This window comes from Mesorhizobium robiniae (genome assembly GCF_040545535.1).
GTDB classification, from domain to species: Bacteria; Pseudomonadota; Alphaproteobacteria; order Rhizobiales; family Rhizobiaceae; genus Mesorhizobium; species Mesorhizobium robiniae.
This window is the reverse complement of record NZ_JBEPMC010000013.1, coordinates 1-115,343: the sequence shown is the minus strand read 5'-3', so window position 1 is coordinate 115,343 and position 115,343 is coordinate 1. Positions and strand designations below refer to the sequence as shown.

Genomic DNA, 115,343 nt, shown 5'->3' with positions numbered 1-115,343 from the left:
CGGGAACGGTATTCGATCTTGCTTTCAGGAGGCACGTCGTCGGGCAAAACGACCTTTCTGAACGCGATTTTGCACGAGGTACCTTCGGATGAAAGGATCCTCACCATTGAAGACACGCGAGAGGTCAAACCACACCAGCCCAACTATCTGCCGCTGGTCGCGTCAAAGGGCGATCAGGGCCTAGCGCGCGTGACCGTTGAAACGCTGCTGCAGGCGGCAATGCGCCTGCGGCCGGATCGAATCTTCCTGGGCGAGATCCGGGGAGCCGAAGCCTATTCGTTCTTGCGCGCCGTCAACACGGGTCATCCCGGATCGATTACGACGATCCATGCGGACAGCCCGGCCGGTGCGTTTGAGCAGTTGGCATTGATGGTCATGCAGGCTGGGCTCGGTCTGAGCAAGGCGGAGATCATCGATTACGTGCGGTCGGTTTTGCCGATTGTGATCCAACAGACGCGCCGGGGCGGCTGGCGCGGTACTTCGGCGATCTGGTTCAACCGCATGACTGAATGGAGAGCCGCCAGAAAGGTTCCCCAGGATGTCTCGCGTATTGGCCTATAGACTTTTCCTCGGCCTAATCGGTCTCGCTGCTTTCTTTGCCCTTTGGAGCCTGGCTTACGAGCTGGTGGCGACATGGCGGTGGGATCCCGCCCTGCCTTCTGAAGGAGCCTCGCGCTGGGGGCTTTTGCGGTACCAGAACGCGCAACGCAGCCTGAGCGGCCTGTTCGTTGCCTGGCAGCACTTCAGTCAGCGCTTGGCCTATCATCCCACGCAAAGCGAGACGATCATCCGCGGCGCGGTCGCGGTCGCAATTGTCGTGGCGATCGGCGTCGGCTTGATCTTTGCAAGCCTGATCAACCGCAAGCCAAAGCACTACGGCGATGCGCGGTTCGGCACAATCATGGACGCCGAAAGGAAAAACCTGCTGGCAAAGCAAGGCTTGATCCTCGGCAAGATGGGCGGGGCGACGATCCGCTCGGACGATCCCGCGCACGTCCTCGTGGTCGGGCCGACCCGATCCGGCAAGGGCGTCAGCTTTGTCATACCGAACGGGTATATGTGGCGAGGATCCTCGGTGTGGTTCGATCCGAAGCGGGAGAACTTCGAGGCGTTCGGTGCACACCGGCAGGCTCTCGGCGACAAGGTCTTTTTCTTTTCGCCCGGCGAGCAGGATTCGCATCGCTATAATCCGCTGGATTTCATCCGGCGCGATGCGCGCATGCCGACGGACTGCGCGGTGGTCTCCTCCTTCATCATCCCCGAGGCGACAGGAAGTTCCGAGATCTGGGCGCGCGCCGGCCGGCAGCTGCTTTCGGCCATGATAGGTTATGTGCTGACGTCACCACGCTATGAGGGGCAGCGTCATTTGCGCGCCGTCGCGATGCTCCTTTCGACCGGTGTGGATTTTCTCAGGGTGCTGACGAATATCCGCAATGACGAGGAAAAATATCTGCCTTCGTGGGTCGTGCACGGGCTCAACCAGTTCATTGCGCTGGAAAAGGAAACGCGAAACTCGGCCTACTTCAACCTGACGGCGGCTCTCAACCCCTGGACCAATGATCTCGTTGCAGCCGCTACGGCGTCGACCGATTTCGATATCTCGAAGTTTCGCAAGGACCCGACGGCTCTCTTCATCGGCTGCTCGGTGGCGCAGCTCGACGTGTTCCGGCCCATCATCAAACTCCTGGTTCAGCAAATCCATGATGTGCTGATGGCTTCCTCGCCAGGTCCTGACGAGCCTTATCAGGTCCTGGTGATGATCGACGAGTTTCGCCAGCTCGGCAAAATGGAGTCTATCGTTTCCAAGCTGGCGATCAACGCGGGCTATGGCTTTCGCATGGTCCTGATCCTGCAGGATCTTGCCCAGCTTGACGAAGTTTATGGAAAAGCGACGCGGCAGACCACGGTGACCGCGTGTCAGGTGAAGCTTTTCATCCGCATGAACGACATTGAGACCTCGGAACATGTCTCTGAAATGCTGGGGCCGACCACGATCGAGGTCCCCACACCGATCATCAGGGCCGGGCAAGGTATATTTGGGGGCCGAGACAAGAGTTTAAGTTATCAGGAAAGACCGTTCCGGACGGCGGCGGAGCTTCGGCAGATGCCGGCGAAGCAGGCCGTGGTTTTGGGCTCGAGCCCCCCTGGTTTCATGGTGCGCAAGGTCACCTATTATAAGGACGCTCCCTATAAGGCGACCTACCAGCAATTTCGGCACAGGCGCTTGAAGGTTCCGCCTCTCTCACGATGGCAGGATCTTCCGCTGCGCTCCATGGCGGAGGTCGAAGCGGCGGCTAACAACGCGCCGGCAGCACCTTTCGAGTTGGGGGAACCCGATAGCGTCGAAGCGCCGGTTTCGGGCGATACAGCCTATGCCGAGGCGGTGCCGCCTGCGACTGGTGCGGCGGCTGAAAGGGCTGGTCCCGTCGGGTTAAAGCCGAAAGCAAGGAGCGACAGCGCGGACGCACCACAGGCGCTGCCAAGCTCAGGCCTTCCAACGGGCGGTGAAGCTGAAGCAAAGAGCGAGGTCGCCGCTGAAGTTCCGGAGTTGAAGCCGAAGCGGACCGATCAGACAGCCGATGCTGCGCCGCGGCCGCTTCCCACCCTTGGCCGGCGCTCGGCGCCGGCAGCATCAAAGGCGTCCGACCCGAGTGCGTCTGAAGGCAAGGCGAGTATCTTGCAATTCCAAGTCCGGCCGGGAAACAAGTCCACGTCGATCGCCGCGCTGCTCGCATCGCTCGATCAGGAAGTGGAGGCCGGCGCTCGTTCCCTGTCACCGTCAGTGGATAGCGGCGATGTCGACGGGGTACCGTCAGCCGCTCTTGAGGCGCTGCAGGATCAAATTAGACGTCACGGCGATCGCTAGGACGTGAAATTCACTTGAATACAAATGAGCGATTTGTGCCTTCGGTGCCTATGTCGAGTGTGAGAACCAGACGAAACGTCCCTAATCCGATGGCGGGCGCATCGAACCGGTTCGAGCGCCTCCCGGTTCTTGGTGGGGACGTGAGCTGATTGCTCGTCCGTAAAATGCGATTGATTTTCACTCTAGGCAGCCTGTATCAAAACCGATACAGTGCACCCCGATGAAGGTGATTGAATGGCTGGGAAACAGTCGGGCGGATGTTCGAGCGTTTCCTGACGATGCGCGGATAGAGGCCGGCTGGCAGCTCGAACTTGTCCAGCGCGGCGACGATCCCGACGACTGGAAGCCTATGCAGATCGTGGGGGCCGGCGTCAGGGAAATCAGAGTCCGGGAGGCATCGGGAGCGTTCCGCGTCATCTATCTGGCAACCCTGGAGGACCGCGTTTTGGTGCTTCACGCGTTCCAGAAGAAGACACAGGCCACATCCAAGAAAGACCTCGATCTGGCGGCTCAACGGCTAAAACGATGGAAGGCAGAACGATGAACGTAGAAATCTATGAGAACGTCTGGGACGCCCTGGCGGACACCGAACAGGAGGCAGCAAACCTTAAAGCGCGCTCGGCGCTGCTCTACGAAATTCGTAAGGCAGTCCAGCGTTGGGGCATTCCCCAGGAGGAAGCCGCCAAGCGGCTCGGCCTGACGCGCCCTCGTATCAATGATCTGCTGCGCGGTAAGCTCGCCAAGTTTTCGCTTGACGCGCTCGTCAACATCGCCGCCTCCGCTCACTTGGATATAGAAATCCGGGTGAAGGAGGTTGCATAATCACCAGGTGTCTAATCCTCGCCTTTCCTCGGAGTCCATCCGCGTTTGGACGCGAGCGTGTGCCGAACGGAGCCGCTGCCAGAGCCCGGCTTAGGGAACAACGAGCCCCGCAGTGGTTGCATGGCGAGGCAACTACTGCTTTTGCGGCTTTTGTGAATCCGGCTCTTCGCCTTCGACTGGAGCGGTGTTGATGCTTCTCGACTGCAGGCGCTGCAGTTCTTCGAGCCGTTCGCCTTTGACGATCTCAGGATCAAGCGGCTCGTGAGGATTGTGCGCCAATGAACGCGCGGCTTCGCTTGCGGCTTGTGCCTCGCGGGCTTCCTTCGCAGCGATGCTTTCGGCATTGCGAACCATTTCGCGGTCTTGTGCAACCTGCTCAAGCGATGTCGGATCGATTGAGCCGGCATGTTCATCACGAAGTTGTCGCTCGATGGCACGATTGCGGATTTCGTTCGCGCGCTGTGCCTCTAGGTGCTCCGTAGCCTCGATCTCACGTGCACGATTTGTGAGCTGCACGACCGCTGGTTCATGTTGAGCAGGACCATATTCTTGTCGCGCCTTCTCCCAAGCATAATCTTTAACATGTTCAGCAAAGGGCTCATCTTGTTCCGCGTTTCCTTTCGAATAAAATTCATCATCTGAGCGTTGCACGGATCTTGCGAACGCCGCTACATCAACATCCGTCCATTCTGACGGATCTTTGGTCCTATACTGTTGATCTTCCATCTCCCATGCTCTTGCGATAAGCGCTTCACTTCGTGATCCGGCGATCTGATGCGCTTCTTCATGCGAAATGTGCGTCACACCGCGCTCCTGCATAGATTTGAGATCCGTTCGGATCGCCAGCAGCTCCATGGTCGGCGCTGCGCTTCGCAAGAACTCTGCCTTGGTCTGGCCGTTCATCATGGCGGCCGTCTTGTTTACGGTCTCGTTGATCTCTTTTAGGTTTTCCCGCATCTTGTCCGCGGTGGCATCTGAACTCATTTGAACACCCTTTCCATCTCGAATAGCAACCACAACAGTACCGGATCGGAAAGCTTGCGTCATCCGATCAATAAATTGATTCGCTATCGCGTTATCCGGCTGAGAAGCAGCAACCGAGTGCCAGTCCCGAAGGCTTGCCTGGGTGGCCTGCAGCTGGCGCGCCGAAATCGGAATCTTGATCGGGTTGGCCCTCGCGTAGTCGATCCGCTGTCGTGCTTTCTCGATGACCTGCGGGTTTGCACGGGCATACGCGCGGTCCCGCGCCTCCCTACCTGGCCGCGGCTTTTCGGCCGTGGCAACGATCGCCTTGTCGCGCGGACCATAGCTTTGTGATGACGCTCGATAGGCCGCGGAGGTCGCGACGATTTTCATGCCCTGTGCTTGTGCGTGCTGAGCATAGAGCGCGCGCCATTCGCGAAGTTGGGCCGGACCTGGTCGCAATCGCTGACCATCCTCACCCTTCACCGCGACGATGGCATGGACATGAATATGGCCGCCCTCCTCGGCCATGTCGGCATGCATCCCAAAGGCGAATTTGTGATTGGGGAACTGTTCATGCAGGAACCCACGTGCGGCCCTCACCAGGGCTTGTCCGTCCTCACCTGCCTTGGCCGACAGGATCATATGCATAGTGTCGCGCGGCTTGTAGGAATTCAGCGTCTTGTCCCAGGACTGCGCGGTCTGCCGGACCGCCTCCTCAGACGCGATCGTGACGCCGTCGGCGCCGATCGCCGCTCCGTCATGGGTAAGGCGCGAGAGATGGAACACGACACCAGCTTTGCCGTGGCTGGCTTCCCCAATTGGCTTGACCGAAACAGTATCCTCCTTGACCCCAAGCGTCTCGGCGATCCGCGAGGCGATCATGGCCCGGGTCGGTGCCGAGAACCGGCGATCCTCCTGGCGCCGATCGGAAAAGTGAAACCGATGCTTCTTCTTCTCGTCTCCGTTCTCGCCCCGCACGACGCTGTGTCCGGCCATGGTCGCAACGACACGCGCAACGCTCGATCCGTCCTGTAGCGTGTCGATACGATAGGCGAAACCGTGGCCGGCAAAACCAGCCTGAACCGCCAATGAAAGGCGCTCGGCATTCTCCTCTCCTGCCACCGAAAGCCGGAACGTCGCGACATCGTCGCTTTCCCGCCGCTTGTCGAAGCCCTTGCCCCACTGTTTCATTTCCTCGGCAACGGCGGCCTGCGTCGCGAGGATGCGGGCGTCATGAGTTTCGAGCGCGACGCCCTCCTTCTGGATATATTGACCGATGGCGGCTGCTCTTGTGACGCCGTGCCCATAGGAAATCACCTTCAGAACCGCCGGCTGATACCCGGCCGCCAGCCGGTCGGCAGCCGCCCTCGGCGCAGGTCCGCCGGCGAGCTTCCGCCGCTTCGTTGGCAGGGCGAAGTTTAGTCGCCCGGCTTTACCGCGCGGCGGCTCCAACTCCCGGGCAGACGAGCGCGGCACGGCGGGTTCCGGGGGCTGGCTTCCGCCGAAACCGCCCTCCCCCGGCCCGCCGCGAACCGTCTTGAACAACCAATCATCGTCATTTCCAGCAAAGGACAACAGGGCCCGATGGCGGCGCTTGCGGTTCTCTTCTTCAAAAGCTGCGCTCGCTCGAATCCGATCGGCTATGGCCTGTATGGACGACGGGTCGAGGTTCACGCGTCCTCACCATCCAGCAGATGCGCCGCCTTCCGAAGTTTCAGGCCATGGGCAATCGTCATTGCCGTCAATTCGGCGTCGACAGCTTTCACCCTGACATCCAGTGCGTCCCATATCGGCAACGTCGCCTCCATTGGGACGGCGTGGCCGGAATGAATGGCATGCAGAAGCTGGCTGAGGTTTCGGCCGACCATCCGGACTTGCGAGGCCAAGGCCGCGACAGTGCGTGAATTCTCTGCCGACAGAGCGGGGCCGACATCCAGGCTGGCCCGGATGATGCGTCGCAACGTCTCCGCCCGGTCAAGCTGGAACACCTTGCAGGCCTCGTCCAGGAGTGCGCCCGCCTCCGGCCCGATATCGATCCTGGAGCGCTTTCGAGTGTCCTTTTGGGCGGGGCTGGTGCCGAAAATTCTCGCCATGGGGCCTCACGTCGAAGACGGTCCAGGTCGAAGCGAAGCGACGACCTGCCCAGCCAATTTGGACCCAAATTGCGTATCTTGTCAATTCAATACGCAACATTATACTAACTCACTGATGAACTAACGCTGAGTCGATTTTGCACCTTCGAACATTGAACTAAGTGCGCAAATTCATATTATCGCACAGTCGCTTATGTGCCTCCGCACTTCGTCGCATTGGCGCATTGGCATAATGAAAGAAAGGCACTTTGGCGCCAGATCGCCTCTGCGCTTTGGCGCCAAAGTGACACGCGAATATTGGGAGAAAAAATGCCGGAACAACGCGCGGTGCAAATCACAGTGGCCTCGCCCAAAGGCGGGGTCGGCAAGACCATGACCACCATCCTGCTCGCTGGCGAATTCGCCGCCGCCGGTCACCGGGTGTCGGTGCTCGACACCGATCCGCAATTGTCCGCGGTGGAGTGGAGCAAAAACAGTCACCGCGCCGGGTACGCTCTTTCGAACATCGACGTCATCCCTATCAGCTCGACCGACGAACTGATCGACCGCCTGGCGCAATCTGACGCCGAGGACCTTCTGCTGGTCGATGTCCAGGGCACGGCCGTGGCTGCCCTCGGCCCGGCCGTCGCCAACGCCGACTTCGTGCTGATCCCGACGAAAGCGCACGTCTTCGATGTCAAGCAGTGCCTCGGCCTGATCCGGCACATCCGATCGCTTGGCGGACGCCACCGCGAAATTCCCTACGCGGTGATGCTCAACATGGTTTCGGGGATCGAGCACAACACCATGGCTTTTCGCACGGCGATCCAGCTGCTGCGGCAGGCCGACGCCAGCGTGCTTGAGACCTTTTTGTCGCAACGGCCGACCTTCGCCTCAATCGCAACCGCCGGGACGCTCTACGAAGTCCAGCCCGTGAACAAGGCGGTGCAGGACGCTCGCGACCAGACGAATGCTCTGACCGCCGAGATCATCCGCAAACTGAACGGAGCCACCTCGCAATGAACGAGAAAAACGATCGGACCGCAAACCAGCTTCCGCTGCCTGCCTTGAAACCGCGTGCCCGTTCGGATGCTCCGTTCTCGCGCAACATGGCTGCCATAGTGGAATCCAGCATCAGCGAAACGGACAACCTGGAGCAGCAGACGAGAACCCAGTCTGCCAGAACGGCGAATTCGAGGCTCGAAAAGCCAAAGGCAGCCGGCGAGACAGCCCGGCTGCACACGCGCATTCCGGTTTCGCAGATGATCGAGCTGCAGGTCCATTGCGCGCGCAATAGGACAACCATGCAGGAGGTGGTTCAGGGTCTGATAACGGAATTCCTTGCCCGGCAGCCGAAGTAGCCAGACGCGGTGATCAGCGTCGATCGTCACGACCGACCGCGCACGATACGGGCCAACGAGGATTTGCTGCATCTCTCCAGGAAGGGCCATCAAAGAGGCTGCTGAACGACTGACGTTCGGTTCCATCCATCATCAGCGTGAATCAATCCGCGTCTGCTGATTCAAACCATTCATTGGACGCGCGCGTCCGGCTGCGCGATTCTGTCCGCAATGATCGCGCAGCTCTATCGCCTCTGTATCGAACGCCGCGACGCGGATCGGAACATGGCGCGCTTCTATGCACTGTCGATTGAGGAGACACTGTTCGGCCAGACCTGCCTGGTCCGGCGTTGGGGCCGGATTGGAACCACCGGCCGCACGGTACAGCACTCCTTTGATACCGAGGGTGAAGCCGTAGCCCTTTTCCTCGAGCTGCTGCGCGCCAAGCGGATGCGTGGCTATCAGCCGCGATCCCCCCGACGCGCAGAAGCGATCCCGTCTGGTTGACAGGCAACCGTTACGGCGACGGGAGCCAGGCTTTGAACAAAGTCGCTTCGTGTACCGGGCGCAGGCGCGATGTTGCCCGTCGGAATTCAGTGATCCTGACACTGCCGCATGCTCGCACTTTCTGAGCCGTTGAAGCACTCAGCGGTCCCGCGGTACGCGCCAGCGCAGGCGAAAAGCAGGGCAATAACTGGCCCTGTGGCTTAACGCTTTGCTTTGCGCCAACCGGCCGCCACCGCCTCTTCCTCGCTGCAGAACCAGCGCTCACCCTTGCTGGTCGTGATGACCGTGCGATCGTAATATTCCTGGCCAGGCATGTGATAGATGTGCTCCCCGCGGGCATTGATGTTGCCCTTGATGTTGCAGGCACTGGGCGACACTGCGAGCAGGGGAGCGATCATCGATGGCTGTTCGTTGTCAGCGCGATGCTTGGCACGCCAATCCCAAGGCGCTTGAAACGTTCCTGCCCAGATGCCAACCTTTGCCGCCTTGGCCTTCTCCTGCAGCATGGCGTAGGCACCTTGGCTGTATTTCGGCCAATCAAGAGCTTGACCGTTCTCGACCATCCAGGCGGCGACGCTGACACCATCGGCCCGCCGGCAATTGCCGACATAGCGGCCATACCGATCCCATGACACAAACGTGCATCGGGTCGGTCGCGAGGCGGCGAGAAAGGCATCGAGAGCGGCGGCGGACTTGGCGCCGCATTGATAGTGGAAGCCATTGGCGTCGTCGCACTGCTGTGCTGACTCCGGTGCATCGATACCATTGAAGCGAATGCGCTGGCCATGGATCTCGATCGTGTCGCCGTCGATGACAGATGCGACCCCAGCAATTGCTACCGGTCGCGGCGTGATCAGGTTCTGCAGATTGATTTCCGGGAGGGACCCGCTGTCGTGCATGACAAACTGCGTTACCAGAGCGGAGGTCGCAGCCACCGTCACGAAGACTAGCCGCATCGGCACGCTGGCCCAGCCTCGTGCGAGCGGGCGTCCTGCGCCGGTACGATTGCGCCACGGCCCCGACCGATCATCGTAGCGGGATTTAGCCAAGCCCCTTCTCCCCGCCGCAAGAATGCGCCCAAAACACGCGGAAAGTCCAGAATCCTGTCGCGACCGCCTCAACGGCTCGCCTGTTCTGAATCGTCCCCGGCAGTTGGGCCCGATTTCCTTAATCGGCTGCGGCAGGGTCGCAAAAGTAATCCGCGGTTTGGAGTCGCTACCTCGGACCGTTGATGTTCGTGGCTCTTTTCCGACGCGCAAAAAAGGGGCCCGCAACGGAACACTCCGTCGCGGGCCCTGAGACGTGTTGCCTACTTGGGGTGGTTGAGGCGTTTCAGCACCTGGCCGAGGATTGTGTCTTGCACCGGACGCCCGCTGGCTGCCGCTTTGTCGTCGACCAGCTTTGCGGCCAGTTTGGGCGGCAGCGGCATGAAGTCGTAGCCGTGCGAGATGGCTGCGCGGTGAAGATCCTCAAGCGTTTCGAACGCGCGATCGTGGGTGCCGAGCCAAAGACCGGGCTCGTCGGTTTCTTCGTGCGGGAACGCTTGCAGGAAGTAGGTTCGAAGTGGCGGATCGTAGCCGATGACAGCGTCTGGGTCCGAGCGGCCCTGTCCGGTGACGGTGCCAGTGACAGTGATGGTGTAGCGGCTCATTGCAACCTCCTTTTGCCGGTGGGGAGCCGGCCCCTTGCGGGGCCGGCCACCGATGCTTCACTGGGGGTTGTTCCAGAGGATGACCTTCTTGTTTTCCTCGCCGCCGGGGGCGGGAGCGAGGTTGCCGAAGATGACGCCGATCTCGGGGGCCTCCAGCTTGACCGAGAGGTACTCCTCTCCCGAACGCTGGGAGATGCGGTGCCAGCCGGCTCCGATCTCGAAGCCTGTGCGCTTGTTGACGATCCGGTAGTCGGGGGCGTCCTCGCGCGACTTGTTGGTGTTCGGGATGAGGGTGATCGGGGCATTGACCCGGAGCGTGGCAAAGACGCCTTCCATCGAGCCGTCGGCCTTGGTGGTGAGGTTTGCGATCGTGGTGGCCATGGTAGTTCTCCTTCGGTTGCATCGGGACCATTCCCGATGGCGCCAAAGGAGAGGGCCGTCCTGCTGCGGTCATCTCGGCGAAAATTCTGGAAAATTCTATTTGCCGAAAAATTGCGGGCAGGCCCTTCGCCTGCCCGCAGACAAAAACAGAAATCGAATTTTCCTGAATATTCGCCGAGTGTACCCCCAACGGGGGTTGACCGCACAAAGCAGGCGGTCGTCTACAAAGGCGACATGAAACGGGAATGGCCCCGGATGCGACCGAAGGAAAAGAACGCAGGCCGCCATCGCTAGACCGCGGAGGCAACGCTGCCGGATCGCAGGAACATGCTGCAGCCTCTCGGGTCATGTGGTCGGCATCGCCAACACATCGAACAGCAGCCCGGCGCGTGACCGCCTTGCGTGTTCGGTATGGCGGCATAGCGGTTTCGAGATCGGGGCCGGCTGGCAGCGGCCTTCACGCCCCTCGGGGATGATACCGCGCAGTCAGGTTGGATGACCCGGCAAGCCAGGATGTTGTTCGGCGCGCTTGCACCCGCTTCAGAGGCGAGACGGGTCAAGATGATCATCCGCACAACGCCCGGCGGCTCTGCGCGTGGACCGGTTTCGAAAGGGGCCGGCTCCGTCCGCTCATACAAGTGGATTAGGCGGCGAGCTGCCGGATCAACATATCGGATTGACCCCGCCGGCTGTCGGCAGGACCTGATCCATCATCCTGGCAACGTTAGACGCTCGTCCGGCGTCATGCGGGCTTCGGCTTGGCGGCGAATGTCCGGATCAGCATGGCGAAGCATGGCGCACCAGTCCTCCACATTGTACGTCGTCGCCATCCGGCCCCTGGCCAGATCGTAAATGACGCACGGCTTGTTGGCGATGGCGAGCCGAAGCACGTTGACGGCCGTACCGGGTGATGCGCCGTCCCAGACCATCATGCCAAAGTCGGCGCGCCGCGCCATCTCCCGGTCCTTGGCGGCGTCGTACCAAGATCCATGAGTGCCTCCAGGTGACGGGACATGGTAGGCGGCCCAGTCGCCGAGATTGTTGTGGGGTTCCTTGCCGGCATGGAAGACCCCGACATGCTCGTACTTGTAGCCGGCGAGCAGGCCCTGCGCCTCGGCATCGGCTCCAGGCGCGTCGCCAATCAGCACGCCGTGCTCGGCAGCAACGATTGCGCCGATGCGAGCGATGGCAGGTTCCGGCAGCTCGAATATCTCGCGTGATCCACCTATGAATATCATCGACATGGTGACTTTCCCTTCTCTCCAGCGCCCCCGCCCCGCGCCGGCCGCCCTCTCCCTCTGGCCCTGCGCGAGGGATCGTCACCGGAAGGCCGAGACGGCGAAGCTGGCTCGCGGAGCGGCGGGACGCCGCGACGAGAGCCCGGCCGGCCGCAGGCCGGCGCGCCCGGATCCTGAGCAGCCGGAGGCGCTACGCGCGTGCAGTTAGCGGCCTTTGTCGGCCAGCCAGAGGCTCACGTCCCGGATCGAGCGCATGGCCGCGAAAAGAGAACGTCAGTCCAGACGGCTGAGGCGGCGGCCCTCGCTGCGCGCTTCGATAAAGGCGCCTGCGATCTTCATCATGAAAGCCTTGCTGAAACGACCGAGGGGCTTACCGTCGGATTCGATGTACCAGGAGCGTTCGGCAATATCGTAGTTGTATTCGTCAACCACGATCCAGCAGCGTTTGAGATCGGTCAGACCGGCGCGGCGGCACTCGATAGCGGAGACTTCCAAACCGACCCGATCGTTGGTCGGTGGCTGGGTGGTTATCGCCAGGAGCGCGAGATGGGTCAGGCCATCTCTTGCGCCGCGGACAGCGATGACGACGCAGGTCGGCCGGCTCTTGCGGCCTTCCGTTTCGCCGCGCTCGTGTTGCCATGCCCAAAGATAAGGATAGGAGATCACCTGACCAGGCAGAAATCTACCGCTCATCATCGTATCCTTCCCCGCGCGCCAATCGGTCGATCTCTGCGGCGAAGAGTTCCGTGTGTTCCTCCGGCATCTCGGAGACATGGTATGCGCGGCGGGGATCGCCGCCGATGCGCATCCGTTCGTAGTGCTCGTAGCTCATCAGCACGAACCGGGGTTTCCGGTGCTTGGTGAGAATAACGGGTTCGCGGCTGGCAACGTCGGTGACGTCGCCAACCTGCTTGTTGAGATCCCCGGTCGTGAACTGGCGCATGGCTGGCCTCCTTACCAATCTCCATATTATCTGGATTTTCTGGATTTGCAAGAAAACGGCGCTCACGCGCCGCCCTCCGCGAACCGCCAGACGGGAATGCCCAGCCGACGCGCCTTGTCGGCAAGGTTGTCGGTGATGCCGGAGCCGGGAAAGACGATCAGGCCGTAGGGCACCACCGAGAGAAGCTGGTCGTTGCGGCGGAACGGAGCCGCCTTGGCGTGTCGGGTCCAGTCCGGCTTGAAGGCGATCTGGGTGACCTTGCGGCTTTCGGCCCAGCAGGCTGCGATGCGTTCGGCGCCGCGCGGGCTGCCGCCGTGGAGCAGGACCATGTCGGGATGTTTTTCGCGGGCCTTGTCGAGCGCGTCCCAGATCCGGTCGTGGTCGTTGCAGTCGAGGCCGCCGGCGAAGGCGATCTTGGTGCCGGCCGGGACGAGCACCTCGGTTTCGGCGTGTCGGCGGGCGGCGAGGAAGTCTCTGGAGTCGATCACCGAAGCGGTCATCGCCTGGTGGGAGACCTTGGAGCCGGTGCGCGGTCGCCATGCCGATCCGGTTTGTGCCTCGTAGAGATCGGCGGCCTCATCGCGCATGATTTCGAGCACGTTGCGGCGCTCGATATAGCTGATGCCTTCCGCGGTCAGCCGCTCCAGCTCGACGGACTTCACCTCCGAGCCGTCCTGCTCATGCTGGCTTGAGCGATGGGCTTCCTCGTTGCGGTCGAGGCTGCGGGCGACGCGCTCGGCGGCACGGTGGAAGACGTTTGCGAAGGACCAGAGCAGGTCGTCGAGATCGGGTTCGAGCCTGGTGTCGCCAAGCATGCCGGCTAAGGTCTCGACGATCCCGGCGAGGCCAGCCCGGATCACTTCGTCGTCGGGAAGCGGCCGAGGATCAGGTTCGTCCTGATGCGGGCGATGGCCGTACATCTGCAGTTCGAGGATGACGCGGTCGGTCGGCGAGGAGGCGTGGTAGGGCTCGTAGCCGTTGTCGAGAGGAAGCTCGTAGGTCATGGCGTGTCTCCGTCGGTTGTGGCCGCGCCTATCGCGGCCTGACAGCGCAACCCGGCCGCGCCGCGGGCGCGGCAGCACCGAAGGCCGGAGCGCGAGCGGAGGACGGCGCAGCCGTTGCGGCCGTGAACGGGGGGTGGCAGGGGTCGCCTCTCAGGCAGGCCGCGGGCGCGGCCTCTCCGGCGGACCGCCGCTATGTCTGCAGGCTATCCGGCGACGCCGTCCCGGCCCGCGTGTCGGCCCGAACCCATTCATCCGGGCGGCAGCAAGAGACGGGCATCCTCCGGGACGAGCTGGTCGCGGAGCCATGCCGCGAGACGGGCAGGCCCGAGATGACGCAGATCGTCGTTGAAGTCGCCGAGCTGCGGCCGCAACACCAGGGCAAGGATCCCTGACTCGCCCGCGCGCTGGCTGAGGCGCTCGATGCCCTGACGGCCGGCGGCGTCGGCATCAGCTGCGATGTAGAGGCGACGGCAGCCAGGCGGGAAGGTCAGGCCGGCAGCACGGCGTCGACCGCTCGGTCATCGCTCTGTGGCTGGGCCACGAGTCGGTCGAAACCACCGCCATCTATCTTCAGGCCGACATGAAGCTCAAGGAGCAAGCTCTGGCAAGGACCGACACGGCCGACATCCGGTTGGGCCGCTACAAGCCCGACGACCATCTCCTCACATTCCTGAAGAGCCTCTGATAATGCAGACACAAAAGCCACAAATCGCCCGCATTCTTTGGCCTCCCGGTCGCCACTCGGAATAATCCGGCACTCGGAGTTATGGCGCAGATCGTGCAGGCGAGGACGGCGAGCCGACGTCGATCTGATGCCAGCCTTGTCGACCAGCCTGTCGAAGATCTCCTTGACGGCAATGTAGCGTAGCGGCCGGTTGCGCTTGTCGATGAACACCGGATCATCGTCTGAGCCGGGCCCGCGACGTGCCAGGTATCGCTGCAAGCCGGCCGCCGCCGTATCGTGCAGCGGCACCAATCGCGTCTTGCGGAACTTGGTCTCGCGGATCAGCAGACCGTCGCGGGTCACGTCCGCGATCGTCAGCTTTAGGGCTTCGGAGATCCTGAGCCCTGTGGATGAGAGCAGCGCGATCAAGGTCGCTTGCGTGTGCGGGCGTAAGTCGCGCATTGGCCGAAGCCGCAGCGCAGCTTCGACCAGCCGACTGATCTCGTCTGTCGTTTAGATGTGCGGCGTGCGACGCTTCTTACGGGCGCTGAAGTGATTTGCAGGCGGCAGCTCGTGCCCGACGTCCTCCACCCGGACATGGCGTACGAAGCGACAGACGGCTCTTAGCCGTGCATCCCGTTGCGCGACGGATGGTCCCAGCGCGGCCCAGTCGATCGCTGTTTTTGTCTGGACGTACGTTTGTCCGCGTGCGGTCGCGAAGGCGGCAAAGCTCTTCAGCAGGTACTCCGCGGTCGACATCGCGAAGCCCGTAGTGCGGCGGAGCGCGAGATAGGTCTCGATGGCGTCGAGCATCAGAGCGCCTCCGGCCAGGGCTGAGCAACCTGCTTCAGCAGCGCGACGTCGGCCTTTGCGTAATAGGCCGTCGTATCGATGCCGCGATGCCGAAGGACGAGGCCGATCTTGTCGAGCGGCACGCCGTGGCGCAGCATCTCGGTCGCCGCGGTGTGCCGCAGAGCGTGGGCCCCTTTGACCGGCGGCACGATGTCAGCCCGCTTCATGATACGCTTCACCACCGACGAGATGCCGTCGCCTCGTCGGAATGGCCGGCACGGCGCGATCGTGCGCAGGAACAAGACATCGTTCCGGCGGGTAGACAGCCGGCATTCGAGGTAGGCGGCGATCGCATCCCCGACGTCTTGCGGTAGCGGCAGCCGGACCTCGTAGCGCGACTTGCCGCAGACCCGCAGCGATCCCGTTTGCCACTCGATATCGGTGAGACGCAGTTGCGCCCCGTCACCGGCCCGCAGGCCGAGGCGCACCAACAAAAGTACGATCGCACGATCACGCCGGCGCGCACCGGCATCGCCGTCACAGGCAGCGATCAGCCGGTCGACCTGCTCGGTCGATAGATACCGGGGCATGTCGGCAAGCTGCCAATGAGCGTAGGCCGGAACGGCGCCGTCGAGACCTGCCTGACAACGGCCTGTGACTGCGAGATACCGCAGGAAAGCCCGCAGGCTCGTCGTAATCTTCTTGATCGTGCCACTCCCGCTATTGCTCGCCCGCTCCAGGAAGTAGCTGCGGACATCGTTCGGCTTCCAGCCGGCCGGGTCAGATCGAAGCTCCATCATCAGGCCCGCGGCGTCGCGGGCGTAGAGCCTGACGGTGGCATCGGATGCGCCGCGATGCTTGCGCAGCCACGTCTTGAAGTCGGCGACCAGCGGCTGCGGCTCGGCGGGCGCTGCCCCCACGGCCTCGGACCGGCAAAGGCCGAGCTCGACGAGGTGCCGACGAAAGAGCCTGGCACCGTAGATGGTATGGTGGTTGCGCCGGCCGCCTTTGGCGCGTGAACACCGGCAAGTGCGCAGGTGCTCGCCGAACGCGGCGAGACCAAAACGTCCGTCAGGCCTGCGCCTTGCTCGGCCATGACATGGCCGATGTGAGCTGCCGCTCGCAAATAGCGTACCGCTGTCTCGGGGCCATAGCCCTGCTGCTCCAGCGCCGCTGCAAACCCGTCAATGTAAGGCCCGCTCGGCCCACTGCGCAGATGCCCCAGCATCTTCGCTGCCGAGAAGTACGTCTCCAACATGTCCGTCTCCGTATGTGACCGGCCATCAGTGGCCGACCCAACGGGGCCGCACGGGCGACTTCTAATGGAGAGCTCGAGAGCGGCAATACACAGGAAAATACGGTGATCGCGATTGCCAGCTCCCCATTACCGGCTTTGCCCATAAGGCAGGAGTTGTAGGCGATGCGTGTGGCGCCGCAGTCATCGCACTGCTCGACGTGGCCGCCGAGCACAGCCGTCCGGCATGCCGTGATCGCGCCCATGACGCGCCGCTCGACGCGGTCCAGATGCTCGGCACGGGCTTGCCGAAACGCTTCGCCGTGGCGGCGGAAGATATCCGCCACTTCCAGAACCGGAGCCATCAGGTCCGCTCAGCCGGGCGGCACGACCTCCAGGCGGAGCCGGTCCAGCGGACTTGGCGTATTGCTGATGGTCTTTGTGGCGACTTGGGTATAGCGCGCCGTGCTGGCCAGACTGGCATGGCCGAGCAGCACCTGGATGATGCGCACGTCGGCCCCGTTCTCCAGGAGATGGGTCGCGAATGTGTGCCGCAACGTGTGCACTGTCACCGACTTGCTCAAGCCGGCCGCCGCACAAACTGAACGGCAGGCGGCGTGCAGCACGTTGTGGACGAGCGGACGCTCGTCGTCGCGGCCGGGAAACAACCATCGCTTTGGCCGAGCGAGCCGGTAAGCGCAAGCTAGGCCGTCAGCCAGCGTGGCTCATTGGCATAAGCGCAGCTCACCTTGCCGCCCGCACACGGATCTTCACTTCGAGGTCACAGACCAGTTGTTGAAATTGAAGTTCTTTCCCCCCGGGGACGAGGTAATCTCGACGCCGTATTGGACGCTACCGACGTTTATGTCGCCAAAGTACCCCTTCGACTTGATCCACTGCAGGATACTCTTGATGTCCACTGTCCCGCTGTTGGTCTTCGAAGTGCGCAGAAATGAGATGACCTTGTGACCGTCGGGGCCTTCACCTTCAAACACGTTCCAAGTCGCTCCGCCTACATTGACATTGCTGTAGACCGGAATCGCCGCACCGGAAGGGGCATAATGATATGAAATGGGCTTAACGTTGCCGCTCCCGTCCGAGTTTCCGGTGTAGTTTGTCCAGAGCATTACCTCATGCTGGTTTGAGCTGTCCCAGATATCGTAGGCGACATCCCAGGCGCCGCCAGTAGGAACCTCCTGATTGAAGCTCGAGCTCAGAGTGTTGATTGAACTGAGCGGTTTCCCGATACTAAAAGCCTCGTGCGGATAGCTTTTGATGCCCGGCGTATTAGGCTGGTTCGACCATACGCTCCACCGGTTGACGCCACTCACCGAAATCGTCTGAGGCCCAGGGCACGGGCCCCATACGTCGTTGTTCCAAGAGTAGCCATCGCGTGAAAAGCTTCCGTACGGAGCGCTCGAACTCCAAATCGGAGCCTGCGCCGATACAAGCGCGGCAGATGATAATGACCCGGCTTCATTCGCGGCCTGCCTAAATAGATCATGATCCTCCTGTGTCCGGACGTACCCCGGTGGGAACCCTTGCGCGCCGCCACCGTTTATCCGATTGGAATCCATAAAGCTCTCCTTTCGATTATGATAACAAAGTCTCCTGCAGATCCGCCCAGCGGGTACCCTAGTTCAGCATAGGCGGCATTGGCATCTAGAGACCGGGTGCGAATGCTAGGAAGGTTGGCTTTCGAGAAGCTGACGAGCTCAAGGAGAAAGGCGGAGCCGCGCCCGAGTTTGCCGTCTTTCGGATGACAACAGCCTGCTGAGACAGTGGCAACGATCCACTGGATGACGAGCCTAGCAGTTTACTGAAAAATCCAAAGAATTGGGCGTTTGTTCTGTCGCGGGTGCCATTGTTGGATGACTTGTTTGAGAGTTTGAAGCGCTTTGGCGGTCTGGACGCCAAGTTGGCTACGCTGCAACCAGTTTGGGGATGCGGATCAGGTTGTAGGCGATCAGATTGAGCATGAAGTGGGCAGCGACCCGAGCGATGCCGCGATGTTTGGTCTTGCGCATGGTGCCGTGCTGCTTGCCCCAGCCGAAGATGCACTCGATCATCGCCCGGCGCGATTGCTCGATAGCCTCGCGCAACGTCATGCCAGGCCCTCCAGATCGAGGGCCGCCACCTCGCGAAGTGCCGCGAGATTGACCTTTGCGTAAATCGCGGTGGAGGATGGGTCGCGGTGCCCGAGAAAGTCCCCGATCACCTTCATCGACATGCCCTGATCCAGAAGATGCTGGGCTGCGGCATGCCGCAAGACATGCGTACCTCTTCGGCCGGAGACGATGCCAATGCCGGCCAGCCGATCACGGACCATCTTGCCCAAAGCTGCTCTGCCAAGCGGTCGGATCGGCGCGTGAACTGTGAAGAAGAGGCCGCGCCCGAAGCCAGATGGCCGTGCCTCCCGTATGTAGCGCAGGATGGCATGTCCGACCTCATGCGACAGCGGCCAGAGATGGGTCCGACCGGGCTTCGGGCAGCGGACACGGAGCATCCCGTTCTCCCAGTCCAGATCGTCCAATTGCAGGCCGCGGACTTCTCCAGCCCGCAGTCCATTGGCGATGAGAAGCGTCAGGATCGCCCTGTCGCGCTTGTCGACCGCTCGATCCCCCACGACAGAAGCCAGCAGGCGCAGGACATCCTCGCGCCCGAGTCCTTTCGGTACGGTCTCATCGGCCATAAAGCGGGGCGCGATGATCCCCGCAGCCAGCCCGGCGCGGCACCAGCCGCGCGCTTCGGCAAACAGGAAGAACGCCCTCAGACGCTGAGCGTCGTCGTGTATTGATCGGCGCTTCCAGACCCCTCGCTTATGTTCTGCCGCAATGACATCGTCGATGTCGGTCATCTGGATGGCGTTCAAGGCAACACCCTTTCCAGCCGACCAGAAGAAGAAGAAGAAGTGGTCGGCGGCGGCGCAGTAGGCTTGTACGGTCGCGTTCGAGAGGCCGCGCTCCTGATGCAGCCATCTCTCAAAGATTACGATCTCTGCATGATGTGGGTGATGCTTACGCTCAGGCTCGTCGAGCCACCCCAAGAATCGCAGCCATTGGATTCCGCGACTGGCAAAGCGAGTTCTCGCCTTGGGCGAAGCTGCCCGAGCATATCTGTGGCCTTTTGGCAGCGCCCAGATTGCTGCTGCGGCTTCTATTTGGGGAATGCTGACCCGGACGCCTTCTCGCAAATCCAGTAATCGGACGAGACTGAGTTGATCGTTCGCATTTTTGCGTAAGGTTGTTCGGCAAGCGCCCAGTTCATTCAGGTGTCGAAGGTACTGCGCGCGCGGTTCAGACAGCGGTGCTGCTCGATATTTCTCTGCAGTTCGAGGGAAGAAGATTGCTTCAAACATACTTGTGCCTCCATGTTGATGGAGGCTCAAGCTTTCGCACCGAGCACCGTGATGAAAGCCCTGCTACGTAGAGGGTGCTCAATCATCTGTAAGTAAAGCAGCAATCCTGCGGCATGAGTTGGATGCGCAATGTCCGCCGGAGCGCGCGGAGGCCGAATGCACGCAGGTCCTCGTTGAAGTCGCCCATCCGCGGAGATAGAGCAAGCGCCTCAATGCCGGCAGTTTCGGCACGTTCGGTCAATGTCGCGAGGGCCGTGTCGCCCGCGGCGTCGGCGTCGCGGACGATGTAAAGCCGACGCAGCTTCGGCGGAAGCAGAAGGGCGGCAAGGTGGTTGGCCGAGAGCGCGGCAACCATCGGCATGGCCGGCAGCGCACAGCGCAGCGACAGCATCGTCTCGATGCCTTCGCCCGCAGCGAGGACATCATCGGCCGCGCCAAAGCGGACGGCATGGCCGAGGAGACCGCCCATGGCGCGGCGCGGCGTGTCGACCGGCGCCTTGCCGGAACCGTCCCGGGCAAGCCAGGTACGATGCGCGCCGGTGATCCTCCCTTCGAGATCGGTGACGGCAGCGACCATCGCCGGCCAGGTCTCGGTAGGGCCGTCGCCCTCAGGTCGATAGTAGCAGCGCGGATGGAATCGCAGGCTGCCTGCGTCGCGCAAGTTCATGATGCTGCGATTGCGCAAATAGGTCTCGACGAGCGTCCGGCGGATCGGCTGCGACATGGCGAACAGCCGCTGCGCCGCTTCCGGCGATCCGGCGGGAACGGGTGTGCGAACGAGCTTTGGGGCGCCGTACGGTTCGACGCGCGGCAGGCTCAGAAAGCGCCGCGCCTCATCGGCGACATCGTGGAAATCGACGAGACCGCAGCTCTCGCGGATGACGTCGAGGAGATCGCCATATTCGGCTGAGGCGGCATCAGTCCAATGCCCGGCGGCGCCGGGACCGGATTCCGGCCCGCTGAGCCGGACAAACATCGATCGGCCGGGCGTGTTGCGCACATCGCCCACCGTCCAGTAGCGGCCTCGGCGTCGACCATTGGACAGGTAGTGCCGGCAGACCGCCTCTGCGTGGCGTGCCAGGCGGCGAGACAGTTCGGAAGCGTCGCGGGGCATCACGACACCTCCCGCGCGCTGACGTTATGTTGCGTAGAAGCCGTCGACCGTCTGTAGGAAGGCGCCCAATCGCGGCGGCGCAACATAACCCTCGCCGCAACATATTCGACCCACTTTCCGGCTGCCTTGCCGCCCACCGCTTTGAGCCGCACATGCATGGAGCGGCCGCGCCTGTTGCGGACATCGCCGACCATCCAGTAGTTGCCGGAGCGATGGCCGTTGGAGAGATATTCGCGGCACACCGCCTCGGCATGTTCGCCAAGGCGTTGTGCAAGCTCGGAGGCCGAGACGGTCATGATCGTCTCCCCTCACGCCACTGACGCGCGGTCGGTGACGCCGACCAGTGTGTGGCGGTCGAGGAGCGCGGCGAGGATTGACGGCCCTTGCTCACTCGTCGGGATGAACAGCCGGAGTTTCCACGAGATGATCTCGGAGATCAGCCCCAGCGCCTTCAGCCGCGGAACAAAAGCGTCGGTGAAGCCGATCAATTCGATACGGTAGTCGTTCATGACGCGGCTGCGGCGCAGGATCAGGCCATCGGCGAGTTGCAGTCCGATCCTGCCTTCCACGAGCCGAGTCCAGGCATCTTGCGGCGCGAGGGTCGGCGGATGATCGAGCCCCAGATTGCGCAACATGGTCGCGACAAGCGTCGGCGCGATGTGACGGCCGATGATGCGTTCGCCGGCATCGGTCTGGATCCGGTAGACCTGGCAATCATGATCCGGCAAGCGCCGCCAGATTGGCAACAGCAGGCCCGTCACGATGTGAAAGGTGCTCGTGGTGAACTCCGGGAGGGCCGCGACTTCTGCCTGCCACGAGTCGCAGAACAGTTTTCGGTCGGCGGGCTGCCAGTGGGTCTCGGCAAGGGCATCGAGACCGAAGCGCAGTTCGTCCGTCGGCCGCAGCAGGCGCACGCGCTGCTCTATCGCGCCATCGTCGAGCATCAGACTTGCCGTCGGCAGCCGGATCGCCGCGCGGTTCGACCGCGTGTTCACCAACAGAACCGATTGCGGTTCCGCCCGGGCGATGGCCACCGCGTCGACCAGGCTGAGCGGCCGAATCCGGTCCTTGCGTGCGACGGTCAGCACATGCGACTGCGCGCCCGAGATCGGGTGCGCGTAGACGGTGCGGCGATCGGTGACGACGATGCTTTCCGCCGTGATCGTCTCCAGACCTTTGTCATAGGAGCCGGCAGCGATCGCGCTCTCGACCTTCGCCGTCATCAGTTGCTCGAACACCTCGAACAGCAGATTCTGGGTTTCGATGCGCAGCGCCAGCAGGCGGTTGAGCCAGGTCGTGATCGGCGGCAGTTCGTCGCGCAGCCCGCCCTCGTCAGTCGTCAGCGACAGTCCGGTCACAGTCTCAAAGGTCGTGAGCGAGCAACCCTCGATCTTGCCCTGATGCAGCAGCATGTAGAATTGGCGAAGTGCGGCCCGCGCATAGGGGCTTTCGAGATTGTCCTCGGCACGGAACAGCCCTGCCCCGCCGGTCTGGCGCTGGCCGCGCGTGATCGCACCCAGCGTGTCGAGCCGCCGTGCGATCGTCGACAGGAAGCGCTTGCCGGCTTTCACGTTCGCGGCCATGGGCCGGAACAGCGGCGGTTGCTTCTGATTTGTGCGGTGGGTGCGCCCGAGACCCTGGATGGCGTTGTCGGCGCGCCAGCCGGCCTCAAGCAGATAATGCTTGCGAAGCCTCTGGTTCCTGACCCCGAGATCGGCGTGGTAGGACCGGCCTGTGCCGCCGGCATCCGAAAAGATCAGTACGCGCTTGTCGTCATCCATGAAACTCTGGGTCTCGGCGAGATTGGCCGAGCCAGGGCGGTTTTCCACGGCCAGCCGGTCTATGCCGTCGCGGCCGGTCTTTTTCACAATACGCCGCGCGCGGCCGGTCACCTCGGCGACGATGTCGGTGCCGAAGTGATGGATGATCTGGTCAAGGGCACTGCCGACCGGCGGCAACGACCCAAGCCGCTCGACCATCTCGTCGCGCCGGCGAACCGCCTCGCGGCATTGAACCGGGTTGCCATCTTCATCGTGGGCAGGCCGCGAGCAGACGTTGCCCTCCGTGTCCGAATATTCCTCGAACAACTGGGTGGGGAAGGAGTGCATTAAGTACCCGCCGACATACTCGCGCGGCGTCACATCGACATGCAGATCCGACCATTCCTCGGTGGGGATTTCGGCAAGGCGTCGCTCCATCAGCGCCTCCCCGGTCGAGACGATCTGTACGACCGCCGAATGACCGTCGGCGAGGTCCTCTTCGATCGCGCCGATCAGCGTCGGCGTCATCATCGAGGTGATGAGATGGCTGAAGAAGCGTTGCTTGGTGCTCTCGAAGGCCGAGAGTGCCGCAGACTTGGCGTTGCGGTTCAGCGTGCCGGCCTCGCTTGTTATGTTGGTCGCCTCGAGTGCGGCGGTGAGGTTGTTGTGAATGACCTGGAACGCATCGGCATAGGCGTTGTAGATGCGGATCTGTTCGTCGCTCAGCGCATGCTCGAGCAGGTCGTATTCGACACCGTCATAGGAGAGCGAGCGCGCCGCATAGAGGCCGAGCGATTTGAGATCGCGGGCGAGAACTTCCATCGCCGCGACACCGCCGTCCTCGATCGCGGAGACGAATTCGGCGCGGTTGGCGAAGGGAAAATCCTCGCTGCCCCAGATGCCGAGACGCTGCGCATAGGCGAGGTTCTCGACCGCGGTCGCGCCAGTGGCCGAGACATAGACGACGCGCGCGTCGGGAAGGGCGTGCTGCAGCCGCAGCCCCGCCCTTCCTTGCTGCGACGGGGCGACGTCGCCACGCTCGCTTTTGCCGCCAGCAGCGTTGGCCATGGCGTGGGCCTCGTCAAAGACGATGACGCCATCGAAAGATTTTTTCGCCCCGGACGGGCTTTCTCCAATCCCTGTCTGGCTCCCCGCCGACTTCTCTGAACTCCCTGTCGGGCCTTCGTCTCTCCTCGCCTCTTGGCCCACCCAGTCGAGAATCTGGGCAATCCGGGATTTCTTGCCCTCCCGTTCCTGCGAGCGCAGCGTCGCGTAGGTCGTGAACAGGATGCCCTCGGCAAGGCGGATCGGCGTGCCCTGCCGGTAGCGCGACAGTGGCTGCACGAGAAGTTTTTCCTGGCCGAGGGCCGCCCAATCGCGCTGGGCGTCTTCAAGCAATTTGTCCGACTTGGAAATCCAGACCGCACGGCGGCGGCCCTGCAGCCAGTTGTCAAGGATGATGCCCGCGACTTGCCGTCCCTTGCCGCAGCCGGTTCCATCGCCCAAAAACCAACCACGGCGGAAGCGGACAGCATTCGAAGCACCTTCCGGCGCGGCCGAGACGACATCGCAGGTCTCGCCAACCGTCCAGGTGCCGGCGAGATGGCCGCAATGCGCCTCCCCGGCATAAATCACGCTTTCGAGCTGGGCGTCCGACAGCAGGCCCTCGTCGATGATCGCATCAGGAAGAAGCGGCCGATAGGAAGGCTTTGGCGGGGCGACGGCGGCCATTGCTGCCGACTGCACGAGGGGTGTCGGATGCGGCTTTGCGCGGGGAATGTCGATCGACTGAAGCGCGTAGGGTTCGTAGATCGTGTCGGTGAGGCGGCCGCCCTCTTCCGGCATCCAGTCGCGTAGCTCATAGGCCAGGGGGACCGCCGGCGTGCTGCTTGCCTTGACCTGACGGGCATTCGCCCGCGCAATCGGACGGACCGGTTGGATGGCCTTCGGCGCAGAAGTTGAGACAGTGAGGGGTGCGGCTCTCGCCCCTGATCGGCCGCCCATGTGCATGGCGGCATTTGCCAGGATGCCGCTGGACAACGCGCCGATCGAATCCGGAAAGCCGCCCGGTGTCCGGGGCGGCAGATCCGTAATCCAGGCGAGCAGCGTTTCGACATCAGTTGCCTTGCCGGGCGAGCGGACGAAATTTTTCGGGTCGGCGGCCCGTACCTTGTCGATAATTGTCAGGCGCGTTTCAGTGGTGGTGCCATGGCGGGCGTAGACACGGCCGTCGATCGCCGCGGTGAAGACGACGGTGCCCTGCTGCTGCAGGCGTTCGAAGGCCGGCCGCCATTTTGGGTTTTCGGGAGACAGCCCGGTGCCGGTGATGGCGACCAGGCGCCCGCCGGCGCGCAGGCGTGCGAATGCGGAAGAGAGGTGCCGCCATGCCGCGTCAGTGACGTGGCCGTCGACATAGGCGCCGACGCTGAAGGGTGGATTCATCAACACGACGGACGGCTCGATGGCCGCACCGAGATGATCGTCGATATGGGCGGCGTCGTGCCGCGAGACGGAAAACCGGGGAAACAGCAGGCCGAGGAGATCCGCCCGCGTCGCGGCAAGCTCATTGAGGGCGATCGAGGCGCGCGCCATCTCGGCATGGACGGCGAGCAGACCGGTGCCAGCTGAGGGTTCGAGAACGAGGTCGCAAGAGGCGATCGCCGCGGCGTGCGCCGCGATGAAGGCCAGCGGCAAGGGCGTGGAGAGCTGCTGCATGGCCTGGCTCTCGTCGGACCGTCGCGTATGGGTGGGAAGAAGGTCGGCGATGCGCTTGATCATCGCCAGCGTTGCCTGGGGCGTGGTCGACCGGGACAGGATCGCAGGGCCGAACCGGCGCAGAAACAGCACCTGGGCGACTTCGAGCGCCTCGTAGCCGTCCTTCCAGACCCAGAACCCCTGAGCATCGCTGCCGCCAAAACTTGTCGTCATGGTGGTGCGCAGTGCAGCGGTGCTGACAGGCTTGCCCTGTTCCAGGAAAGGCAAAAGCTGCGTTGCCGCTCGATAGATCGCCTGGTCGGTGTCGATGGAGGCCGGCGTCAGCGCGGCGAGGGAATCAGCCGTACGAGCGACGGCCGGTGCGGTCGAAACGATGTTCATGGAAATGTCCTTCGCAAGAGGGGAGAGTGGCGCCCGCGCCGGCACTCTCTGCGCGCCAGCCGGGCCACACTCCTCCCGGCTCCCCTCTGCCTCTGGCGCCGATGCACCAAAGGGGTTGCGCTCTGTGCAAACCCATGACTTGAATGCGCGCACAGGGATGCGGCGGCGACCTGGAGCTGTGGAGGTGATGCGACGGTTCAGAATTGGCAGTGCGGTCTACGAGGAGGCAGCGCCTGACCTGCAGGCGGCGCTGGCGAGTGCCTATGCCCGCACCGAGCGTCCGCTATGCCTGTGCCGCGAGCCGGGCTGCCCGATGTACATCGCCCGCATCGGCGACCTTCACCTGATCAAGCGCATGCCGATGAGCGGCGGCGGGCATGATCCATCCTGCGATTCCTATGAATCGCCTTACGAACTGTCCGGCCTGGGCGCCTTGATGGGCAGTGCGATACAGCTCGATCCGCAAAACGGCTTGGCCGCCCTCAAATTGGACTTCAGCCTGTCGAAGACAGGGAGCCGGGCGGCATCGGTGCCTGCGGGGCAAAGTTCCGCCAGCGTTACCGCCGATCCGAGGCGGATGTCGCTGCGTGGCCTGCTTCATTATCTCTGGCACGAGGCCGAACTGACGGTCTGGACATCGAGGTGGGCCGGCAAACGGCATTGGTGGAATGTCCGTTGGCATCTGCTCGAGGCTGCCGGGCAAATGACAGTGAGGGGCGGACCACTCGCCGACATCCTGTTCGTGCCCGAGCCGTTTCGGGCCGAGAACAGGCAAGCCATCGAGCAGCGTCGCAACGCGGTTCTCGGCACGGCGCTCCCGCCGAAATCCGGCCCCCGAAAGTTGCTTGTCCTGGTCGGCGAGGTGAAGGAGATCGTGCCCGCCCGATCCGGTCAGAAACTCGTCATCAGGCATTTGCCCGGTTTTCCCTTCATCATCGACGATGCATTGCATCGCCGCTTGCAGGCGCGTTTTGAGAAAGAATTGTCGCTGTGGGCAGCGGATTCCAGCTCGCATCTGATGACGATCGCGACGTTCGGACTGAACCCCGCCGGCCTCGCCATTGTAGAGGAGGTCGCCTTGATGGTGGTGTCCGAGAACTGGATTCCCTACGAGACGGTCCCGGAGAAAAGGCTCGTCGATGGGCTCGCCCGCCTTCGCGAGAAGAGCGTCAAGGGATTGCGCTTTGACCTGCAACCCGACCAGCCGATCGCCAATGCGTTGCTTCAGAACAGGGATGAGCCGATCGCGCTGTTTGTCGTTCCGGCCGGAGCGGACGAGAACTACGAAGCGTCGCTCGACGAAATGATCGCCGCGCGACCGGAGATTGGCTCCTGGGTGTGGCGGGTCGGCGAAGGCGATATGCCGCCGCTACCGCCTTGAGTGTCGGCGGAATTTCCAGCGATGCTCACTATGCCTTACGCCAGGCCCAGCTTCTTCTTGAGCTCAGCATTTTCCTTGCGCAGACGGTCGGCAAGCAGGTTCTTCAGGCGCTTGTTTTCTTCTTCGAGCGCGACAAGATCACGGAGATCGCCGCTGTCTGAAGAAGGTGCGACAGCTCTCTTCCAATAATGGTAGGTCTGCTCGGATATGCCGGCCTGGCCGACCGCAATCTTGCTGGTCGCGCCGGCAGCGATCGATTTTTCGATCTGGGCAAGCTTCTGGGAGCGTTCCTTCTCGGAATATGTCTTGCGGACGGTCTTCGCTACCACGGGAGCTTCGGCGGCCTGGGGCGCAGGTTTCGCTCCCTTCTTGCGGACCGGCTTTACGAGCTCCGCCTTCGCTTTCTTTGCTCGCGGAACTTTCTTCTTGGATTCAGGCACTTCCACTTTGGCTGGGGCTACTGTCGTCTGAACAGTCTGAGCGTCCTGAAACTCGGCCATCATATACTCCGCTTGTGGTTTATCCCCTTCTTCAGCATCAAGGGGTCTTATACTGAAGTCAATGACCTGGGCATTTGGGAGCGGAGCAGCATAGCCTGGCTGCGTCATCTCCGTGGCAATCTTGGACAGGTCGAGATCGCCCCAGATCGAATGGCTTGGCTTCTGCTTACCGCGCCTCTGTTTCAGTTCACGATGAATGGCCGGATCTGGCGCTTCATAGTCCGTTCCTTGATGTGAGCATGACTTGCTAGCCAAGTCGCAGTTTGGGTTAGCGAGTGCCAGACGTATCATATCGCTTTCGCCGTGATTTACCGGAGAAGCCCCGCAACGAGCAAGCGGTGTGTCATGAGCCTAGGGCAATCGGCTCAATCAACGGGGGCAAACGTGCCTACCGAGAGAGAGCTGCCTCATACACGCGATGCTCAGGCGTCGAGCCGGCGGAGTGCGATGACTGTGCACAATCCGGCTGGAGCGATTGCAATCCTTATATTCTTGGGAACTAATCTTCTCATGGCGGCGGATGAGTTGGACGCAGCTTGTTTTCGGGATGGCGGTCGACAGCGTTTGTGCGCTTTCTATTCCTTTCGCGGAAAAAGTCGCGGAAATCGCCCACAGAAGCCAGGGCGTCGTGCTTTTCAATTTGCGCGTCGATGGCGACATGGAACTTCAGCGCGTCGCCGCCATTCGGTATCCAAGCAATCAGACAGGGGTTCTGGTGCTGGATAAGCAGGGCTTGGCGACCAGCAATTGCATGGTCAATGGCACTTTCTCCAGCTTTATCGCTCCGTTGGAGGACTGGAACACGCTGCCGCTCGCAACGCAGGCCAGGACGAGTATCGCCGGCCCGACCAGCCTGTTCATCGGCGCTTTACGCAATGCCGGATACCTCCCGCGTGGCAGGCACTGAACCCAAGTTTTGGTGAGGGCCGATGCTTGTATCCTCGGGGCAATTGGCCATACGGTCTCGCATGTCTCAACAGCTTGAGGATGGGCCGTACGCGGGTGCATCCATTGAGCGGAAGTCGGTCACCGTGATGGAGAGGTTTCGCCGTCGAGGCGCGGTTCTCATAGCTATCCATCGTCGCCTTCCTTTCGTCAGCTCCGACGCAATCGCACTTTGGACAGGAACTCGTCGATCTCGAGATCCGACAGGTCATCGAGCAGCTTGAAGGCAGCATCATGCCTTCCGGCGTTGACGAGAATCGTGCGTTTGCCGCGATGTTCGGCCCACCCGGTCTCGGGGTCTGCATTGCGGGGGGTCCCCTTGAGTTCGACAGGGGTTATGTTCCAGATCGCCTCGAGCTTTTCCGAGCGGGTCATGCTGTCGCTCGCGCCGGTCTCGTGGGCGATGATGGCGGCGCGCATCTTGTCTGGCGACTGCCGATCGGTGAGATCGCAGAAGCCATGAAACCAGCGCTCGCGGCGCCGGATCCGGATCGCGAAGAATACGCTGGTCACGTTGCCGGCTTTATACTCCGACATTCCGAACATGCCGGTGCGCATGAAGAGCGGCGGCAACAAACCGAGCATGAAGTGGTATTCGGACGCGGTGATCTCGAACCACTCGCCTGAATAGGGAGTGCCGGAATTGGGATCGATGCCGGGAGTGTCTTTGTGACGGCTAAACAGTTGGAACATCTGCTCGCGGGTGGCGACGCCGTCGAGCACCTTCCTGAAGGGTGGATGTGCGGTCATGAGGTTCTCCTGAAGTCAGGTCGGCCACGCGCGGCATCGCCGCGCCATGGCAACTCCTTGCCGTGTTGTGGCTGGCGACGGGCCGAGCCTGCGGCCGACACGTGCACTGGCGATGATGGGGTTTGCAGGACTTTAGGCGGCGCGTCGCTCGGAGGAACACGAAGCGTCTCGAGCAACCCCGGTGATGGCACGGACGGCGGCGGCTAGCGCCGGAATGTCGTCCAGCATGCCGAGTGCGACGAAGTGGTTGACCCCGCCGGTATAGTCCTTACGGCCCTTGCAGGTCCTGATCAGGATGCCGTGACCAGAGGACAGGCCGAACTGGCCGACCTGGATATAGGCACGATCATGATGCAGGGTAATTTCACCGCAAACGGCGATGCCCGCCCTGTTTGAGCGCAGGTCAAAGCTTCCCTGCGGCAGCGCAAGTTCGGCGGCGAGTTTCTTCAGCCGTGAACGGGCTGTGGTGTGGAAACGTCTCTTCTGCTGCTCGTCGTAGGAGCAGGATCTTTTCCAGTCGAACATGTCGATCTCCATGAAACAAAAACGCCCGGGCGCGCTATGGCGATCCCGGGCTTGAGAGTGAGTTGGAACTGAAAAGGGTCCGGCGAAGGTGCCGGACCGGTGGGACCGGGAGGCCGACTATTCGGCGGCCTGGAGGTGGTCCGTTTCGTCGCCGTCGATGGTCACCGGCGCATCGGAGGACGGATCCGCATCGTCGGCGAGGAAGGCCGGAAGCTCGGCGGCATCGCCGTCGAGAGCCGCTTCGTCCGACATCTCGCTGGCGGCCGCGTCGCCAGCATCGGCAGACACTTCATCGACCTCAGCGCGCAGCGGCTCTGGCAGCCAGTTCGAGCCTTCGAGAAGACGGGCGGCTTCACGGGCCATGATGTCCTTCTTCATGTGGTCGATCAGCTGCGCGGAGTCTGCGCCACGCGCTTCACGGACAGCCTGTAGAATCCGCGCCTTGGTGAGCCTCCCGAGGAACTCGACCGTGGGCGTCCAGCCGGCGTCGACCATGTCGAACTGGAGCGAGCGGCCAAGCACGTCTGCATGCTCGAGCGCCTTAGCTCGCCTGTTCCAGGGTTCGACCACCGCATTGAGGGTCAGCGAGACGCAGTGCGCGAACAGCGCCTTGCGGCTTGCTTCATCGAGGCCGAGAAGGAAGTCCCACAGGCCTTCCGCCTCATCGGGCAAATCGCGGTCCCAGGCTTCGTGCCGCTCGGCGATTTCCTTGGCCCAGCATGTCTCGGCAAGACCGTCGACCTGGCTGAAGCTGCCGCTCTTCAGGCTGATCTCCAGGCACGTGTTCGGCGCGAAGCGATAGAAGACCTGCAGGACGAAGGCATGGAGTGCGGCGATGATGGCGATATCGACGTCGCCGGCGAGCGCGTTGCGTAGCGCTAGCGTGCGCTGAGCGGTCAGGTCGAAGACGAGCCGATCAGGCAGTGGCTTGATGCCATCGTCCTCGCCGTCGTCGCCAGAGGCGTCGTTCATCGGCTGGCCGTTGACGACAACACCATCGCCACCGTCGTCGCCATTGGATTGGGTTCCGCCGTCGGCGCTCCCTTCCTCGCCCTCAGCGACGTCGCCGGTCTCGGTCCGCGGCTCGTCCTCGGACCGCACGAAACCGGCGTCGACCTGGAGTTTGCCGTTCGCCGCAAGCGTAACGAACGCACCGGCAATCGCCTTCTGGGCGGGATCGTAGCTTTGAGGACGATCATCGATCGCATCGAGCTCGGCACCCAGCTGGTCGAGCTTCGCCTCGATTGCTTCGTCGGCATCCTCGGCCTTGGCATAGTCCGCATCCAGCTTGTCGTAGTCGGCCTTCAGCGCGTCGTAGCGTTCGATCTCCTCGGCGCTGAGCTCCCGCGCCTCGGCGTAGATGCGCCTCATGCCGGAGGCGTGGCCATAGGGAAAGCTGATCGCCGCTTCCACCCATTTCCATCCTTCGGCGCGGATCGCCTCGGCATCCCCCTTCAGCCTGTCGAAGACAAGCTGCTCGAGGAGTGCCGCATCCTGGAACCAGCCGCCGGAATCCTGCTCGAACAGGTCGCGAAGGATGACGCCTCCAGCCGCTTCATAGGCATCGGCGCCGACATAGACGGCCCGACGATCGTCGGCTCGCACCGTCGTCTCCGTCAGCAGGCGCCTGATATAGTACGGTTCCTGCGTATGCGAGCTGGCAATCCGCTCCCAGACCTGTTCCTGGCGCGCGTGATCGTCCGAGATCGAAAACGCCATGATTTGCTCGAGACGGATTTCGTCCTTCTCGTAGAGCCCAAGCAGCTTTGGCGATACCGATGCGAGCCGCAGGCGCTGTCTCACGGTCGCCGGCGATACGAAGAAGCGGGCACCGATCTCGTCGGGATCGAGGCCCTGATCGCTGAGCGTCTTGAAGGCCCGAAACTGGTCGAGCGGGTGCAGGTCGGCGCGCCGCAGGTTTTCGGCAAGCGAATCCTCCTCGGCCGAGGTCTCCTGCCCGCGGTTGACAATGCAGGGGATCGGCTCATCCTTGGCCAGGCGCTTCTGCTTGATGAGGATGCCGAGCGCCAGGTAACGGCGGCCGCCGGCGGGCACTTCGAACGTGCCGGTCTCCTCTCCCTCGCCGTCGAGCACGGGACGGACGTTCAGGCTCTGGATCAGCTTTCGCCGTCCGATGTCTTCGGCCAGCTGCTCGATCGACACGCCGTCCTTGATGCGCCGGACATTTTTCTGAGACAGCTTCAGCTTGTCATAGGGAATGTTCTCCGCGGCGTTCATCGCGATCTTCTGAATGGCGTTCTTTGCCATGGTCAGGTTCTCCATGACGGGCGGCCGGGGCCTTTCCCCGAACCTCCAAGCCCGTCAAAACCCTCCCCTCCCCCCTCTGCCTCCAGGCCTCACGCCGACCCGGCCCCGGCTCGCGGATCTCGACGCGACCAAGCCGCCGGAGGGGCCTCCAGCATGTTGGTCACAAGGTTCTCCCACGAAAAAAGCGCCGTCCACTTGCTTCGGAGGACCGCGCTTGGATTGATGAAGACGGCCCGGAGGCGAGGCCGGCGACGAGAGTTTTCGTGCCGGCCTCCTCAGGATCAGGCGGCGAAATCGAGAAGCTTCTTGGCTTTGCCCTCCATGTCCAGGCGGACATCCTGATGCGGCTTGTCGCGCGCGACCCGCGTGATGCCCTGCACGAAATCAAAGATCGATTCCGGTGGTCTGCCTTCCTCCATGAGAACAGTATCGATGATCTTCGTGGTCTCGGACTTGGAGAAGCCGCACTTGCGCAGGAAGCCCTGGCGATCTTCGTCGTCTCTGGCAACGATCCGTTGCCGCGCCGTCTTGATGCCGTTGACGAACGGCATGGGCGAGGAATCGGCAAACTGGATCAGCGCCGGCTCGGCTTCAAGGGCGAAACGGGAGGCCGCGTATTTTGAATGGCGGATGGTGATTTCCTCGAAATCTTCGACGCCCCATAAATTACGATTCTGGCACACTGCGCGTAGATAGAAGCTGGCGATGCCGAGGGTGCGGGCTCCGACTTCGGAATTCCAGCAATAAAAGCCACGGAAGTACAGATCCGGTTCCCCATTCGGCAGCCGCCCGGCCTCGATCGGGTTCAGATCGTCGACGAGGAACACGAAGACATCGCGATCTGACGCGTAGAGCGTCGTGATGTGGCGGGAGATGTCGACGTGCGGATTGTAGATTCCCGTCGACCAGTCGAGCACTCCTGGCACCTTCCAACGGGTGTCGCCGGTACCGTTGCCGGCGATTTTCTGCACGGCGTCGACGAGTTCTGAGTCAAATATTCTGCCGTAATCCGGGCCTGTCACCGCCCGCAACTCGAGGCGCCCGTTCTCGATTTCCAACGTCTTCACCTGCTCGGCGCGGTGGTTGAGGAGACCGTGCTGAAGGTTGATCGCCGCGAGCGGGGCTGGAAGCTGCCGCAGATAGGTGGCCGGTGCGCCGACCAGGCTGGCGAGTTGGCCAAAACTCCAATGCGTGGGGGCAACAGGGGCAGGCGCATCGGGCAGCATTAGCCTCAGGCGCTCCGGATCGTCGCGGCTGGCCTCGACGCGGATCAGCTCACTTTCGACGATGCGGGTTTTACTGCGCTCCGACCGGCTCTTCACCGCATTTCCAAGGTCGTTGAGCGACAGGTATCGCTCGTCCGCCGGCCGGTTGAACCATTCCGACGACACGCGGCCAATACGCTGGCCGCGGCTGACGTCGACCTTGTAACCGGCACGCTCGTTGCGCTTGGGCGCAAGAATTTTCATCTGAGTCATGGGCGTTGCTCCTTGGCGGACGCCGGGAGACTCTCTCCCGGACCTTTACCCGCCACCGCACCCCGCCCGCCCTCTTCCTCTCCCGGCACCCGCGCACCACTAGCAGCGTCGCCATTGCGGCAGCGGCCGCCTCAAGGCTGGCACCCAGAAAGGAAGGCTAGGGCTTCAGGAAAGCCCGAGCCTGGGACCAAGCGCCGCTTCACCCTCCGGACGCGTCAGAATTCGCTGTGCTTTCTTGCGCAACAAGACCGGTGCCCATCCGAATTCAGGTAGCGGCCTGCTGAAATTGGACAGGCAACTTGTCTTGAGATTGAGGCGGCGACTTGCCATTGCCCTTCGAATGACCGGCAAGAATGACAGGTCGAGAAGACGGCATCAGTCTTCCGCCTGCCGGGCTGGCGAAGATAAGCCATCGACTTGACAGCTCTCACCAAGGTTCTCATTTCACCCGGTGAAGTGGCAAAGCGATATTGCACGATTCTGGGCATCGAGATCGCGCAACCAGCGGCCGGACGTTGGCTCAGTTTACCCGTTTCTCGCGCGCAAGAAAAAGACCGGACCAAAGGTCCGGCCAAGTATGAAGGTTAAAACCTCCAGAGGGGAACGCGTCGGACGAATGGGAGGAAACATCCGACGCAGCGCGCATATAGGTCAGCAAATGTGACACTTCAACGACATGCCGATAGGCCACCAGACTTGATCATCTTGGTGCACTGAAGTTTGTGTGCTTGATGCGCTTGCCGAAATCACATGGCTGGTTTAGCCAGCCTTGCTCAGGTTGCCGGCCGACGATTTGCCGGTCCGCCGATCCTTTTCTATCTCATAGTGGACCTTCTGGCCGTCAACGAGTGTCAACAAGCCCGCGCGCTCGACAGCAGAAATATGGACAAAAACTCCTGTCCACCACCGTCGGGCTGGATGAAGCTAAAACCCTTGGTCGCGTTGAACCACTTTACCGTTCAAGTCGCCATATAGGTGTTTCCTTGCCGGTTTATCGTGGACCCCAAGATCACATGGAAGGAAGGACCAAACGGCCCCCGTCATTTCCGAGCGCGACGGCAGGCGGCTTGAACTTCGTGTCAGAACAGACCCTGAGAGAACCATTCAAGAGTGCAAAAACATCCGAGACATGGTCATCAACGGCATGTAACCATTTAAGGCATGGGAATGTGTGATGGGGATGTGTTTGAGCTAAGCGGCACGCTCGGCGTTGGTTCCACTAGTGCGGAGCGAGTCCGACGTTGTATCGGCTGGCCAAACGCCAAAACCAATCCTGGTCTAGCTCTGAGACCCTTTCTGCCTCGACCAGTGCATCGGCGCATCGATCGAATAACGCGTAGCAAAGCTCTTCGTCGTCATGCCGCGCATTATAGGCAATACCGTCGCCATTGACCGGGTGTCGTGATAGCGCCTGCGACCAAATCTGAGATGTGTCGTATGGCAAACCCGAATGGACGATCTCTGCGGTAGCGCCGAGCACGGCGAGTCCCGGACCAGCAAGCTTGATCAATGACAGATCCGACCTCAGTTGCAGCCGAACGTAGGCCTTCCTTGCAAGGAGGTCGGTATCAATTAGCGAACGTCCCGGGCTTCTTAGGAAGGTTTCGGCAAATGCTCCTTCCGATCTCTTGGCGACATACAAAACTCCGTATGTCGCATCCGGCGCGTTTAATCTACCATCGCGAGACCTGTCGAAATATATCGGCTCGTATCTGGCGGTGTAGAAGCGATAGACATTCGTCCCCGCCGGCAACACCACCAACTCAGGAGTTCGCCTAACCAAATCTGGGGGCGGTAGCGGCCCGCTCACGCTCCCTGTGTGCCCATTCTCCGCGCGGCGTTGACGACCATGTCGATGTCGCCTGCCTTAAGGACGTCGATGGGTCTACGTCCGCTCAGCCTGTCATCTGGTTGGGCGAGGAAGTTCAGCACCGTCCAGGGATTGCTCGTCGGCAAAGCGTCACGCACTGTCTTCAGGCCCGCGACAACAGCGCCATCCCGGGTGAACTGGAGCGTGGGGTAACTTCTTCGATTGCTGGGACCGGGGACGGCAAGCAGACTGCCTTCCTGCACCCGTTTGTCTATCGCCTGGCGCGATACGCCTTGCATTAACGTCCTGACCTGCTCCAGATCATAGGCGCCACCCGCCTGATGCAAATCTTCCTGAGCGATGCGAACCCCGTCCAGAAGGGCCTGAGATCGCGCATCCGGCTTGAATGCATCGCTGTTGACAACTGGAGTTCTGACTTTGCGGACATGACGAGCGACGACCTCGCGAACAGTGCCAAATCGCGTTGAGCTAGCGCGTTGGATTTTTCGAACCAACTCACTATTTTTCGACACGATTGCGATCTCCGTTCCGGCGGGAAGTTCAAAACCCTGCAAGAATGCTACAGGATCGCCTTCTACGGTCATCATTGCGACGGTCCTTCCAGGCGTCTTCCTACGTGACCTCTTCGCCAACGGGGGTTTGGGTTGCGTGTTGTGTGCCATATCGATCTCCTACATCGAAGATGGTGCAGGAGAGCAACTTTGTCAACTTCGACAACTTTGCAAACGCCGATGATTGGCTTGGTGCCTACCCCCGACGTTGGCGACGGCGATCTTGAGCGTAAGGCCCATTCGGGCGAACCTTCGCAGTCCAGACCCTCGAGAAGCGGTTCCGAGATGTTGAAGCTGACGTTCCGGTCATCATAGCCATAGTCATCGACGTAGGCCCTTGTCCGGAATCCGGTATGAATCCCGGCTGCGATTAGGGCTCCGTTCAAAACATCGGCGGCCCCAGCGTTCGCTCTCCCGATAGTCCTTCAAGTCTCGCAATCTAGCGCCCCATTGCCATCAGCATTTCGTCCATTCGTTCGAACAGTCTCGGGGGGCGTGACTTGCCCACTAGATATATGCGAGCCTCTCCCCGTTGCAACTCGCCCAGCTCTTAAGAGAGGACATAAGTCTCACGGATCAATTACACTCCAGCTTCGAGAGAGGCCCGCCCCACCTTTCGCAACAGCGGGCTTTCGTGAGATCGGGCAATATCCGCATCTCCACGGTTGAGCCAACAGCCACGCGGCTCAACCTCTGTCTGAAGTCGGTTGCGGTGGCGGCTTGCAAATTCAAGCTGCTTTTTCGAGCGCCGTGGACCAGGTCCTTGACTACCTGGCATTTCATGATCTCGGCCGCCGTGTCATCAGCCGCAAGCAGCACTGTAAATGGCCTTTCGGCGATGTGTTTTTTCCGCCGGCGCCAGCTAGCCATCCAACGTCTCCCCCAAATCCGGTGCAGACATCAGCGTTCGTCGATTGGTGGCTTGCTAGCAAGGCCGAGCCTGGCTCGTTGGTCATCGGCGGAATTTTCGGCCGGAGACTGTGTCTTGAACCGAAGAACTGTCAGTTTGCCGTCCTCAACAATATGAACGACCCATCCCCCACCGGCGCGTTTGACGCGCACGTCATTAGGTTCGCCAGCCACCATCGCTGCCCCTCATTTTCGTCGCCCTGGACCGAGACTGGAAGTCACTCCCTGCACCGCGAACAACACGGGACCTTACGTTACGTCAAGCAGAGATTTTCTGATAACTGACGCGCTCTATGGTTTGACCGCAGCGGCAATTTAGGTCCGGAACGTTCGGGCGCGCGTCATATTGCGATCGGATCGATTTAGATGCCCAAATTTTGCATTTTTATGCAGCCTTAATTATCTGCAGCTAATGTGATTGGGAGCGCGTATCCAGTTCGTGTAGCTCTGCAATAAAAGCCCGCCACTCTTGCCCTCAAGAGTAGCGGGCTTTTCGGCTGTGAAACGCTGGCGCGGAGAAGCTGTGTAGGTGGGATGTGCCGAACGACAGTTGGCCGCAAACAGGTTGCGACCGGTGTGCGGCAGGACATCGTCGGCAAACCGTGGTTTTTATAGCAGCGCGTCAAGATCGCTCCTGGTTTTGCCGAGCCGGCATGCGCAGCCACGGCGTTCCAGCCGAACTGAATCCGGCGCGCATCGTTAAATGTGGCGTTTTCGACTGGGTTGTTGTCGAGCTCGAGCCGGCCGTCGCCGAGGAAGCGAGTTAGCCCTCCCAATGGGCAAGACCATAGCCGATGTCTTCGGCCAGCTTTGAGCCCGAGGAGATCATCGACAATTGCTTCAAACCACGGAAAGGCGGCGATGATCGGGGGGCATTACCTGCTGTCAGGCGGTGAGCCGAGCTTATGGCGTCATGCCGCGGACCGTCGCATCGACGGGCGTAGAGCGTGGCGATCTGGCGCACGGCGGCTTCGGCGATCGGGGACTTGGTGTTGTGCGCCAGCTTCCAAAACGTCGGTTGCGGCGCGGCGATCGATCAGAATGAGATTCGTATTGCCTCACCGGGGAATGCTCCGGACCGACATTGGTAGGCTGGACCGACATCGCAAGCCTTGTTTTCATACTCTCGCCTGCTTCAGCACCTCAATAACAGTTGCCGCCACCTGCTTGCCGTCGATGGTATTTGTCATCGCTTAGCCCATGCGCTCAGAAGCGTAGCTTCCCGGGCTTGCCGGGGAGACGACGGTTCGTCTGCCGTTGATGAAAGTGCGGTGGTGTATATGCGCATGTATGGCGCGTGCCAGCACTTGGCTTTCGACGTCGCGGCCCATCGAGACGTAGTCCTCGGCTGACTGCGCATGGGTGACGCGCACCGTGTCCTGCTCGATAATCGGGCATTCGTCGAGATCGGCGGTGACGTAGTGTGCTGTTGCCCCGATCAGCTTGACGCCGCGCTCATGGGCCTGCTTGTAGGGATTGGCGCCCTTGAAACTTGGCAGGAAAGAATGGTGGATGTTGATGATGCGGCCGGACATCTTGTTGCACATCTCGTCGGAGAGGACCTGCATGTAGCGGCGAGCACAATCAGCTCGGTGCCGGTCTGCTCAGCCAGATCGAGGATCTGCGCCTCGGCCTGAGCCTTGTTCTGCTTCGTCACCTTGACCCGCTGTTCCTAGCCCTCAGCCAGGTCCCAACCCTCTGCTGGATGCCGATCGTCATTCTCATCGTCGGCATTGACGAAGGCTTGAAGATCATCGTGATCGGATGGTCAGCTTTCACTCCAGTGGTACTGAACACATCCCAGGGCGTGCGCGACACCCGTCCTCGTTGCGCTCTATGCCGCCGGGGTCCACCGTCGCCATCAGCGTCGTCGGAAAAGTCCTGATACGCCCTGGAGCCGACAGGCCGGTGCCGTCCGTCGTCACGATCACGGTGCCGAGATGTTTTGTCAGTGTCGTCACGTGGCCTCACCTGTGGTCGCGCACGAAGGATGGAATCACGTCGTGCAGTTGTCATTCGTTGCTGCCTGGTTATATGGTTGCCGCCGACAGTCAGAAGAGAGCTTCCATGAATCCGATCAGACAGGTTCTCAACGTCCTGCTCCCCATCCGCCCAATTTCCGGCAAGAGCCCGGTCCGCTACAGGACAACCGCCCAAGCTCTTTCGTCGGCAATTCGGATCGCACGGCGCCGCAAAGCTGTCGACCTTGCTGCATCATTCGCCACTGAATCTGTTATCGAGGAGATCGAAAACAGTTCTGTGCCTTGGGACTTCCTGAAGGACAGATCCGACGATGCTGCCCGGGAACCGACGCCTGCCATGGCCAAGAAAACTGTCGGAAATTCCGATGAGTTCGCGGAGTGGCATCGTCTGCCATCAAGATGAAAGCAGACCCATTGCCTCAAGAAAAATGTTGCCGGATGGCGTCCGCCTCGCCTCGTCACCGTTGGCATACGAGATAAAACCAGACCATCACCGGTAAAGTGCGGGTCGTGCCATTCATGTATTTAGCTGCTGACCAAACGACTCCGCAGCAGTGCCATGAATGTCGTCAATCCGGATAGGTTTCCCGATTAAATAGCCTTGAGCTTCGTCACATCCGACGCGGCGAAGATAGTCGAGCTGTTCGGGAGTTTCGACGCCTTCGGCCGTTACCTTAATTCGAAGCTCGTGCGCCAATTCAATCAGTGATCTCACAATCGCGGCGCAGTCCGCATCGGTGAGCATATCCTGGACAAAAGATCGGTCGATCTTGAGCCGCGAAAGAGGCAATTTACGAAGATACGTGAGTGATGAAAGGCCAGTGCCAAAATCGTCAAGGGCAACTGTGATGGATAGAAAACTCCACGATTGTAACAATGAAATGGCGCCTTCAAAATCCGAAATCAGCACCGACTCCGTAATCTCGACCTCCAGTCTTCGGGGCTCCAAACCGGCTTCAGCCAAGGCCATTGCAATTCCATCCAGCAAGGCCTTGTCCTTAAGCTGCACTGCCGACAAATTGACGGAGACCCGCAAGTCGCGCGGCCATTGTGCCGCGGCCAAGCAAGCCGTCTTGGCGGCCCAATGTCCGATGCCGTGAATCAATCCGGTTTCTTCAGCGATAGGAATGAACTCCGCTGGAGGGATCGCGCCAAGGGTCGGATGCTGCCACCGCAGAAGCGCTTCAAAACCACAGATGCGATCGCTCCCGAGGTTGAGAAAGGGTTGAAATGCGAGCCAGAGCTGGTCGTTGGCGAGCGCGGATGCCAGATCGCGTTCAAGGGCATGGCGCCTTGCAGCAGCCTCATCGTCATTTGCGCTGAAAAACTGGATGGAGCTCGCCCCCCGCGTCTTGGCCCTGTATAGCGCGGTATCGACGCACCGCAGGAGCTGGTTGGCATCCAAACCGTCAGTGGGCGCCAGAGCGATGCCGATAGAGGCCCTGCAATATATTTCGCGCCCTTCGATCAAGAACGGCGCGCGCATGACATCTATGATCTGTTTGGCCAAGGACCTGATTTGATCTGGCCTGATATCGCGTGCAGCGATTATTGCAAATTCGCCGCCCTCCAACCTGGCAATGCCATCGCACTCGCGCGTCGATTTGCGAAGTCTCGCAGCCACTTCGACCAAAAGGGCATCCGCCATTGCTCGACCAAAGTGATCATTCACCTCGTCGAAATTGTTAAGGTCGAATAAAAGTAACGCAAAGTGCTGGTCGAACTGCTTTGCGTCCACCAACGCGGTCTCAAGCCGCTCGTTGAAGCTGAACCGGTTTGGCAAACTGGTTAGAACATCCCTGCGAATGGCATTTTCGCTTTCCGCTTGTAGAATGAAGCGTTGGGTAAATTCGGACGCGTGAGCAAGCACTGCACGAAACAGCGTGATGGCGTAGCTCACTATCAGGATTGCGACGGGCAGATTGACGGCGTCTCCCACCCGCACAATGGCAACCGCCGAACCGACGAAGATCGGTAGCGTATACGCGATGGCCGCAATAGGAATCGTGCAAAAGGAAGCGGCACCGCCTGCGATCATCCCCGCGCTCAGGCAGGTGATGACGACTTGGGCGGCAGTTGTTGCCCCACCGAAGAACAGAATGGGAAGTGCGCCCCACCAAGTACCGAACAGGAAGGCGTTCCGCACCAGGTTTTGCGTAGTCCGACGAGACACCGACCTTGGTTTGACTGACCGAAACGATGATCTCGCTCTCAAGCCCACGAAACCAGCGGCGACGATGATCCCACTCGACCAGACGATGGCTTTCGTCTGGTCGGGCGAGCCCCAAACCGCCATAACAAGAGTGGCTGCATTGAGTATATTGGCAACCATGCCAAGAAGGGTGTTGCGAAGCACGATACTGACCTGCTCCGCTCTAATGCGGCCGGCAAGTGGTTCGATCGTCGAGGGCCCGCCAAAAGCCCGCAGGTCGCCCGCCAGAAGGTCCCCGAGCCTTGCGGCAGACAGACGCTGCATCACTCTTTCACCCCCCGCTCTAGAGTAGTCGCTGCGTGTTGATCCCCTACCGAACAATTCGGTAAAAGTAAATTTCCCCCAGCGCCGATCGTCATATCGCTCTTGTGGCGGACGCCGCGATCATGCCTGCCGAGCAGAGGGACCCCGCCCGGTCGCCATGATCCAGTCGGCCCGCTCGAGATGGATTCCGCGGCTTTCGACGCGGCGGGCCTCCTCCTTCGAAGCTGGAGTGTCAGCAGCTCCAGAAGGTTTTCAGATCTTCTCTTCAGCGCCGAGCGACTTGCAGGCAGAGTTGACGCAGGTCGTTATCATAGGTGCCTTCGTTGTTGATGACATCGACGCAGCGCTTCTTCATCCGCGCCAGTTGGCCGCTCGATATGTTGGCAGAGATGCCAGGCGGATTGGGATTGCTGGGAGTCCCGATGGTCGACGGAGTGGCCCCGACACCGAGGCCGGTCCCGGTTCCGGTTCCGACCGCTGCGGTGGCGTTGTCGGTCCCCAGAGTTACATTGGCAACACCGTTCGTTCCTCCGACAGCAGGCGCCACGCCGGAGCTGCCGATTGAGGCAGTCGCGTTGGCGCTGTCGGCACCGATTGAGGCATTAGCACTACCGTTTGCTGGTGCACCGGACCCGCCGACGTTGGCGCCAGCGCTTCCGCCCCCCGACGGATACGCCGCCAATGCCACCTATACTAATTCCAGCGGCATTGGCTGGCATGCAAAGAATTGCGAGAACCGCTCCGCTGGCAAGGCTGCCAGCGAGACATTTGAATATTCTTGTCATTTGATGCCTCCCTTTTATATACGGCAATTACAGATTCAAAGCACTGCACTTCCGACAACGAGAAGACGAGCCACAGGTTTCACCAAGAAACAAGTTTGGCTACGACATGGATGATTGTTCTGTAAAATCGGATCAACCAAATACAATAAAATTCTAGCTCTATCATTTTCGCGCAAAGAGGGCGTTCCCACGGGCCAAGATCGACGGGTGACGAAAAGTAATTGCGCCGGGATTGTTGCTAGGCTGCTAAAGGAGCGCGATCCCCCCGATTTGGTCCGCGACGGACCTAATTCGCGCAACGCGATGGGGACCTCCGGCTTCGACAATGATGCGCGGGCGTGGATGGATGAAGGCGTCGCGTGAGGACGACGCTCGTCAGGTACGGGCGCATTGCGGAACTGGAGCGCGACCTCATTGCGGTCACACCTCAAGGACGCCATCGACGTTTGGATGTCGGACTTGAGCTTCGCAATGCGAAGTTCCGCCTTGAGTGCCTTGAGGAATGCATCGCCGGAGTAACGAGGAAAGGTGCGCGTTAGGGGAAGCTTCACCGCTCTCAATGCTTGGAGCTAGTGCGACTGGTTGGAGGGGAAGCCAGATGCGGTCTGCAACCATGGTCTCTCCTTCAGTGATGGCCGACCTTCCAATATCTGGAGCACCAGCGATCGCTAACGTATGGCGCTCAAGGCGCGTGGCGGACGCACGGGAACACTGAGACCGCCTTCACTCGCCGCCCGTCGCTGTGGTGGATCCTCCCGCGGAAACGGGTTCGTCCAACTTATAAAGAATTGCGCGACATTATCATCTCGTACACTGCGACTCCTCAAAGGGATTTCACCAGGAATGCCAGCAGGGTATTCAGGAACGCGGATTGGCGGGTTAACGTGCTGCATCTCCAGAACACTATTCTCGAAATGATCGCCCGGGGCGAAACGCTCGAAGCGACGACGGACCGTCTTTCCCAGCAGATCGAGAAACTGTTGCCGGGCGTCAGATGTTCCGTTCTGCGCGTTGACGGTAACGGCCTGTTGCATCCTCTCCCAGGGTCCAGCTTCCCGAATGAATATGTGGCTCTTCTCGAGGGCCTGATGATTGGCCCGCTTGTGGGCTCCTGCGGCAGTGCGGCCTATTTCGGAAAGGCGGTGGCTGCGAAGGACATCGCGACCGACCCGGGCTGGGTCAGCTTCAAGGAGCCTGTCCTGGCACTGGGCCTGAAGGCCTGCTGGTCGAGCCCGATCTGCGACGCAGAGGGCGCCGTGCTCGGCACCTTTGCCCTGTACTTTACGGAGAAGCGCGGCCCCCACGCCTCGTGAGGAAAAGATCGTCGCCTCGTCTACCTCCCTGTGCGCCATCGCGCTTGAGCGTCACAAGCGGGTCATCGAGCGAGAGCACGGCGCCTATGTTGATGCCCTCACCAACCTGCCGAACCGGGCCAGCTTGGACGTCGCCCTTGAGCGGCTGTCCTGTGTCCAACCGGGCGCCTGGGCGGTCCTGATCATCGACCTCGACAACCTCAAACCCATCAACGACACCTTCGGCCATGCGGCTGGCGATGCTTTGCTACAGGCCGTGGCTTCACGTGTCGCCGAAAGCGTAGCGCCTGACCGTTTGTTCCGCATGGGCGGCGACGAGTTCGTCGTAATCCTTCAGCGAGCCGTAGCGCCCGCCGGCATTGAGAGCACGGCGCGTCATATTCTCGACACTCTCGCTGTGCCCGCCGACTGCGACGGGCACATGATCCTGGCACGGGCTACCATCGGCGGCGCAGTGTTGTCAGCGGGGGACGTCGATGCGAAAAGCGTGCGCCAAAACGCTGATTTCGCGCTCTACCACGCCAAGGAAACTTCGCGAGGCGGCTTCGTGCTGTACTCGCCGGGAATCGGCAGCGCAATCAAGACCCGGATCGAGGTGATCCGCGATGTTGACGTGGCATTGCGCGAAGGCCGGATCGACGCGTTCTATCAGCCGATCCTGCGGCTCGACACCCGCGCGATCGTCGGCATGGAGGCCCTATGCCGCCTTCGCAAGCCGGATGGCGAGGTCGTTTCCGCCGCTGCTTTTCACCAGGCGACGTCCGATGTCAGCGTCGCCTCGAATCTTACGGAACGCATGATGGCGATCGTCGCAACGGATGCGCGCGCGTGGCTGGATCAAGGTATTCCGTTGCAGCATGTCGGCATCAACATTACCTCAGCCGATTTTCATAGCGGCACGCTTTACGCGCGTCTTCAAGCCGCCTTCGGCCGCGAGAACGTTCCGTTGAAGCACATCATTTTGGAGGTCACGGAGTCGGTCTATCTCGGCCAGCGCGATCCGGTCGTCGCTCGGGAGATCAAGGCGTTGCGAGCCCATGGCCTGCGTGTCGCACTCGATGATTTCGGAACCGGTTTCGCTTCGCTCACGCATTTGCTGACGGTGCCGGTCGATATCATCAAGATCGACAAATCGTTCATTGATCGCCTTGTCCAGGGAGATCCGAGCCTGGCGATCGTCGAGGGCTTGGTCGGCATCGCTCGCAAGCTCAATATCCAGGTCATCGCCGAAGGCATCGAGAACGAAACCCAGGCCGTCTTACTTGCGGAGATCGGGTGTCAGCTTGGTCAGGGATATCTGTTTTCGCAAGCGGTGCCGCGTCAGATCGCGAAAGGGCTTTTGAAGCGGTTCGGGCGACCGCCTGCTGAGGAGGCTTGGATGGCGGGCGAAGCGAACCCAATCGATCGGAGCGCCTGACAGAAACCCTCCCTGGGGTGGCTTGAACAACCGATAAAGAATGCTGCGGCGCCCCCCACAAAAGTGTCCGAAGAGGAGATAAATATGCGCCTGCCATCCGCGTCACAGCTTATTCGCAAGGCTTTTGGTCGCACCGGGTCCGGGCAATCGCCGGCCGGCCGTGCTATCCCTTCGGACATTCTCCCGGAGGAGACGAATTTCCGGATGCTCACTGAGAACAGCGGTGACGTCATCATGCAACTCGGACCGGACACGAAGGCACGCTACGTTTCACCGTCATGCACCCGACTTCTGGGATGGCTGCCGGAGGAGATGGTGGGGCATGGTCCGGAGGTGTTCGTTCCGCCCGAGCATCTTCAAAACATCGCCGCGGCAGCCGCGCTCTTGCTTGCCGGGGCAGATGAAGGCGAGCCGCTTGCGATCGAGATTCGACGGAAGGATGGGAAAACCGTCTGGGTGGAGACCAAGGCGCGCATCGTGCGTGATCCGCTAACTGGCGTTCCTGGCGACTTCGTGCTGATCATGAGAGATATTACAGAACGCAAACGGCTCGAAGAACAACTCCGCTCGCTTGCGATGACGGACGGGCTGACCGGCCTCGGCAACCGCCGAGCCTTCGATGAGACCCTGGACAGGGAATGGCGGCGCACCGTTGGCAGCGCTGGACAGATGTCCTTGCTGTTGCTCGATATCGATCGTTTCAAAGGCTTTAATGACAAATACGGTCATCAGGTAGGCGATGATTGTCTTCGTGCCGTCGCTGCCGCTATGAAAGACGTGCTTCATCGTCCTGGGGATCTGGCATCGCGATACGGCGGGGAAGAACTCGCCGTCATCTTGCCTGATACCGACAGCGAGGGAGCGCTCGAAATAGCGGAGCGGCTGAGGATCGCAATCGAAAACCTCGGCCTGCCTCATGACGACAACCCGGAAGGCGGCGGACACGTCACCGTCAGCATCGGTTCAGCGACCGCACTGTCACGATCGGGCGGGACGATCAGGATGCCGGAAGGCCTGCTTCTCGCCGCCGACACCGCCCTTTACAAGGCCAAGCACAAAGGCCGAAACCGCGTCGAAGTTGCACTGCTGCTCGCATCGGAAGGTCCCGACCCGGTCTGATCAAAGCACGCCACAGCCTAGTCATCTGGAACTAAAGTTCGTTACATTGTAAGCTGTTCGCCTATTTGATGGAGGGTGCAGCGATGGCGAACGCGACAGGCCGACCGACGGCGCCTCTGGTTCTGGGGCTGGAAGAGCGCGAATATCTGGAACGACAGGTGCGTCGGCAGCGTGTAGCGCGATCCATGTCCGAGCGGTGCCGGATCATTCTTCGTTGCGCCGACGGCATTGCCAGCAAGACCGTCGCAGCTGAGCTGGGGGTGCATGAGCATACGGTCGGCAAGTGGAGGCGCCGCTTCCTCAAGGATCGCGTGGAGGGTCTGCTGGACGAAGCCCGGCCAGGCAGGCCCCGTACGATCGATGACGATCAGGTCGCCGCCGTGATCGAGCGGACGTTGCGCTCCACGCCCAGCGATGCGACCCATTGGTCGATCCGATCGATGGCCGGTGCGACCGGCTTCTCGCACACGACGATCCGCAGGATCTGGACCGCCTTCGGGCTGCAACCGCACCGCTCGGAGACGTTCAAGTTGTCGAGTGATCCCCTGTTCGTCGACAAGGTGCGCGACATCGTTGGGGCTCTACCTGTCGCCACCCAATAGGGCGCTCGTGCTCAGCGTCGACGAGAAGAGATCCCATGGGGAGTGGATAGCGACCGACGCTCTGGCAGAGTGAGGTTGCTAAACCATGGGCACGGTTCTCTCAGCTCAAGGACAAGGTGCAGGTCCGCATTGGGCAGGTCGTTCCAATCATCGTGATTCAAGAGGCGGGCCTCGACGGCTTTTGGATCCACCGCTTGCTGCAGGACGGACGGGCCGAAAGCCACGTCGTGGACCCCGCTTCAATTGCGACGTCGCGCCGACGTCGACGGGCGAAGACTGACAAGATCGACGGGGAAGCTCTGGTGCGTGCGTTGCTGGCGTACAAGCGAGGCGAGCCGCGGGTGTGCGCCATGGTTCGAGCACCGACCCCACAAGAGGAGGATCGCCGCCGGGTGACAGCGGAACGGGTCGAGCACGTCAATCGGATCAAGGGGCTGCTCTTCGCCCAGGGCATCTCAGACTATGAGCCGTTATCGCGCAAAAGACGGGAACGGCTTGAGGAACTCAGGACCGGCGACGGTCGTCCGCTGCCTGAGCATTTGAAGGCACAGATCGGGCGCGAACTTGATCGTCTCGAACTCACACTTCAGCAGATCAAGTCCGTAGAGGCTGAACGGGATGCTGTGCTCAGCCCGTCGCACGAAGGCACGCCAGCGCCAGGAGCAATGTTAAAGAATTTGAAGGGGATTGGCCCGGAATTCGCCGGCGTCCTGTGGTCGGAGGGATTGTTCCGAAGCTTTTCCAACCGACGGCAGGTTGCCGCTTATGCCGGATTGGCGCCGACGCCCTGGCGGAGCGGATCCGTCGCGCACGAACAAGGTGTCTCCAAAGCCGGAAACCCCCGGCTGCGAACGACCATGATCCAGCTCGCTTGGTTGTGGGTAAGGCATCAGCCCCGTTCGATGCTGACCCTGTGGTTTCATCAGCGTGTACAGCTCAATGGTGGCCGAGTTCGGAAAGTGCTGATCGTTGCCTTGGCGCGAAAGTTGCTGATCGCCTTCTGGAAATATGTGACCGCCGGGGTTGTGCCGGAAGGAGCCGAGGTAACGGCCTGAAAACAAACGCTTCCCCCTTTCAATCTTCCGGAGCTTGATCAGCTCCGGCGGATCCAGGTGAGCGGACCGGCAATTTGGCTTGGCTTAAAAAGCCGAAGAAAAGAATGGTCCCGCCCTCCTGAGCCTTTGCCCGACGCAAGCGGGATATTGGTGCGGCCGATGAGAGCGGCGACCGGATGTGAGTTTGAAGCGGCATCGGAAACGGGCCGGGTCACGCAAACGGGCTCAGACCTTGGATACGCAGTAACGAGCGGAGATTTACCATCGAATCCTGATCCGAACATCTTGACCCGCAAATCCCCATGTGAGCCAGATTCAGGCGCTCGACCGTGAGCAACCCGTCCTGCCGATGATGCCGGGCATTTCCGAGCGCCGGACACATAGCTATGTCCGGCACGGCACGACCTCGCTGTTTGCAGCGCTCGACGTCGCCTCCGGCTTCGTTATTGGCAAGTGCTACAAACGGCACCGGGCCACCGAGTTCCTGGACTTCCTGAAGCAGGTCGATGCCAGTATTCCGCCGAACCTCGACGTCCACATCGTGATGGATAACTACGCGACTCATAAAACCGCGCTGGTCAGGTCATGGCTGGCGCGACGGCCGCGCTACCATGTCCACTTCACGCCGACATCGGCATCCTGGATCAACCAGGTCGAACGCTGGTTTGCCGAGCTCACCCGCAAGCAGCTGCGCCGCGGCGTCCACACCTCGATCAGCAAACTCGAAGCCGACATCCGCACCTTCATTGAGCGGCACAATGAGAACCCAAAGCCCTATCGCTGGGTCAAATCCGCCGACGACATCCTCTCATCAGTCAAGCGCTTCTGTCAAAAGGCCGAACAAACATTATGCAGCGAATTTTAGATTCAGATGACTAGCACATCGACTCGGAAGGTCCCGATTTCGTTGGCCTGGCCATAGGCAAGCATGGCCGATCCATTCCCGACGAGATTGACGAGGCGCATGTGGAACGAACACTGTTCGGCTTTCGTCGGAACCGCGAATTAGCGGAATGGGTGTCCACGAATTTCTGAAACACGCATGCAGACCTCTCGCAGGCATTCGATCCAGACGCCTGGACGGAATGGGATTGTTTCTGGGACCAGATTGTCCGCATCGATAAGAACGTTCCGTCATCCTGGAAACTTGCGGATCTGGTCATCACCGCCGGACTTCGCGGCATCCTGTTTCCTCGCTCCGCTGCCATGAAAGTACCAGCGTGTCGCCGATGAGGTCGCCTGCGGCACCGGTGTGGCCCATCATCGTCCTGGCGTGATTGGAGCCAACCAACCTGGGGCCTGGCGGCCGCATTCTGGCTCTACGCCGCAAGATCGGGGCCGGTTCCGCGTCTGCATCGAATGACGGAGGTAAGAGATGGTCTCGGAACGGGTTGCTCGGCATTTATGATCCGACCGAGCGCTAGTCTAGCGAGTGATCGTCGCGGGCTCGACGGCGGCATCATCTCAGGGGATTCCGGCCTCCAGGCGCGCGAGGAATGCCGAGACCTCAGCCTTGATGTCGGCCGGTTCAGTGACCGTGGGGGGGCGTCTTGGCTACTCCCCAGTCATCCCCGATTTAAATCAAATCCGTCTGTGGATCTTGACGATTGCGCGACTCTCACCTCGTACATCGCGTAAATGCGGGCGCCTATTGAGAGGGTTCTATGACAAGCGATTTTTCCGCCGCCCGAGTGCATTTAGATCGAGCGTATGACTACCTTCGTGGCGATGACCCGATGAGCCGGAGGGGACGCGAAGTCTTGGACCTGTTAATTGAGGCGGTTGCTGACGAAGAGTTCAAGCAGCCACGACAAAACGCGGAGGTGCTAACGTTTCCGATTGGGCGCCGCTTCTGAGGCAATCTCCATGGCCGCCGTGTATCCCGGATTGCGCCGCCGTCGTGCGCTGCAGGCTCCGGCCCGCCAGATCGCGGCCAACGCCAGTGCGGAAGCATCGATGGTTGCCGGCAAGATCCTCGACAACAAGGATGCGACCCTCGGCTACAACGCCCAGACCGGCGCCCATGGCCACATGATCGCCATGGACATCGTCGACCTGGTCAAGGTTGTGCGCACGGGTCTTCAGGATGCGACCTCGGTCGCCAGCCTGCTGGTCACCACCGAAGCCATGATCGCCGAGGCGCCGAAGAAGGATTCCCTGGCGGGCATCCGGTGGAAGGCGGTGGGCCTCATGAGTGCTCAAGCCCTGCGCCTTTAGCAGCGTCAGATACTGGCCGTTTCAACCTGGCTGTCCTTTATCGCTGGCGGTTCCCATGCGCAACAATGTCCGGCGGTCGGTGGCGGATGTCGTTGCCCAGCACGGTTGTGTGCTGGACTGGTCATGGAAGGAAAGGCGTATTCCATCCTTACCCCGTCGGCCATTCAGAAAGAGGCGTCTCAAGGCCAGGTCCGCACCGTTAAGATCATCGATCCAGTGATCACCCGTTCCGTTGTGCTTGCCGTCAACCCGAAAGATGAGCGCTCTCCAGCCGTGTCTGTGGTCCGCAAGCTGATCCCCAAGGTCGTAAGGACCTTGATCGAGAGCAGGCACTGGTCAGCCACGCTTCCGGACCGGGCTTAGGCCCATCCTTCAAACCAAGTTCCAGCTGCTACCGCTCCTCCGCCACTGCTTGAGCCGCATTAATCTGGATTCGGGATGGTTTTGGGCGACATACGATATTTGACCGCATGCGACGATCGCGGTGAAATCGCAGAGCAGCCAGGCTCGGTTCGGATATCGGCCGTTGTCGTATCTGGCAGGAATATGGATTGATTTCCATCGAGCTGGCAGGGTCATCAGGGGATTATACGGGCTTTCTGGCCATTGAACGGTTACCTGAAGGTTGTTCGAAACGAGCCAAGTTACAACGCCGGGCGATCTCGGCTACCTCAACTTGAGGAAGGAACGACCCGCGCGCCGCAAGAAACAGGTATCTCGGTGCGAATTTCGGCGCGGGCGAACAACCGCGATCAGTGGGCAGATTACATCCACGACCGCGATCAATACGGGTTCGAGACCAACGGCTTCGCGGTCGCTCGTTTCGAGCGCGGGGACTAAGCCGGGAGTTCCTTGAGCGGGTTCGCCCACGGCACCCCGAGCGGCTGAAAATGCCGCTCGTTTGCCGTCAGGACCATGTAGCCTCGCGCTGCCGCCGTGGCGGCTATCGCGATGTCTTCGAAGACGGGATCATGCGCCCGCGCCCGGTCAATGATGGCGCCGGCGTGGCGGGCCTCGTCGATGCCGAACGGCAGGATGCGGCCAGCATAGAGCTGCTCGACGGCGGCGAGCCAGCGGCGCAGCCGTACTGTCTTCGTCGTCGCGCCGATCCTGACGGCGCGGGCAATGCCCGCCTCGATCTCCGCGACCGTGACCGTCGACATGTACAGATGGTCATTGTTCTTGCGCAGCCAGTCGGCGAACGGCTGCAAGCCGACTTCCTGTTTCGTCGGCGCGTCGGCCGACACGATATTCGTGTCCAGCAGATACACGGGCTAGAGGCCCTCACGCAAAGCGCGGGCGGGCTTGCGCCTCCGTTCCGGAATGTCGTCGCCGTCGCCCGGGAAGGCTAGCAGGAGGTCTGCAAAGCTGGGCACCTTGGAAACCCTCTCCCATTCTTCGAAAGACACAAGCACGGCCTCCGGCTTGCCGTGGCGGGTGATCACGGAAGGCTCTCCGGCAACGGCCTGGTCGACCACCGCGGACAAGGTGGCCTTCGCGTCCTTCAACTGAATCTCTCTCATGTCGACGTCTCATTATGACTACCTATAGTCATATTCTATTTTGTTGGCAGGCGCAAGAGATAGGATCGTTATCCTATCTTCAATTTGACGTCTGGTGTGCTGCCGTGGGCGGCATCGCCGCAACCCCGGACGATGGAACTTGCCGCCGATTCTGCTCGGCGAGCTCAGTCGTACTCCAGACGTTCCGAGAGCAACACCACACCTCAAGGCTGCCACAATCACCACGCTGGCGGGGCACTCCTCCTTGCCGCTCCGCAATCCCGGAGGGGTTGGTCGAAAGTATCTCATCTTACGGCACTACGCTGCCATAAGGTCTCGCCCCACAGGCGAATGCGAGCGACTTACATCAAGGCTTCTGTGGAAGCGATGGATTTCTCCCTGTCCCTGGCCAGCCTGCGGCATCGCCCCAGCCATGCGAAATGCGCGCTCCACGACCCAGCCACTCGGCAGGACCTCGAAGCCCTTGGCTTTATCCGTCCGCGTGACGATCTTCACGGTGAACGTGCCGACCTTTTGCATCGGGCCCTCAAGCTTCGGTCCAACATAGCCGCCGTCGGCGAAGACGTGTGGCAAGCCACGCCCAGCGTTCGAGAATGTTCTTGGGGGTATTCGTGTAGCGCCAGGCACAGCCGCTCGCGCAAATTCATGGCAGCTTCATAAATCCGTTGCGGCGATTTCGTACATGGTGGAGACGGCTTTGTTTTGAGGCCGCCCCTGGAAAAGGATGGAAAAATGTCCAAGATCATCGGCAATACCGAAACGATCGAAAACGCCGGCTCCCCTGCCTTCGACTCCTCCAAGTCTGTCGAGCAAATCCGCGCTGTCGCCGAACAGGGCCTTGAGCGGTCGAAGGAGGCATTTTCCAAATTGAGCTCGGACGTCGAAACGACTCAAAGGGCTTTCGACTCCACCTTTGAAATGGCCAAGACCACCAGCAACGAGATGCTCCTGAAGACGATTGCCGCTCTGCAAGCCAATGCCGAAGCCGGCTTCACGCACCTCGAGGCCCTGGTTGCCGTGAAGTCGCCGTCCGAGTTCTTCGAACTGCAGGCCGCATTCCTGCGCAAACAGATCGAGAAGGCCTCCGAGCAGGCCAAGGCCCTCCAGGCATTGATGGTGAGAGCTGGCGATGACGTATCCAAGCCGATCAAGGATGCCTTTGAGAAGGCGTTGAAGGAACGCAAGGCCGCCTGATTCTTTTAAGGCAACCCGAGACCGAAGGTCAGCACCTCGCCCAAGGGCCACATTAGAACCGGCACCTTCTTCCATTTGGTCGGACGGCTTTGTCTGCCCGACCGCATCGCAGGCCCGTCGTCCTGACTGTTTTCGGCGCTTCTTGGCCTTTAGGTCCGGTCGACAATCAGATTAACGCAAAAACGGTGGGGCCGATTGTCGTAACCAATTTCCGCAACAACGCGTCAATCTTCACAGCAAGACTTAGCATCGGGAATGCCTCACGCCGGTTGCGACGGGAAATCGTGCCCCATAGCGCAGATATTCACAACAGCTAAAAGTAGGGTGGATTGTGCCGCGTGAAGGACTTGAACCCTCTCGGGTAGTCGCCAGTTTGAAGCCTTTAGGTCCGGTTGGCATTGTCGGATTTCCATTGTTCCATCATCATCGTCATCCACGGCCCGAATTCTTGCCAGTTCTCGCGATCCCACGCTGTCAACGTGTGCATAATTGCCGAGCGACCTTCGCCGGCAGAACAGTGGCCATCTCGCACCCTTGTTAGGACTGCGGAGATGAAATGGTCCAAGGTGTAATAGTCATCGTCCGAAATTCGCATGTTGGCTCCCTTGCCATCCGCCAAGTATATAGGAGATTGCGGCTGATATGCCACGCTTCTCAACACGCTTGCCACCGAATTGACGGCTGCGAACATGATGACGTGCAGCTTAGCGAAGCTATCAAAGCCCTTAGCCGTGATTTGAACAGGCAAGACGACTTCGAAAATAAAAAGGCCCGATACGAGCTTTTTCAGACCGGCCAACACGACGTGGTTTTCAAGTTGAGGGAGGTCATGCGAACGGGCAGCCGATTTATTTCATATGCCCGGTGTGTCCCAATGCCGACAGGCTGATCGGCTTTAGTTCCGGGGAAGGCGACTTCAAGGTCTGCTAGGGGAACCGTGTGGGCGCCTCTGCAGCCAAATCTTCCGAACTACCCAGGCAAAGCCTTCCTGCCGGGATCGCGCTTTTCAGGTGTCCGCCGCATTGCACCGGGCACGCACACGGGGGACAGCGCGAACATTCCAGGCGCAAATTTGGGGGAAGTAGGGAGCCTCGCCGTTCTTGCATAGCTGCACTGCACAAAATGTGTTTGCGCATTGCACAACTTTTAGCCACTAGGGCTACAGCTGGTGCACACGATGGTTTCCTCCCATTTCCATCGCGTCAGCTGTTCCTCTGGAGGTTTCAACCTTCACACCTAAAGGGCCTCGGTTTTCCGATGGCCCTGTTTTTTTGGCGGTACCATTACCTTCGTCACTGTGCGCAAAGTGGGGCGAAGCTTCAGCCATCGGACTTTAGGGGTCATTTCTGCCTGGCGGAGTCGACCCCTCCCGACAGAAGCCTGACCTTTGCCAGTCTTCTACGGGCAAGCGTTCGCGCCAAAAGTTCAAAGCCGCGTCCGTAAGATTCAACAATGAACGCCAGCGTCATCAGATCGAGCAGAAAGTCGTCGATCGCATGTGTGAGCGCGTCAGACCTTTGTTCAAGCTGAAGCAGCAGGGCGCGCGTCTCTTCGATTGCGGCCCCGAAATCTTCTGCGTCAATCCGCGAGTCGATCCTGTCGAATATCTGCAAGCGTCCTCACTCTCCCCAAGACATACTTAGCGCATGTTCAAGTTGCACGGGGGAGAGGAAGCGCCTCAAATGACGCTTTCGAAAGAGCGGCCGACAAGCTCAGCGCGCAAACCCTATCAGTCAATTCTTCACCTTCCCCGTCATTGAGCCCGACCATCCAATATCTGGATAAGCAGGCTGCGGGCTTCGACATTCCGAAGACTTGAGGCCGCGCGCATCGGGACCAACCCCATGCGGCGGAGAACTGGGCCGCGAGCGCCGGACGGCCGGCGATTTTCTCTTAAGCTTCGGCCCTCTAGAAATTGGGCATGGATGACACAGCAAGCTTTCCGATCTGTACGATAATACGCCCCGTATTGGCGGCGCGTGTGACAGCTTCGATCGCCTCCGCTACGCGAACCAAGCGTTTCGTTCGGCGTTTTTCATTGAGGCCGACCAGATGCTGACGCACTACCGAATGGTTGATGAAATTGCGCCTTACGAGAGAGCTGAATATCGCCCCGCCGTGTCCTGTCGCGGCAGTTGAGAAGGTCGACCAAGTCGTCGGCCTCTTCGATAGGCATGTCGATTAAGGGGACGCCCACCTCGACGACCGGCAGCCCCGTGAAGACGTCGATAATGTCCCACGTGCCTTCGGGCGTCTTCTCTATGTCGTAACGCTGGGCCATTGGGGGTTTGGGCGGGATATCTAGAGGTTACAGGTGATCCTTTGGGCTCCGAGAATGGCCTCCCGATCGGACTGCTCTAGCGCCTCAATTTAACGAAGCGAGCGGACTTGGCAATCCTAGGTCGACCGCCAGATTTCGCATGACGCGTTAATAACATCGGCTGCGAATGCAAACCGTCTTGTTTCGGAAAGACTGACCTAGCGAAACGGGTTCCAGCAGATCTGAACAAAGCAGACCGTCGAACAAAAAAGGCCGGGCTCGAATGCGGCCCGGCCAAAGGAAGGTCAAAACCTTCAGAGGGGAACACCGTTTAGCGGAATGGGAGGAAAACCGCCGAACGATTTTGTCTTTCTGAGCTCATTTCAGGGCTTTGGCGACGAATTACATTCCAAAGAAAGCGCGAAACGGCAAAGATTCGTGCTCCGACCGCAAACTTGAAGACGACATGGTACCGGCGTGCCACATCGGCATACGAACGCAGTCGGCTTTTCAGGTGACATGTCGGAACAACGGTGCCCGACCACTTGCCGGTCCGCGGGCCTCGGCCGCCATTCTTTCGGCAGGCTCAGAAGCGGCATGGTCGCATTCCCGCCGCGCCTAAGAAAAACGGAACGGAAGCCCTGGACGCCGGCGGCGGCGTCACGACGCGATGCAAGGTCGCACGCAAATAGCCATCGACGCCAGTTCGAGCACCGCGCCGAGATTGACGACTTGCCTCGGCACCATATGCCCGACGCGCCGGTCTTCTTGGATGAGAAAATGTTCAAGGCGGTGCCGAAGCTCTTTGCAGCGGAATTCGACCTGTTGCGACTGCACGAAAATTCGCACCTGATCATTAACGCAACGGTCATGCGGAAGCCGTTCGGCATCATGTCGATCGACGAAATCGGCTTTCTGAAAGTGACGGAGAATTGGATTCTGTTCAGCACAACGACAAAAAGGATTTGATCGAGGTCCTGACCAGGGAGCATCGGCGATTTGTGAAAACGTTGCGCTACAACGCCTTGCCGGCGGCGCCGATGGCGTTTGGTCTTCTGACCGACGCTGACTGGCAGGGAACGGCCCTTTTCGTCGTACCGTACGATGCTAAGGGGGCCGTGCGGTCGGAATTCGACCATCTGATTTCAAGCTGCGAGCTTCAAACCTGGTGCTGGGACGCAAGCGGCCCTCGGCCAGCGCTGCTGGGCAAACAGCAGCGGCTTCCCGCGCCGGACAGCAGACCGGCTTTGGAATATCAACCGAACACGTGAAACACGGGATCTCCAAGTCTGAGCGCACCGCGTGCCAAATCGGGCGCAATAGCGCCCGTCAACCGGCGCCGAAACCCGCGAACTAACTAGAGGACACTCACGTCGGACCCACGCGAGAACATCGTCGGCAAATTATTGTGCGCTGCAATTTTCTCTTTCGCACTTGCACAAAAATGTGGCAAATGCATCATTGCCTGACGTTGCGGAAGGACCTTGAGATGGCCCGGCACGTCTACGGGCGAAGTCGAGGCGGCGAGTGCAAAGTGCGCAAGAGGCACGAGCACCGATTTCCGCTGGCCATGTGGTTGGCGGCGCGCCCGAGGCGGGTAGAAGAGGAGCGTCGGCGTGAGCATTCCCATCCTTCGCACAGTTGCGGAACTGCGCAGCATCGTAGCCGTGTGGCGCCGAGAGGGCTTGAAGGTTGCCCTGGTTCCTACCATGGGCGCCCTCCACGACGGACACCTCAGCTTGGTGCGAGCAGCCCTCGCCAAGGCCGACCGGGTGATCGTAACGCTGTTCGTCAATCCGAAGCAGTTCAACAGCCTTGCCGATCTCCAAGCATATCCGCGTACTGAACATGACGATGCTGCGAAGCTGGCGTCGGTTGGAGCCCATATCGTCCTCTATGCACCGGATGCGCTGGACATGTATCCGAAGAGCTTTGCCACGACTGTATCCGTGAGCGGGGTGAGCGAGGGCTTGTGCGGTGCATTCCGGCCGGGCCATTTCGATGGTGTGGCGACAGTCGTGACAAAGCTTTTCCTGCAGACTGGCGCCGACCTCGCTTTCTTCGGCGAGAAAGACTTTCAGCAGTTGCATGTGGTGCGCCAACTCGTGCGCGACCTCGACGTTCCGATCGAGATCGTCGCCTGTCCGACAGTGCGCGAAAGCGATGGACTGGCGATGTCGTCCCGCAATGTGCGGCTACGCGAAGCCGAGCGCCAGGCAGCACCGCGACTGGCCGAAATCCTTCACGAAGCGAGCGAGCAACTGACAGACGGAGACCCCGTTGCACGCGTTCTTGCCGTCGCGCGCCAGACCATACTTGCTGCGGGTTTTGAGCGCGTGGAATATCTCGAACTGCGTGCCGACGAGGACCTAATGCCAATGGCGGCGCTCGACCGTCCCGCACGACTGCTCGCCGCCATCTGGCTTGGACAAACCCGGCTGATCGACAATGTAAGCGTCCGTCCGCGGCAAAATGCTGGCGCCTTCAACAGAGCGACAATCGCAGCATGAGATCGGACCCTAACATTCGCCGCTTTCAGCGCCTCGGCCTTACAACGCGGATACCCTCAGCGACCTCAACCAGAAACGGATCTCGGTCATTGCGACCGGCGAGCCGTCGAACACTTACCCCCCGCGGGCAAACTCACGCGATCGCCAGCGCAAGGCTGAGCGTATTTCGGCAGCTGTGCGAATCAGGCAAGCCGCCGAAACTCCTGGCGGCCACGTTGCCTAAATGAATGCGATAAAGTCGTCGATCACGATCCAGCATGGCCAGGGATATTCGAAGAGCAAAAGCGTCGGATCTTGGAGGTGATCGGCGACATGGTCGAGAGCATCCATGACAGAGCTATGACGGAATTTGGGAGACTGGGTTGATCAAGCGGCGCTTTGCGGCTTCATTTCGATGACCTCGATGCCGTCCTGGAACCTGGCACCTGCGAGCAGTTTGGGCGGCGTTTTCACGTTGTTTGAAATGTGGCCGCGTGGGAAGCCGTGAGTGCACGGCCTGCCTGAAAAGCGCGGTGTCGGCCTCACGCGGATTAGCGCAGATACTACAACGAGGTGCGCCGGCATGGGGCGATCGGGCACAAGGCCCGATCTCGTTGCTCAATCCCGATGGCGCCACCAGCCCGCGATCGTGAGAAAGCCGGGAAATTCTACCTTCCGGCGGTCCAGAAAATGGTATCGGAGCAGCAGTGAGTTCAAGTCTAAAGGTCCAACATATGATCGATGGGTTCGGTTTTCCGATGCTCAATTGGATTTATCCGGGCAGGGGAAAAATCCTGCCTTCCGGCGCCGCATGTGGATCCTGCGCAGCCAGGATTATACTTTTGTACGCAGTCGCTTTTTTAGTAGCTCTAGGCACCGATCCCGCCTTTGCCCATGTGAAGTGGTTCTCTGCATACGACCTGGGCATGCCCCCTCAGCCGCTTTCGTCGCTCATCAACCCGCTGTTCATCGGGTCGGTACTGCTTTCGATGTGCTTTGTCATCGTAATGTTCTGGTTCGATGCCTGGCTCGCCTCCTGGCCTGCCTACGCCGACTACATGCGTCAGTTTGAACATTGGCGGAGGGCATCGCCGGATCTCCTTCGCATCGGGCTAGGGCTATTTCTTTGGGCACTGTGGCTGCTTGGAGGAATTATCCTCACGCCTGAGCTAAGGATCAGCAGCACCTATATCGGCTGGCTGCAATTTTTCCTGGCCCTGTGCACCCTGACCTGGCCAACGACCCTGATCTCTGGCGCAGGTTTGATTGGATTGTACGCCTATGGCATCCATGATTATGGGGTGTTCCATATGATGGATTATCCGTTGTTCCTCGGCATCGCGGTCTATCTGATCATCCAGTCGGCCCGCCTGGAACGTTTCTACCGTCATGCTGACATGATCCTTGTCGTCTCGCTATCGGCCACGCTCCTTTGGGCTGCGGTTGAGAAGTGGCTCTATTGGTCCTGGACCATGCTGCTGCTGGAGAAGCATAGCTATCTAGCTCTCGGCATAGACCATCATGAATACATCATTTTGGCTGGATTCGTGGAGTTCGTCGCAGCCTTCCTCGTTCTGTTCGGCAGAGCGAGCCAGATATTGGCTTCAATAGTGCTGTTGGCGATATTCACCTCGGCAATTGCTGAATTCGGAAAGATCGATGCGGTTGGACACCTCATGATTATCCTGGCGCTTGTGGTTATCATTCTCGATGGCGTTGCGACGACTGCACATGGCAATTTCACGAGAAGGCAATTGAGGGTGAGCCGAGCAGGCACTGCACCATTGGCTTTTTCAGCATTCCTGTTTCTTTATGTATTTGCCTATTCCTTGATGTATCAGTTGGCTCCCCCGACAGACAAACTCCCAAAGGAACTTCCTAATTCCTTGCCTCGGCGCGATGCCGAAAAGTAAAGTCGGCAGCGTCTGTTTTTGTACCTGATTTGAAGCCGGCGGCAATGGGACTGGGCGGAGCGACAAAGTGTGCAGGAGTCGATCCAGATCTGGGCAACCTGCACAAGCTGCTCTGTTTCGGTGCCCGAGAACTGGAACTTCTTTACTATATCGCCCATGAAGCGCTTGCTCGACGGGTGCCGCCCATGCCCGGCCTCAATGGGATCGATGTCGACATAGAGCCGGTCCCTTCTTGCCCTTGAGCATCTGGGCATGGTTGGTATCGTCGTCGATCCAAGTGTGAATCCTGTAGCCCTTGTAATCGATTCTCATGCGAAACCTCGTGTGGCGCGTTAACCGGTCGTGGTTGATGTCACTCAGCTGAATTCGTCGTCGGCTCTCATTTCGGTTTCGACTGCCGGCAAGATGTCGCCCGCGAGCAGCTTTTCCTTCGACAGCAGCCCCGCATCCTCGAGCGCCTCGACGTCGGGCAGATCGCGCAGTGTGTCGAACCCGAACTCGAGCAGGAATTCTTTCGTCGTGACATAGGTATAGGGCGCGCCCGGCGTCGGGCTGCGCGGGCCGGAGGCGATCAGGCCGGCGCCGCGCAGATGGCCGATCAGGTCGCGACTGATCTCCTTGCCGAAGAAAGACGACAATTCTCCACGCGTGATCGGCTGGAAGTAGGCGATGCACATCAGCACCAGCACCTCCGACTGCGTCAGATCGGCCGCCCGTTCATTGCCGCCGACGGCCGTGCCAAATGCACTGCGGATGGCGTCGGCATAGGCCGGCCGCGTCAGGTGCCGAAAACCGCCGGCGACGGCGACCAGGTCGTAGGGCCGGCCACGCAGTTCCTCCCGGATGTCGTCGATCAAAAGGTCGATGCTGCAGCTTTTTCCGACGATGCGGGCCAGCGTCTCGCGGCTGACCGGTTCGCTGGCCGCGAAAATCGTCGCCTCGACGCGGTTCATCCATTCGCGCCAGCGCGCTTCCGGCGGCAGGTGATCCAACTCGCGGTCAAACAGGCGGTCGCCTGACCGACCGTCGTCTGGTCGGCCTTTCGCTCGTCGCGCGTGCGTCGCCTCGGCCATCGTTTCTCACAGCCCGTAGATGCGGAAGGTCGCTCGACCAGAGAGTTCGCGGACAGCGCCGAGCTCGACCAGGCGGTCGAACAGGCGGCGCAGGCCACGGTCGCTCATCCCGGTGCTTTTGTCGCCGCGCGATGCAACGAGCGCGTCGTCGTTCAGCAATCGGTCGACGACGGTGTCCGCCCCCTTGGCTCTGAGTTTTGGTGCGACGGCGAGCAACCGATCCGCGCGGCGTTCGAGCTCCGCCGAGAGATCGATGGCGAGCAGCGCCGCGTGCGCCTGCGCGGCAAGCAAGAACTTCGCCGGATACGAGGCCGCGGCCGAAGGGGTACCCGCCGGGAGGCGCGCCCGACTGGAACTTTCGCCCCCCTTTGGCTCGCTGGTCAGCACGGGTACTGCATGGCTCCAGCCGAGCCGCTGCGCCAGCAAGGCGTCGGCAAGCCAGGGTCCCATGGCGCGTGGCAGGCCGTGGCCCTCGACGGCCGCGTAGGCGCCTGTCAGCATCCCGACTGCGCCTTCGGTCGTGGCGAGCCGCCGCAGCGCGTCCGCCAGATCGCTGACCGCCGCGCCGTCGCGGGCGAAAAAACCGAATTCCTCCAACACCGCGGCGAGACTTTTCTTCGTCAGAAGCTCCTCTGCGGGCCGCGCTGCCAGCCGGCGCCAGCCGAGGAGCAAAAGGCCGCCCGGCCCAACGTCGTCGCCGGGGCGGGTGAGGAGGAAAGAATCGCGCAGCGCCGCTTCATCCTCGACGCGCCCCGTATGCCGCGCCGTCGCCGCAGCCGCGGCGAGCGCGAGGCGCTGGCGCCAGGCGCCGGCCCATTTTTCGTCGCGGCGCACAACCGCATCCAGCGTGGCGATGGCCGCGCCGGTGGCCAGGGTAGCATCCTCAACGGTTTGCGCCGCCTCCACCGCCTTTCGCAGCCAGCTCGGCACGGTGACAGTCGGAGCGGCCGGGGCGGCGCCGGACTGCGTGACGTGACGGCGTAGGGGCGATTTCGGGCGCAGAATCATCGTCGACATGATGATTCATTGCGGCGCTTATTACAACACAAATGGCAGCAATCCGCCGCACCTGTCGCCACACAATCATGTCCGGTAAGCTTGCCTTATCGGACGTATGCGGCTAGCCTGCCAAATCATGGCAGAGTCTCCGGAAAACACCCCCAAAATCGACGATAGCGCCTCCGACCATCCAGAGGGCGATCTGCCCGACATCGTCGATCTGGTCATGGAGATGGGCGCCTTACCCCCCGCCTCGGGACCGACACCCCGTGTCCCGGCGCCCCTGGAAGCCCTCGTCGCGACCGCGACAAGCTACGCGAAGGCCGCCAGTTCCGAGAACACGCAAAATGCCTACGCCAAGGACTGGCGGCATTTCACCTCCTGGTGCCGTCGGGAAGGGTTCAATCCGCTGCCGCCCTCCAGCCAGGTCATCGGCCTCTATATTGGCGCCTGCGCCTCAGGCAGTGTCATTGACACCGCTGCCGGTGATCCGAAACGCGGCGCCCCTGCCCTCTCGGTCGCGACGATCGAGCGGCGCCTCTCCGGCCTTGCCTGGAACTTTACCCAGCGCGGCGTGCCCATGGATCGCGCCGATCGCCATATTGCCACCGTGCTTGCCGGCATTCGCCGCAAGCACGCAAAACCGCCGCGGCAAAAGGAGGCTGTGCTCGGCGACGATATCAAGGCGATGGTCGCCACGCTCAGCCATGATCTGCGCGGCCTGCGCGACCGCGCTATTTTGCTCCTGGGCTTCGCCGGCGGCCTACGCCGTTCCGAAATCGTCGGCCTCGACGTCGTCCGCGATGATCACAGCGACGGCGCCGGCTGGATCGAGATTTTTCCTGACCAGGGCGTCCTGGTGACGCTGCGCGGCAAGACGGGCTGGCGCGAGGTTGAGGTCGGCCGCGGCGCTTCCGATCAGACCTGCCCCGTCGCCGCCCTTGAGAGTTGGATCCGCTTCGGCCGCATCGCGAAGGGGCCCCTCTTCCGCCGCATCTTCAAGGACAACAAGACCGTCGACGTCGAGCGGCTCAGCGACAAACACGTCGCCCGCCTGGTCAAACAGACCGCGCTCGCCGCCGGCATCCGCTCCGATCTTCCGGAAGGGGAACGTGCGCTGCTGTTCTCAGGGCACTCGCTGCGCGCCGGCCTCGCCTCGTCGGCCGACATCGAGGAACGTTACGTGCAGAAGCAACTTGGCCACGCCTCGGCCGAGATGACCCGCAAATATCAGCGCCGTCGCGATCGGTTCCGCACCAACCTCACTAAGGCGTCCGGGCTTTGAAAAGGGCCCCTCCCCCGGCCGGGCCCGCCTCACGGTGCTGCGGGAGGGCAGGATTTTCCGCCTTATCGCTTCAATTGAACTCGGGACGTGAAAGCGACACAGTATCTTCGGCGGCTTTCTCGCTATCGATAATCACCTCTTATCGATAGCGGTGGAGGCGAATCCGTGGATCAGCGACCTATGAGAGGATGCCATCGTGCCAATCCCCTCCCCTCTTCCGACAGAAAAGCCCACAGCCGGATCGTCAGAGTTGTCGGTCGCTGTGCGGCACGCCCTGTGCGAACCTATCACCGTCAGCATCGCAAAATACTACCTAGCCCGGTCGTCCAGCGGCGCTCGCAATTCTCATCCGGCCATCCTCGCCGTCACGCCATTCGCCTTCAGGGCGGCCATCAGCATAGGTCCGACGGAAAACTGCCCTGCCCTCGCCTTTTCGGTCAAAACCCGCAGATAACCGCCGGCCGAGTTGATGTGCTGGGCCCGCTGCAAGATGCAGGCAATTACGATGGCGGCGACCTCCTGGCCCATCTCATGGCAAGCCTCCTCGTATGCTGAGGGCGAAATACCAAGGTAGCCTCGCACCTGGGCCGCGGTGATCATCAAATCGCGCCAGTTTCCGATCCCGCGCACGGCGTAGTCTGAGATTTCGGGGCACGCTTTCAGCACCAGCCCTATTGGATAGCTTTTCAGCTTCTCATCCGTTCCTTGCCTTGGCTCGACCGCCGCCCTGCTTTTCTCGAAAGCTGGTTCAAATACAAAATTGGAGTCTGTGTTTGAATCAGATTGCTGCCGCTCATTTTGGGACTCATTGGCGCTAGGATTCGTGGAATTCATGAAGCTTTCCAGCATCATATCCACTTCGTCATGAAGTATGGTCAGATCGGCTACAATTGCCTCCAGTTCTGACAACCCTGCCCGCCGCGGGATTGCATCCACAATGGCTCTAAACCGTCTCCAGACGCCTCCCCAGTCGCCAGGAACGTCCTCCTCGATCGCAGCCTCGACAAGTTTGTGGATGTCGCGACGATGGAGCGTAATCCGCTCCCTCATCAACCTGAGAGCCAGGGCGTCGGCGCGCACCTGTTCGGCAGCATGCTGGAACTCAGCAGCCCGCGTCAGCAGCGGCGCTAGCGAAAATCCGAACGCTTCCGCAATAGCGCCACCCTTTCCCTTCCGGGCAAACCTTTTGCCGTTTGGGCTGTCCCGACGGATGACCAGGCCGCAACTCACCAGCTCGGCCAAGTGTCGCCGCAATGTGGAACTGGGCATGCCGTGCGTGCGAAGCGACAGCTGCGCATTCGAAGGAAAGACCATCAGGCCGTTTTCCTCGCTGATCTGATCGTCCGGATAGAAAGACAAGAGCCCGCTCAGCACGGCCAGAGCGCGATCTCCCACACCTACGACAGTCTTGCCTTCGCACAACCAACGATAGACCTGCCATTTCTCGACAAGAGCGCCGTCCGGAATCTCTCGTGATGCCGCATTCGCTTGCACCAAGGCAAGCGTCATCGGCCGCCGCCCAAAGGGCGTCGTCGCGTATCCCCTCTCCATTTCCCTCACCTTTCAATCAGGCAAAAGAAATTGGCTCGCCGAAACGGCGCCACGACTCTTGACAGTGATTCGGGGAAGTGCGATTCTCAGCTTGCTACAGACCGAGAAGGGCTTCCGCGACGGCGACGTTCGGGGGCCTTTTTCTTTTGCGGTTTTAGTCTCCTGTTTTCTTCGCCATTTCCGACTCCCGAAAAGCCTCGAAAAGCTCGTCGAGCTTGCCGGCGATGAATGCGCCAAAGGGCGATGCTTCCTTAGACTTCAAGGCGAGCGTAAACACCTTTCCGGTGTCGGTGATTTTGGCTCGAACCGATCTATCATCGGGTGTCCAAGCCGTTTCCTTGGACTTCGTAGACGCATGCGGGCGTTTCGCTGGCACACTCATGAAGTCGAAGAGGCGGGTAAACCGGGCCTCGCTGGCTGGTTGGGCGAAATCGGTGCCTGCCACATACTCTGCCGCCCTCACCCCTGCCCCGGGCGGCTCCATGAGTTTGGCAAGCTGCCACCAGCGGTCCCGACCAACGCTCTTGGCGGCGCCTATCGCCAAAATGACCCGCTCGGGAATGTTACTGGTAACCGAACGCATCTTCGAGAACGTCGTGTCATCGAGCGCAAGCGCCGACTTCACCGTATCCGGGGAATGGCCCCGCTTGAGAATTCGGTCGGCAAACAGGGTCCTTTCGATGAAGGACAAATTGGCTCTGGCAGCATTTTCCTGCCCTTGGGCGATAACATGGTCCTCATCGTCCATCTTCTTGACGACGGCGCGGACCGGTCGGTCCAACTGGCGCGCGACCCTGACACGCCTGTGGCCAAAGACGGTTTGGAAGCGGCCCGAAACCTCGGGGTGAGGCCTGACAAGAACCGGCGAATCCTGCCCTCTCTCACGAATAGCTGCCAGCAATTCCTGGAAAGCCTCATCGTCATCGTCCATGCGGTCTGAAACGAATGACGTGTCGACTAATGCCGGATCGAGATCGACGACCGAACTCTTCGAGAGTTCCTCGAATGACTGCATAATCGAGCGGGAAGCGCCGCGAACGGCATAGGCTGAGATGTCCTTGACGTTCGCAACCGAGGCCGCGGGGCCCATGACGCTGCCAAATATGTCCTTGCGTGCCATCAATCGCCCCGATTCTCGGTTAGTCGACTGATTTCACGGTCAAAATTCCCATTATTTACTGCCGTAAAACCCGCCGTCATGACCGCCCCCATGCGCGATGGATGAGCGTCGCGATCTCGGAGTTCACCGCATCCAGTGATTCCAGTGCGCGGTCGTAGGTAGAGCGGGTAAAGGACGACTTCTCGACCTCGTAGAGTGTCTGTTTCGTCAACCCCGCATCCGAAATGGCCGTCGACTTGAGCATCGGATTTTCGAGTATCTGGCCGGCCAGCATCGACTGCATGAAGCCAACCATCTGCGCTTGCGGGATGTCTGTCGGTTCGTAGCGCGTGATCAGGTAGCGAAACCAATCCAACTCGATTGCTGCACCGGCTGCCTTGATGGTCTTCAAGATGCCGCCGAGCATCAGCAGGAACTGGCTCATCGACATCAGGTCGAGCATTTGAGGATGAACCGTGATGAGGACAGATGTCGCCGCCGACATCGCCGTCAAAGTCAGATAGCCTAGTTGCGGAGGGCAATCGACAATCACTACGTCATAGCGGTCGTCCACCTCCGACAACGACCTTGCAAGCCTGGTGAAGAACTGGCGACCTACGTTGGACGTTCTGTCCTGCATGGCGAGCGGCGTGTCGTACTCATACTCCTGCAGTTCAAGACTGGCTGGAATGATATCCAGACCGGGAAAATTCGTCGGGACGATCACGTCAGAGATCGGTTTGCGCTCGTCGTCATAACGGATCGCCTCATACAAAGAGAGGTTCCGATCAAGTTCCGGCTGGAAGCCATGCAAGGCGGACAGTGAGGCTTGCGGGTCGAGATCGATGGCAAGGACGCGATGGCCCGTCAGAGCTAGATGCTGGGCGAGGTGGGCGGCGGTGGTTGTCTTGCCGCTGCCGCCCTTGAAGTTGACGACAGCAACAACCTGGAGCTTGTCGCCAGGCTTGCGGTGCGGCACGTATTTCTTGACCTCGGTCCTGCCGTGTCGGTCCAGGAAATGGCGCAGCTCAAGCATCTGCTCCGCGGTATAGGATCGGCGTCCCGACGGTATCTGCTCGGGCAGGGGGCCCTTGCGTTCCAGATGGAGACGCTTCAGATTGTTTTGCGATACTCCCAGATAGTGGGCTACCTCCGCCATCGAAAAAGACCGAAGGGTCTTGGTCGCATTGGGCGGGAACTTGTCCATACGAAGCTGGTTCAGTCGCCGGGATATCTCTTCGCCCTGCTCGATGATCGTGTTATCGAACTCGAAGCGTGGAAGCCGCATGGCAATGTTCATTTCTTGTCGAAACCTGAATTGGCGCTTTTTGTAAGTAATCCACTTAACAAGTGCCATTAAGCTCCGATTCGGCCAACCGCGGCAAGAAGTTTTAGGTTAACAGAACGTTACCGGGGCCGAGAGGCTTTTTACTGCCGGCTGCAGCTGAGGTCATGAAGCCAATGCTCATGTGTGGAAGCCCATATAAATTGCCCCGCGCTCTGAGCTAAACCCATGTTTTCTCTGTAACAAAGGCCCGTTTTTACGGCAGTAAATATGATTCTTGCCGGGGGAGGGATGCAAGCGGCCGCACGCGGAACACGGCCGCCTAGGTCTCAGTCGAGGCCGGCCGCGCGGAGTTGCGGTCACCGTGGAGGTGGGGCGCTGGCTCGCGAGAACACTGGTATCGGATGGATGCCGGCTCGAGCTGACACCATTTCTGGACTCGCCGGCCTGACTGACGCATTCTTGGTGTAGGGCGATGGCGGCGCGGTCGCGGCAGGCACGGTCGGGGCGGGCGCAAGATCATTTTCACATGCTCGCATCTTCATGTTATTGAGGGCCCGCCTATGCGCGAATTGCCCGAGAACATCGATGCTGACGTTGTGATCGAGATCAGTAAGTTGCTCGATTAGCATCCTTACATGGTTCCGGTTCCAGTGCATAAGCTCGCCGGGCTGGTTCGCCAAAGGCTCAAGACCGGTCTACCCAGTCCATGAAGAGTTGGTCATCGAAATGGCCACGACACGCCAATTGGCAATGGTTTTCGATCTGCCAAACCACGAGAATGTCGTGCCGCTCCCGGTGAGACGATAAGTTGGAGACAACGGGCATCATCCGCCGCCGATCGCGGTCCTTCAAGAAACTCAGTTGCTGGCCGAAAAGATATGCCGGAACCAGGGCAATCAAACGGTCCTTCTCGGGTGAGGCAAGATGCACGGACGGTCGGTTTAGTGCCCGGTAGGAAGAAGAGCGCTTCACCGGCCGATTTGCGCTCGCGCACGGTGAGAAGCGCGATCAAGGCCGGATTGATTTAGAGGTTCTCCCGACCAGCCTTGACTTCTTGTGCCAGGCCATTGTCGACGAGGGTCTTTAGATAGACCGATGCCGCCTGTCGTTTCGCTATGCCGGATGAAACCAGGTCGCCGATCCGACGGATTAACGAAGATCATCTCGGATAGCTCTCGGAGTAGATTTTCGGGAGGTCTCGGCGCAAGCGCTCGGCGGTCTGGTCGAGCAGGTCGCGGATCGCGTGTATACGGTCAGTTGACCAGCCAGCAGCCTCCTTTACCGCGGCGAGCATGTAGAGGATCCAACTTTCCCACGCGCCCTCCGTCGTTACGGCGAGAAGGCGATCGTAGTAGGCTCCTTTGTTTCGGATGATATAGCGGCTTAGATAGAGCACCGGGATGTTCAGGAGGCCCTTGTCGACCAGATAGAGCAGGTTCAGCACGCGGCCGGTCCTGCCATTGCCGTCGACAAATGGATGGATGGCCTCGAATTGGTAGTGCATCACGGCGAGGCGGATCAACGGATCGATGTCCTTGGCCTCGTGGATTCAGCGCTCCCAGTTCGCCAGCTTGTCGCGCAGGAGGTTCTCCCCCCTCGGGTGGGGTGTAAACGACCCACCCATCGCCTGGTTGACCAGGGCCGTGCCGGGCGTCGACCGAATGTCGAGTTCGACGCCCTTGATCGTGCGGCACACCGCGACCGCCGTTGACGTCGTCACAGGCGCCTTTGCATAGTTCGTAAGCCCTGATTAAGCGCAGTGCGGTAGCGCAGCGCCTCCTTCGTGGCAGGCATCAGCGAGATTTCCGGCTTCATTGGCGAAGCGAAACAATCGGTCCATCGTTGTGACGATGTTCTCCATTTCGGAACTTGCCTGGGCTTCGAGTAGAGGAATAGAGTTGACCAGGACTGCTTGGTTCGGGATAAGCTGACCCGATACTCTGAGCTCTGCCAAGGCCGCGCGCGCCGCTATGCAGGCCTTGAGCACCACATTCGTTTCAACATCCTCCTTTGGGGGCAGGAGAGGGAGGTCATTGTAAGGCCTGTCAGCCTGAAACGTCCATGTCGATGGTTCCTGGTTCGATCGACATGTCAGGGTTGATATGTCGTTGGCATCGACATATCGTCAAATCGTGTCGATAAAATCGTAATCTGTCGACATATTGTGATTGCAGCAAGGCGATCGCAAACGGAAGCTATTGCCCCTTGGCAAGGCTGGGCTCCCTTGTCAGCGCGTTTACAGCCCGCTGGCCTTGGTGAGATTGACGAGAAAACGGTCGCGGCGGCGCTGATATCTCCGCGTCATCTCTGCTGAGGCGTGGCCGAGCTGCTTCTGCACGTAACGCTCATCGACCTCGGCTGAGGAAGCGAGGCCAGCGCGAAGCGCATGGCCGGAAAACTTTTGGCCGCGTTCGCCTTCCGACAGGTCACCGCGCACCCCAGCAGCGAGCGCCGCGCGCTTGACTAGGCGCGCCACCTCCTGGTCCTTCAATCGCTCGGCGCCGACAGCCTTACCTTGGCCGGTGACGCGTCGAAATAGCGGGCCGTGCCCAATCCGTGCCAGTTTCAGCCACGTCTGCATGGAGACGACCGGGCAGGTGGCATCGGAAGCGCCGCGACCGATCTCGACCTCGCGCCAGCCGGTTTTTCCCCGCAATGTCACCAGCATGCCTTTGTCAAAAATCTCGATCCAGCCCGACGAATCTTTGGTCTGATCGCGGCCAACATCGAGACCAACGATTTCGGAGCGGCGCAGGCCGCCAGCGAAGCCAAGCAACAACATGGCCCGGTCGCGTAGGCCCCGTAAGCTACCGCGATCGAGCGTTTCCAGCATGATCAGAAGATCCTCGGGCAGGATGGCCTCCTTCTGCACCGGCGGTTTTGCGTGGGTGTTGCGAATGCCGGCAAGCACGGTGGCGATGTGGCGGTCTTTGCGGTCGAGCGGCTGGCCACGCTGGGCAAAGTTCCAGGCGAGCGACGAAAGGCGGCGCTCGATCGTCGACACAGAGTTCGGCTTTTTGTCCCCTGTTACGGCCCCCGACGCGCAGGCGGTGATGTAGAGGCCGACCACCTGCGGTTCCGGGGGCAGAGCATCAAGATGCTGGCGCCTGCACCACGCGGCAAAATGCTTCCAGTCAGATGCGTAGGCGCGGCGGGTATTGGCTGAGCTCGCCGCTTCGACATAGTCACGGGCGCGGTCAGCGAGCGCGTCGAGATGAACGGGAAGCCGTTCCATCCCGTTTGCCGTGCCCGCCAGGGGAGGGGAGGGGGCCTTCTTCTGCTCTGCAGGACGTCCCATTTCCATCACTAGGTCGATGATGTCGGGGAGATCGTCCTTTCCGGAACCCGCTGATGAGTCCTGAGCGTCATCAGCCATCGTCATGCTGCCACCACATCTGTCTTGGAAAAGTCATTACCGATGAACAGCAGCGGCTCGTCCGAACGTTTTGCCAATGCGTAGGAGAAGCAATCGGCAAACTTCAGGGCGGCCGGATGATGGCCCTTGCCGTAGGAGAGCCAAGCTTGGGTGGCCAGATCAACCAATTCGGAGTCAACGGGAATGATGTTGACAGCGATCTTATGAAGCCAAAGATCGATCTCGGCCAATGCGTGTTCGCCGCGCCTGCTGACCATCACCATACGTGCTTCGAGTACACAGGTCGCCGGAACCAGACGGATTGGATCGGAGACAAGTGCTCTTTCAAGCCTTGCCGCCTCGGGTTCACTACGCAGGATCGCCACAATGGCTGAGGTGTCGATCACCATCAGTTCGGAATTCCGTGTTCGTCGTACCCGATGATCTCCTCGTCGGTGCGATTATCCCGGTCAGGCAACCGCGCCAGTCTCTCCCGGATCGCGCGCAGTTCCGCGAGCAGACGCTCCTGCGCAGCGTCACCGAAACCCATTCGATGCAGGCGCTCGCTCAGGGCCTGATGAATGGCCGCAGTCTTGCTGATACCCTGGCGGCGTGCGAGCTCCTCGGCGAGGGCGACGGTTGCCGGATTTTTGATGTTGAGGGACACCACAGGCTCCAAAAATCTACCTTTCTGGCATTTTCTACCCATCGTTCTGAGATTTGTCAATAAACGAACGATAATGCAACATTATCGTTCGTTGTGTCAGGGCGACAGGTGCGGCGGTTATTGCGCAAATCAAATACCAAAAGCGCCGCCGTGATTCATCCTGCTTCGGATGATTCTGCGCCTCAAACCCTCTCCGCGCCAATACGCCACGCTTGGCGGTTCGACCGCGGCGATGACGGTGCCGGCCTGGCTGCGTCGGGCTATCCCGGATGTGCAAAGCCTTGCGCGAAAAGATGTTGAGGAGGTCGTGCTCACCGCAGGCGCCACCATCGGCGCGTTCGATGCGGTGGTCCGCCGGCAGGAGCGGTGGGCCGGCGCCTGGCGGCAGCGTCTGGCGCTTTCGGCGGCCGCGGTGACGGCGAAGCAGGCCGGCCGCGTCGAGGATGAAGGCGCGCTGCGCGACGCCGTGCTGCTCACACGGCCGGGCGATTTTTTGTCCGTCGGTCCCGCCGGGCTTTTGCTGATTGCCTGGCGCCGGCTGGCAGCCCGGCCCGGGGACGAATTGCTGACGGAGAAAAACCTCGCTGCGGTGTTGGAAGAGTTCGGCTACGCCCCGGATGATGAGGTGGTCAGCGACCTGACGGACGATCTTCGCCAGTTAGCCGCCATTGACGGGACGGTGGGAATGATGATCGGCGCCATCGTGAGCGCCGAGCGCCACGGTTATGGGCGCGCTGTTGGCGCCTGGCTCGCCGATGCCTGGGCACATGCGGTGCCCCTGCTGGGCGCCGAAGCGGTCTTGGGCACCAGCGCTCGCCCGCGTTGATCGACAGGCAGCTCTGTGGCGACAAGCATTGAGACAGATCCTGAGCGTGCGAAAGGCCTGCTTGCCGCGCAGGCGCGTGCTGCGCTGCGCGCGATTGATCTTTCCGCCGAGCTCGAGCGCCGCGCGGACCGTCTGCTCGCTGTCGCCCCGAAACTCAGGGCCAAGGCGGCGGACGCTGTTGTCAACAAGCTCCTGTCCGACGACGCGATCGTTGCCTCGGAAAAGATCGCGGGCATGAGCGACCGTGGGCTGCGCCGCCTGTTCGACCGCTGGTTGAGCTTGGCGCCGTGCGCGAACTGTCGGGCCGCACCGCGTTCCGCATCTACGGGCTCTGACGACCATGGCGGAAGCGGTGCGCAGACGCGGAAAGGATCGGTCGATCAGCTGACCAGCTGTTTGACCGGGAGCTGGATCACCTGCCGCCGGAGGCACGCTGGCGGGAATGGATGCCGCGCGTCGAGGCCACCATTTTCGCGGCCAGCGAGCCTGTTGGTCGCGAGGTACTTGCGCGGGTCGTCGGCAAGAGCTGGAGCATCGATCTTTTGATCGACGACATTCGCGAGGAGCTGCGCGGCCGCCCCTATGACCTCGTCTCCGTCGTTGTGCATCGCCTACTTCCAGCCGATCACCCGCGCCGAGTTGTCGTCTTTCTTCGGCAAGGAGATCAGTCGCGATTTTATTGGTCATCTGCGCGGTGCCCGCTTGATCGTTTCCGGTCCGCGCAGCCCGACGCCGGGCGCGCCCTACACCTACGTTACGACAAAAGAATTCCTGCTGGAGTTCGGGCTCGACACTCTGCGAGACTTGCCGGATTTCGAGGCGCTCGAGGATGCCGGCCTGCTATCGAAGGAAAAGCTGCTGGCCGCTGACATCACGCCCGACTTTGCCACCGGCCAAGAGGAGGTAGGAGGTGAGACGAGCGAATAGCTGCGGGCGTTCGACGAACTCGACACTTTGTTCAGTCATTGTCGAAATATGCAGCAAATTTCAGACATAGCGCGATTCCGATTGAAGGTCTTGCGTCTCACTCGTCGCTCTCGCCACTTTCTGGGCAGTCACTGGCATAATCGAACAAAGGTAGAACAATGGCTTTGACAATTCTTAGAATCGGTGGATGATCACCAGCCACAGCGTTCGGCGAAGTTGCATTGAATACCGTGAGCCCTGAGAGGGGTCGATAATATCTACCAGCCGCACCGCTTTCTCCATTCAACATTTGATGGGACGAAGTTCATGGCCAAAGACTCTGCACTATTGTCGGAGCTTCATAAACTTATTGGGCAGCGGATGGATGCTGGCCAGATTGCACAACCAAGCCAAATCGTTGCAGATATTTTCGAAAGCAAACCTCTGGCGGGCCCGCATGCTGACTTCTATAAAGCGTTCGCTAAGAAGGAACTGGTAGGTGTCGTCACACGCATGTTGAAGCGCGTGGGGATGAGCGACGATCCTGCGTCTCCACAGATGGTCTTTCCCGGCCACACTCGCTTGGTCAAATCGTATCCCGTGCTTCGCGATGGTGAACGCTCCCTGGTTCCAATAGGCCTTTGCACAACGCACGAACTTTCTAACCATGTCTCGCTTCTTCGAAAGCAGGCAAAAGGCTGCGAGAACCACGCCGCAGAATTAGAGGAGTACCTGGCCAACAAGGCTTCTCGGAGGGAGAACCATGCGGAAATGAAGCAGTTTGAAAAGACCGAAGCCGAACCGGCGTGATAGTCGAGGTGGCCCCTTCCACCGTTTCCTTCACCCCCACATACATCAGGGATATGCCGAGGCAGGGTCGCACTAGATTCGCGAAATCAAATCATTTCAGATATCATCGTCCCTGTTGGGGGGCGCTTCCGGTATGGATATTTTGATCGAAGGGGAGGGGCCGGAGGGCGAGACTTCGCCGCGTTCACGAGCATCGCGCGAGCCGAGCTACAGGCATCGCGACGCGCTTAGGTTGCTCTTCATCTTGGTTGCGGGTGGCGAAGACGTCGCCAAACCCACAGAGGAGGCCGTGAAGGTCTTTCGAGCCGAGAAGCGTTTGATGGCCATGGATTTCCTTGTCCGTTATCCCGACTATCTGGGTGACGCCCTGCTGGATCTCTACGAGGAAACCCGCGAGCCCGAGCTGCTGGAAGCGGTTCAGCGCATCTTCCTCGACGACGAGCCTTCCGTCAGAATGGTGCGGATGGTCCGCTGGCGGCACGGCGCCTACCAGAATGTCGAGGATGCCCTTGCCATGCTGAGCTACTACGGCCTGACGAGACCGATGCAACTCGCCGGTGATGACGGCAAGATTCGTCGGTACGAGTACCTCATATCGTCGAAGGCGATCTCGTTCCTGGACAGGTGCATTAAGGATCACCCGGAGTTGGAGTGGTATCGTGATCGATTGGCTTTGATCATGCGGGTTGCCACCGGCAAGAGCGGTTCTGCGCTGAAGGAATGGCAGTATGAGCACCCGGAGTACGGAAACACCATCCAAGGCGACGTTATACCGACCATCCGGGAGCAAGTCGAACAACGCCTGGTCAAGATCATTGGATTAAAATCATGAGAAAGGAACAGACCATCGAGCCGACCGAGTCCGGCTGGATCAAGGCCATCGCCGAAGACAGCGGCAGTTCGGAATCGGATGTGCGTACCGTGCTGCTCAAGTTTGGGGTTCGCGCGCAGACCACGCCGCCCCGTGCCAAGAGCCTTCGCTTCGACAGCATCAATTTGAGGGGCGTTCGAGCCGGGTCCGAGCGCGACGGACCGTTCGATCTGTCCTGGTCGGATCTGGGGACCGGCATCTGGGCGGTGATGTCCGAGCGCAATTTGCGTGGAAAGTCGTCCATCCTGAATCTGCTCCAAGCCGCAATCCGCGGCGACTTTCCCGGCCGGGTTAAGCCTGACGTCTGGAAGTGGCTGGAGATTATTGAAATCCGGTATCGCGTCGATGAGGTCCTGCATCGCCTGGAATTGCGCAAGGCGGCCGGCGAGGAGAAAGCGGCGGAGGGTAGGGCAATGCTGAGCCGGAGCGACAGCGACGGTCAGTGGATCACGCTCTACGAAGGCGACTCCGGGGACGGGCTGAAGTCGCAAACCGAGCACCTGATGATGGAGGAGCTCGATTTTCCGTTGATTTACGCCCACAACAAGACTACGGGCGGTCATCCACATGGTTGGCCACTGATAGCATCGACGTTCTTTCTGTCGAGCTCAAACGAGCCTAAGGCACTGTTCGGCGACCTTCCCATCGACGGGCTCCCCCTTCGCCTGCTCCAACTGTTCATCGGGTTGTCGTGGGTCTCCACTTATAGCGCTGCGTTAACCGCGCAGAAGCAGGTCGAGCAGGGGCTGATCAATCGGCCGAACCAATCCGGCGTGAACGCCGTGCTCAATACCAGGCTTCTCGAGGTTGACGGCCAGCTCGCCGAGGCGAAGAAAGCTCATGGTGCCGGAGACCGCAGCGCAAAAAGACTGGAGCTGGCGCAGCTCGACGACGAGACCGCAATCAATAGGAAGACGGCCGAGACCGCCCGGGTCGCCTTTGAGACAGACACGGCGACCGTCGCATCCGTCTCAGCCAGCTACGACGACGCGCGGCGAAGGCTTAAGCAGCTAGAGGACGAGCGGTCGGCAGGATATTCGTTTCGTCAGCTCAGCCCGACTTGCTGCCCCGCCTGCGAGGCGGCCTTCGGGAAGGCCGCGCCGGGGGTTGAGCACGGGGATGGCAACACCTGCGCCTTGTGCAAGAACGATCTGGCGGTCCACGAAGACGACCTGGACAATCATCACATTCAAGACGCCCAGACCTTTGTAGAGGAACTGGCAACTTCTCTCCAGATCGCCAAGGCCAAACTCAAAGCCAGCGAGAAGACAGCGAGGGATGCGACCGAACAGCTCCGCGCTGTCATCAGCAGGGTGCGAGACCTCCAGGAAGTCATCTCCACGTCACCGGCCGATCCCGAACTCGTCGTGGTGCAGTTGGAAGCCCAAGCCCGGCAGCTTCGGGAACTACTGGCCTCCCTGCAATCGCCTGCCAACGACGATACCGAGACGCAGGGCGAACTCAAGATCCTCTGCGCCGCTACCGAAGTCAGCAAGACGTTGATGACCGCTATGCAGTCGGACGTCCTGAACGCGATCGCCGATTCGGTGATGGCTCTCGCCAAGAAGTTTGGTGTTTCCCACGTCACCAGCATGCACCTCGATGCCGGTGGGAAATTAAAGGTCCACCAAGGCGGCGCCGATATCTATTTCAGCAATCTGACGATGGGCGAGAAACTGCGCATCAAGATCGCCATCTCGCTGGCGGCGGTGGAGGTGGCCAAGCGTCGTGGGCATGGCCGGCATCCAGGCCTGCTGATCATTGACTCGCCGGCGTCGGAAGAGGTCGTGAACGAGGACTTCGAACAGATGCTCGACAGTGTTGCCTCAGCTGCGAAGGACATCGGAGGCGTTCAGATCATTATCGGCACCATTGCGCGCAAGGCGGTAGAGGCGGTTGTGCCTAGCGATCATCGACTGCACGCAAAGGGGGATGGGTACCTCTTCTGACTGGCGGAGCGACGGAAGACAAATTTGAGCTTCTGACGACGAGCGGTTGGGCGATCTCAGATCCGGGAACGGCACACCAGAACGAGTTGCTGGCCGCGATCGAAGGCCTGCCTTCCGAAACCGATCGCGCCGACGTGTTCTGCTGGCTGACCGGTTGGGTGACCGATGCCGCCGTTCAGCGCGCGTTGCTGCGGCTACTCGAGCGAGAGGACGACGCCACCTTCATTGCGGAAATGGTCGACTGCCTCGATGAACTGCCCGCGATACCGCAGGCTCTCGGCCGCAGCGCCTGGGAGATCTTCCGCAGCCGTTTCGAGCCCAGGTCTGAGCATGGCTGGATGCGATCGCAAGCGTTGCGCGGCGCCCTGGTCGTGGCGCAGGGCGATCCCAGCTTGGTAAGGCGCCTGCAGTCGTACCTCCTGGACGTCACGGTAGACGACGACAGCGCCTATCTGCGTCACGTAGCGAAGGTTGCGGGCGCCATCCTGCGCCGATACCCCGACGCCGATTTCCGGGACCTTCTCTCTCGGTTGGTCAAAGTCGACGCGGCATCGGACGAGGCCGCACTCGAGTTGGGGCTCGATCGGCTGCAGGATGGGTTGCTGGCCAGAACCCACGATGCACTAACTTCAGCGTTGGCGGCCGCCCAGGATTGGTTTCGCCGTTCGCTCGCCATGAGCGAGGGACGTTCGGATGCCGCGCTTTATGAGATCTGCACGTCGGTCCTGATCGATGTGCAGGCCAGGGGGCTGCATTCCGAACTCACACTCGATCTGCCGAAACTTCGGCGCGCCGCCATAGAGTACTCGGCCTATGCCAAGGATCATCACTCTGCGGGATCATGGCTCATTACCTCATCCCGCGAGCGTTTCTGCTGGCTGTCGATGGCCACCAAACTGGCCATGATCGCTCACACGTTCACGAAGGGCATCTGGCTGCAAGCGGCCATCGTGATCGAAGACGAACTGCTCTCGATCTTTTTTGCCAGCGAGAAGGTGTTCTCCCGATCCGATGGCCATGGCGTCGATGTTCTCGGACGGGAGGCGCTCGTCCAATCGCTGCGCAAACGACGATACTACCTGCAGACCTTGGATCAGTGGCTCGCCGAGAACGCGGACAGCGATCTGGCGCTGAATGTCGGACAGCTACGCGACACGGTGCAGCAGTCACTGGCCGGAGCCATCCATCGCAGCCCTTTTGACGAATCGACTGAACGCTGGCTGGTCGATGTCCTCAAAAAAGCCGGCCTCGACGCAGCTACAGCCGAGATGACTGCGGCGCAGTTCGATGTGGGAATAGATCGCAATCGGCAAGTGGCCGAGCTGTGGGCCGCCGTCATGGAGAAGCTCTCGGACAGTCCCGATTACCAGCGCGACTATTCCCGAGCGCTGCTGGAACACATGTGTACGCTCATCGTGCGTTTTCTCGATTTTCGCGCCAACGTTGGCAAGAGCACCGATCCGTCTGCTGAGTACGTATTTCGGCGCGGCGCCGATCTGCCGGTCGAACACGACCTTCAACTGGATTTTCTTAAGTTCCTCACGACGTCGGACGCGCCATCGTTTCGAGCCGAAGCCCGCGATTCCGGTGGCGGCCGCGCCGACATCGCTATCCAGTATCGTGGCGTGAAGTCGGTCGTCGAGGTGAAGAAGGACGACAACGTGCCCGACAACGCCGCCCTTGCAAAGCGATATGCTGGTCAGGCAACAGGCTACTTGACGACTGGTGTCCGTTTCGGTTTCCTACTGGTGCTCGACCTTACGGATCGGAATGGCCATCAACCGCACATTTCCGAGCAGATTAGCGTAGAGCGTAAGGTGCCGGAGGGATCTGAGGTCGAGTACCATATTGTGGTGGCCAGGATTCAGGCCAAGCGCAAAACGCCGCATGACTTGCGGTAATCGGCCCATTGATGTTGTCATCGACAACGTCGTCTTGCAAAACTGCTGACCTTTCCAGCAGACGGTCGTGGCTTTAAGGTCCGTTGCCGCTGACATGGCGGCCGTCTGTGACGCGCCGGCCTCGGTCTCATATTGACCGGCGCCGGGATCACCCCCGCGACCGACCTCGACTACCCCTTGCATCTATGTTGAACGTACACTATGTTATGTTCAACACAAGAGGCTGGCATGGGCGCTCAGATCCATACTACAACAGACAGCGAAGCAACGGTCGCGCTGACCCGCAACAAGCTCGTCCTCGAACAGGCGAGGGCCGTTGGTCTCCTTGGCTCCGCTAAGAATACGCGTCTGTCGGGGCGCGTACCGTCAGAGCTGATCGACGCGGCCAAGAAGCGGGCCCACGTCACGTCGGACACCGAGTTGTTGGAGCTTGCTCTGTCGCGGCTGGCGCTGGAGGATGATTTCGGGGCTCGCCTCGTCAAGCGCAAAGGCAGCATTCCCTCGGATATCGATCTTGGGATTTGATCTCGCCGATACCCTTCGATCATTCAAACCGCAGAAACGCCTTGGGACGCTCGTGCGCCGGTCCGATGACGATCTGCCATGGGTCGACGACGAGCCTATTATTGGCGGTCCATTGTTTTTGGATACGACCGTGTATCTGGATGTCCTCCAAGGCCGATCACCGGCAGAGGTGGATAGGCTTCTGACGTATAGGCTATGTCATCATTCGGCTGTGTGCCTTTCCGAGCTGACATACGCATTCGGCCGATTGGATCCAAAGCACACCTCAACGAAGATCGCCCTGGAAACGATCCGGGCGACAGTCGCGGATATACCCGAGCACCGACTTCATGCCCCTGACTCTGCCATCTGGGGGCAATCCGGCATCCTCGCCGGCCTGCTTTTCCGAATGAGCAATTTGCCAAAAGGCGAAGGTCACGAACGCAAGTTCGTCAACGACGCTCTGGTTTGCCTGCAGGCGCGGCAGCTAGGTGCGAGTGTGCTCACGGGAAACATTCGGGACTTCGACTTTCTTTCCCAACTTGTACCAACGGGGCGAATTGTCCTGTATCGAACACTAGAAGCCTCGTGATTCGCATGAGTTCGGCGGCCTCAGAATACCGCGTGATCTTCCGCCAAAAATTCGGACCAGCTTCTAAACTGCGGTTAAACCTTTCGCCGTATCAATGGCCGCTGGGTATGAAAGCCTCGACTGCGACGCTGGCGTTTTGCTGAGTTTGACGGTTTAACTAGATGCCATTCTGCTTATCTATTGGCCGGTACATGGGGTCGTAAATGTATGGAAAATTATTTTTTATCGAGGGTCCGGACGGAGTTGGCAAAACGACGACGATCGATCTCTTGAAGGTCGCCTTAGTGCAACGATCTGGCCGCTTTGAGTTCTTGAGCTTTCCGGGGAAGGCTGAAGGCACCCTTGGCGCAGTCATTTATCGTATTCACCACGATCCGGCGGCATTTAGAATAGCGACAATGAGCGAGCTCTCGAAGCAGGCGCTTCATGTTGCTGCTCACCTTGATGCTATCGAACGGCTGATAGTGCCAGCGCTGAAATCCGGGACACATATCTTCCTCGATCGTTTCTGGTGGTCGACGCTCGTCTATGGCGCGGCCGCTGGTGTCCATCAAGCCGGTCTCCGAACACTCGTGGAAGCCGAACGACTGGTCTGGGATAAATTTCAGCCGGCACTTGCCATTCTTCTCGATCGGGATCAGCCAATCGACCGTGATGACGAGATCAGCAGTTGGTTGAAGCTGCGTGACGCTTACCGGAGTCTCGCGCTCGAGGAAGGTTCTCATTATCCAGTGGAAATTGTCTCAAATATGCGGACGCCCGTAGAAGCAGCTTCGGCGATCGTCACGCTTATCGATAGGACGCTGGAGAAATGATGTCCGAATTTCAGACAATAACTGTTGGAAAAACAGACGAACTATGTTAGGCGTTGGTGACATCCTTGGAGGACCGCGCCTTGCCAACCGATCCGAACACCAAAGTCAAAGTTCCCCCCTATCCCCTCGAGCACGTTCAGGAAACGCTACTTGCTGAGCTCATCAAGTCCGTCAAGGATCTGGCGGAATTTGAAGGTGTTCTTCTTCCAAAATCTCAAAAAGAGCTGATCGTAAAGGCGATCCATATCGATTCCCACACCGTGGTCGAAATTCTCTGCGTTCTTGACGAGGTGGTCGGCTTCGAGGTTGGGCAGGCAGCTGTGCGACCTGGGGGATATGAATCCATCCAGGAAGCCGTCGATGATGTAACAGCCCGTATGGCCAAGCTCTGGAATAAGCATTTTGATGGGGCGGTCGCATGAAAGGCCCCGCCAACCACGAAAAGCCGGACGAGGCCGAGCGCCTGGTCATCGCCGACAAATTGCGTCAATCCAGGGAATATATCGGACTTAGCCAGGACGAAGTCGCCAGCCGCCTTAATATTCCGCGGAGCGCTCTTTCCAACATTGAAACCGGCCAACGCAAGGTCGATGTCATCGAGCTTCGAAAACTCGCCACACTTTACCGGAGACCGGTAAGCTACTTCACGAACGACGCCGACCCATCGGACATTTCGGGCCCGGTGCGCCATTTGGCCCGCACTGCATCCAAGCTGTCATCAAACGACCTTGAGGAACTGAGCCGCTTCGCAGACTTTTTGAAGAGCCGCTCTTCGATCGAGGAAGAGTAGGATGACAGCGATCGAAAACGCCATTCGAAAAGCGATGGCCGCCGCCGGTCGGCTACAGAACGATCTGGCGATTCGAGACAGGATCGAACGCGCCAACGGCGCTCTGAATGGCCAGATCGACGTTTTTGGCGTCATGGCACATCTCAACCTGCCGCTCATCTTTCGCCCCTTGGAAGGTCTGCTCGGAGCATTCATGAGCGAGCCGGTTCCCGGAGTGCTTGTTACCACCAAGCGTCCGCTCAGCGTGCAACGGTTCACCGCGGCCCACGAGCTCGGACATTTTTATCTCAAGCACAGGCCAAGCCTTGATGACGATTCGATCCTGCGCCGCAGCCCCTTTGCGGCTTCAAGGAATACAAATCTTCAAGAGGTAGAGGCGGACGCGTTCGCCGCGTCATTTCTCCTGCCTCAATGGCTGGCACTCTTTCATTGTAAGCGACACGGCTGGACGAAGCCTGATCTTCCCCATCCTCGAATCGTCTATCAGTTGTCTCTGCGGGCCGGCACGAGCTACTCCGCTACCTGCTGGACGCTTGCCCGTTATAATTTGATCAGCCGTTTAGATGCAAAACGCCTTGCCGACATAGAGCCCAAGAAGATTAAAAAGGGGATCCTCGGCGAGGTGGAGCCGGCAGCATATTATGGTGATGTCTGGGAGCTGAGCGAGGCAGATAGAGGAGAAGTTCTTCACGGCGGCCCCGATGATCTTTTTGTGATGCGCCTGGAGGAGAACGCCGGCGCCGGCTATCTATGGCGTGTTGACGAGCTGACGCCGGATGCATTCGCGGTCAGGGAAGATGTCCGGGAGGTGACCGGGGAGGAGAACGCAGGGGGGCCTGTCGTTCGAAGGATCGTCGCGCAATCTGTGAGGCAGCAGCAAGGCACGATCCGGATGACGGAAGCGCGGCCCTGGCAGCCTGGCAGCGTTATCAATGACTATACGCTCGACGTAGATCTTAATGGCCCTGAAGTCGCGGGCTGGTCACGTGCGGAACGTCGTTTCCGACTAGAGGCCGCGTAATGTCGAGGCCGTCGCTCACCCCTGACCTGCGCAGCATGTTTGGAGAAGTGCGTGATCAGGGCGTGCGCCCAACATGCTTGGCTTTTGCTGTGAGCGATTGCCATGCGGCGGTTCGCGACGGGTGGGATCCACTTTCGGCCGAGTTTGTCTTTTACCACGCGCAGAGGCGTGCAGGCCTGCTGCCGAACCAAGGTGCGCTCCTATTGCACATCCTTGAAGCGATCCGCGACGACGGACAGCCTCCCGAGACAAGCTGGCCCTATCTTGCAGACTTACCTGCGGACCTGAGCCATTGGGGGCCGCCGGTCGTCAAGACTAAGTATTTTCGAAACTTCGAGCGCGGTCCCGGGTCTTTTGACGAGATCCTTGCGAATTTGCTGGGAGGATCTCCGACCGTAGTAGTGCTGTACATCGGCGAGGCGTTCTACAACCCTGGCGGCCAAGGAATTGTCGCAGGCTATCCTGGCGAGAAAGATGTCACCCGTCATGCCGTTATCGCGGTAGGCGCTGGGGTCGTTGGAGGGCGACGGGCTCTGCTCGTGCGCAATTCCTGGGGACTGTTCTGGGGTCTGAATGGCCATGCGTGGGTTACCGAGGATTACGTTTCACAGAGATTGCGCCGGATCGCGGTGCTGAAGGAGGAAATCGGTGTATCTGCCCATCAAAACGCAGCCTAGCTGTGCGTCTGCTTGGCTCGCGGCCGTCACTGCCGTCGATTCGGCCAGTGGCAGCCACGATGCACAAAACGTCATCGTGGACGTCGCCAACCCGACAGTCATGAGCGACGCCGACCTAGAGGTTATCTCCCTTGTCGATGAGTACCTCCGGGAATACGATAGGTATCCTGTAGAGACAGTCGCCAACACCATCTTTCCGCGCTCCCTATTCTTGAGACATAAGGCTCCCGCCTTCTATGACGTTTACCGAACCAAGGTTCTTCCGCGCATCAAAAAGGGCGATTGGGGACGATACTTCGATCGTATGATCACCTTTCCGCTGCAGAAAAAGGGAAAATACCTCAATCCCTTGGACGAAATGGTGACGAAAATGCGCGATCAAGTTGCATCCGGCAGGTGTTTCCGTAACGTCTACGAGATCACTATCTACGATCCCATCCGTGACGCCGGTCCTCTGATGAACAGACAGTGCCTGAGCTTCCTAAGCTTCAAGCTTACGGATGGGCCCGAACGCAAGCTTCTGCTGACGGCGATGTACCGCAATCACTACTACATCGAACGGCTTCTGGGAAATCTCATCGGCCTCGGCCGCTTGATGAAATTCGTTGCAGACGAGGTGAAAGTCGACGTGGGAAGCCTGACGATCGTTTCGACCCATGCCGTGGTCGACTGCCCGTCGGACAGGGAAAGCCTGAGTGACCTCCTTGATGAGGCTCGAGCGACGGGAAGCCTGAGAGAAGCAGCCTGATCAGAGAAGGTGCAGTTGTGTCTGCGGGACCGCTCTACCCCGAACGCTGTAAAACGTCTCCAGTGCACCTATGAATTCATTCTGTCCGCCGTAACTTGGATGCCGTACCGCTGTTGCGGCCAGATCAAGATCGGCGAGGGCGGACTGCGCGTCGCGGCCGATTGCAACGAGATGTTTTGGTCTGAGGGCGGCGATCAGACTTTCAAGCAGGGGCTTGCAGGCAAGCCTCTCGCTTTTTGTATGGCAGCGGTTGGTCATCGGATCCCCGGCTGCATGAGGATGGAAAGGAAAGACGTTCCATAAAAAAATCGGCTGCTCGATCGATCTCAGCATCTGCCAGATGACCGTAGCCGTTCTCTCGGCAATCGGAGGTCCTTTCGTTGCTCTGTGCAACGGCGCTGTGCCGAGCAAATCTGCGTGCCAATCGAGATGCAATTCATCAGTTAGCGCGAGTCCGGTGCGACGACCACCTCGATAGCCAAGATCGCGGGCGATCCAGAATGAATGAACACCCCGCGCTAACGCGGCATCCAGAACCGCTTCGAGGTTCCTGCGCCGGATCGCCGGCGCTTCGTCGGTATCGAAATCTGGGCAAGCGTCAACATACGGATTGAACGCGTTTTCGAACCTGTACGAGGCAAGTTCTTCGACAAAGGCTGCAGCTTTCATGGCACAAGCTCCTGCACGGTCATGCTCCTTTTGTCTAGATCGAGAACCAGCCGTCCACGACGATGTTCCTTGAGATAACGGTAGGCCGAATTGCCCGTCAGGATGGCCTGTTCCCAAAGCCACAGAGGGCAAGTTTCGGACTCGAAGCCATGAACAAATCCCTTGACCGTCTTCAGCAAGTTTAGATCGACCTCGTCTCGGTTTTCAAAGAAGCTGTGCTCCTTCGCACGCGAAAAAACGTAGGCCGCTACGCCTTCCTCAACGATGATCGCTCGTAGGCCGTCCTCGCCGTCGTCCACTTTGGTTTTGCTTTTCCGTTTCACCTTCAGAAGCGCCCGTGTCACCGGCGACCACCCCAGGACGGCTGCGTAAGCATAGTGGAACGCATCATGGAAACGATAGAAATCTTCGACGATGTTATTGTCGGTAAGCCGGTCACCAATATTGACGCCGTTGCACCGCTGGTACACATAGGCTTTCTCGCCGCTCGGCCGCTCGAAGATCTCAATCTCCAGATGGCGCGGCAATTGCTCCTCCGGGAGGAAGTCGATGTCGAACAAAGCTGGCGGCGTCCGTTCGAGCGGCCATTTGTCTCGTGCCTTCAGAATATTGCGAACGGCGGCATCGCCCAATGTCACGCCAGCTTCGGTGGCGGCATCAATAAGATTTCGGAAAATGACCGACAACTTGCTGAGAAGTAACGGTCTGTCCGTTTTGGAAACAGCTTCGCCGTGCTCGTTGGCGAGATTTCCAACAGCGTTTGCGAGTTTCAGAAGGGTCCGTGATACTTCGGGGGTTGGAAATGGGAGTCGAAGGCTAGGTTGCGGCTGTAGCTGCGCGAAGGTAAGCGGCCCATCGCGCGAATGACGGAAGTCCGTTGCCAGCTCTTCGAGCGAAATATCCGCCTGCGCCGCGATGATCGCCAGATACCAAAGCGCATCCCCGAACTCCTCGATCACACCGCGTTCATACGAGTCGTATGCGTTAGCGTCTCGCTGCTTTTTCTTTACCTCGCTCAGGAGACTGCCGGTCTCTCCGAACAATCCAAGGATGGGCAAACCCAAACCGGTCGCCTTGCCGTGCGTTTTGTCTGTCGTCTTCGCAGCAGTCTGGTAATCATTCAGCGTAATCGTAGAACCGTCCATCCCCGAATCCTCCCTATGAAACGAGGGTGACAGACTATTCAGGAAATAGGAATCGGAGACTTTGAACTTGTAGGTGCTGTGGCTTGCGGGCCACAGGCTTTCAGGTTAATTGCAAAAGGGGATAAGGGAATGGTGCAGGTCGTTTTTGTTCACGGCGTTGCCAACAGAAAATCAGACGCCGGTTTCGACGCGAATGTGGCGATTCGTGATCGCCGGTTCAAGGAACTCGCGTTTTCGTCAGCGGACTTCACAATCCGCAATCCCTATTGGGGCGAGTTTGGCGCCGACCCTCAGTGGAAGTTGGCCTCGGTCCCGAACTTCGATGCCGATTACCAGGCACTTGGTATTGGTGCCGCTTTGGCCCAAGGCGGTGGTTCTCAAATACTTGAAGCCGCCCGAATCGATTTTGCCGCCGTGGTAGGGGCACTTTCCGTCGCTGCAATCTCGAACCCAAACGAGGCGCCCGCTCAGGATATTGAACTCTTTTGGATGAGAGTAGCCAGATATGCTGCAGCCCAGCCAAAGCCTGCATGGTTGGGCACCGTAACTGACGACGCACAGTTTTGCGATCGGCTGCGCAAAGAGGCCGAGGCTGGCGCCGCCATACAAGCGCTGGGATTTCTCGATCAGGTGAAAGCCGCAGCCGACAAAATAAAGGGCAGCGCTTCCAATCTCGTCAACGGCCCGTTCGCCCGGGCTGGCCGGGAAAAGATCACGCCGGGTCTCGCTATCTTTATCGGGGATGTTTTTCGGTACCTGCGAGAAAACGACGCTCGCACTCAGATTCGTAAGACAGTTTCCGAGGCGATTGTTGCCGCGGGCAAACAGAGAAAACCTAACGAGCCATTCGTATTGGTCGGCCACAGCATGGGCGGCGTAATCCTTTATGACCTGCTCGCGAGCAGCGAAACTGTCGAGGGCTTTTCCGCAGCCATTGGGACGAAATTCGCCGTCGATCTCTTTCTTACCGTTGGCTCACAAGTCGCGCTTTTTGAGGAAATGAAGCTCTATGAGGCAAGCACCTCCGAATTCTCGGGGCAATCCAGATCGGTACCGAGGCCAGAGGCGGTCAAGAACTGGTGGAATGCCTTTGACAAGATGGACGTGCTTTCCTTCATCACATCGCCGATTTTTGAAGGCGCCGAGGATTTCTCCGTTGATACGATCGCAGGCGTGCTTGACGCTCACGGCGCGTATTTTTCCAGCACGATGTTTTACACCCGGCTGAACGCTCGTCTGAAAAATATAGGGCTTGCGCCGTGACGACAATCTACCTTCGGCTAGCTAACGCACCTCAGACCCACGCATTCATCATCGGATGTGGCCGCTTTCCGAGCCTCAGCGCCAACGGATCGGCCGACAGGCTGGCGACGACCGCTGGTGCACGCGCTATCGTCCGCTTCCTCCTTGATCGGGCCGACAGATTGATCGCCCCTCTCGGTTCGATCGAGGTGTTGTTGTCTGATCCGGCTCTAGTCGCCGGCCAGGATACGCTCAGCCTGGGCATCGTGGATCACGATCCTCGGGTCGACGATGTCGTTCAGCCAGCCAACGAAGCCAATTATCACACGGCCGGGGATCGCTGGATCGGACGATGCCGCCCAGGCGATCATATGTTTTTTTATATTGCGTCGCACGGCGTGACGGACAGCGATACAACGGCCGTTGCCGTGTTGGAAGATATACGCTCCATCAATCACAGACCATGGGCGCAATCGATTAACATCACGCAGCTGGCGTCGGCGTTGCCAACTTTGCAAGCCGACGGCTGTTGGGTCTTTCTGGACGCCTGCCAGGAAGTCATTCCGGCTATATTTCAGCAGATCAACGGAGCGCAAAGCCCAGCTCTGATCACCCCCGATATTACCGCGCTTACTAGACGGCGGACAAGCTCGGTTTCGCTAGCCGGATCCAGGCTCGGCACCAGCGCTTGGGCTCCGACCGATGGAGCTCCGCCTTTCTTCACACAGGCCTTGATCGAAGGCTTAAGTGGAGCAAGCGTCGAATTCTCCAATCCCGACGGCTGGGTGGTGACCGGACAGCAGATCTTATTTACACTAGGTCGTATTGCAAATGCTGCCCTCAACAATACCGATCTGCAAACAGAATCTCTTACGCAATTCAACAGGGATGTTAAGTTGCTGAGGGTACCACACCCGCAGATTCCCGTCGTCGTACGAACGGCGGTCGAAAGCCACATGATTGCCGCGGTGTCTGTCACGGCGAATGATGGAAACGGGCGAATTTTTACCAAGAACGACGCTGAGATGGCGTGGAGGTTTCGTGTCGATCCCGATCTCACGCGCTACACAACCTCCGCGCAATTCCCAGGCGGGAATCCCTCGTATCAAGATCAAGTCTTCACAGCCGCTCCTCCCGCCCAGATCGTGGAGCTCGTGGAATGATCGACGATCCTGATGTGCACAATGTCCGCATCGTCGGGCTAGCGCATGTCCCGTACCACTTCCGCTTAATCGGTATGAAACGTGAATTAAGCGGGGCAGATCTTCTGAGCAACAAAGACGGAGTTGCGGAGACGCAACTGCAGGCTGGGACATTTTTGTGTTACGCGGAAGATCTCACGACAGGGGCCTTGACGACGACGAAAATCGACATTGTCGGCGGCTTGGACCCTTTTATCGTCGAACTAGGCGAGAAGCCGCGACGAACGCCAGTAACCTCTAATTTTCGACCAAGCCGCATTCAAGCGTATGAGTCATTCCGAACGGCGTCTGCGGTGCCTATCGACATCGACGAAGACCTTGTGCCAGTGGTCTCCCCCAACTTGGCTGAATATGCCGCGAAGCAATTTTCGAGCGCCACTACGCCGCTCACTTCACGTTTGGAAAAGCGGTTCTCAATTGGTCTTTCGATCGATCTTACTTCGGCTCGAAGGGGAGGGTGGCGCGCTTTTCAGCGAGTCGAGGGCCTCCATCCGCGGAAGGACGGCAACCAGATCATCATCGATTTTGGTTCTCTAGCGTTTCGGCCTAAGGAGCGGCTGCGTTTGAGCGTCGGCATTGAAGGCGACCAAGTCTGGCAAGTTAACGTGCCGCTGTTCGAGACGGGCCTTAACGCAGAAATCGCATTAGTCAAATCCGGCTTCGGTCCAGAGCTGGCGTTGCGCTTGGTTGCACCGGATCCCAGCCTCTCGTTGGTACTTGCTGGTTCGAGCGGATCGTATCCAGGCGGCTTGGAAAGAATTTCCGGTTTTCAGTCGGATCGTCGAGGAAAGCTCGACGCCGACCCGTGGACAGACCTTTCTTGGGCTCTTGCCGATATCAGGGCGGGGGCTGTCCCTCGGCTGCCGGGTGAAGGGCCATGGCCTTGGAACAAACATGACCCGATAAGCGATGGGTATGTTGTGTGGGCCTGGATGATTGCAGCAAGCGCCGACAAAACCTCACTCAGTCTTGATCAGCGCTGCCTTAACACGTTGGTGCAAGCCCGCAAGCTTGGGCGGCCCTATTTCTCGGCCACAAGTGAGTTGGCGGCCGAAATGTTGGAAGCGCTGGCACTGTCATCAATTGATTCTGCAATCCGCGCGAATGCGAAGTACGAAGCTGCAATATGGAGCCGCCGAGGAAAGACCAAGCTCAAAACCGGACCATTCTATGCGTGGGAGCGCCCAGAACGAAACCTGCAAGCTGGCAAACTGCCTACTGGGAACTACAGAACATTGGCTTCGGGCCGCCTTCGCAGTGATACTTTGGACCTCGAAAAGGTTCTGGAATAGCGGAGAGCTGATCGTGGCTTCGGGATGGCGTTTCGAGACCTGATGTTCGAGCGACCGAAGCCCCCTAACTTCTATGGCTTTAAGCAAATGCGCCATTTTCTCGATGGGCTGCTCGCTGGGTCGTGACTCTAACAATGAGCTGGGCTCGACGTTCACGCTTGTGAGTTCTCGTTGAAGTGCGACCTTGCAGCGAGGCAGGTTAGCGCGTTCACCGATTAGCTGACAGTATCTTCTGACGGAAGACTTCGGCCGGTGTTCTGAAGCCGAGGCATTTGCGGGGCGTCGAGTTGAGATGGGCGCACACCTGGTGAAGGTTGATGAGCGCTCCGTCCTCGACGTTGGTGCTAGCCATGATTCTGAGGGATTGGCGCGCATCCATGAGGAGGTCAATGTCGTCCGTGGATGTGACCCACAAACACTCCGGCCGCCGCCTCATAGGCATAGATCGCATTCGTTCCCGCAATGCGAATGCCTCCGCCGAGAAGACCGGCATCATCGATTGCCCTGATAATTCGTGCGGCGAGGAGAGGGACACGTCCAAGTCTGAGCGCTCGATTGACTGCGGATTGGCGCTCGATCTGCTCCTGTCGCGCGGAGAGCGTTTCCTGGGCGGATGCGCGAGCTTCTTCCCAACCCGCTTTCTGAGCTTCGGTCGCTGGTGAGCGACGTCCTTCGACCTTCTGGCGCCGTGCACTGGTGGAGTCGTAGTAGCTTCGCATCAGATGATCGATGCCATTTACGGTGTGCCAAACGAGCGATCCTCGAAAGCTCTTCACCTTTTTTGGGCTTCCTTAAGCGCTGCGAACCGTTGATCGGAATTGATCTTTTCGCGACGTTGGTCGTTATTTAATCCAATTAAATCAATCATATCAACAGTAATCCAATGATTGTATGCGGACTGTTGCAAATTACAATAAGGCAGGGCCACTCCTTGCAACAGTTTCTCAAACATTTAACCGACACTGTTGATGTTACTGAATCAGTTGCAATTCATATGGGACCCTTTCGAACCTGGAGGGCATCGCGTTGAAAGCACGCTTCGGCATCGAGACCCATTCCGAGTTGCGGATCGAAGAACACCGCGCCACGGCCTTCCGCATGGAGGAAATTGTCGAAGGCGACGGCAATCTGCCGCGCCCTTGGTCTATCGGCCTTGGCCGACGAGGAGCTTCTCAGCCGCGCCGTCGATTATATCCGCAGCCAGGGCATCGTCATCCCCGACGAGTGCTTTCCCATGTCGCACCGTGCCATGGGCACATATCGCGCTAACCGGAATGAAATTGACCGCCCCCTCGAACGCTTCAGGCCGATCTGCCTATCTGCGCTAACCGCTTCAATCCAAACAACTTCAAATTCCCTTAGCGGCATTGTAGAAATGCTCACGGAGCCCCTTACCGAAAATTTGCGATAGGTCCACGCTGTTTGTTTAACTGGCCAATGCCATGCGGATAGCTGCCCTCCGTTCATCCGTTAGGTCCATGCTTTCGGGGGCATTGCAACCGCCACGACCCACAAGCGGTCATTCACTGCCTTCTCCCGCGGTCATCGCAGCCGTGCTATGTCGCAGTCACGAGGCGGGGGAACGGCACACGTGGCGCAGTTGAAGATCTATGCAAAGCCATCCAATCTGTACCGTTATCGGCCTTTGGGACCGAAGGCCGAGCAGGAACTGAATGCACTGGTCGGCCACTATATTTACTGCCCTGCATTCTCCGTCATGAACGATCCTATGGAGGGCCTATATCGCCCATCGGCACGGTTTACGCAGAACCCATTAGGAGAGAAGAGCGCCGCGCGCGTCCACGATGCGTTGCAGAAGACGGGGATTGCTTCGTTGTCGGAGGTCTTCGATCACGAACCGATGTGGGCACATTACGCCGATCAGTTCGCTGGCATGTGCGTGCAGTACAACGTCAATCGGCTCCTCAAGGGCCTGGACACGAAGATTGCCCTGACGAGGATGATGTATTCCGAGAGCGAACCTGTGCTGCTCAACGACAAAAGCCTTGCGGTAGACCGTGCGCGGTTGTGCCTCTCGAGCAAAACTGTCCGTTGGGCAAGTGAACGGGAGTGGCGTCTGTTCAAGGACAACCAGGGCGAGGCACACTACCGAGATCCCAAAACCGTCACCAAAATCTTCCTCGGGTCGCGAATCGGCGAGGCGGATGAAAGCGCTGTCCGCGCTGCTTGCCGAGCGCTGGGGGTGCCGGTCGTAAAGATGGCGATCGACGCGTACTCACTCACATTTAGATCGGCGCTGACGATCAGGCGCAAGCCCTCGCCGTAAGGCAGATAGGCAAGCGCGCCTACAGGGAGCCCTCCCGGCATCTTCCCGAAGGCGTACACACGATATACACAGCTCGTCGCAGCCTTACGCCAACGGGGTTTGGTCTTAGTGGGGCTTGGCAGATCGGGACAAAGCTAAGATGATTCGGTTTCTCAAGCTGCCGCAGCCTTTTCTGAACGGCTGGCTCGTAAATCAGCCATTACCGGTCCCAAATCCTAAGTACCGGCTGCGCGTGTGGCGAGAAGACCATGCGTCCTTGGCACCGCTGAAGAACGAACTGATCGCCTATGTGCAAGAGGCGCTTGACGACGCCCGCAAACGCCTGCGATCCGGCTTCGAAGACGATTTGTCACCCTTCAACGATCCCGTTCATGACCCCGCCGCAAACTACCCCGCGATGCTCAATCAAGCCTCCCTCAAAGGCTATTTCGGTGAAACGCTCGCAGCGCTTGCGGTCGAACATTTTGGGGCCATCGGACATCCGGACTGGCATGTCCCAGCGTTGCTGTTCCGGTTTCACGATCAGGAGTTTCAACATCTTGAGCTAATCAACGAGCGACTGTTGGCAGGCGTGCCGCATGACCCGGACGCGGTCGCCGAACGCCGCCCAGGTCGAACGGGCGATGACGGCTTGGCATTTAGGATCGACGCAGCAGGTGCGATTACTGACATTCTCACACTGGAGGCCAAGTGCCTTACGGTGAGCAATAACGCTACCATGAGCGAAGCTCACGCGAAGCTGGTCATCGGAGGGAATCGCCCGAGCGGCGTGCGCGAGCTCATCAACCTGCTGCAGGAGTATACGACGCCTCACGCAGAATTCTGGCAATACGCCCTCCTGCAGTTTTACCGCGAAGGGTTTAAAACGGCGCATCGGCACGACGGTGTCGTCTATGCCGTCGGCAATTCGCCAGTCGTGCCGGCGACAAAGATCAGCTGGCTGCCACACGACGCCCCCCACCCCGCATACACCTTGCCACGCAATCTAGAGGCTATGGAATTCCAGTTTGAGAATCTCGATGGTGTGATCGACATCGTGTACCGGGGCGGCTGAGGTGACCCATCCCGCAACAGTGGCGATGGCCGCCGGAATCCGTACGGTGCTGGCGACCCAGGCCCTGACGGGAAGTCAGGCCAGGCTCTACAGCCAGCGCTTGCGCAGAGACATGGGCCGCGACGGCCTTGCGAGCTTTTCCGGAGGCGACGTGGTCGGCTTGCTCGACGAAGCCATGCTGCTGCTCGAAAGTGGCTGGCTCGAACGGAGTGCTGACCTAGCATCGCCATGGCGCACCGCCATCAAGCGCGCGGCAGAAATACTGGAATGGCTATCGCAGCCTGATCTGAGACCGAAAGGTGCACCGCTGCATCTGCTGGCCGCTGCCGCGTACCAATTGGCAGACTTTCCGGCGATGGCGATCGGTCATCTCCGCCTGCTTCCCGCTGAGGAGCCGTTGTCCGAACTGCTCCAAAATTTCCTGCGCGCTGATTTTCCTGCGACGTTCGAGGCCACGCAAAGCTTCTGGAACACTCGGCAATCAGCTTCGCACAGGAGTGGCGATGCCCCGGACCTAGAGAATGCGACGGTCCAGCATATCATTATGTGCGTGGGCACCATTTGCGCGCATTTGCGCATGGGCAGCGACGTGCCGGTAGAGCGGGCGATCATCAAGTTGGAGCGCCTTGCGGTGAGCTATCTGCATAGCCGTGATCCCTTTTCCTATCTCCTCGCGCGGCTGACAGCGGCAAGCGCCCGGCGGTTCGTCGAAACGAGCATGTGGCCCCAGATCGAACAACTGCGTTTTGTTTCGAGTGCCGCCGCCGGCGCTGCCCTAACGCAGTTCGCGCGGTCGGCCTATATCAATCGCCGCGCGCTTGTCTGGCCGGCTCAGGCTGTTGGAATCGAGCGGTTACGCGAGAATACTTCGTTCGTCCTGTGCACACCTACGGGTTCCGGAAAAACGACGGTGGCGACGCTGGGCGCCGTGCAGGGCCTGTTCGCGGATTCTGGAGCGGGTGTCACTAACCCGCCGACGCTCGGCAACCTGGTTCTGTATCTCGTCCCGTCACGTGCGCTTGCTGCGGAAGTTGAGGGCCGCCTCACGGAAGATCTGCGTGGGATTTCGGCAAGTCCCGTGGTGGTGACTGGCTTGTACGGTGGCGTCGACTGGGGCCCGACCGACGCTTGGGTCCAGACCGATCAGCCGACGGTGGTGATCTGCACGTTCGAGAAGGCGGACGCGCTGCTGCGCTACCTTGGCGTCCTGTTTCTCGCTCGCGTGCGCACCGTCATCATCGACGAGGCGCATATGGTCGATCAGGATACGACCCGACTCGCCGGCTTGCAGGACGGGTCTTCGCGCTCCTTCCGCCTTGAGCAGTTGGGATCGCGGTTGATGCGTGCCCGCAGCCAGTTCGATTTTCGGATCGTCGCACTCTCCGCCGTCGCGGCACGGGCGGCGCCCGCGCTCGCACGGTGGATCACCGGATCACCAGACGCTGAACCGATCGCTTCGAGCTACCGTAGTACACGACAAATGTTGGGGCGACTCGAAGTCAGCGACGCCGGGCAATGCACAATCCGTTACGACCTGATGGACGGGCGGTCGCTGAAGTTCGAAGACATGACGCGCGCCGATACGCCATTCGTCAGCGACCCGTTCCCTCCCTCCCCGCCCGGCCTCGAAGGCGATGACGGGCCGGAGCTAAGAATGCGGGCGCCAACGCTGTGGGCGGCGCTCAACCTCGCAGCACGGCGTCCGGATGGTTCGACCCCCTCGGTGCTGATATCGCTTACCCAAAATGCCTCCGGCTTTGCAAAAACATGCGTAGAGCTGATGGATGCTTGGCGGGATTGGCCGCTTCCGGCGTACCGCGCGGTCAATCTGGAAGACGGCGCCTGGATCCGATGCCTTGCCGCCGCCGCGGATTACTTCTCAGTCAACTCGGTCGAATATCGCCTGCTGGCACACGGCATAGCGCTCCACCACGGCAAGATGCCCAGCCTGCTCGCCCGGAGGCTGAAGACGGTCATCGACCGCGGCTATATCCGGGTAATTATCGCGACGTCGACGCTTTCGGAGGGCGTCAATATCCCGGTCAACTATCTCCTTATCCCAAGCGTCTATCGAGCCGACACGCTGCTGCCATTGCAGGAGTTCAGCAATCTGATCGGTAGAGCCGGCCGGCCAGGTGTAGCTACCGAAGGTAACGCGCTCGTGGTCTTGCCGAGACGTACCACCGAGACCAATCGATACGGCCAAACCGTGTATTCTTACAGCAGGCAGTGGAACGGATATGAGCAACTCATCCGCGACCTAGAATCGGCGACAAACGCTGCCGTGTCGCTGGTGCCGGACGACCAGGCTTCGAGTCCGCTGCGCCACCTGCTCGATGCCTTGCGGACGGCCTGGATCGCATTGACTGGCGGCGAGAGCGAAGACGAGTTCCTGTCTTGGCTTGATCAAACGGCCGTTGAAGCCACGGAGTTCTCGGAGATTCCGCTCGCGCATGAGTATCTCGACTCGCTAGATGCGTTCCTGATCGCATCGATCCAAGAGATCGAGGATTTGCTATCGATCGAGCTTGTCGGTCCAGCACTCGAGACGGAGCTGACGACGATCTGGCGTCGCACCTATGCCTTTGCAGCCTCGCGTGGCGAAGCGCAGCTGGCTGCAGTTTGGCTCGCACGGGGTCGTGCCATCAAACGACATTACCCGGAGGTAGGCGAACGGCGCCGTCTCTACCGGACCAGCCTGTCGCCGCGATCGGGTCGTATACTCCTCAATCGGGCAGAGGCGGTACGCACGAAGCTTGGCGAAGGGAAGGACTACGCCCGGTGGAGTGCTGAACAGCAGCTTTCTTATGCTCAAGGCGTCTTGGCGCTTCTGTCAGAAGTTCCGTCCTTCGAGATCAAACGGACCCTTGGCCGCAAGAAGAACTTCGACGACTGGCCAAAAATCCTGCGGTGGTGGCTGGCGAAAGCGACGCTAAGCCGGCAGCCCAAGCCTACTGAAATTACCAATTGGTTTTCGTTCGTCGCCGAAAATTTCATTTACCGCGGCTCTTGGGGGCTTGGCAGCGTCATTGGACTTTTGCTGGATTCGAGCGATGGTAGACAGCCGATCCGCGCACTCGAGATCGCAGATTGGCCACGTACCGGCCTGCCTTGGATCGCCTTCTGGCTGAAAGAGTTGATCGGGTGGGGCACGCTCGATCCCGTGGCGGCATTCCTGCTGGCCCGGGGCGACGCGTTAGATCGCCCCCAAGCGGAATCAGACGCCAAACATTATTACCAAGCACGTGCCGAGGAAACGGACGCTAATGCGCTGCTGGATCCAACGGCAATCCGCGACTGGGTAGACGCGCGCGCGCCCGTTCGTTTTGCCCGAAGTCCCCAGCACATCGCGACTGTCGAGGTTGCGCTCGTTCGTCCATCTGCGGACTTCCGGCGGGCGCGGCTAGCGGTGTCGCCTCTGGCCAATGCGGCAGCCCTCACCTGGATCGACCCGGCCGGATATGAAGTCGCGCGCTCGGCAAAGCCTGTTGGATGGGACGACGACCTTTCGCGGTATCAATTCGAACTCGATGTCGCCTCAGCAACAGTCAGTGGCGAGCCATATCAATTGCACCTGTAACAAGCAGCACTTTGGCTGCCAGATTGGCGACGGTCCCACAGCCGCAAATGGGATAGGTGCAATTGCCAAGCACCAAAAATAGCGGTTTAGCCCCCGAGAGTTAGTTTAGTGAGGCGGCAAAACCAGTGGATTGCTCGATAAACGAATGGTGGCCGAAATTATTGAACTTGCCCCCGAAAGCGGACAGGCTGCTTTCCACCAGCGATGGTCAAGGTTGACCGTTTCGCGGCTAGCCAGAACCGACATTAACGAAGGGCCGCTTACGAGATTGTGTATCGCGGCCATGAAGGTCGCGAAGGCGGCGCGAAGCTGACTTCCGGTGGCGAATCGAGCCCAATATCCCCGTCATCAATGTTCATGATTTGTGCTTCGAAAGTCGCATAAAAAGGCAGTGTGGAACGAACGTCGAGGCTGGCGAACGAGGCGCAATTCCCATGTTCAGTTCGAGCAGATGTTGGTCCAACTCCTTATCCGCAGCCGTCAGGCGATGATTCAGGCGGGAACAACATCCCTTCCAAGCGATGCTCGGTAACACGAATGTCGTTAATCGGAATTGGCACTAGTACGGAAACAGGCCTTCGGGATCGGCGCCCGACAGCGTGAACTCGTCAGTGTGACAGATGCCGGTCGCCTTGATCTCGACTAGCACTTCACCATCACGCGGGCCGTCGAGTTGCACGGTCATGATTTCGAGAGGCTTTCCAGCCTGAACAGCAACAGCGGCGCGTACGTCCATATACAAATTCCCCCTGGTATTGTGCTTGCGAGAAAAATTCAGCCGTAGCCGTTGTGCGTTCTGCCCGCCTACAATGGGCCGATCGCTGGCATCAGAAGTCGGGCAGAAGCGGTGCTAAGCTTGCTACTTTGATGAGATCCGCTTCCAAGAAAACTTTATGTAGTTTCGTTTGATGTAACCGATTGCCTCGATGTCATTCTCTCGCATTGCTGTGAGCAGATCAGTTATCTCTAGCTGTAGCAATCGAACCGAATCTGGCCAGATGTCGCGGGACATTTCATACCAGGCTCGGGCCGCCCTAAAGTAAAGATTATGCCACACGTCAAGGAACACTCTATTCAGCAAGAGATCGCTAATCGCGAAGTGGAGAATGTGGTTGATTTGCCAATGCTCACCGACATCGAATTTCTCTGCCAAATTGTCCGACCGGTTAAGCAAAGTCTCTAACACATCCACATCCGCTCTCGTCGCATCACGTGCTCCAATTCGCCCAAAAAGCTGTGCCATTTCAATCCTAAGGTCAAACACCTCACGCAACTGAACGGGGTCAAAAGGTGTCACGAAAGTACCAATGCCGTTTCTCACCTCCACGAGTCCTTCAATCGACAGGCGCTGGAAAGCTTCACGCACTGGTGTCCGACTGACGTGGAATTCAACGGCGATATCATTCTCGCGAAGCATTGCTCCTGGAGCGTACTCTAGAAGGCAAATACGATCTCTCAACAGGTCGTGGATCTCGATCGCACCTACCTTCTTTGATTCCTCTTCTCCGCTCATTCTCAGCAACTCCGATTGTCACTTGCTCCGCTTTTCCAAACATGTCGGTATCAGATCAACTTGCTAGGTCATTGCTGTAGGGCGGCCGCCTTCTATGCTAACTCGCTAAAGATTTGATGGCGATTGCCGGATTTGCAAGCGCGTCGGCATCTGGGCGGATACGCCGCCCAATCATCGTCTCGGCGATGCGTATATCCTTACTTATGGTGGCAAGACTGCCAAATCCGCAGGCCGCCACTAACCGTCCGTCTGGCGCTAAGTAGAAGCAGATCTGCCCCTTGTCGCCAAGATCCCTGTTAATAGCGGCATCAGAATTACTATAAATTCCAGCAATCTGGAGCGTCTCGTCGTACTGGTCTGACCAGAACCACGGGACACTCTCATACGCCGAGCCCAACCCCAACATGTTGGCCGCTGCAATCGCGCCTTGTTGCCATGCATTCCGCCACACCTCTAGCCGCATTCGTTCGCCGTAAAGACGATGCGGGAAAGAACAACAGTCGCCGGCCGTAAAAATGTCAGGATCGGAGGTAGCAAGAGTGTCGCTCGCCGCAATCCCTTTTTCGATCGCTAGCCCGGCTGCCTGTGCAAGTTCTACGTTTGGGACCGCACCGACTCCGACCAGCACTAGATCGGCAGGGAATGAGCGACCGTCGGCCAATGATACCAGAGATTGCTCTTCGACGGCCTCGATACCAGCAACCGTAGCATCCAGTTCAATGCGTACGCCGGCGTCCAGGTGCTTTGCTTTAATCCGCTCAGCGATGCTGGCGGGAACCGCTCTCATGAGCAGTCGTGGGCCGGCCTCAAGCACCGTCACAGAGGCGCCCCTGGATACCGCACTTGCAGCAACTTCAAGCCCGATGAAACCGCCACCGATCACTACGACACCACATCCTGGCCTGAGGGTCTGTCGAATAGCTACAGCGTCGGCGTAGGTACGAAGTGTAACCATGCGACATTCTGGGTCGACTGGAACACCTAGCGTTCGCGGGCGGGCGCCGGTTGCCAAGAGCAAACGCTCGTAAGCTAAGAGCTCGCCTCCTTGAAGCGACACGGTATTTGTCGCCCGATCGATCGATAGAACGTTGACCCCTGCAAGGTAGTCGATTGCCAATTCTGTCAACCGCTGGGCAGTGATAAGGAACTTCGGTCCGCTATCTTCGCCCTCGGTCAAAAGGCCTTTTGATAGTGGCGGCCGTTCATAAGGTAGCGTAGCTTCACTGCCGATCAGAATGACGCGCCCGGGCCACCCGCCCTGCCTTAAGGCAACAGCCGCAGCCGTTCCGGCCTCGCCCGCACCGACAACTATCATGGCACGTTCTTGTTTCATGCTGGCAGTCCAACAACGTTACCGCGCCGGATGGCCAATCGTTGCTCAACAATCTTCGGTCCCACAGCTTGCTCTTCATAATTTTTTTCGTCCGACGATTTAACCGAATACCTTATTTCGCTCGCAAAGCGTGCCGTTGCGGCCAGGTATCCATGCGACATCTTACTTCTCCCGATAGGTCCATTCAGATCTTGATGAACACAACATTGGAATCCACCTTGATCTCGTACCGTCGGAGATCGACGCAAGCGGGCAAAGCTCGGGCCTCGCCAGTTCGGTAGTCGAACGTCCCAAAATGCTTGGGACATTCGATGATGTTACCGTCGACTATGCCGTCTGCGAGATGAACCTTTTCATGGCTACAATGCCCGTCAATCGCGAAGAAGTTACCCTCTAGCGACCGGATGATCGCAAACGAGCGCTCTCCATGGGAGAACCGCATTGCTTCCTCGGGCGCTATCGCATCCGAGGTGCACACCTCGACCCACTCTCCTATTTTAGTCATGTTCTTTCCTCTCGAATCTAGCTGGCAATACAAACACGGCTACCGATGATGTAGAACCGCCGTGCCAACTAGCTGCACAGCGCTAATCGGGCATCCAAACTTGGAGAAAGTGCAGGCTGGCAGAACCTATACCTTGGACCCGCCACGGCTGAAGTTCTTGGCTTTCGTTCGTTTGTACATCGCCTCGTCGGCCTCCTGCGAGCCATCGTGCGCCGTACCGAACCACTCATCGAAGGGAATTAACGTGTCGCCGTAGTTTACCTCAAAATACCTGTGATGCAGGTAGTGGTAGTACCCATCGGAATCGAGATGTTTACCGCCTTCGGAAACGATCTTGTCGAAGCCCAGATGGCCTAACGCCGGGATTAGCGCCTGGATCATGAGGCAGAACATCACGTTCATCGGATGAGAGGGCACGAGGAAAAAGAACAGCACTCCCGAGAAATACAGGATGTGTTCAAACGTATGCATCGACAAGCCCGACCATGGCCCTGGATTAACGTTATTGTGATGCACCTTGTGGATGACGTGGTAGAGAGGCCCAACGTGGATCAAACGGTGGACCATGTAAAACTGCAGCTTTAAACAAGCCGGAGTTATAAAGAGTAGACCGACAAAGTAGATTGAGTGCTGCGTTATATCCACTTGCATGGTGTAACCATTCGAATACATCCACCACGCGAGCACCTCGTACGCCGTCCAGACAGGCACACCACTACACATGGTCCAAAAGACATTTTCGGCGGTCTGGCTCCGGAACAGAAATACGGAATTGTCGGTGTCGGGCCACTTCGAATTGTATTTGAAGTTTGTGTCCTGGCGACGCTGAATGTAGAACAGCATGTGCAGTCCACCATATACAAGAAGGGCCAGCGCGGCGTTGCGCAGGAGAATGGCCGCCACCCAGCCAATGCGGAGCTCTCTCATCGTATCCGTTGTGGGCGTTAGATAAACCCACGCGACAACGGAGATGCCGATCAGGAGCGCGTTCCAGGGCCACAGATATCCAGGAAACCCGAACATCCATACGAGAAACTTTCTCGGTTGGGCCGGCCATACAAACAAGGGCTCGCGCGCGGGTCGCTTATGAGGTGACCACTGCCCGCGCTTGTCACGACTTCCATACAGCTTGTCGTCCATGCGGTTCTCCGTTGGCGAAACTCTGCGCCACTTAATTCGAAGATAATGATGTATACAGCATTACGACGCGTGCTGCGTGATGTCAAGGTTTTTCCCGTATTGACAGGTTTTCTGCGTGGTTTGCCGCCGTCCTAGTCGTCAGCTGTGTATAGCTTGGGCGCGAGGCCTAGTGCTGAGGGCAGGGGTTCCCAGTGGCCGCTGCGCAGCCCACATAATCCCTGAGCGCAGGATGGCGCGTGTAGCGCCTAACGGTAGCGCCTTGGGCCGCGGTACCGGACAAACCAAATTGGACTGGTGCTGCAAGGCGGTTACGCCGGCGCAACTTGAGTATCCGCGGACCGGGATGGAGAGGATCCGGATCCTCGTCCCCGAGCGATCTGACTATCAGCTTAGATGTGAGGTTCTCAAATCTCTGGTAGGTTGCCTAGGCCAGCCCAATCTACGAAAATCCTCGTCGGGGAACTGGCTTTCGTTGGAAAATTACCTCGGCTCCGCCAGGCCTGCTTCGTTCGGCAGGAATGCACTGCAGAGACCGCGGGAGACCGGCTCCATGCTTGTGTCTCCGCTGTCGATCACGTGACTAGGTCAACAAGTTCAGCCTTCGGAAGACGATATCGAGAGCCTCTAACCAGGGCAAAGGGGCTTGCCTTGCGGCAAGATGGTCCAACCCTAACTTTGTAAAGGTGCCTTCCGTTGCGATCCCGTCAGATACGATGTCAAGTGACACCTCCTCCCGCGCCAGCGCGTAGCCAGCCGCTCCCGCGATATTTCCCGCAACAACTAGCCTCGCTTGAGCCGACGTGAGCCCACGCTCCAAGAACCAAGATTCGAGCGTTGCTATGAAGCTATAGATCCACCCGGCGAGGCAGGCCCCCACCATGGCAAGTTCGAATTGATCTTCGGTTTCGAAGGTCACAATCCTACCTGCCGTGCCCAGTACCACTGCCACGTCGTCCGAGGCGGGATATATGGGTACGAGGCCTCTATCAATCGTATCAATGTAACTCGATGGCATGATGCGGACCACCGATATGTCTTTGCCTATCGCCGCCTGCAGTTCGGCAATTGTGGCGCCTGCGACAGCTGAAATTAATACCTGCTCTGGGCGCAGAGTCAGATTGGGCAAAGTATTGGCAAGCTGCTCGGGCCGCACCGCCAGAAGGATCCAGTCGGCCTCGGCGAACATTCTCGCGTCATCCTCGGCTACTATGCAGCCGTGGGTGGCGGCAAGCCGCTCTGCCTTGACTCGGCTATAGGGCGAGAGAAGAATTCGACCGCCAAACCCACCCCTTCGCAGGGCTGCTATTAAGTAGGCGGAGAAGTCGCCGGTTCCAATAAAGCCAATTGTCGGCAGGTTCATATGGCGCCACCAATATCGAATGCCGTCTCAGTTTTCAAAATACAAATCGGTCTGCGCTAGCTGCTTCCATCGCGTCTAGCCTGGATAGCACCATCGCCAAATGCGACTTATGAACCGTGGCGACCAGACGGACATCCCGAAGCTCGAGGGTTCGCCGTATCATGCGGAGCTCGTCAAGAAGGTCTTCTACCTGCTGACGGAAATCCATCTTTTCGAGAAGCAAGAACCAGAATCTCGCCGATTGAAAGAACAGGATATCGTTGAAATCCCTTAGCGGGCCATTGCTGCTCAAGCTATGCAAAATCCTATGTAAGCGGATAATAATCTCGGCAAACTGGCGTTTATCTTTGGTATCTAAGAGTTGGCGACACGCTAGCTCCAAGTCTTGAATTTCGCGGAGGTTATCGTCAGTTACTGGAAGTGGTGAAGACTCGGCCATGGCATCCATCAATCGCATCCGAACGATGTATATATCGCGCATAGAGCTCAGATCGATCGACGTGACTTCAGTACCATTGCCGTGCTGGCTTACGATCAGACCGTCGTACTCCAGGCGTTGCAAGACAGTTCGTAGCGGTGTCCGACTGACACCAAATTCTGATGCAAGTTCCCTCTCATTGAGGCGGCTACCTGGCTGGTAGTCAAGGAGACATATCCGGCGCCGTAACTCGAGGTATATATCCTGTTTGCTCATTTTGCCGGTGAGCTGCCTGTCGCCTTCCAACCCCCCCTCTTGATCCTCAGGAGGTGTCAAGGTGATTTCGTTAGTAGGTAAGAGGGGGCTGTGGCGTGTCATCGCTAGCTTTCTCGAGGCTGCAGCAAGGTATGTACGACATCCGTCACGTTCCAACACGCAAGGTCGAGTTCATTTGACGTAAGTACGCTATCACGCTCTGCGAGGTTATACGTCCGGTCGCCGGGTTCTCGTCGCTTGGTCGATTTTGTATCAACATGGAAAAGTTCGAACTGTCGGATTCCACATCTACGTTGTGGGTGTTAAACGTTAGACTTGGATCTGCCCAAATCTCCATCTGCGTGCGGTCCGGTCCGAGAGCCGCCAGGCTCAGAGCCGCAGCGACATTCACGTTGGCTGGGAATTCCTTCGCCACGTCGCTTACGGTGCCTCTTAGAACGCAAACGGCTTCCTCAAGACTTTCCAAGTTCAACCCGTTGCGGACGACATAAGGTGCGGTTGCAAGGCTCCTTGGTGGTTTGCAGGTGCGGATCTTCACCTTTCGGATCTCACCAACTGCCGCGGCTTTGATGGCGTCGAGCCCAAGGATCGCCCCGGATGGGACCACAATTCGCCCTCCCATGCGGCGCGCCAACTCCACTAAATCTTCTCGACCGAGTAGCTGGCTCGCAGACATAGCTATGAGAGTCTTGCCGGCGCTCAAGACAGGCAGCGCGATAGCGTCGAACATCTGGGGCGGGAGACCCTCCAAAACTGTATCACACTCTTTAGCCAAATCTTCAAACGAGAGGCAGGAAACACGACTGTTTAAAGTCGCATTGAACTCTGCGGCCCGATTTTGGCTCCGGGCCGAGATAGCCACCAGTTCGCACCCAACTATTTGCCCCCGATCCAATGCGTGTGCCACTGACGAGCCTATGGCGCCAATCCCAGCTATTCCAATTCTGATAGGAGTCCCGACCATCAATCCGCCGCTTTGACTGCGCTCAAAAATTGTTGCGTTCGTTTGCTTTTGGGATTGGAAAACAGTTCAGCAGGACTGCCTTGTTCTTCAATCTTTCCACCATAGAAAAAGCAGACGCGATCGGAAATATCACGAGCAAAACCCATTTGATGCGTGACCATAAGCATGGTCAGCCTGTGCTTGAACACCAAATCCTTAATCACATTCGTGACTTCGCCGATTACCTCGGGATCAAGGGCAGAGGTGACTTCGTCAAACAACATAACCTTGGGCCGCATCGCAAGGGCGCGGGCAATCGCTACGCGCTGTTGTTGGCCACCCGAAAGCCGGGAGGGATGTTGATCCTTCTTGTCGATCATGCCAACCATCACGAGAAGCTCTTCGGCACGCTCTTGAGCCTCGCGGCGCGAGAGACCCAAGACCAAGACCGGCCCCTCCATACAGTTCTGTATCGCCGTCATGTGGGGAAACAAGTTGAAATGCTGGAAGCACATTCCTATCGAGGAGCGTGCTTTTCGCAGGTACCTTGCATCAGCCGGCACCAGCACGCCGTTTTGCGGCATGTGGGTGAGGGGTTTGCCATCGACATAGATGACGCCACCGTTAATGGTCTCGAGGGTCATCAGCATGCGCAGGACTGTCGTTTTGCCGGACCCCGATGGGCCGATGATGGTGACCATTTCACTTGCTGCGATGTCCAAGTTCAGGTTGTCCAGAACGATAAGGTCGCCATAGCTTTTACGGACCTTCATGAACCGTACCATCGGTATGTTTGGACCGCCGAGCTCGAGGGGATATGACGAGAGATCTTCCATCATTGCATTCCTAACTTACGGCGAACAGTCGCTTCAAACCAACGAATGGCGCGCGCGGAGGTCAGTGAGATAACTAAGAAAATAACGCCCACCATCGTGTAAGGCTCAAGGTAGCGATAGTTTTGCCCGCCTACAGCGTTTGCTGCCTGCATCAATTCGGCAACACCAATTACAGAAAGAATCGGAGTATCTTTAAAAATGGCGACCAGATAGTTTCCCATCCCAGCAATTGCTGGTGGGAGAGCCTGCGGCAAAACAATACGCCGATAGGTCTGCATCGTCGTTAGATTGATGGCGGTGCATGCTTCCCATTGCCCCTTCGGGACGGACTCAATGCCACCCCGATAAACTTCAGAGAGATAGGCAGCATAGTGCAGGCCGATAGCGATCATGCCTGCCACCCAAGGGCTCAGGTAGAGCCCGTATTCCGGCCCAACATAATACACAAAGAAGATCTGCAGTACGAGGGGGGTTGAGCGGATGAACTCGACAATTTCCCGAGTAATATACGTCAGAATACGTAGCGGTGTTCGCTGAGCAAGTGCGAACAAGAGACCAATGACAGCGGCAATGGCGTATCCCATGCCAGCAGCCAAAAGGGTATTGCCCGTAGCCCAAAGCATCTTGGGTAGGATTTCGGCTGTGAATGCGAAGTCCCACTTCATCACTCAAGCCCTTCCTATCCGCCGAGCCATGACGCGCTCGGTCCAGCGCATACAAGGCGTGATGAGAAAGCGAGAGAAGACGTAGTAGATGGCCAGCGCTGTTCCAAAAGTCCAGGTAGATAAATAAGTTGTATTGTTCAGCTGGCGCGCTTCAAACATGAGGTCAGGAACTGCTATCAACGCCACCAGGGCGGTACTTTTGAGCAGCTCGATCACCAGGTTTCCCCAAGCCGGCAGCATGGTGACAAAGGCCTGTGGGAGGATAATCCTTCGCATGCGTTGGGCTGGCGACATCGACAACGCGTAAGATGCCTCCCACTGGCCACGGGGCACTGACTGTATGGCACCTCGAACCAGCTCAGCGCCGTAGGCCCCAAGGTTTAGGCCAACTGCAAGAAATCCGGTGAGAAAATTGTCCAGCGTGATGCCAAACAGGGGCAACACGTAAAACAACCAAAAAAGCTGAACCAGCAGTGAGGTGCCGCGAAAAAACTCGACGTAGCCTACTGCGGCTCTCCTTAGCGTCGGGTTTGACGATAGCAGCATCAGGCCGAAGAGGTTGGCCACCACCACGGCCAGACCCAAGGAGCAAAGGAATTGGATGGCGGTTACGAGCGCACCGTCTACAAACCGGCTACCATAATCCGCAAGGAAGGAGGCGTATGTCATAGGAGCTCGCTTCGGCAATGCTGACGAGCTGCCTCATGCGGCTCGTCAGCCAACTCATTGTTACCGATTGGCGCAGACCCATTCGGTTTTTGCATCGCCCGGAAGCTGAGCTTTCGTGTATTGAAACTTCCCGACGGCCTCAAGCATTTCCGGCGAACCGAGGTACTTTGCCTGGGCCTCGTTGTACGCCTTCAGAAAGTCCTTGTCCTCTGGCTTGAATGCAATCGCTACCCAATTATTCGTCCAATCAGGTAGAGCGGCCGGGTCAGTCACTTCGATTTCGTCAGGTGCGCTAGCGGCCAGATTTTTGGCATCGAAATAGTTACTAGCCCCAGCGTCCGCTCGCCCCGCGCGAACGGCAGCCAGCAGTTCAGTGGGGCCTGGCACCTGCATAATCTTGCTTTCAGGGACTCCTTCCTTAAGCGCCTCGTCAACATTGACGTAGCCGGAGACAGTCACCATCGTCGCGTCCTTCTCCTTGATGTCCTTATAGTTCTGAATGCCTTTCGGGTTGCCTTTTTTGACAATAAACGCGTTGCCGAATTTCCCCATTGGTTCGGCAAAAGCGACGTTCTTGCAACGCTTGCCGGTGATGTACATTCCGCCGGTGATAATGTCGAAGCGACCTGCCTGAAGCCCCGGTATCAAGCCACCCCAATCGGTCACGACTGGCTCGATATTAGTGTATCCCATCGACTTTAGGACGCCGACCGCCAGTGCGTTCGCGAATCCCAGCGGTTCGTTCTTGTCGCCCGGGTAAGCCCAAGGGATTTCGTGAGCAAAGCCAATGCGTATTGGTTTTCCAGCTTTAGCGCTGTCCGTCAGCCCGTCGGCGTGAGCGACGCCGATAAATAGAGCAGCAGTCGCGGCGAGTGCAGCCAAGATAGCTTTCATTTTCATCCGTTCCCTCTGTTTTTGGGTTTATGCAGAATTGCCCTAAGAGGTATACCATTGCGCCAGAGAGGCCGCAAGGGGGTATTCCCGTCCCGTCGAAATTTCCCGCAAATTTGGGCAAATGGCGCCGACTTTGGAAAATTGCTCTTGTCATTTTTCGCAAGTGACGGTACGAGAGGTATACCTATTTCCGACTTGAAAACTGGATACAGCACCCGAGGGCGTCCATGACCTACCTTTCACCCTTTCCAAAAGATGAGCTTGATCGTCGCATACTGAATGCGCGTAAGGCTCTCAAAGAGAACAACCTTGATGGCATCTTGATTGCCGTTCCTGAGAACATTTATTACCTGACCGGGCTTGATCACTGGGGATTCTTCGCGGCGCATGTGCTCGTTCTGAATCAAAGCGGAGAGATGGGCCTCTGCTGCCGCGCAATGGAGCGGATAACGGTAGAGAACCAGGTCAACAACGCGCGCTTCTACGGGCATAAGGATCACGAGGAGCTCTCGGATTATGTTCATCAAGCCATGAAGGATCTGGGCCTGCTCGGTGCCCGCGTCGGCATTGAGAAGCGCAGCCTCTTCCTCACGCCTCGACACGCGGAGCGCATTCAAGATGACCGTTCGGGTGTAAAGTGGGTGGACGCTTCCGGAATTCTCGATGACCTGCGTCTCGTGAAGTCGCCCCTTGAAATAGAATATACCCGGAAGGCGGCTCATGCAGTGGATCTTGGGACGTTGGCCGCGGTGGCATCGATACGGGATGGCGGGTCGGACTACGAAGTAGCGGCGGCCTACCACAACAAGATGATCCTCGAGGGCAGCGAATACCCTGGTTTCGGCCCGTTCATCCGCCCGACTAGCCGCCTGGGTGAAGAGCACACCACCTGGCGTGGTGAGGTATTCCGGAACGGAGATGCCGTCTTCCTTGAAACCTGCGCATCATATCGCAAGTACCAGTCTCCAATGGGCAGGCTTGTTTATGTCGGCAGCGCACCAAAGGGTGTCGAAGAGTCAGCTGAACTCGCTGTTCGCGGCATGAAGGCGATCTGCGAAGCGCTTCGGCCGGGTGCGGATGCGGGTGACGCCTATGAGGCTTGGCATCAAGTGGCGGCAAGCGGGGGCCTTGTCGACTACCATCGCCACCATTGCGGTTACCTTGTAGGGATTGGTTTCCCTCCCAGCTGGACGGGCGGGTCCATGGTGACGAGCCTTTTCCCGAAATCGACCCGCAAGATTGAAGTCGGCATGGTTGTTCATGCCCATTCCTGGTTTACCAACACAACAGTCGCAGATTATTTCATCTCCAATACCGTGTTGGTGACGGAGAATGGCGGCGAGATATTGACAAATAAGACGCCGGAAACCCCGATCATTCGTTGATGACTCACAAGCGTGCGCTGCTGGTCGAATGTCAGCGCACGCTGTTCTTGATCATTCTGCGAGGGCATCATGCAAAGACTAAAAAAAGCTACGCTGACCGGCATATGCGCCCAGATGGCATCGCATAGCTGGTCGGAAGAGGAAATAAACGAGTTGGTCGATCCCCGCTTGGGGCTCATTACCGGGTTTCAAGATCTGTTGAATGAGCTTGAACAGCTGAGGAAAATCGACTTGGGGACCACGCCGCCGGCTATGAGCGTCCAAGGCGCAGACAGGCATGAGTAACGATATCGCATTTCAAAGCGTCAAGAACCTGAGGTCGATGCTTCAGCGCGGGGAGGTAACCCCAGTCGAGCTTGTGGATACATTCGCCGAGAGGATCGAACGACACAATCCACAATCAAAGGCGTTCATCACGACGACGATCGATACCGCGCGAGAACAGGCGTCGCGGCTCTCGCGTGGTGATTTGAATGGCTCCTCGTTCGCCGGAATTCCGTATGCCTCCAAGGACTTGTTCGACGTGCAGGGTGTTCGAACGTCCGCCGGATCGCGGGTTTTCCACGACAGGACTGCCAAAAAGGATGCGTTTGCAATCGCCAAGTTGCGGGCAGCTCAGGCGGTTAGTCTTGGCAAGACGAACCTGCATGAATTCGCATACGGCGCAACGGGCGAGAACGAGGTTTATGGGACGGCCGTCAACGCTTACGATCCGACGCGTCTTGCGGGTGGCTCGTCGAGCGGCTCAGCGGCCGCGGTGGCTTTTGGTCTCGTGCCGGCGGCACTTGGAACGGACACCGGTGGCTCCGTCCGAGCGCCCGCTGCGTTGAACGGGCTTGTCGGCTTTAAGCCTACGATCGGACGTGTCCCCACTTCGGGAGTGGTGCCATATTGCTGGACGCTGGATCACGTCGGGTTGATGACGCGCACGATTGCCGATTGCGCCGATCTGCTGACCATCGTGTCAGGCTACGATCCCAGCGATTCCGCGTCAGTCAATCGGACCGTTGAAAATTACCCTGAAGCGCTTGATCAGGACATCTCAGGATTGCGCGTCGGTATTCCGAGCAACTTCTACTACGAGCGTGCGGACAACGAAATCCTCGAGGCTCTTGAGCGTGTGAAAGAGTATCTCGTTGCAAGCGGCGCAAAGCTTGTGCCGGTGACATTCCCAGATATGGAACATAGCCGTACAGTCTCCCTCACCGTGCAGATGCCTGAAGCGCTGAGTGCACATTCGGCTTATTTGCAGGAGCGCGGCGACCTCTATTCCGCGGATTTCCGGGCTGGTTTGGCGTTGGGGCAGTGCATTCTGGCGGAGCACTATGTCAAAGCGAAGCGGTTCATCGAGATCTACCGACAGCAGACAAATAGGCTATTCGACCAAGTCGATCTGATCCTCACCCCGGCGACTCCCGAAATCGCCCAGAAAGTGGGCACCGTCAAGGTGACACGCAACGGGGTCAACGAAGCGATCGGCAACGCGATCACCCGGTTCACGACATTCTTCAATATGACCGGTCACCCGGCGCTGACAATGCCATGCGCTATGCATACGCAGGGTCTCCCGATCGCACTGCAATTGGTGGGCCGGTATTTTGACGAGATGACTGTCTTGCGTGCCGCACACGCAATCGAGCGAAGCGACCAGTTCTCAATTCCGCTACCGAAAGTAGACCCCTGAGATGGCACTTACGTCCCCACGATATGGGTTCTCGCGACGTTTTGCCGAACCTGGAAAGGCTGCGCGGATGCGCATCGCATCGCGTATGATTGGACCCCGCTTTGACCAAACGACGGTTATTGGCATCGCTCCTGCAAGCGAGCAAAGCGTCCATTTCCCGGCCGCGCTCCTAGAGGGAGGAATATGGTGTTTGCGCTTCTAAAGTACGGCTTTTCAAGACGTTATCCCGAACGCGACGAGATACCGCGCACTCCGGATCTGCAATCCCACTACGACGTCGTCATCATCGGCGGCGGTGGTCACGGAGCCTCATTGGCTTACCACCTGGCGAAGCACCATGGGATCACCAACGTTGCGATTCTGGAAAAGGGCTATCTTGGAGGCGGGAACACCGCGCGCAACACCACGGTGATCCGCTCGAACTACACGGATCAGCGCTCAATACGGTTCTATGCGAACGCCCTGAGACTTTACGAATCCCTGGCCAATGAGCTCGATTACAACATGATGTATTCCCGCCGGGGACAGCTCACGTTGTCCCATTCGGACGGCGTTTCGCGATCGCTTCGCCTGCGCGCCGACGCCGGCGTCTTTTGTGGTGAGGCTAACGAGATTGTTGATCGCCAGCAGATCAGAAGCTTAGTGCCTTCGCTCAATGTCGATATCAAGGGTATGCCCATCCTTTGCGGTCTTTGGCACCCAAGCGCGGCCATCGCGCGTCACGACGCAGTCGTGTGGGGATATGCCATCCGCGCGTGTGAGCGTGGGGTCGAGCTTCATCAAAGGACGGAAGTCCTGGGGATGGAAGTCTCCGGGGATAGAGTCACACGCCTGCGCACAAATCGCGGGGATGTTTCAGCCGGGACCGTGGTGCAATGCGTCGCCGGTTACTCTTCGGTCGTAGCAAAGATGGCCGGTTTGAAGCTGCCGATCCGCAGCTATCCACTTCAGGCAATGGTGACCCATCCTGTCAAACCCTTCCTGGATCCGATGGTGTCGTCAACCGCTCTGCATTGCTACGTTTCGCAATCGGCGAGAGGCGAACTCGTCATCGGAGGCGGCTCAGACCCATACGAGCTTTACAACACACGCTCGACCTTGGAGCTCAAGGAAAGTCTTGCTGCTTCGGCGTTGGAGATGTTCCCGTTCATTGGCGAACTCAAGATCTTGCGCCAGTGGGCCGGGATCACCGATATGACGCCGGACTACAGTCCGATCATGGGTCAGGGTCCGCTCTCGAACTATTGGCTGGACGCAGGTTGGGGCACCTGGGGCTTCAAGGCGACCCCGGCCAGCGGATTCTTCTTGGCGAAGGCCATTTCGGAAAACCGCATTCCTGACGAGATCAGGCCATTTCAGTTGAGCCGGTTCCACAGTTTCGATCTGGTCAACGAGATGGGCGCTACCGCTGCAAGCCATTGAGGACCCGATCGTGAAGTTGATGACATGCCCTCTGAACGGGCCACGCAACATAACCGAGTTCCAGTGCCATGGAGAGGTGCATCGGCAACCTGAGCCGTCCGGCGCGAGCGACCACGAGTGGGCCGAGTACGTCTGGATGTCCAACAATACGGCGGGCGTCGTGCGTGAGTGGTGGTGTCACACACCAACAAACTTCTGGTTCCTTGCGGAACGGAACACAGTGACCGATGAGATTCTGGCCACATTTCCTGTACCGGCAGATGGACCTTTAGGAGAAGCGTCATGAATAGCGCGACGCTACGCAAGGGGCTGCTAATCGACGCATCAAGAAAACTCAAGTTCACGTTCGATGGGCGAGAGTATGAAGGCGTAGCGGGGGATACAATCGCGTCGGCGCTTGCGGCTAACGGCGAATGGATATTGTCACGGTCATTCAAGTATCACCGACCACGCGGTATCCTGACCATGGCCGCTCAAGACGCGAACACCCTTGTTCAGATCGGAAACGAGGTAAGCGTCTTTGCCGATCGTCATCCTATATCGGACGGTCTGGCGGTACGGGCCCAAAATGTTGGGAATTCGGCACGCAGGGATAGCGCGTTCGTCATGAACAGGCTTTCGCGCTTCATGCCGGTCGGATTTTACTATCGAACCTTCTATAAGCCCAAAGGAATATGGGAGAAGGTGTGGGAGCCCATCATTAGGGCCAAAGCTGGGCTGGGTAAGCTCGACGTCACGAAACCCACCCAAGGGTATTACGACAAGGCCTATGGCTGGTACGACGTGGTCGTCGTCGGTGCAGGGCCCGCCGGTATGGCGGCGGCGATTGCCGCGGCTGATGCGGGAGCATCAGTCTTGCTGGTGGACGAGAACCCACGGATAGGCGGAGCGCTGAATTATGCGCGACTGGCAACCGAAAGGGACCTTGTCAGCGAGGTCAAGGGCCACAGCAAAATCGAGATCTGGACCGACGCGATCTGCAATGCATGGTATGCTGATAACTGGCTGCCGGTAATTCGCGGTAACCGACTATACAAGCTGCGGGCTAAACAGGTCATTTTCGCGACCGGGCTCATAGAGCAGCCGTCACAGTTTCGAAACAATGATTTGCCCGGCATCATGCAGGGCTCGGCGGCTCAACGGCTCATTCGGCTGTTCGGTGTCAAGCCTGGTAATCGTGCAGTCATACTCGCTGCCAACGATGACGCCTATGGCGTGGCGCTTGACCTTCTTGAAGCCGGCGTCGACCTGGCGGCAATTTGCGATCTCCGTAAGGCCGGTCACCACGGACCGTTGCGTTCGGAGATAACGCAACGAAATGTCTCAATTCTGGATGGATGGTGCCTCCATGAGGCACAACCGGAAAAGGGGCATTCGCACGTCCGTGGGGTAGAGCTTGCCGAAATCGATGCGGAGGGCACTGCAGGCAGGAGGCGGCGAAGGATCGATTGTGACCTGGTCTGCATGTCCGTCGGCTATGTTCCCGCCTATCAGCTGCCACTGCAGGCGGGTGGCAAGCTCGCTTACGATGACGTGGCCGCGCAGTTCACCATCGACGGGCAGGGCAAAGCCGTTCTGCTTGCCGGATCGGTCGACGGATTTTTCGACCTGGACGGTTGCATAGCTCATGGCGCGGGTCAGGGCTTGGCGGCCGCGATCAATTGCGGCTATCAAAGCGAGCGTCGGCCCGCGCTTCCAGTTCGGGATCGAGGTTCCCCAAATCATCCTTGCCCGATCTTCCCGCATCTGAAGGGAATGGACTTTGTCGACTTTGACGAAGACCTTCAGGTCAAGGACATCAAGAACGCCATTGCGGACGGGTACCGCGAGCTTGAACTCGTAAAGCGGTTTTCGACCGTCGGCATGGGGCCAAGTCAAGGCCGGCATGCTGCTCTGGCAACCGCAATGCTCGTATCGAAATACACAAATCGGACAATAAGTGAGGTGGGCGTCACCACCGCCCGGCCGCCGGTTACAACGGAGAAAATCGCGACTTTGGCTGGTCGAAAGTTCACGCCATTTCGCCAAACACCGATGCATGAACAGCATACCGCTCAAGGAGCAGCATGGCTGCTTGCGGGAAACTGGCTGCGCCCCGCCTACTATGGTCATGAACCCGATGCCAAGAGGCTCATTGCCGAAGAGGTTGTGAACGCAAGAAACAACGTAGGTATGATCGATGTCTCGACTTTGGGCGGGTTAGATGTGCGGGGGGCCGATGCGGCCGAATTTCTAAATCGCATGTACACGTTTGCCTATGTCAAGCTGCCCGTTGGCAAGACCCGTTACCTGCTTATGACAAATGAGGCGGGGACGGTCATTGATGACGGTGTCGCGTGTCGGCGCGGCGAAAACTATTTCTATGTCACGGCGACCACCACGGGCGTGGATCGAATATACCGCAACATGCTGTGGTGGAACGCCCAGTGGCGACTCGACGTGGATATCGCGAATGTTACGGCCGCTTATGCGGGGGTTAACCTGGCAGGACCTAATGCCCGCAAGGTACTCGCACAACTTACGGATGACATTGCCTTATCGCCGCAAGACTTCCCATACCTGGCGTACCGTGAAGGGACGGTAGCGGGGATCCCCGCACGGGTGTTCCGAGTGGGTTTCATCGGCGAGCTTGGCTACGAAATACATGTACCGTCACGGTTCGCGTCAGAACTCTGGCGTGCCATTGGCGATGCAGGGAAAGAATTTAGTATTCGTCCATTCGGCCTTGAAGCTCAGCGGCTCATGCGGCTCGAAAAGGGGCATGTGATTATCGGTCAAGACACTGACGGCATGACCACGCCTGAAGAGCTCGATATGAACTGGGCAGTCGCTAACTCGAAGCCCTTTTTCATTGGAAAGCGCAGTCTGGAGATCCGCAACAAGACGTTGTCGAGCCGAAAACTGGTCGGGTTTGTGCTCGACCGGATGCCGATGGCTGGGCTCCAGGAGTCTAATCTGGTTGTGAAGAATGGATCCATAGCAGGGTTCATCACCTCAATCGCTTTTTCGCCGAGTTTGGGACGAGTCATCGGTCTGGCCTATGCCGACCGCTCGGACGCCGATCTTGGAAGCCGAATTGTGCTGCGTGCAAGTGACGGAAGCGAGCACCATGCGCAAGTTGCTTCCCCCCATTTCTACGATCCCGAAAATCTGCGGCAGGAGATGTAAGGTGGGCGCCATTGCCAGAAGTCCGTTCGCTCACCGCTTGACCGGCGCTAGCCAGACTCCGCAGAACGAGAATGTCGTCATCCGTGACCTGTCGACGCTGCCGCGGATCGGCTTCAAGGGCAACGGGACGACGAATTGGCTGAGTTCGAAGGTCAGCGCCGTCCCGGCCGCCCCCAACAAAGCCATCACCCTGTCCGATGGCACTCTCATCGCGCGGCTCGGTAAGGAAGAGTACCTTGTCCTGCCCGGTCGAGACGCGGTTGGTAGCGTGTGCAGCGAACTGGAGGCAAGCTGGAATGCCGACGACGCGAGCGGTGAGCGCCGCATCGGGTACCCGCTTCCCCGCGCCGACAGCCATAGTTGGCTCTATCTAGAGGGCAGTTCGATTGCGCAAATGATGGCGAAGATTTGCAGTGTGGATTTGCGTGGCGATCGTTTCCTCCAAAGCGAGGTCGCACAGACGATCGTAGCGCGGATCAGCGCGGTTTTAATCCGCGAAATTACGGACGGATCCTACGGCTTGCATATGCTGACTGATTTCGCTTCAGCCGACTATCTATGGGATGTCCTCCAGGATGCTTCCGCTGAATTTGGTGGCGGCTTTGCCGGAAATGGGAGGATCTAAAATAGCAACCTATCACTTCAATTCAGACAATGGCGCGCCGGTCTGCGAACAGGTGATGAACGCGCTCGTGAACTGCAACCGAGGCGTCGAGGTGGCCTACGGAGCAGATCGATTCACCGCAACCTTGGCGGAGGCCTATTCGAACTTTTTTGAGCGTGAAACCTTCATTTTTCCGGTGCCTACGGGGACTGCGGGCAATGGGCTCGCGCTCGGCGCCATCACGCCACCATATGGCACGATCTTCTGTCACGAGCGCGCGCATATCGTGACGACCGAAGCTGGGGCGCCCGAATTCTATAGCGGTGGTGGCCGCATGACTTTGCTGGCAGGTGAGCACCATAAGATATCGCCTGCTGCATTGGAGTGCGGCCTACAAAGTCACGGTATCGGCAACGTGCATCATATGGCGGTCTCTGCACTCAGCATCACCCAAGCCACGGAAGCCGGTGTGGTTTATGAAATGGACGAATTAGGCGCACTGAGTGCAATTGCCCATAATGCCGGCATGAAAGTCCATCTTGATGGGGCGCGCTTAGCGAACGCCATGGTTCATCTGGGCGCAACGCCCGCCGAAATGACCTGGAAGGCTGGAGTGGACGTTCTCACCTTCGGCACCATCAAGAACGGAACCATGAATGCGGAAGCGGTGATCACCTTCGATCCTGAAATCGCAAAGATACTGAGCTTCATGCACAAACGCGCCGGGCACTTGTGCTCAAAGATGCGCTACATGTCAGTGCAACTCTTGAGCTACCTGGAGGATGAGCTCTGGCGCCGAAATGCTCTGCAGGCGAACGGGAACGCCGCACGGATAGCTGATGCTTTAAGACTGTGTGCGGGTGTTGAGCTGGTTCATCCAGTGCACATTAATGAGGTGTTCGCGATTCTGCCGCCGAGCCTTCTGCAAGCACTCCGGGACAAGGTGACCTTGCCCCTCTGATCTAATCCGGTTTGAAGTTCGTTCTGGCCCATAGAGAGGACCAGGACATGAAACGTAGCCGCTTCTCTGAAGAGCAGA

General features: G+C 59.2%; 101 protein-coding genes and 17 pseudogenes (1 of these 118 running past the window's edge). 51 read left to right on the top strand and 67 right to left on the bottom strand.

Annotated features, from left to right (window positions below; all coding sequences use genetic code 11):
- The 4 genes from virB11 to ABID19_RS28745 all read left to right on the top strand — a co-directional run.
- Nucleotides 1-561 carry the 3' portion of a P-type DNA transfer ATPase VirB11 gene (gene virB11, locus ABID19_RS28760; RefSeq protein WP_263804984.1) on the top strand. 486 nt of this gene lie to the left of the window's left edge, so only the last 561 of its 1,047 coding nucleotides appear in the window; the start codon falls outside the window, past its left edge; the stop codon is at nt 559-561.
- Nucleotides 551-2,866: a type IV secretory system conjugative DNA transfer family protein gene (locus ABID19_RS28755; RefSeq protein ID WP_263804985.1), complete on the top strand. Its 2,316-nt coding sequence runs from the start codon at nt 551-553 to the stop codon at nt 2,864-2,866. Before virB11 ends, ABID19_RS28755 begins: the two co-directional genes overlap by 11 nt.
- Before the next feature lie 220 nt (nt 2,867-3,086).
- Nucleotides 3,087-3,410 (top strand): type II toxin-antitoxin system RelE/ParE family toxin, encoded by a 324-nt coding sequence (locus ABID19_RS28750; RefSeq protein WP_263804986.1) that lies wholly within the window; start codon nt 3,087-3,089, stop codon nt 3,408-3,410.
- A complete protein-coding gene (locus ABID19_RS28745) occupies nt 3,407-3,688 on the top strand; it encodes a helix-turn-helix domain-containing protein (protein WP_006205593.1) in 282 nt (93 codons plus the stop codon). Before ABID19_RS28750 ends, ABID19_RS28745 begins: the two co-directional genes overlap by 4 nt.
- A gap of 132 nt (nt 3,689-3,820) precedes the next feature.
- On the opposite strand, the gene ABID19_RS28740 is transcribed toward ABID19_RS28745, so the two are convergent.
- A complete protein-coding gene (locus ABID19_RS28740) occupies nt 3,821-6,328 on the bottom strand; it encodes a relaxase/mobilization nuclease domain-containing protein (protein ID WP_263804987.1) in 2,508 nt (835 codons plus the stop codon).
- The gene (locus ABID19_RS28735; RefSeq protein WP_006205591.1) at nt 6,325-6,747 is read right to left on the bottom strand and encodes a hypothetical protein; all 423 of its coding nucleotides are present in this window, start codon (nt 6,745-6,747) and stop codon (nt 6,325-6,327) included. Before ABID19_RS28735 ends, ABID19_RS28740 begins: the two co-directional genes overlap by 4 nt.
- A 309-nt stretch (nt 6,748-7,056) precedes the next feature.
- On the opposite strand from ABID19_RS28735, the gene ABID19_RS28730 reads away from it, so the two are divergent.
- The 3 genes from ABID19_RS28730 (at nt 7,057) to ABID19_RS28720 (ending at nt 8,573) form a co-directional block, all read left to right on the top strand.
- Nucleotides 7,057-7,749 (top strand): ParA family protein, encoded by a 693-nt coding sequence (locus tag ABID19_RS28730; RefSeq protein WP_263804988.1) that lies wholly within the window; start codon nt 7,057-7,059, stop codon nt 7,747-7,749.
- Nucleotides 7,746-8,087 carry a hypothetical protein gene (locus ABID19_RS28725; protein ID WP_263804989.1) on the top strand — a complete coding sequence of 114 codons (342 nt, stop codon included), beginning with the start codon at nt 7,746-7,748 and terminating at the stop codon, nt 8,085-8,087. The genes ABID19_RS28730 and ABID19_RS28725 overlap by 4 nt, the downstream gene beginning before the upstream one ends.
- Nucleotides 8,088-8,297: 210 nt before the next feature.
- The gene (locus ABID19_RS28720) at nt 8,298-8,573 is read left to right on the top strand and encodes a WGR domain-containing protein (RefSeq protein WP_006205588.1); all 276 of its coding nucleotides are present in this window, start codon (nt 8,298-8,300) and stop codon (nt 8,571-8,573) included.
- Nucleotides 8,574-8,773: 200 nt separating this feature from the next.
- Here ABID19_RS28720 and ABID19_RS28715 read toward each other — a convergent pair whose 3' ends face one another.
- The 19 genes and pseudogenes from ABID19_RS28715 to ABID19_RS28625 all read right to left on the bottom strand — a co-directional run bounded on the left by ABID19_RS28715 (nt 8,774) and on the right by ABID19_RS28625 (nt 25,808).
- On the bottom strand, nt 8,774-9,622 hold the full coding sequence (locus ABID19_RS28715) for a thermonuclease family protein (protein WP_244426066.1): 849 nt from the start codon (nt 9,620-9,622) through the stop codon (nt 8,774-8,776).
- A 260-nt stretch (nt 9,623-9,882) separates the two neighbouring features.
- On the bottom strand, nt 9,883-10,224 hold the full coding sequence (locus tag ABID19_RS28710; RefSeq protein ID WP_263804991.1) for a hypothetical protein: 342 nt from the start codon (nt 10,222-10,224) through the stop codon (nt 9,883-9,885).
- Nucleotides 10,225-10,281: 57 nt separating this feature from the next.
- Nucleotides 10,282-10,605 (bottom strand): DUF736 domain-containing protein, encoded by a 324-nt coding sequence (locus tag ABID19_RS28705; RefSeq protein ID WP_006205585.1) that lies wholly within the window; start codon nt 10,603-10,605, stop codon nt 10,282-10,284.
- A gap of 710 nt (nt 10,606-11,315) precedes the next feature.
- Nucleotides 11,316-11,849, bottom strand: a complete 534-nt coding sequence (locus tag ABID19_RS28700) for a hypothetical protein (RefSeq protein WP_263804992.1) — start codon at nt 11,847-11,849, stop codon at nt 11,316-11,318.
- Nucleotides 11,850-12,116: 267 nt separating this feature from the next.
- Nucleotides 12,117-12,536 carry a hypothetical protein gene (locus tag ABID19_RS28695; protein WP_263804993.1) on the bottom strand — a complete coding sequence of 140 codons (420 nt, stop codon included), beginning with the start codon at nt 12,534-12,536 and terminating at the stop codon, nt 12,117-12,119.
- Nucleotides 12,526-12,786 carry a type II toxin-antitoxin system prevent-host-death family antitoxin gene (locus ABID19_RS28690; RefSeq protein WP_057143280.1) on the bottom strand — a complete coding sequence of 87 codons (261 nt, stop codon included), beginning with the start codon at nt 12,784-12,786 and terminating at the stop codon, nt 12,526-12,528. The genes ABID19_RS28695 and ABID19_RS28690 overlap by 11 nt, the downstream gene beginning before the upstream one ends.
- 62 nt (nt 12,787-12,848) lie before the next feature.
- Entirely contained in the window at nt 12,849-13,790 is a 942-nt protein-coding gene (locus ABID19_RS28685; RefSeq protein WP_263804994.1) for a DUF2493 domain-containing protein, read from the bottom strand.
- 248 nt (nt 13,791-14,038) lie between these two features.
- Nucleotides 14,039-14,287: pseudogene (locus tag ABID19_RS28680) on the bottom strand (toprim domain-containing protein); the annotation flags it as partial.
- On the bottom strand, nt 14,278-14,916 hold the full coding sequence (locus ABID19_RS28675) for a tyrosine-type recombinase/integrase (protein ID WP_263804995.1): 639 nt from the start codon (nt 14,914-14,916) through the stop codon (nt 14,278-14,280). The pseudogene ABID19_RS28680 and the gene ABID19_RS28675, both read right to left, overlap by 10 nt.
- 51 nt (nt 14,917-14,967) lie before the next feature.
- Nucleotides 14,968-15,267, bottom strand: coding sequence for a hypothetical protein (locus ABID19_RS28670; RefSeq protein ID WP_263804996.1), 300 nt, complete (start codon nt 15,265-15,267; stop codon nt 14,968-14,970).
- Complete coding sequence (locus tag ABID19_RS28665; protein WP_006205578.1) at nt 15,267-16,166, bottom strand: tyrosine-type recombinase/integrase; 900 nt, start codon at nt 16,164-16,166, stop codon at nt 15,267-15,269. The genes ABID19_RS28670 and ABID19_RS28665 overlap by 1 nt, the downstream gene beginning before the upstream one ends.
- 484 nt (nt 16,167-16,650) lie before the next feature.
- Nucleotides 16,651-16,845, bottom strand: a pseudogene (locus ABID19_RS28660) (transposase zinc-binding domain-containing protein); the annotation flags it as partial.
- A gap of 9 nt (nt 16,846-16,854) precedes the next feature.
- A pseudogene (locus ABID19_RS28655) lies at nt 16,855-17,175 on the bottom strand (tyrosine-type recombinase/integrase); the annotation flags it as partial.
- A gap of 75 nt (nt 17,176-17,250) precedes the next feature.
- Entirely contained in the window at nt 17,251-18,057 is an 807-nt protein-coding gene (locus ABID19_RS28650) for a glycoside hydrolase family 12 protein (protein WP_263804997.1), read from the bottom strand.
- Nucleotides 18,058-18,402: 345 nt separating this feature from the next.
- Entirely contained in the window at nt 18,403-18,588 is a 186-nt protein-coding gene (locus tag ABID19_RS28645) for a transposase (RefSeq protein ID WP_412177246.1), read from the bottom strand.
- Nucleotides 18,585-19,838, bottom strand: a complete 1,254-nt coding sequence (locus tag ABID19_RS28640; RefSeq protein ID WP_263804998.1) for a tyrosine-type recombinase/integrase — start codon at nt 19,836-19,838, stop codon at nt 18,585-18,587. Before ABID19_RS28640 ends, ABID19_RS28645 begins: the two co-directional genes overlap by 4 nt.
- A gap of 82 nt (nt 19,839-19,920) precedes the next feature.
- Nucleotides 19,921-20,952 (bottom strand): DUF7146 domain-containing protein, encoded by a 1,032-nt coding sequence (locus ABID19_RS28635; protein WP_263804999.1) that lies wholly within the window; start codon nt 20,950-20,952, stop codon nt 19,921-19,923.
- Nucleotides 20,952-21,248, bottom strand: a complete 297-nt coding sequence (locus ABID19_RS28630) for a hypothetical protein (RefSeq protein ID WP_263805113.1) — start codon at nt 21,246-21,248, stop codon at nt 20,952-20,954. Before ABID19_RS28630 ends, ABID19_RS28635 begins: the two co-directional genes overlap by 1 nt.
- 12 nt (nt 21,249-21,260) lie before the next feature.
- Nucleotides 21,261-25,808: a strawberry notch-like NTP hydrolase domain-containing protein gene (locus ABID19_RS28625; RefSeq protein WP_263805000.1), complete on the bottom strand. Its 4,548-nt coding sequence runs from the start codon at nt 25,806-25,808 to the stop codon at nt 21,261-21,263.
- A gap of 187 nt (nt 25,809-25,995) precedes the next feature.
- Here ABID19_RS28625 and ABID19_RS28620 point away from each other — a divergent pair, with 187 nt between their 5' ends.
- Nucleotides 25,996-27,189: a DUF1173 domain-containing protein gene (locus ABID19_RS28620; protein WP_263805001.1), complete on the top strand. Its 1,194-nt coding sequence runs from the start codon at nt 25,996-25,998 to the stop codon at nt 27,187-27,189.
- A gap of 35 nt (nt 27,190-27,224) precedes the next feature.
- Here the strand turns inward: ABID19_RS28620 and ABID19_RS28615 are convergent, their stop codons facing one another.
- Nucleotides 27,225-27,980 carry a transposase gene (locus tag ABID19_RS28615; RefSeq protein ID WP_263805002.1) on the bottom strand — a complete coding sequence of 252 codons (756 nt, stop codon included), beginning with the start codon at nt 27,978-27,980 and terminating at the stop codon, nt 27,225-27,227.
- 337 nt (nt 27,981-28,317) lie between these two features.
- On the opposite strand from ABID19_RS28615, the gene ABID19_RS28610 reads away from it, so the two are divergent.
- Nucleotides 28,318-28,596, top strand: coding sequence for a hypothetical protein (locus ABID19_RS28610; RefSeq protein WP_354494170.1), 279 nt, complete (start codon nt 28,318-28,320; stop codon nt 28,594-28,596).
- Between the two features lie 188 nt (nt 28,597-28,784).
- Here ABID19_RS28610 and ABID19_RS28605 read toward each other — a convergent pair whose 3' ends face one another.
- From ABID19_RS28605 to ABID19_RS28560, 10 genes and pseudogenes are all read right to left on the bottom strand, one after another.
- Entirely contained in the window at nt 28,785-29,384 is a 600-nt protein-coding gene (locus ABID19_RS28605; protein WP_006199589.1) for a DUF1419 domain-containing protein, read from the bottom strand.
- A gap of 132 nt (nt 29,385-29,516) precedes the next feature.
- Nucleotides 29,517-29,909: a hypothetical protein gene (locus tag ABID19_RS28600; RefSeq protein WP_050900681.1), complete on the bottom strand. Its 393-nt coding sequence runs from the start codon at nt 29,907-29,909 to the stop codon at nt 29,517-29,519.
- 117 nt (nt 29,910-30,026) lie between these two features.
- A complete protein-coding gene (locus ABID19_RS28595) occupies nt 30,027-32,177 on the bottom strand; it encodes a ParB/RepB/Spo0J family partition protein (protein ID WP_263805005.1) in 2,151 nt (716 codons plus the stop codon).
- A 281-nt stretch (nt 32,178-32,458) separates the two neighbouring features.
- Nucleotides 32,459-33,655, bottom strand: a complete 1,197-nt coding sequence (locus ABID19_RS28590) for a DUF932 domain-containing protein (RefSeq protein ID WP_263805006.1) — start codon at nt 33,653-33,655, stop codon at nt 32,459-32,461.
- Between the two features lie 759 nt (nt 33,656-34,414).
- Nucleotides 34,415-34,575: pseudogene (locus tag ABID19_RS28585) on the bottom strand (cold-shock protein).
- A gap of 299 nt (nt 34,576-34,874) precedes the next feature.
- Nucleotides 34,875-35,411 (bottom strand): RES family NAD+ phosphorylase, encoded by a 537-nt coding sequence (locus tag ABID19_RS28580; RefSeq protein WP_244425823.1) that lies wholly within the window; start codon nt 35,409-35,411, stop codon nt 34,875-34,877.
- Nucleotides 35,412-35,461: 50 nt separating this feature from the next.
- Complete coding sequence (locus ABID19_RS28575; protein ID WP_006199596.1) at nt 35,462-36,073, bottom strand: hypothetical protein; 612 nt, start codon at nt 36,071-36,073, stop codon at nt 35,462-35,464.
- A 540-nt stretch (nt 36,074-36,613) separates the two neighbouring features.
- Nucleotides 36,614-36,907: a hypothetical protein gene (locus ABID19_RS28570; protein ID WP_263805008.1), complete on the bottom strand. Its 294-nt coding sequence runs from the start codon at nt 36,905-36,907 to the stop codon at nt 36,614-36,616.
- 1,232 nt (nt 36,908-38,139) lie between these two features.
- Nucleotides 38,140-38,609: pseudogene (locus ABID19_RS28565) on the bottom strand (formyltetrahydrofolate deformylase); the annotation flags it as partial.
- 112 nt (nt 38,610-38,721) lie between these two features.
- Nucleotides 38,722-38,907, bottom strand: a complete 186-nt coding sequence (locus ABID19_RS28560; RefSeq protein WP_263805009.1) for a hypothetical protein — start codon at nt 38,905-38,907, stop codon at nt 38,722-38,724.
- Nucleotides 38,908-39,013: 106 nt separating this feature from the next.
- Between ABID19_RS28560 and ABID19_RS28555 the strand changes: the two genes are divergently transcribed.
- Nucleotides 39,014-39,331, top strand: a complete 318-nt coding sequence (locus ABID19_RS28555; RefSeq protein WP_006199600.1) for a hypothetical protein — start codon at nt 39,014-39,016, stop codon at nt 39,329-39,331.
- Nucleotides 39,332-39,445: 114 nt separating this feature from the next.
- On the opposite strand, the gene ABID19_RS28550 is transcribed toward ABID19_RS28555, so the two are convergent.
- Both ABID19_RS28550 and ABID19_RS28545 read right to left on the bottom strand, forming a co-directional pair.
- Nucleotides 39,446-41,404, bottom strand: coding sequence for a putative bifunctional diguanylate cyclase/phosphodiesterase (locus ABID19_RS28550; RefSeq protein WP_263805010.1), 1,959 nt, complete (start codon nt 41,402-41,404; stop codon nt 39,446-39,448).
- A gap of 265 nt (nt 41,405-41,669) precedes the next feature.
- The gene (locus ABID19_RS28545) at nt 41,670-41,951 is read right to left on the bottom strand and encodes a hypothetical protein (protein ID WP_263805011.1); all 282 of its coding nucleotides are present in this window, start codon (nt 41,949-41,951) and stop codon (nt 41,670-41,672) included.
- Nucleotides 41,952-43,103: 1,152 nt separating this feature from the next.
- Here ABID19_RS28545 and ABID19_RS28535 point away from each other — a divergent pair.
- The 9 genes and pseudogenes from ABID19_RS28535 to ABID19_RS28495 all read left to right on the top strand — a co-directional run bounded on the left by ABID19_RS28535 (nt 43,104) and on the right by ABID19_RS28495 (nt 50,752).
- Nucleotides 43,104-44,919, top strand: a pseudogene (locus ABID19_RS28535) (sensor domain-containing phosphodiesterase).
- Nucleotides 44,920-45,003: 84 nt separating this feature from the next.
- On the top strand, nt 45,004-46,038 hold the full coding sequence (locus ABID19_RS28530) for a sensor domain-containing diguanylate cyclase (protein WP_263805016.1): 1,035 nt from the start codon (nt 45,004-45,006) through the stop codon (nt 46,036-46,038).
- Nucleotides 46,039-46,121: 83 nt separating this feature from the next.
- A pseudogene (locus ABID19_RS28525) lies at nt 46,122-46,668 on the top strand (IS630 family transposase); the annotation flags it as partial.
- Between the two features lie 46 nt (nt 46,669-46,714).
- Nucleotides 46,715-47,695, top strand: a pseudogene (locus ABID19_RS28520) (IS110 family RNA-guided transposase); the annotation flags it as partial.
- Nucleotides 47,696-48,002: 307 nt separating this feature from the next.
- Nucleotides 48,003-48,560: pseudogene (locus ABID19_RS28515) on the top strand (IS630 family transposase); the annotation flags it as partial.
- Between the two features lie 799 nt (nt 48,561-49,359).
- Nucleotides 49,360-49,551, top strand: a complete 192-nt coding sequence (locus tag ABID19_RS28510; protein ID WP_263805017.1) for a hypothetical protein — start codon at nt 49,360-49,362, stop codon at nt 49,549-49,551.
- Nucleotides 49,552-49,591: 40 nt separating this feature from the next.
- Nucleotides 49,592-49,912, top strand: a pseudogene (locus ABID19_RS28505) (TCP-1/cpn60 chaperonin family protein); the annotation flags it as partial.
- A 43-nt stretch (nt 49,913-49,955) separates the two neighbouring features.
- Nucleotides 49,956-50,275 (top strand): annotated as a pseudogene (locus tag ABID19_RS28500) (type 2 periplasmic-binding domain-containing protein); the annotation flags it as partial.
- A 243-nt stretch (nt 50,276-50,518) separates the two neighbouring features.
- Nucleotides 50,519-50,752, top strand: a complete 234-nt coding sequence (locus ABID19_RS28495; protein WP_263805018.1) for a hypothetical protein — start codon at nt 50,519-50,521, stop codon at nt 50,750-50,752.
- Here the strand turns inward: ABID19_RS28495 and ABID19_RS28490 are convergent.
- The 3 genes and pseudogenes from ABID19_RS28490 to ABID19_RS28480 form a co-directional block, all read right to left on the bottom strand.
- A complete protein-coding gene (locus ABID19_RS28490; RefSeq protein WP_263805020.1) occupies nt 50,749-51,183 on the bottom strand; it encodes a PIN domain-containing protein in 435 nt (144 codons plus the stop codon). The genes ABID19_RS28495 and ABID19_RS28490 overlap by 4 nt on opposite strands.
- A gap of 3 nt (nt 51,184-51,186) precedes the next feature.
- The gene (locus ABID19_RS28485; RefSeq protein WP_263791350.1) at nt 51,187-51,435 is read right to left on the bottom strand and encodes a type II toxin-antitoxin system Phd/YefM family antitoxin; all 249 of its coding nucleotides are present in this window, start codon (nt 51,433-51,435) and stop codon (nt 51,187-51,189) included.
- Between the two features lie 341 nt (nt 51,436-51,776).
- Nucleotides 51,777-52,036, bottom strand: a pseudogene (locus ABID19_RS28480) (transposase); the annotation flags it as partial.
- 131 nt (nt 52,037-52,167) lie between these two features.
- Between ABID19_RS28480 and ABID19_RS28475 the strand changes: the two are divergent.
- A complete protein-coding gene (locus ABID19_RS28475) occupies nt 52,168-52,629 on the top strand; it encodes a phasin (protein WP_263805022.1) in 462 nt (153 codons plus the stop codon).
- 382 nt (nt 52,630-53,011) lie between these two features.
- Here ABID19_RS28475 and ABID19_RS28470 read toward each other — a convergent pair whose 3' ends face one another.
- From ABID19_RS28470 to ABID19_RS28460, 3 genes are all read right to left on the bottom strand, one after another.
- Nucleotides 53,012-53,431: a hypothetical protein gene (locus ABID19_RS28470; RefSeq protein WP_354494169.1), complete on the bottom strand. Its 420-nt coding sequence runs from the start codon at nt 53,429-53,431 to the stop codon at nt 53,012-53,014.
- Nucleotides 53,432-53,969: 538 nt separating this feature from the next.
- On the bottom strand, nt 53,970-54,242 hold the full coding sequence (locus tag ABID19_RS28465) for a hypothetical protein (RefSeq protein WP_263805025.1): 273 nt from the start codon (nt 54,240-54,242) through the stop codon (nt 53,970-53,972).
- A gap of 422 nt (nt 54,243-54,664) precedes the next feature.
- Nucleotides 54,665-54,910, bottom strand: coding sequence for a hypothetical protein (locus tag ABID19_RS28460; RefSeq protein WP_263805026.1), 246 nt, complete (start codon nt 54,908-54,910; stop codon nt 54,665-54,667).
- Between the two features lie 498 nt (nt 54,911-55,408).
- On the opposite strand from ABID19_RS28460, the pseudogene ABID19_RS28455 reads away from it, so the two are divergent.
- The 3 genes and pseudogenes from ABID19_RS28455 (at nt 55,409) to ABID19_RS28445 (ending at nt 59,291) form a co-directional block, all read left to right on the top strand.
- Nucleotides 55,409-56,160: pseudogene (locus tag ABID19_RS28455) on the top strand (DUF1173 family protein).
- 345 nt (nt 56,161-56,505) lie between these two features.
- Nucleotides 56,506-57,399 carry a pantoate--beta-alanine ligase gene (panC, locus tag ABID19_RS28450; protein WP_263805030.1) on the top strand — a complete coding sequence of 298 codons (894 nt, stop codon included), beginning with the start codon at nt 56,506-56,508 and terminating at the stop codon, nt 57,397-57,399.
- Nucleotides 57,400-58,112: 713 nt separating this feature from the next.
- Entirely contained in the window at nt 58,113-59,291 is a 1,179-nt protein-coding gene (locus tag ABID19_RS28445; protein WP_263805031.1) for a hypothetical protein, read from the top strand.
- A gap of 356 nt (nt 59,292-59,647) precedes the next feature.
- Here the strand turns inward: ABID19_RS28445 and scpB (ABID19_RS28440) are convergent, their stop codons facing one another.
- Together scpB (ABID19_RS28440) and ABID19_RS28435 are read right to left on the bottom strand one after the other, a co-directional pair.
- On the bottom strand, nt 59,648-60,364 hold the full coding sequence (scpB, locus tag ABID19_RS28440; protein ID WP_263805032.1) for an SMC-Scp complex subunit ScpB: 717 nt from the start codon (nt 60,362-60,364) through the stop codon (nt 59,648-59,650).
- A gap of 6 nt (nt 60,365-60,370) precedes the next feature.
- Nucleotides 60,371-61,381, bottom strand: coding sequence for a DUF1403 family protein (locus ABID19_RS28435; protein ID WP_263805033.1), 1,011 nt, complete (start codon nt 61,379-61,381; stop codon nt 60,371-60,373).
- Nucleotides 61,382-61,499: 118 nt separating this feature from the next.
- Between ABID19_RS28435 and ABID19_RS28430 the strand changes: the two genes are divergently transcribed.
- Nucleotides 61,500-62,648 carry a site-specific integrase gene (locus ABID19_RS28430; protein ID WP_263805035.1) on the top strand — a complete coding sequence of 383 codons (1,149 nt, stop codon included), beginning with the start codon at nt 61,500-61,502 and terminating at the stop codon, nt 62,646-62,648.
- A gap of 345 nt (nt 62,649-62,993) precedes the next feature.
- On the opposite strand, the gene repC is transcribed toward ABID19_RS28430, so the two are convergent.
- The 9 genes from repC to ABID19_RS28385 form a co-directional block, all read right to left on the bottom strand.
- Nucleotides 62,994-64,199, bottom strand: coding sequence for a plasmid replication protein RepC (gene repC / locus ABID19_RS28425; RefSeq protein WP_263805036.1), 1,206 nt, complete (start codon nt 64,197-64,199; stop codon nt 62,994-62,996).
- A gap of 154 nt (nt 64,200-64,353) precedes the next feature.
- Nucleotides 64,354-65,319, bottom strand: a complete 966-nt coding sequence (gene repB, locus ABID19_RS28420; RefSeq protein ID WP_263805037.1) for a plasmid partitioning protein RepB — start codon at nt 65,317-65,319, stop codon at nt 64,354-64,356.
- A 76-nt stretch (nt 65,320-65,395) separates the two neighbouring features.
- Nucleotides 65,396-66,598: a plasmid partitioning protein RepA gene (gene repA / locus ABID19_RS28415; protein ID WP_263805038.1), complete on the bottom strand. Its 1,203-nt coding sequence runs from the start codon at nt 66,596-66,598 to the stop codon at nt 65,396-65,398.
- A 1,012-nt stretch (nt 66,599-67,610) separates the two neighbouring features.
- Complete coding sequence (locus tag ABID19_RS28410) at nt 67,611-67,703, bottom strand: hypothetical protein (RefSeq protein ID WP_354494180.1); 93 nt, start codon at nt 67,701-67,703, stop codon at nt 67,611-67,613.
- Between the two features lie 42 nt (nt 67,704-67,745).
- Nucleotides 67,746-68,108 carry a Fic family protein gene (locus ABID19_RS28405; RefSeq protein ID WP_263805040.1) on the bottom strand — a complete coding sequence of 121 codons (363 nt, stop codon included), beginning with the start codon at nt 68,106-68,108 and terminating at the stop codon, nt 67,746-67,748.
- Between the two features lie 228 nt (nt 68,109-68,336).
- A complete protein-coding gene (locus ABID19_RS28400) occupies nt 68,337-68,573 on the bottom strand; it encodes a Fic/DOC family N-terminal domain-containing protein (RefSeq protein ID WP_263805107.1) in 237 nt (78 codons plus the stop codon).
- A 249-nt stretch (nt 68,574-68,822) separates the two neighbouring features.
- Nucleotides 68,823-69,968 carry a tyrosine-type recombinase/integrase gene (locus tag ABID19_RS28395; protein ID WP_412177247.1) on the bottom strand — a complete coding sequence of 382 codons (1,146 nt, stop codon included), beginning with the start codon at nt 69,966-69,968 and terminating at the stop codon, nt 68,823-68,825.
- Nucleotides 69,965-70,351 carry a type II toxin-antitoxin system VapC family toxin gene (locus tag ABID19_RS28390; RefSeq protein ID WP_263805044.1) on the bottom strand — a complete coding sequence of 129 codons (387 nt, stop codon included), beginning with the start codon at nt 70,349-70,351 and terminating at the stop codon, nt 69,965-69,967. The genes ABID19_RS28395 and ABID19_RS28390 overlap by 4 nt, the downstream gene beginning before the upstream one ends.
- Complete coding sequence (locus tag ABID19_RS28385; protein ID WP_040583545.1) at nt 70,351-70,608, bottom strand: type II toxin-antitoxin system VapB family antitoxin; 258 nt, start codon at nt 70,606-70,608, stop codon at nt 70,351-70,353. Before ABID19_RS28385 ends, ABID19_RS28390 begins: the two co-directional genes overlap by 1 nt.
- Before the next feature lie 169 nt (nt 70,609-70,777).
- Here ABID19_RS28385 and ABID19_RS28380 point away from each other — a divergent pair.
- The 14 genes and pseudogenes from ABID19_RS28380 (at nt 70,778) to ABID19_RS28315 (ending at nt 83,018) form a co-directional block, all read left to right on the top strand.
- Nucleotides 70,778-71,769 (top strand): annotated as a pseudogene (locus tag ABID19_RS28380) (DUF1403 family protein).
- A 5-nt stretch (nt 71,770-71,774) separates the two neighbouring features.
- Nucleotides 71,775-72,361: pseudogene (gene scpB, locus ABID19_RS28375) on the top strand (SMC-Scp complex subunit ScpB).
- 306 nt (nt 72,362-72,667) lie between these two features.
- Nucleotides 72,668-73,150 (top strand): hypothetical protein, encoded by a 483-nt coding sequence (locus ABID19_RS28370; protein ID WP_263805047.1) that lies wholly within the window; start codon nt 72,668-72,670, stop codon nt 73,148-73,150.
- Nucleotides 73,151-73,283: 133 nt separating this feature from the next.
- Complete coding sequence (locus tag ABID19_RS28365; protein ID WP_263805048.1) at nt 73,284-73,982, top strand: hypothetical protein; 699 nt, start codon at nt 73,284-73,286, stop codon at nt 73,980-73,982.
- A complete protein-coding gene (locus tag ABID19_RS28360; protein WP_263805050.1) occupies nt 73,979-75,970 on the top strand; it encodes an ATP-binding protein in 1,992 nt (663 codons plus the stop codon). The genes ABID19_RS28365 and ABID19_RS28360 overlap by 4 nt, the downstream gene beginning before the upstream one ends.
- Before the next feature lie 86 nt (nt 75,971-76,056).
- Nucleotides 76,057-77,871, top strand: coding sequence for a hypothetical protein (locus ABID19_RS28355; RefSeq protein WP_263805051.1), 1,815 nt, complete (start codon nt 76,057-76,059; stop codon nt 77,869-77,871).
- 228 nt (nt 77,872-78,099) lie between these two features.
- Entirely contained in the window at nt 78,100-78,396 is a 297-nt protein-coding gene (locus ABID19_RS28350; RefSeq protein ID WP_263805052.1) for a hypothetical protein, read from the top strand.
- Nucleotides 78,386-78,967: a type II toxin-antitoxin system VapC family toxin gene (locus ABID19_RS28345; RefSeq protein ID WP_263805053.1), complete on the top strand. Its 582-nt coding sequence runs from the start codon at nt 78,386-78,388 to the stop codon at nt 78,965-78,967. Before ABID19_RS28350 ends, ABID19_RS28345 begins: the two co-directional genes overlap by 11 nt.
- Nucleotides 78,968-79,170: 203 nt before the next feature.
- Nucleotides 79,171-79,782 carry a dTMP kinase gene (locus tag ABID19_RS28340; protein ID WP_263805054.1) on the top strand — a complete coding sequence of 204 codons (612 nt, stop codon included), beginning with the start codon at nt 79,171-79,173 and terminating at the stop codon, nt 79,780-79,782.
- Nucleotides 79,783-79,847: 65 nt separating this feature from the next.
- Nucleotides 79,848-80,204 carry a hypothetical protein gene (locus tag ABID19_RS28335; protein ID WP_354494168.1) on the top strand — a complete coding sequence of 119 codons (357 nt, stop codon included), beginning with the start codon at nt 79,848-79,850 and terminating at the stop codon, nt 80,202-80,204.
- Entirely contained in the window at nt 80,201-80,572 is a 372-nt protein-coding gene (locus ABID19_RS28330) for a helix-turn-helix domain-containing protein (RefSeq protein ID WP_263805056.1), read from the top strand. Before ABID19_RS28335 ends, ABID19_RS28330 begins: the two co-directional genes overlap by 4 nt.
- Before the next feature lies 1 nt (nt 80,573).
- A complete protein-coding gene (locus tag ABID19_RS28325) occupies nt 80,574-81,593 on the top strand; it encodes a protease inhibitor I42 family protein (RefSeq protein ID WP_263805057.1) in 1,020 nt (339 codons plus the stop codon).
- On the top strand, nt 81,593-82,270 hold the full coding sequence (locus ABID19_RS28320; protein WP_263805058.1) for a C1 family peptidase: 678 nt from the start codon (nt 81,593-81,595) through the stop codon (nt 82,268-82,270). Before ABID19_RS28325 ends, ABID19_RS28320 begins: the two co-directional genes overlap by 1 nt.
- Nucleotides 82,242-83,018, top strand: a complete 777-nt coding sequence (locus ABID19_RS28315; protein ID WP_263805059.1) for a thymidylate synthase family protein — start codon at nt 82,242-82,244, stop codon at nt 83,016-83,018. The genes ABID19_RS28320 and ABID19_RS28315 overlap by 29 nt, the downstream gene beginning before the upstream one ends.
- Here the strand turns inward: ABID19_RS28315 and ABID19_RS28310 are convergent, their stop codons facing one another.
- The gene (locus tag ABID19_RS28310; protein ID WP_081709733.1) at nt 83,019-83,687 is read right to left on the bottom strand and encodes a uracil-DNA glycosylase; all 669 of its coding nucleotides are present in this window, start codon (nt 83,685-83,687) and stop codon (nt 83,019-83,021) included. It lies immediately after the preceding gene.
- Nucleotides 83,684-84,832, bottom strand: coding sequence for a nucleoside triphosphate pyrophosphohydrolase family protein (locus tag ABID19_RS28305; RefSeq protein WP_263805060.1), 1,149 nt, complete (start codon nt 84,830-84,832; stop codon nt 83,684-83,686). The genes ABID19_RS28310 and ABID19_RS28305 overlap by 4 nt, the downstream gene beginning before the upstream one ends.
- A 129-nt stretch (nt 84,833-84,961) precedes the next feature.
- Here ABID19_RS28305 and ABID19_RS28300 point away from each other — a divergent pair, with 129 nt between their 5' ends.
- The 3 genes from ABID19_RS28300 to ABID19_RS28290 are packed head-to-tail and all read left to right on the top strand — an operon-like array spanning nt 84,962 to nt 88,568.
- Nucleotides 84,962-86,095 carry a hypothetical protein gene (locus ABID19_RS28300; protein ID WP_263805061.1) on the top strand — a complete coding sequence of 378 codons (1,134 nt, stop codon included), beginning with the start codon at nt 84,962-84,964 and terminating at the stop codon, nt 86,093-86,095.
- Complete coding sequence (locus tag ABID19_RS28295) at nt 86,092-87,237, top strand: caspase family protein (protein ID WP_263805062.1); 1,146 nt, start codon at nt 86,092-86,094, stop codon at nt 87,235-87,237. Before ABID19_RS28300 ends, ABID19_RS28295 begins: the two co-directional genes overlap by 4 nt.
- Nucleotides 87,234-88,568: a hypothetical protein gene (locus tag ABID19_RS28290; protein WP_263805063.1), complete on the top strand. Its 1,335-nt coding sequence runs from the start codon at nt 87,234-87,236 to the stop codon at nt 88,566-88,568. The genes ABID19_RS28295 and ABID19_RS28290 overlap by 4 nt, the downstream gene beginning before the upstream one ends.
- A 208-nt stretch (nt 88,569-88,776) precedes the next feature.
- Here ABID19_RS28290 and ABID19_RS34370 read toward each other — a convergent pair.
- Nucleotides 88,777-88,881 (bottom strand): annotated as a pseudogene (locus tag ABID19_RS34370) (IS30 family transposase); the annotation flags it as partial.
- A 73-nt stretch (nt 88,882-88,954) separates the two neighbouring features.
- Nucleotides 88,955-89,344 (bottom strand): nucleotidyltransferase domain-containing protein, encoded by a 390-nt coding sequence (locus ABID19_RS28285; RefSeq protein ID WP_263805065.1) that lies wholly within the window; start codon nt 89,342-89,344, stop codon nt 88,955-88,957.
- 815 nt (nt 89,345-90,159) lie between these two features.
- Here ABID19_RS28285 and ABID19_RS28280 point away from each other — a divergent pair.
- From ABID19_RS28280 to ABID19_RS28270, 3 genes are all read left to right on the top strand, one after another.
- Nucleotides 90,160-90,855, top strand: coding sequence for a DUF2971 domain-containing protein (locus tag ABID19_RS28280; RefSeq protein WP_263805066.1), 696 nt, complete (start codon nt 90,160-90,162; stop codon nt 90,853-90,855).
- A gap of 139 nt (nt 90,856-90,994) precedes the next feature.
- Entirely contained in the window at nt 90,995-91,909 is a 915-nt protein-coding gene (locus ABID19_RS28275) for a hypothetical protein (protein WP_263805067.1), read from the top strand.
- A gap of 1 nt (nt 91,910) precedes the next feature.
- Complete coding sequence (locus ABID19_RS28270) at nt 91,911-95,489, top strand: DEAD/DEAH box helicase (protein ID WP_263805068.1); 3,579 nt, start codon at nt 91,911-91,913, stop codon at nt 95,487-95,489.
- A gap of 565 nt (nt 95,490-96,054) precedes the next feature.
- Here the strand turns inward: ABID19_RS28270 and ABID19_RS28265 are convergent.
- From ABID19_RS28265 to ehuB, 12 genes and pseudogenes are all read right to left on the bottom strand, one after another.
- A pseudogene (locus ABID19_RS28265) lies at nt 96,055-96,225 on the bottom strand (S-(hydroxymethyl)glutathione dehydrogenase); the annotation flags it as partial.
- Nucleotides 96,226-96,348: 123 nt separating this feature from the next.
- Nucleotides 96,349-97,002, bottom strand: a complete 654-nt coding sequence (locus ABID19_RS28260) for a GntR family transcriptional regulator (RefSeq protein ID WP_263805069.1) — start codon at nt 97,000-97,002, stop codon at nt 96,349-96,351.
- Nucleotides 97,003-97,099: 97 nt separating this feature from the next.
- The gene (locus tag ABID19_RS28255) at nt 97,100-98,335 is read right to left on the bottom strand and encodes an NAD(P)/FAD-dependent oxidoreductase (RefSeq protein ID WP_263805070.1); all 1,236 of its coding nucleotides are present in this window, start codon (nt 98,333-98,335) and stop codon (nt 97,100-97,102) included.
- 184 nt (nt 98,336-98,519) lie between these two features.
- A complete protein-coding gene (locus ABID19_RS28250; protein ID WP_263805071.1) occupies nt 98,520-98,840 on the bottom strand; it encodes a non-heme iron oxygenase ferredoxin subunit in 321 nt (106 codons plus the stop codon).
- Nucleotides 98,841-98,966: 126 nt separating this feature from the next.
- Nucleotides 98,967-99,980: a sterol desaturase family protein gene (locus ABID19_RS28245; RefSeq protein ID WP_263805072.1), complete on the bottom strand. Its 1,014-nt coding sequence runs from the start codon at nt 99,978-99,980 to the stop codon at nt 98,967-98,969.
- Between the two features lie 580 nt (nt 99,981-100,560).
- Nucleotides 100,561-101,340 (bottom strand): NAD(P)-binding domain-containing protein, encoded by a 780-nt coding sequence (locus tag ABID19_RS28240; RefSeq protein ID WP_263805074.1) that lies wholly within the window; start codon nt 101,338-101,340, stop codon nt 100,561-100,563.
- A gap of 34 nt (nt 101,341-101,374) precedes the next feature.
- A complete protein-coding gene (locus ABID19_RS28235) occupies nt 101,375-102,136 on the bottom strand; it encodes a GntR family transcriptional regulator (RefSeq protein WP_263805076.1) in 762 nt (253 codons plus the stop codon).
- 43 nt (nt 102,137-102,179) lie between these two features.
- A complete protein-coding gene (locus ABID19_RS28230; RefSeq protein WP_263805078.1) occupies nt 102,180-102,998 on the bottom strand; it encodes an aspartate dehydrogenase in 819 nt (272 codons plus the stop codon).
- Nucleotides 102,998-103,813 (bottom strand): ectoine/hydroxyectoine ABC transporter ATP-binding protein EhuA, encoded by an 816-nt coding sequence (ehuA, locus tag ABID19_RS28225; RefSeq protein WP_318528271.1) that lies wholly within the window; start codon nt 103,811-103,813, stop codon nt 102,998-103,000. The genes ABID19_RS28230 and ehuA overlap by 1 nt, the downstream gene beginning before the upstream one ends.
- Entirely contained in the window at nt 103,813-104,478 is a 666-nt protein-coding gene (gene ehuD, locus ABID19_RS28220) for an ectoine/hydroxyectoine ABC transporter permease subunit EhuD (RefSeq protein ID WP_172235024.1), read from the bottom strand. Before ehuD ends, ehuA begins: the two co-directional genes overlap by 1 nt.
- A gap of 3 nt (nt 104,479-104,481) precedes the next feature.
- Nucleotides 104,482-105,147 carry an ectoine/hydroxyectoine ABC transporter permease subunit EhuC gene (ehuC, locus tag ABID19_RS28215; RefSeq protein WP_263805080.1) on the bottom strand — a complete coding sequence of 222 codons (666 nt, stop codon included), beginning with the start codon at nt 105,145-105,147 and terminating at the stop codon, nt 104,482-104,484.
- Between the two features lie 60 nt (nt 105,148-105,207).
- The gene (gene ehuB, locus ABID19_RS28210) at nt 105,208-106,041 is read right to left on the bottom strand and encodes an ectoine/hydroxyectoine ABC transporter substrate-binding protein EhuB (RefSeq protein ID WP_354494167.1); all 834 of its coding nucleotides are present in this window, start codon (nt 106,039-106,041) and stop codon (nt 105,208-105,210) included.
- 227 nt (nt 106,042-106,268) lie between these two features.
- Between ehuB and ABID19_RS28205 the strand changes: the two genes are divergently transcribed.
- From ABID19_RS28205 to ABID19_RS28175, 7 genes are all read left to right on the top strand, one after another.
- The gene (locus tag ABID19_RS28205) at nt 106,269-107,426 is read left to right on the top strand and encodes a M24 family metallopeptidase (protein WP_263805082.1); all 1,158 of its coding nucleotides are present in this window, start codon (nt 106,269-106,271) and stop codon (nt 107,424-107,426) included.
- Nucleotides 107,427-107,703: 277 nt separating this feature from the next.
- Entirely contained in the window at nt 107,704-109,110 is a 1,407-nt protein-coding gene (locus ABID19_RS28200; RefSeq protein WP_263805083.1) for an amidase, read from the top strand.
- A gap of 183 nt (nt 109,111-109,293) precedes the next feature.
- Entirely contained in the window at nt 109,294-110,532 is a 1,239-nt protein-coding gene (locus ABID19_RS28195; RefSeq protein ID WP_263805084.1) for an FAD-dependent oxidoreductase, read from the top strand.
- Between the two features lie 19 nt (nt 110,533-110,551).
- A complete protein-coding gene (locus ABID19_RS28190) occupies nt 110,552-110,818 on the top strand; it encodes a sarcosine oxidase subunit delta (RefSeq protein ID WP_245951940.1) in 267 nt (88 codons plus the stop codon).
- Nucleotides 110,815-113,700, top strand: coding sequence for a 2Fe-2S iron-sulfur cluster-binding protein (locus tag ABID19_RS28185; RefSeq protein WP_318528272.1), 2,886 nt, complete (start codon nt 110,815-110,817; stop codon nt 113,698-113,700). The genes ABID19_RS28190 and ABID19_RS28185 overlap by 4 nt, the downstream gene beginning before the upstream one ends.
- 1 nt (nt 113,701) lies before the next feature.
- Entirely contained in the window at nt 113,702-114,325 is a 624-nt protein-coding gene (locus ABID19_RS28180) for a sarcosine oxidase subunit gamma family protein (protein WP_263805086.1), read from the top strand.
- A complete protein-coding gene (locus tag ABID19_RS28175) occupies nt 114,276-115,265 on the top strand; it encodes a threonine aldolase family protein (protein ID WP_354494166.1) in 990 nt (329 codons plus the stop codon). The genes ABID19_RS28180 and ABID19_RS28175 overlap by 50 nt, the downstream gene beginning before the upstream one ends.
- The last annotated feature ends 78 nt before the right edge of the window (nt 115,266-115,343 follow it).

Bases quoted from the DNA above. Each gene is read 5' to 3' on its own strand.
- ABID19_RS28750 (WP_263804986.1), top strand. From the start codon at position 3,087: ATGAAGGTGATTGAATGGCTGGGAAACAGTCGGGCGGATGTTCGAGCG.
- ABID19_RS28745 (WP_006205593.1), top strand. From the start codon at position 3,407: ATGAACGTAGAAATCTATGAGAACGTCTGGGACGCCCTGGCGGACACC.
- ABID19_RS28735 (WP_006205591.1), bottom strand. From the start codon at position 6,747: ATGGCGAGAATTTTCGGCACCAGCCCCGCCCAAAAGGACACTCGAAAG.
- ABID19_RS28730 (WP_263804988.1), top strand. From the start codon at position 7,057: ATGCCGGAACAACGCGCGGTGCAAATCACAGTGGCCTCGCCCAAAGGC.
- ABID19_RS28725 (WP_263804989.1), top strand. From the start codon at position 7,746: ATGAACGAGAAAAACGATCGGACCGCAAACCAGCTTCCGCTGCCTGCC.
- ABID19_RS28720 (WP_006205588.1), top strand. From the start codon at position 8,298: ATGATCGCGCAGCTCTATCGCCTCTGTATCGAACGCCGCGACGCGGAT.
- ABID19_RS28710 (WP_263804991.1), bottom strand. From the start codon at position 10,224: ATGAGCCGCTACACCATCACTGTCACTGGCACCGTCACCGGACAGGGC.
- ABID19_RS28705 (WP_006205585.1), bottom strand. From the start codon at position 10,605: ATGGCCACCACGATCGCAAACCTCACCACCAAGGCCGACGGCTCGATG.
- ABID19_RS28700 (WP_263804992.1), bottom strand. From the start codon at position 11,849: ATGTCGATGATATTCATAGGTGGATCACGCGAGATATTCGAGCTGCCG.
- ABID19_RS28695 (WP_263804993.1), bottom strand. From the start codon at position 12,536: ATGAGCGGTAGATTTCTGCCTGGTCAGGTGATCTCCTATCCTTATCTT.
- ABID19_RS28690 (WP_057143280.1), bottom strand. From the start codon at position 12,786: ATGCGCCAGTTCACGACCGGGGATCTCAACAAGCAGGTTGGCGACGTC.
- ABID19_RS28685 (WP_263804994.1), bottom strand. From the start codon at position 13,790: ATGACCTACGAGCTTCCTCTCGACAACGGCTACGAGCCCTACCACGCC.
- ABID19_RS28675 (WP_263804995.1), bottom strand. From the start codon at position 14,916: ATGCGCGACTTACGCCCGCACACGCAAGCGACCTTGATCGCGCTGCTC.
- ABID19_RS28670 (WP_263804996.1), bottom strand. From the start codon at position 15,267: ATGCTCGACGCCATCGAGACCTATCTCGCGCTCCGCCGCACTACGGGC.
- ABID19_RS28650 (WP_263804997.1), bottom strand. From the start codon at position 18,057: ATGGATTCCAATCGGATAAACGGTGGCGGCGCGCAAGGGTTCCCACCG.
- ABID19_RS28645 (WP_412177246.1), bottom strand. From the start codon at position 18,588: ATGACGTTGCGCGAGGCTATCGAGCAATCGCGCCGGGCGATGATCGAG.
- ABID19_RS28640 (WP_263804998.1), bottom strand. From the start codon at position 19,838: ATGTTTGAAGCAATCTTCTTCCCTCGAACTGCAGAGAAATATCGAGCA.
- ABID19_RS28635 (WP_263804999.1), bottom strand. From the start codon at position 20,952: ATGCCCCGCGACGCTTCCGAACTGTCTCGCCGCCTGGCACGCCACGCA.
- ABID19_RS28630 (WP_263805113.1), bottom strand. From the start codon at position 21,248: ATGACCGTCTCGGCCTCCGAGCTTGCACAACGCCTTGGCGAACATGCC.
- ABID19_RS28625 (WP_263805000.1), bottom strand. From the start codon at position 25,808: ATGAACATCGTTTCGACCGCACCGGCCGTCGCTCGTACGGCTGATTCC.
- ABID19_RS28620 (WP_263805001.1), top strand. From the start codon at position 25,996: ATGCGACGGTTCAGAATTGGCAGTGCGGTCTACGAGGAGGCAGCGCCT.
- ABID19_RS28615 (WP_263805002.1), bottom strand. From the start codon at position 27,980: ATGATACGTCTGGCACTCGCTAACCCAAACTGCGACTTGGCTAGCAAG.
- ABID19_RS28605 (WP_006199589.1), bottom strand. From the start codon at position 29,384: ATGACCGCACATCCACCCTTCAGGAAGGTGCTCGACGGCGTCGCCACC.
- ABID19_RS28600 (WP_050900681.1), bottom strand. From the start codon at position 29,909: ATGTTCGACTGGAAAAGATCCTGCTCCTACGACGAGCAGCAGAAGAGA.
- ABID19_RS28595 (WP_263805005.1), bottom strand. From the start codon at position 32,177: ATGGCAAAGAACGCCATTCAGAAGATCGCGATGAACGCCGCGGAGAAC.
- ABID19_RS28590 (WP_263805006.1), bottom strand. From the start codon at position 33,655: ATGACTCAGATGAAAATTCTTGCGCCCAAGCGCAACGAGCGTGCCGGT.
- ABID19_RS28575 (WP_006199596.1), bottom strand. From the start codon at position 36,073: ATGATGACCGTAGAAGGCGATCCTGTAGCATTCTTGCAGGGTTTTGAA.
- ABID19_RS28570 (WP_263805008.1), bottom strand. From the start codon at position 36,907: ATGGCTAGCTGGCGCCGGCGGAAAAAACACATCGCCGAAAGGCCATTT.
- ABID19_RS28555 (WP_006199600.1), top strand. From the start codon at position 39,014: ATGAATCCGATCAGACAGGTTCTCAACGTCCTGCTCCCCATCCGCCCA.
- ABID19_RS28550 (WP_263805010.1), bottom strand. From the start codon at position 41,404: ATGCAGCGTCTGTCTGCCGCAAGGCTCGGGGACCTTCTGGCGGGCGAC.
- ABID19_RS28530 (WP_263805016.1), top strand. From the start codon at position 45,004: ATGCGCCTGCCATCCGCGTCACAGCTTATTCGCAAGGCTTTTGGTCGC.
- ABID19_RS28510 (WP_263805017.1), top strand. From the start codon at position 49,360: ATGACAAGCGATTTTTCCGCCGCCCGAGTGCATTTAGATCGAGCGTAT.
- ABID19_RS28485 (WP_263791350.1), bottom strand. From the start codon at position 51,435: ATGAGAGAGATTCAGTTGAAGGACGCGAAGGCCACCTTGTCCGCGGTG.
- ABID19_RS28475 (WP_263805022.1), top strand. From the start codon at position 52,168: ATGTCCAAGATCATCGGCAATACCGAAACGATCGAAAACGCCGGCTCC.
- ABID19_RS28460 (WP_263805026.1), bottom strand. From the start codon at position 54,910: ATGGCCCAGCGTTACGACATAGAGAAGACGCCCGAAGGCACGTGGGAC.
- ABID19_RS28445 (WP_263805031.1), top strand. From the start codon at position 58,113: ATGATCGATGGGTTCGGTTTTCCGATGCTCAATTGGATTTATCCGGGC.
- scpB (WP_263805032.1), bottom strand. From the start codon at position 60,364: ATGGCCGAGGCGACGCACGCGCGACGAGCGAAAGGCCGACCAGACGAC.
- ABID19_RS28435 (WP_263805033.1), bottom strand. From the start codon at position 61,381: ATGTCGACGATGATTCTGCGCCCGAAATCGCCCCTACGCCGTCACGTC.
- ABID19_RS28430 (WP_263805035.1), top strand. From the start codon at position 61,500: ATGGCAGAGTCTCCGGAAAACACCCCCAAAATCGACGATAGCGCCTCC.
- repC (WP_263805036.1), bottom strand. From the start codon at position 64,199: ATGGAGAGGGGATACGCGACGACGCCCTTTGGGCGGCGGCCGATGACG.
- repB (WP_263805037.1), bottom strand. From the start codon at position 65,319: ATGGCACGCAAGGACATATTTGGCAGCGTCATGGGCCCCGCGGCCTCG.
- repA (WP_263805038.1), bottom strand. From the start codon at position 66,598: ATGAACATTGCCATGCGGCTTCCACGCTTCGAGTTCGATAACACGATC.
- ABID19_RS28395 (WP_412177247.1), bottom strand. From the start codon at position 69,968: ATGACGATGGCTGATGACGCTCAGGACTCATCAGCGGGTTCCGGAAAG.
- ABID19_RS28390 (WP_263805044.1), bottom strand. From the start codon at position 70,351: ATGGTGATCGACACCTCAGCCATTGTGGCGATCCTGCGTAGTGAACCC.
- ABID19_RS28370 (WP_263805047.1), top strand. From the start codon at position 72,668: ATGGCCAAAGACTCTGCACTATTGTCGGAGCTTCATAAACTTATTGGG.
- ABID19_RS28365 (WP_263805048.1), top strand. From the start codon at position 73,284: ATGGATATTTTGATCGAAGGGGAGGGGCCGGAGGGCGAGACTTCGCCG.
- ABID19_RS28360 (WP_263805050.1), top strand. From the start codon at position 73,979: ATGAGAAAGGAACAGACCATCGAGCCGACCGAGTCCGGCTGGATCAAG.
- ABID19_RS28350 (WP_263805052.1), top strand. From the start codon at position 78,100: ATGGGCGCTCAGATCCATACTACAACAGACAGCGAAGCAACGGTCGCG.
- ABID19_RS28340 (WP_263805054.1), top strand. From the start codon at position 79,171: ATGTATGGAAAATTATTTTTTATCGAGGGTCCGGACGGAGTTGGCAAA.
- ABID19_RS28330 (WP_263805056.1), top strand. From the start codon at position 80,201: ATGAAAGGCCCCGCCAACCACGAAAAGCCGGACGAGGCCGAGCGCCTG.
- ABID19_RS28325 (WP_263805057.1), top strand. From the start codon at position 80,574: ATGACAGCGATCGAAAACGCCATTCGAAAAGCGATGGCCGCCGCCGGT.
- ABID19_RS28320 (WP_263805058.1), top strand. From the start codon at position 81,593: ATGTCGAGGCCGTCGCTCACCCCTGACCTGCGCAGCATGTTTGGAGAA.
- ABID19_RS28310 (WP_081709733.1), bottom strand. From the start codon at position 83,687: ATGAAAGCTGCAGCCTTTGTCGAAGAACTTGCCTCGTACAGGTTCGAA.
- ABID19_RS28305 (WP_263805060.1), bottom strand. From the start codon at position 84,832: ATGGACGGTTCTACGATTACGCTGAATGATTACCAGACTGCTGCGAAG.
- ABID19_RS28300 (WP_263805061.1), top strand. From the start codon at position 84,962: ATGGTGCAGGTCGTTTTTGTTCACGGCGTTGCCAACAGAAAATCAGAC.
- ABID19_RS28290 (WP_263805063.1), top strand. From the start codon at position 87,234: ATGATCGACGATCCTGATGTGCACAATGTCCGCATCGTCGGGCTAGCG.
- ABID19_RS28275 (WP_263805067.1), top strand. From the start codon at position 90,995: ATGATTCGGTTTCTCAAGCTGCCGCAGCCTTTTCTGAACGGCTGGCTC.
- ABID19_RS28260 (WP_263805069.1), bottom strand. From the start codon at position 97,002: ATGAGCGGAGAAGAGGAATCAAAGAAGGTAGGTGCGATCGAGATCCAC.
- ABID19_RS28255 (WP_263805070.1), bottom strand. From the start codon at position 98,335: ATGAAACAAGAACGTGCCATGATAGTTGTCGGTGCGGGCGAGGCCGGA.
- ABID19_RS28250 (WP_263805071.1), bottom strand. From the start codon at position 98,840: ATGACTAAAATAGGAGAGTGGGTCGAGGTGTGCACCTCGGATGCGATA.
- ABID19_RS28245 (WP_263805072.1), bottom strand. From the start codon at position 99,980: ATGGACGACAAGCTGTATGGAAGTCGTGACAAGCGCGGGCAGTGGTCA.
- ABID19_RS28240 (WP_263805074.1), bottom strand. From the start codon at position 101,340: ATGAACCTGCCGACAATTGGCTTTATTGGAACCGGCGACTTCTCCGCC.
- ABID19_RS28235 (WP_263805076.1), bottom strand. From the start codon at position 102,136: ATGACACGCCACAGCCCCCTCTTACCTACTAACGAAATCACCTTGACA.
- ABID19_RS28230 (WP_263805078.1), bottom strand. From the start codon at position 102,998: ATGGTCGGGACTCCTATCAGAATTGGAATAGCTGGGATTGGCGCCATA.
- ehuA (WP_318528271.1), bottom strand. From the start codon at position 103,813: ATGGAAGATCTCTCGTCATATCCCCTCGAGCTCGGCGGTCCAAACATA.
- ehuD (WP_172235024.1), bottom strand. From the start codon at position 104,478: ATGAAGTGGGACTTCGCATTCACAGCCGAAATCCTACCCAAGATGCTT.
- ehuC (WP_263805080.1), bottom strand. From the start codon at position 105,147: ATGACATACGCCTCCTTCCTTGCGGATTATGGTAGCCGGTTTGTAGAC.
- ehuB (WP_354494167.1), bottom strand. From the start codon at position 106,041: ATGAAAGCTATCTTGGCTGCACTCGCCGCGACTGCTGCTCTATTTATC.
- ABID19_RS28205 (WP_263805082.1), top strand. From the start codon at position 106,269: ATGACCTACCTTTCACCCTTTCCAAAAGATGAGCTTGATCGTCGCATA.
- ABID19_RS28200 (WP_263805083.1), top strand. From the start codon at position 107,704: ATGAGTAACGATATCGCATTTCAAAGCGTCAAGAACCTGAGGTCGATG.
- ABID19_RS28195 (WP_263805084.1), top strand. From the start codon at position 109,294: ATGGTGTTTGCGCTTCTAAAGTACGGCTTTTCAAGACGTTATCCCGAA.
- ABID19_RS28190 (WP_245951940.1), top strand. From the start codon at position 110,552: ATGACATGCCCTCTGAACGGGCCACGCAACATAACCGAGTTCCAGTGC.
- ABID19_RS28185 (WP_318528272.1), top strand. From the start codon at position 110,815: ATGAATAGCGCGACGCTACGCAAGGGGCTGCTAATCGACGCATCAAGA.
- ABID19_RS28175 (WP_354494166.1), top strand. From the start codon at position 114,276: ATGCTTCCGCTGAATTTGGTGGCGGCTTTGCCGGAAATGGGAGGATCT.